We start from the raw sequence: 114,791 nt of genomic DNA on the forward strand, positions 1-114,791 counted from the left end.
CCCCAACCCCCCAACACCCCCCCCCCCCGCCCGCCCAACCGGCCCACCCCCCCCCCCCCCCCCCCCCCCCCCCGGCGCCCCCCCCCCCACCTCTCCCCCGATCAACGGGGGAGAGGAAGGGCTCCCTTCCGCAACCGCTGCGGAGGATGGGCAGGCAGGTGAGGGGCAGCGCAAACGTCCGCAGGAGATTCAAACCCTGAAGCGCTGCCTTAGACCGATATGCGAGATTGATCCGAGCTGGCGCGCCAGCGCCACTTATGTCCAACACGGTACGAATCCGGCCGATGCAAAATCGTTACCTGCCCTATTTATTGACCTTGCCCAGCCTGTTTCTGGCCGCAGTCGTCATCTTCTGGCCGGTCTGGGACCTGATCCAGATATCGACGCATGATGTCAGCCGTTTTGGGCAGCTGCGGGACTTCAACGATTTCGCCAATTATTCCGCCTTCCTCGCCGATCCCGATTTCCTGGCGGCACTCTGGCGCACCGGCCTGTGGACCGTGCTGGTGGTCGGCGGCGCGCTGCTGTTGTCCGTCCCCGTGGCGATGATCCTCAATACCGATTTCTACGGCCGCGGCATTGCCCGCGTCATCATCATGCTGCCCTGGGCGGTGTCGCTGACGATGACGGCGGTGGTCTGGCGCTGGGCGCTCAACGGCGAAAGCGGGATGCTGAACTCGGCGCTGATCGGGCTTGGCCTGATCCATGAGAACATCCAGTGGCTGGCGCGCGCCGAGACGGCATTCCCGATGCAGGTGCTGATCGGCATATTGGTGACGGTACCGTTCACCACGACCATCTTCCTCGGCGGCCTGTCGTCGATCCCCGACGACCTCTACGAGGCGGCGGCCCTGGAGGGGGCGACGCCGCTGCAGCAGTTCCGCGAGATCACCTTTCCGCTGCTGAAGCCGTTCATCAACATCGCCATCGTCCTCAACACCATCTACGTCTTCAATTCCTTCCCGATCATCTGGGTGATGACGCAGGGCGGGCCGGCCAACTCGACCGACATCCTGGTCACCCATCTGTACAAGCTGGCCTTCCGCATCGGCAAGCTTGGCGAAGCATCGGCGGTGTCGCTGCTGATGTTCGCCATCCTTTTGATCTTCACCATGATCTATGTGCGCCTCGCCATGCGGGAGCAACGCGCATGATGCCCAAGCTGAAGCGCACGATCATTGCCTGGCTGCTGCTTTCGCCGCTGCTCGTGGTGACCATCTTCCCCTTCGCGGTGATGTTTTTGACCGCGGTCAAGCCGCGGCAGGAGGTGCTGTCGCCGACCTGGTGGCCAAGCGAATTCCACTGGTCGAATTTTGCCGACATGTGGGTGGCGACCGGCTTTGGCGAGGCGCTGGCCAATTCGCTCTATGTCTCTGTTATCGCCACCGTCGGCGCCATCCTGATCTCGGTGCCGGCTGCTTACGCCATGTCGCGGTTTCGCTTTGCCGGCTACGGCGCCTTCCGCCAGTTCCTGCTGATCTCGCAGATGATCTCGCCGATCGTGCTGGTGCTTGGCCTGTTCCGGCTGATGGCCGCCTGGGGCCTGATCGAATCGACGACGGCGCTCGGCGTCATCTACATGGCTTTCAACGTCGCCTTCACCGTGTGGATGCTGCAGAGTTATTTCGACACCATCCCGCGCGATCTCGAGGAAGCAGCGTGGATGGAGGGCGCCGGCCGCTGGCTGACCTTGCGAAAAGTGTTTCTGCCGCTTTGCCTGCCGGCAATCGCGGTCACCGCCATCTTCACCTTCATCAACGCATGGAATGAGTTCGTCGTTGCGCTCACAATGCTGCGCAGCCAGGAAAGTTACACGCTGCCGATCCAGGTGTTCTCGCTGGTCGCCGGCCGCTACACGATCGAATGGCACCATGTAATGGCGGCGACGCTGCTGGCGACGCTGCCGGTGGCGATTCTGTTCATCTGGCTGCAGCGCTATCTCGTCCGCGGGCTGGCGCTCGGGGCGGTCAAATAACCTCGCCATTCACAACGGAGCTTTCATGCGCATCTTCACCGCCTCGCTGGCGACCGAAACCAACACCTTCTCGCCGGTGCCGACCGACCGGGCGTCGTTCGAGATGGCGTTCTATGCCGGGCCGGGCAAGCATCCAGACACGCCGACCTTGTGCTCATCGACGATGGTCGCGCTGCGCCGGCGTGCGGCTGCCGAAGGGCTGACCGTCATCGAAGGCACCGCCACTTGGGCGGAGCCGGGCGGGCTGGTGCAGCGGCAGACCTATGAGGCGTTGCGCGACGAGATTCTCGGCCAGTTGAAGGCAGCCTTGCCGGTCGACGCCGTCATCCTCGGCCTGCACGGCGCCATGGTGGCGCAAGGCTATGACGATTGCGAAGGCGATCTGCTGGAACGGGTTCGCGCAATCGTCGGGCCCGACGTGGTGATCGCGGTGGAGCTCGACCCGCACAGTCATCTGACCCCAAAGCGCGTCGCGGCATGCAATGTCATGGCCTATTTCCTCGAATTCCCGCACACCGACTTCTATGAGCGCGGCGAACATGTCGTCGAGCTTGGATTGGCGGCGGCGCGCGACGAGATCAAGCCGGTGATCTCGACCTTCGACTGCCGCATGATCCAGGTGCTGCCGACCAGCCGCGAGCCGATGCGCTCCTTCGTCGACCGCATCAAGGCGCTGCACGGCAAGGACGGCGTGCTGTCGGTGTCGGTCATCCATGGCTTCATGGCCGCGGACGTGCCCGAAATGGGCACGCGCATCCTGGTCGTGACCGACAATGACAAGGCCAAGGGTGATGCGCTGGCGGAGAGGCTAGGGCGCGAGCTTTACGCCATGCGCGAAAAGACGGCGATGACGATGCTGAACACCGAGGATGGCATCGCGCGGGCACTGGCGGTGCGCAAGGGAAACCCCGGCAAGCCGGTTGTGATTGCCGACATCTGGGACAATCCCGGCGGTGGCGTCGCCGGCGACGGTACCGTTGTGCTGCGCGCCATGTTGGAACAGGACGTTGACAATTTTGGCGTGGCGACGATCTGGGACCCGATCGCCGTCACATTTTGCCAGGCGGCAGGCGAAGGCGCCGTCATCGACCTGCGCTTCGGCGGCAAGGCCGGGCCGCTGGCCGGCGAACCGATCGATGCGCGCGTCAAGGTGTTGAAGGCTGTCCGCGAGGGCTGGCAGAGCTTCGGGCCAAGCCGGGTGACGCTCGGGCCAACGGCGCTGGTGCGCGTCGAGGGCACGGAAATCGACATCATCCTCAACACCAACCGCACGCAGACCTTCGAGCCGGATATTTTCTCCAACATCGGCGTCGATCCGTTGTCGAAGGACATATTGCTGATCAAGTCGACCAACCATTTCTACGCCGGCTTTGAACGGATCGCGGCGGAGATTATTTATGTCTCGGCGCCGAGTTCGTATCCGAGCAATCCGGCGGTGACGGATTACAAGAAATTGACGCGGCCGGTGTGGCCCAGGGTGGCGGATCCTTGGGCAGTATAGGCTCACCTTCTCCCCTTGTGGGAGAAGGTGTCGCCGCAGGCGACGGATGAGGGGTGTTCCAGCGGAGTGAGGCGTCGGCGTTCCCTGGAACACCCCTCATCCGTCTCGGCGCTTCGCGCCGATCCACCTTCTCCCACAGGGGGAGAAGGGAAAGCCGCGCTACACCAATCCCCGCTTCACCATCATCGCTTCCGGCGAAGGCATCTTGCCGCGGAACGCCGTGTACAGCTCCTCCGGATCCTTCGACCCGCCGGCGGCATAGATATTCTTCCGAAGCCGTTCCGCCAGCGCCGGGTTGAAGGGATCGCCGGTCTCCTCGAAGGCGGCGAAGGCGTCGGCGTCGAGCACTTCCGACCACATGTAGGAATAGTAGCCGGCTGAATAACCGTCGCCGGAGAAGATATGGCCGAAATGCGGGGTGCGATGACGCATGGCGATGGTGTCGGGCATATCAAGCTTTTCCAGCGTTTCGGCTTCGAAACGCAGCGGTTCCGCCGGCGCATCCGGCCGCGCGTGATACGCCATGTCGATCAGCGCCGACGCTGTGAACTCGACCGTGGCGAAACCGGCGCCGAACGTGCGGGCGGCCAGCATCTTGTCGAGCAGCGACTTCGGCATCGGCTTGCCGGTCTTAACATGCAGCGCATGCTTTTCCAGCACTGCGGGCACCGTCAGCCAGTGCTCGTAGAGCTGCGAAGGCAGTTCGACGAAATCGCGGGAAACCGACGTGCCCGCCACTGACGGCCAGGTGACGTCGGTCAGCATGCCGTGCAAAGCATGGCCGAACTCGTGGAACAGGGTCTTGGCCTCATCGACCGACAGCAGCGCCGCTTCCCCCGCCGGCGGCTTGGCGAAGTTCATGATGTTGTAGATCACCGGCTTGGAGCCATCCCCAAGCTTGTAGCCAGACTTCAGCGCGCTCATCCAGGCGCCAGAACGCTTCGAGGATCGGGCGAAATAGTCGGCGAGGAACAGGCCGCGCTCGCTGCCATCGGCGTTCTTCACCACGAAGACGCGCGCGTCGGGATGCCAGGCGGCGATGCCCTTCTTCTCCTCGAAGGTGATGCCGAACAGTTTTGTGGCGACGTCGAAGCAGGCGTCGATGACCCGGTCCAGTTGCAGATACGGTTTCAGTTCCGCCTCGTCGAAGGCGAATTTTTCGGCGCGCAACTTCTCCTGGTAGAAGCGCCAGTCCCAGGCGGCGAATTTTTCGTTGCTGCCTGCCTTGGTCGCCAGCCGCTCCAGCTCCTTCTGGTCGGCGGCGGCCTTCTCCAGCGCTTTCTCCCAGACCGGGTCGAGGAGGTCGTGCACAGCCTTCGGCGTCTTGGCCATGGTGTCGTCGAGTTTCAGCGCGGCGAACGAGGCATAGCCGAGCAGCCTGGCCTTTTCGGCGCGCAATTTCAGCATGTCGCGCACCACTGCGGTGTTGTCGCTGGCGCCACCGTTCTGGCCGCGCATGGTGAAAGCGCGGAAGGCGGTCTCGCGCAGGTCGCGGCGTTCGGAGAAGGTCGTGAACGGCTCATAGATAGAGCGCGACAAGGTGACTGCGTAGCGGCCCTTCTGGCCGCGCGTCTCGGCGGCTTCGGCCATCGAACTCTTCACGAAGTCCGGAAGGCCGGCAAGATCAGCCTCGTCGAGGAACAGCGCCCAGTCGCGCTCGTCGGCCAGCACGTTCTGGCCGAAAGTGGTGCCGAGCGAGGACAGCTCCTCGCTGATGTTGGCCAGCCGCTTCTTGCCGTCGGCGTCGAGTTTTGCGCCCGATCGCACAAAGCCTTTCCAGGTCTTCTCCAGCACCCGCAGCGTCTCGACGTCGAGTTTTAGCGTCTCCCGGCGCTGGTGGAGGTCGTCGATGCGGGCAAACAGTTTTTCGTTCATCGAGATCGCCGAGAAATGCCGCGACATCTTCGGCGAGATCTCACGCTCCAGCGCCTGGATCGCATCGTTGGTGTGGGCGCCGGCCCGGCACCAGAAGATCGACGAGACATGGTCGAGCGGCTCACCGGCGAGCTCGAGGGCTGCCAGCGTATTCTCGATGGTCGGCGCATCCTTGTTGCCGGCGATCGCATCGATTTCGGCCTCATGTGCCTTCAGCGCCGCGTCGAACACCGAGGAGAAATCGTCGTCGCCGATGCTGGCAAAATCCGGCAGGCCGAGCGGCCCTTGCCATTTGGTCAGCGGATGGGCGGCGAGATCGACGGTTTTCGTGGACGGCATGGGGGATCTTTCGATGATTGGCGGAGCTTGCTGACCGATGTAGGGCGATGACTGGCGCGGCGCAACAGCGCGGCCGTTCAAGCCCGCGTCAGAAGCCGTCGCAATTTTCCGCGATCGCCGCTTGCGAACTGGCGGTGATGCGGTTGCCGGTGACGGCGAACGTTTCCTGCATCAGCATGTCATTGTTGGGGAAATCATAGCAGGCGATGACAGTGGTGACGCCGGCCTCGCTCTTTTCGACGCGATGCCGGATTGCGGCGCCGGCGACCGCGCCCTTCCATTCGTCGATCGACGCGATGAACTCCTGCTTCGACTGCACGACGCCGAGATCGTCGAGCTTGATGCGGACATCGTCGGCGAGCAGGTCCGACAATTCGGTGCGATCGGCGACCAGCAGCGCCGAATACCAGCGGTCGATAATGGCGCCGTCATCGGAGCGGGCAGGGACGAGCGAAATCAGCAGCGCCGCTACGGCGAAAGCGATCGCACGCCAAACCCGCATTCTTCCCTCCTCTTATTTGACCATGCCCTTATCCGAAAACCGGTTCCCACTTTTCGGGATCATGGGTCTACGTCAAATCCGGCCGCTCGAAGTCGCCAGTGTCCTTGTTCATCACCCAGAGCTCGCCTGTCGAGATGTCGAACCAGGCGCCATGCAGCGACAGCCGCCCCTTGCCTTCGAGGATGGAGACGCAAGGGAAGGTCCTGAGATTGGCGATCGAATAGCGGATGGAAATACGCTCCAGCGCCGTCTGCCGTTCGGTTGCCGTCATGAACGTGCTGGACGAAACGGTTTCGGCCGCCGGCGCGATCAGGCTCATCCATTTGCCGATGAAGTCGCCGGGCGACAGCGGCGCCGAATTGGTGTCGAGCGCGGCGCGGATGCCGCCGCAGCGGCCATGGCCCATCACCACGATGTTTTTAACCTTCAGGCTCTGCACGGCGAATTCGAGCGCGGCCGAGGTCGAGTGGAACTCGCCGTCCGGCGCATAGGGCGGCACCAGATTGCCGACATTGCGCAGGACGAACAGTTCGCCCGGACCGGCGTCGAAGATCGCCTCGGGGGCAGAGCGGGAATCGCAGCAGGCAACGATCATGGTTTCGGGCGCCTGCCCTTCGCGGGCGAGCTCGCGATAGCGTCCGCTCTCGGTGAGATAGCGGCCATTCATGAAGTTGCGGTAGCCGGTCCAAAGATGTTCGGGGAGATGGGGCATGGGCTAGGGATGAAGCCTTTCGGGGTTAGCGACGGCAGCTCATTTCAAGTTAGAAAGGCTCTAACGGCAAATGCCCGTCGCGGGCAATGCCGAATTGCGGATGGCTTCGTCGCAAATCGCCATGCCGCACGCATGGCTCGCCGCTTGCCTCACGCCCAGATCGCCAGGGGAATGCCCAAACGGTCGGCAAGCGGCGGGTCGGGAAACGGCTTTGCCTCGCCGCCGGCAATGCGTCCGGCAATCAGCATCATCGCTGCGGCGTCGAGGAAATCGTCGGCGGCAGCACCGCGTTGCGGCGGCTGGTCAAGGAAAGCTCTGGTATAGCCGTGCCGGCAGAGCAGTGCCTTGCGCTCTTCCATCCCGGCAGGATTGACTGCGCCCTTGATCTTCTTCGGCAGCGTCATCGGTTTTTCGCCGTTCAGCCGGCAGAAGGCCACTTCGGGGTGCGATTCGAAGACGCGGCGGCGCAGTTGCGGACGTGCAATCAGCAGCGCGTCGATCTCGCGTATCTTGGCAAAGATGCCGAAGGCCTGGATCGAGACGCCGCGTGGCGGATCGGAGGTCGCCCTGGCCACCTCGCTGGCGCGCCGATGCGCCTCATACCAGGCCTCGACCGTGGTGAAGTCGCTGATCTCGGCGTAGAGGGCCGCGCGGGACGGGATAGAGAAGACGCTGGATTGCCGTGCTCCGAGCATTGGCCGTACCAAGGTCTCCGGCCCGCGCCCGCCTCTTTGCGAGACGTCCGGCAGGCCGATCGGCATGTCGACGGCCACTGTCGCATCGGCGGGCAAGGCGTCGAGCAGGGCCGCAAAGCTGGGAAAGACGCGGACTGACGGCGCGGCGTCCAGATCGCGGCGGACGGCGATCCAGCCGGCCTTGCAGCCGTCTACGCCGACGACCACGGTCGAGGTCACGCCCGGCGGTCCCGCCCCGGATGGGTGAGGTGGCGCAGCTGCACCATCGCCATCGGGTGCGACAGGCTCTGGGCATCGGTTTCAAGCTGCAGCTCGTCGCCGCCACGCTTGGCGGTTCGCGCCAGGATTTCGTAGACGGCGGCGGTGGTCGATTGCAGCGCCTTGATCGGCGGCTGCCCCGACAGGATGCGGGCGAGGTAGACGGCCGCAGTCAGGTCGCCGAGGCCATTCGGCGGCTTGTCGATGAGGCGGTGTTCGGACAGCAGCGCCTGGGTGCCGTCAAGCAGCAGATTGCCGGTGCCGCCGGTCATCATCGACTGTGCCGACGTCACCAGCATTGTTGACGGTCCGGCATGGAGGGCGGCCGAGATCACGGATTTCAGATCGGGCAAGGGCGCGCCGGCCATCCACTCCAGCTCATAGCGGTTGGGGGTGGCGATGTCGGCGATCGGCATCAGTCGATCACGCATGGCGGCGGCCGTCAGCTCGGGCACGTAGAGCCCGCCGGAATCGCCCATCACCGGATCGCATATATAGATCGCGTCCGGCGTCTTGGCCTTGATGGCCGCGACCAGCGAAGCGACGGCGTCGGCCTGGCCGGCCTCGCCGAGATAGCCCGACAGCACCGCACCGACCTCACCCAGCCAGGGCGCGCGCTCGAGATCGGCCATCAGCGCCTTGAACTGGTCGAGCGGCGGCACGATGCGCGTGGCGCGGCCATGGCCCGGATGCCAGGGCAAGATGACCGTCGGTACCGCCCACACCGGAAAGCCCAGCGTCTCCAGCGCAAACACGGCGGCGCGGTTACCGACCGAGCCGCGGGCGACATGGCTGGAAATGACGATGACCGCGCGCGGCGCGTCGGCTTTTTCGCTGTTCATGGAAAATCCTAGATACGGATCATTTTTCGTTGAATCGTCATCCTGATCTATCTCTTTGGTTGGAGGATGATCTCCGGACAAAACGGTTCCCGTTTGTCCGAGAAAACCGGTTCCTACTTGTCAGGATCATGGTCTAGCTACCCCGGGAGACGTAGTACACGAGCCAGATCAAAAGGCCGAGGGCGACGATGAGCCCAAGTGCGCGACCGATGCGGGTGCCCCAGACCTCGATCGGATCGGATCGGTCGGCCTCCGCTGCGGTAACATGATCGCGCGCGCCTTTCGCTGCCCGTGACACCAGCGATGCGCCGCCAAGGCCGCCCTCGTTCGCCACGCGCTCGATAATGCGGCGCGATTCGCTGTCATCGTCGCGGCCTTCCGCCATGGTCCTGTCCTGTTTGCCGGCAACCATACCGTGTTCGCGCGATCAATCACAGGGCCTCGCCGGCGCATGAATGCGCGCCAGCGGCAGACATTTTCTTGAGCGCGGATTGTGCTAATGCTTCGCATGCAACTTCTGTCGAGGGACCTCACCATGTTTGCCCAGCGCCTTGCCTTCCCTTTCCGCAGTCTGCCGGCCGTGCTGATGATGGCCGTCGTGCTGCCTCTGCTCGCCGGCTGCGGCTTCAACACCATCCCGACGGCGGAGGAAAACGCCAAGGCGGCATGGAGCGAGGTGCTGAACCAGTATCAGCGTCGGTCCGACCTCATTCCCAATTTGGTCGAGACGGTGAAGGGCTATGCCTCGCATGAAAAGGACACGCTCGATGCGGTGGTCGAGGCGCGCGCCAAGGCAACGCAGATCACGGTGACGCCGGAAACGCTGAAGGACCCCGAAGCGCTCAAGAAGTTCCAGGATGCGCAATCAGGGCTGACCAGCGCGCTGTCGCGGCTGATCGCGGTGTCGGAGGCCTATCCCGACCTCAAGGCCAACCAGAATTTCCTGGCGCTGCAGGCGCAGCTCGAAGGCACCGAGAACCGTATCGCCGTGGCGCGGCGCGACTACATCCTGGCGGTCAAGGATTACAATCTGACGCTGAGGACCTTTCCGTCGGTGCTATGGGCAACCTTCTGGTTCCGCAGCAACGAGCCCTTCGCCAACTTCACCGTCGAAGAAGACAAGATGCAGCCGCCGAAGGTCGATTTCGGCACGAAGCAGGGCGGGTGATGACGTCTGGGTGAGCTTGGCCTTTGCCAGCCTTGCGTTCCTTCACACCCCCCTCTGTCCTGCCGGACATCTCCCCCTCAAGGGGGGAGATCAGCTGTCTTCTGTCCTTGCGCCAATTATCAGCGTTGCCGGCTGAGCGTCGGCAGCGAGATTGCCAATCTCCCCCCTCGAGGGGGAGATGTCCGGCAGGACAGAGGGGGACGCGAAGGAACGCCAACCTTGGTGTTCTTCTCGCCTTTCTGGCCGTCTTCCTGCCCCTCACCGCCTTCGCCGCCGACCTCCCCGCGCTGACCGGCCGCGTCGTCGACAATGCCGGCATCATCGATGTAGGCACCAAAGCCGCGCTCACCCAGAAACTCGCCGACTTCGAGACCAGAGGCTCCGACCAGATCGTCGTCGCAACCATCCCCAGCCTCGACGGCGAGGAGATTGAGCCTTACGCCAACCGGCTGTTCCGCTTCTGGAAGCTCGGCCAGGCCAAGGAAAACAACGGCGTGCTGCTGCTGGTGGCGCCGAACGACCGCAAGATGCGCATCGAGGTCGGCTATGGGCTGGAAGGCACGCTGACCGATTTGCACACCAAGCTGATCATCGAAAACGACTTGGTGCCGGCGTTCCGCGCCGGCGATTTCTCCGGCGGCATTTCCAAGGCCGTCGACGACATGGTGATGGTGCTGGAAGGCAATCCGGAGGAATTGGAGGCGCGCGGCGAGCGCAACCAGAACCCGCCCATCAATACCGACAATCTGTTCTTCGCCGTCTTCATCAGCATCTGGGCGATCATCTTCTTCGGCAGCATGGCTGCCTCCATCCTGCCGCCGATCTTCGGCAGAAAGCTCGGTCCCGGCCGCTATCGCTGGCTCGGCATGACATTCGAGCCGGGCCGGCGGTCGTCCAGCGGCGGCGGGTCTTCGGGCGGGGGCGGCTGGTCGTCGGGTTCAAGCGGTGGTGGCGGCTTTTCCGGCGGCGGCGGTTCGTCCGGCGGCGGCGGCTCCTCGGGAAGCTGGTGACGAGATGACAACACGCATCGCCAATCCCTGGCATGGCCGCTTCGCCACGATGACCGGCGCTGCCTTGCTGGTCTTGCTCGTCAGCTTCGCGGCGCTGGCGGCGGAACTGCCCGCCCTCACCGGTCGTGTCGTCGACAATGCAGGCATCATCGATGCCGCGACCGAGGCGGCGCTGACGCAGAAGCTGGCCGATTTCGAGACCAAAGGCTCCGACCAGATCGTCGTCGCGACGGTTCCCAGCCTCGACGGCGAGGAGATCGAGCCTTACGCCACCCGGCTGTTCAACGCCTGGAAGCTCGGCCAGAAGGCCAAGAACAATGGCGTGCTTCTGCTGGTGGCCGTGAACGACCGCAAGATGCGCATCGAGGTCGGCTACGGGCTGGAGGCCACACTGACCAACCAGCACGCCACACGGATCATTGAAGACGGCATGGTGCCGGCTTTCCGCGCCGGCGATTTCTCCGGCGGTATTTCCAAAGCGGTCGACGACATGATCATGGTGATCGAGGACGGTCATGGTGGTTGAGGGGAGCTGTGATGGCATGACAGTACGCGTCTTCAATCCGCCAAAACCTGGCCGCGCAGCCGCGACGATCGGCATCGCCTTGTTGACGATGCTCGCCATGCTGTTCGTAGCCTTGGCGGCAGACCTGCCGGCACTCACCGGGCGGGTGGTGGACAATGCCGGTATTATCGACGCCGCGACCAAGGCGGCACTGACGCAGAAGCTCGCGGATTTCGAGACCAAAGGCTCCGACCAGATCGTCGTCGCCACGATCAACAGCCTCGACGGCGAGGAGATCGAACCCTACGCCAACCGGCTGTTCCGCTTTTGGAAACTCGGCCAGGCCGGCGAAAACAACGGCGTGCTTCTGCTGGTGGCCAAGAACGACCACAAGATGCGCATCGAGGTCGGCTACGGGCTGGAAGGCACGCTGACCGACCTGCACACCAAACTGATCATCGAAAACGACATGGTGCCGGCGTTCCGCGCCGGTGATTTCTCCGGCGGCATTTCCAAGGCCGTCGACGACATGGTCATGGTGCTGGAAGGCAACCCGGAAGAACTGGAGGCGCGCGGCAAGCGCAACCCGGCCGACCGCAGCACGCCCATCGATCCCGTCGTCGCGGTCTTCCTGATCCTGTGGGCGGCGATGTTCTTCGGCGGTCTGGCGATGGCCTTCCTGCCGCCGATCTTCGGCACCAAGCTGTCGCCGGGCGTGTATAAATGGCTGGGCATGACCTTTCGCTACGGCCAGGGGCCGAGCGGATCGTCCTCGGGCTCCAGCAGCTGGACAACAAGTTCGTCGTCGGGCAGCGGATGGTCATCGGGAAGTTCGGGCAGCAGCTGGTCTTCGGGCTCAAGCAGCGGCGGCGGGTTTTCAGGCGGCGGCGGTTCGTCTGGCGGTGGCGGGTCTTCAGGGAGGTGGTGAGAGAAGATGGCAACACGACCGATCAGCCCACAGGACCATGAGCGCATCGCCACCGCGATCCGCGCCGCCGAGGCCAAAACCGACGGCGAGATCTACTGCGTCGTTGCGCATGCCAGCGACGGCTATTTCTTTCCCGCCGCCTTCATGGCGACATCAGGCATGCTGATTGCCAGCCTCGCCGTCGCCTATGGGCTGGAAGCCTGGTGGCTGTCGATCCGGCTGCCGCATTTCGTCATTGTCCAACTGCTGGCACTGGCCTCGGTGTTGGTGCTTTTGTGGGCGCTGCCGGGCTTGCGCATCCATCTGGTGCCGCGCCGGCAGCGTTATCAGGCGGCACATGACAATGCGCTCAGGCAGTTCCTCGCCCGCAATGTCCACCGCACCACGGCGCGCACCGGCGTGTTGGTCTTCGTGTCGATCGCCGAGCGTTATGCCGAAGTGGTCGCCGATTCGGGCATCGACAGCAAGGTCGGCCAGCATGTCTGGGACGGCGTGGTGCGCGATCTCCTGCAGCATGCCGGTGACGACCGGCTCGCCGACGGCTTCGTCAAGGCGATCGGGCAGGTCGGCGCGGTGCTGGCCGAGCATTTCCCGGTGACGTCGGGCGATGCCAATGAACTGGACGATCATCTCGTCGAGATCTGAAAAGCCAGCACGCGCTACCCGGACGGACGCCTGACCGCGCCGGCTGGGTGCGTTTTCCAGGCAGGCTTTGCCCATTGTCAGCAGTGTCGCGATCGGCTGTGAGAAAGCGGTCGGCGGGCTGACCTCGACTCTTGCAAATGGCCGATGCGGGTTTATGGTTAACAAATCATGAATACGCTGAGCATCGACATCAGGAAAGCCGAACCGCGCGACGCCGGCGCCATTGCGGACGTGCACCAGCTGGCCTGGGAGGGCGCCTATTCCGGCATCATCCCGCATCGCTCGCTGACCTCGATGATCAACCGCCGCGGCGCCGACTGGTGGGCCAACGCCATCCGCCGCGCCGCCACCGTTCTGGTGGTCGAGATCGGCGGCACCATCGCCGGCTATGCCACGATCGGCAAGAACCGCGCCCGCGAGCTGAAGCAACAGGGCGAAATCTACGAACTTTACCTGCGTCCGGAATATCAGGGCATCGGGCTCGGCAGCCGGCTGTTCAAGGCGGCGCGGGCGCGGCTTGCCGACCACGGGCTGAAGGGAATGGTGGTGTGGGCGCTGGAAGACAACCAGAACGCACTTTCCTTCTATGCCGGCGCGGGTGGCCGTGACGTCGCCGAAGGCGTCGAGATTTTCGAGCAGAGGGCGCTCAAGAAGGTCGCCTTCGTCTGGGAATGACCGGCCTCGGTTACAAATCATCATAAACCGTGCGCTTCCGTTAGCGCTTCGCACCAATCGCCGCATTGCACCATGCCGCGCCGCCCGCTATCGATCTTGGACATCGAGAGAGGGATTTAAGCCATGCGAATCGAAGCCATTGCCATCGGAAAGAACCCGCCCGAGGACATCAACGTCATCATCGAGGTGCCGATCGGCGGCGAGCCGATCAAGTACGAGATGGACAAGGAGGCCGGCACGCTGTTCGTCGACCGTTTCCTGCACACCTCGATGCGCTACCCCGGCAATTACGGTTTCGTGCCGCACACGTTGTCGGGCGACGGCGACCCGATCGACGTGCTGGTCTGCAACACGCGCGCCCTGGTGCCGGGATGCGTCATCAATGTGCGGCCGATCGGCGTGCTGGTGATGGAAGACAATGCCGGCCAAGACGAGAAGGTCATTGCCGTGCCGTCGCCGAAGCTGACGCTGCGCTACGAAAACGTCACCGAATACACGCAGCTGCCCGAGATCACCCGCGACCAGGTCCAGCACTTTTTCGAGCACTACAAGGATCTCGAGCCCGGCAAATGGGTCAAGATCGAAGGCTGGCACGATTCCAAATACGCCAAGAAGATGATCGTCGACGCGATCGCACGGGCGAAGGCGGCAAAGTAGCGCCGAGAGAGGCCTGCGTCTCGTTCAAGTAAGCGGCAAACGCCAGCGCGAGGCACCCCCCCTCTGGCCTGCCGGCCATCTCCCCCTCAAGGGGGGAGATCGGATGTCGCAACGGCTTTCGTCAATTTTCAGCGCCGAAAGAAGAAGCGCCGCCAGCGAAGCTGCCAATATCCCCCCTTGAGGGGGAGATGCCCGGCAGGGCAGAGGAGGGTGCCTTGCACCCACGTGGCTAGTTATCCACCCGACCAAACGCCGGCACGTTGCCGATGACGGTGTGCTTGTCCTTGCCACAGGCGAAACTCTTCGCCTTTTCGTCCGCCAGCTTGCGCGCCTGGTCGTTGGCCTGAGGGTTGCCGGTGGCGAGCACGAGGCCGATGGTGCAGCCGTCGCGGGCTTCCATCTGGGCGACCTTGGCGACGAGCAGCACTTCGGTCGGCTTGTTCTCATCCTCGGGATTGCTGATCGAGCGGCGGTGGATCACCGCGAAGGGAACGGCAACGTCGCCCTTGGTCTCGATGCGCCATTCGACCTTGGCGCCGGACGAGTTGAAGCCGGAAAAGCTCTCCCAGACCGAGGTCATCTCGCCGCCGGGCGGAAACCCGTAGAATAGCGATTCACGCGCATCGTCGTAGGCGATCAGCACGGGATAGCCGCGATAGCCGGAGCAGGCGAGTTCGGCCCAGTCGCCGTCACCTTCCTCGGCCTGCGCATAGGTGACGCAATCCTTTTGCGAGTCGAGGTCGGTGTAGACGCTGGATATTCCGTCGGCATGGGCGGTTTGGGATAGGGCGGCGAGGGCGAATGGAACAAGCAGCAGGGTTCGCATGCGGACGTCTCCCGTGAAGTTCGCCCCAGCCTATCGCCAAATCTGCGGCCGGCCTAGCGTGCCAATCTCAACGTTGGCGCCGCCCAAATCGCCCTGCCGGGCAATTCTCCCCCTGAACGGGAGAAAGTGGCCGGCTGCGCCGCTGGCGACAACCTTGCAACGCTGGCAATTGGCGAAATCGTGATGAGAGCGTTCCTCGCCCCATTTCCGGGAAAGGATGCCGGCAGGTGAGGGGCGGCGCCAACGTTCGAAATGTTATTTCTTCAAGCTCGCCTCGATCAGCAGGTCGGCGTTGCGGGCCACCGATTGCGCCGGGCCGCCGAGGCCGAAGAGCTGGCCGCTGATATAGGCGCCTTCGATCAACAGCAGCAGGCCGTCGCCGAGCGTGTCAGGGTCTTTAGCGCCCATCGCTGCGGCCATGGCGCGCAGGCGGTGGCGCAACTCCTGCTTGTTGGCCTCGCTGACGACGCGCGCCGGATGGCCATGTTCGGGATATTCCACCGCCGCGTTGGTCATGCCGCAGCCGCGATAGTCCGGCTTTTGCGTGCGCTTGCCGACGCGAGTCAGGAAAGCCCTGAGCTGTGCCCGCGGGTCGCCGGGATGGGCAGCCACGGCTTCGTCGAAACGCTCCCAATACTCACGGTCATATTGCCTGAGATAGGAAGCGGCGAGCTCGTCCTTGGAGGGAAAGCTGCGGTAGAGGCTGGGCTTGGTGACGCCGGCGCGCTTGACGATCTCGTCGACGCCGATCGCCCGGATGCCGCGGCGGTAGAACAGGTCGTACGCCACGTCGAGGATTTTCTTGGCAGCCTTGGGCGGTGCCACTGCATGACCGTCCTTGATGGTCAGTTCAAAATTTTTGTCCGTTGGCATGGTATGACTCGATTGACGTGTTACCGACCGGTACGTATACAGGTCCTCACCCTGCAACGTACCGGTCAGTAACATGATAGCTCAATCCCGTCCGTTTGGCCAGCGCTACGCTTTCGTCGTGGTTGGCGTCATCTTCCTCTGCTTGTTGATCGCGGCCGGGCTTCGTTCCGCACCCTCGGTGATGATGCTGCCGTTGGATAAAAGCTTCGGCTGGGGGCGCGATACGGTTTCGATTGCCGCCGCGATCGGCATCTTCCTTTACGGCCTGACCGGGCCGTTTGCCGCCGCATTGATGGAGCGTATCGGCTTGCGCCGCACGCTGCTTGCCTCGCTTGTGATCATGTCGGGCTCGACCGCGCTCAGCCTACTGATGACCGAGCCATGGCATCTGTTCCTCACCTGGGGCGTGTTTTCAGGTATCGGCTCCGGCGCGGTCGCCACCGTGCTCGGCGCCACCATCGTCAACCGCTGGTTCAAGACCAATCGCGGCTTGGTGATGGGGCTGATGTCGGCCTCCAGCGCCACCGGCCTCTTGGTGTTCCTGCCGCTGCTGGCATCGCTCGCCCAGTCCGGCGGCTGGCAGCCCGTCGCTACCGCCGTCTCGATCGCCACCGCCTGTCTTCTGCCGCTGGTCTGGCTGTTGGTTCCGGAGCGTCCCGCTTCGATCGGCATGGTGCGCTATGGCGCCGGGGCCGATGACGTGCCGCCGGTATCGCCGGCATCGCAAGGCAATTTCCTGGCGCATACGCTCAACACGCTGCGCCGCGCCGCCGGCACCCGCGTCTTCTGGTATCTGTTCGCCACCTTCTTCATCTGCGGCTTCACCACCAACGGGCTGGTCGGCACGCATCTGATCTCCTTCTGCGGCGACATGGGCATCCCCGAGGTACAGGCCGCGGGCCTGCTGTCGCTTATGGGCATTTTCGACCTGATCGGGACGACGCTCTCGGGCTGGCTCACCGACCGTTTCGACCCGCGCAAGCTGCTCGGCGTCTACTACGGCATTCGCGGCCTGGCGCTGATCTATCTGCCCTATTCCGGCTTCTCGGCGACCAGCCTGATCATCTTCGCCGTGCTCTACGGTCTCGACTGGATCGCCACCGTGCCGCCGACGCTCAGGCTCGCCAACGAGGCCTTCGGTGACCGCAGCGGCCCGATCGTGTTCGGCTGGATCGTAGCCGGCCACCAAGTCGGCGCCGCCACCGCCGCCGCCTTCGGCGGCACCATGCGCGAACTGCAGGGCAATTACGAACTGGCTTTCCTGATCGCCGGCATGACGGCGATCGTGGCTGCGTGTCTGTCGCTGCTGATCAATACGAGCAGGCCGGCTTTCGATCCGGAGCCGCAAGCGGCGTAAGGCGCGGTACTAATCTCCCCCTGGTGACGCTCGATCCGGTGCGGTCGGCGTAAGCCTTTGGGTCGGTGCGAAGGATCGCTACGCCTGGAATGGGCAGCCGTCAGTCCGGGTAGCAAACCGTCGGAATCTTCGGCCACACCGCGCTGTCGCAGCCTGCAACCTGCTGCCTCTGCTTGAAAGAGGCGCTGACCGGGCCGGTGACCACGGGGTCGACGCCATCAGGGGCGTCGGCAAACATCTGCTCGGCCGTCCGGTCGGACGACGAAGCCGGATTGGCTTCCTTCACCGTGGCGGCCGATTGAGCGGCATTGGCCGCCAGCACGGCAGCGAATGCGACCGAAGCGATGAGGGGCCAAAATCGGTTGAGTTTGTCGGTCATGAATTTCGAACTACCCGGGCCCAGAAAGGTTCCCGCCTTGGTTAACAAAACCATCTCACACCGAGATGCTTAAGATTTGATGAGTATTTGGTGGTGCGCCTCCTCTTTCGCAATTGCGAAAAACCCTGTATGAGCCGCGCAACCGAAAGAGGCGGCGCCTTTTGGCCTGCTGCCTGCAACGCTCCCGAGACCACAAAATGAAAATTCGTAATATCGCGATCATCGCGCACGTCGACCATGGAAAAACCACCCTCGTCGACCAGTTGCTGCGGCAATCCGGCTCCTTCCGCGACAATCAGCGCGTCGCCGAGCGCGCCATGGATTCCAACGACCTCGAAAAGGAACGCGGCATCACCATCCTGGCCAAGGCGACCTCGGTCGACTGGAAGGACACCCGCATCAACATCGTCGACACCCCCGGCCACGCCGATTTCGGCGGTGAAGTCGAGCGCATCCTGTCGATGGTGGATTCGGCCATTGTGCTGGTCGATGCCGCCGAAGGCCCGATGCCGCAGACCAAGTTCGTCGTCGGCAAGGCGCTCAAGGTCGGCCTGAAGCCGATCGTCGTCATCAACAAGATCGACCGTCCGGATGCCCGCCACGTCGAAGTGGTCAACGAGGTGTTCGACCTGTTTGCCGCCCTCGACGCCACCGACGAGCAGCTCGACTTCCCGATCCTCTACGGTTCGGGCCGCGATGGCTGGGTTTCGGAAAATCCGGAAGGCCCGAAGGACCAGGGTTTGGCGCCGCTGTTCGACCTCGTCATCAAGCACGTGCCGGAGCCGACCGTTCACCCCGGCCCGTTCCGCATGATCGGCACCATCCTGGAGGCCAATCCGTTCCTCGGCCGCATCATCACCGGCCGTATCGAGAGCGGCACGCTGAAGTCCAACCAGGCGGTCAAGGTGCTGCACCATGACGGCACCCAGATCGAAACCGGCCGCATCTCCAAGATCCTCGCTTTCCGTGGCCTCGAGCGCCAGCCGATCGAAGAGGCCCAGGCGGGTGACATCGTCGCCATTGCCGGCCTGTCCAAAGGCACCGTCGCCGACACGTTCTGCGACCTGGCGGTGACCGAGGCGTTGCATGCGCAACCGATCGATCCGCCGACCGTGACCATGTCTTTCCTGGTCAATGATTCGCCGCTCGCCGGCACCGAAGGCGACAAGGTGACCAGCCGCGTCATCCGCGACCGCCTGCTGCGAGAAGCCGAAGGCAATGTCGCGCTCAAGATCGAGGAATCGCCCGACAAGGATTCGTTCTTCGTTTCCGGCCGCGGCGAATTGCAGCTGGCCGTGCTGATCGAGACGATGCGCCGCGAAGGCTTTGAAATCGCCGTGTCGCGTCCGCGCGTCGTCATGCAGAAGGGCGAGAACGGTGAATTGCTGGAGCCGGTCGAGGAAGTCGTCATCGACGTCGACGAGGAGCACGCCGGCATCGTCGTGCAGAAGATGTCGGAGCGCAAGGCCGAGATGGTCGAGCTGCGGCCTTCGGGCGGCAACCGTCAGCGCATCGTCTTCCACGCGCCGACGCGCGGCCTGATCGGCTACCAGTCGGAACTGTTGACCGACACGCGCGGCACCGCCGTGATGAACCGGCTGTTCCACGCCTACCAGCCCTACAAGGGCGAGCTACCGGGCCGCACCAACGGCGTGCTGATCTCCAACGAACAGGGCGAGGCAGTGGCCTATGCCATGTGGAACCTCGAAGACCGCGGCCCGATGGTCATCGACCCGGGCGTCAAGGTCTATCAGGGCATGATCATCGGCATCCATAGCCGTGACAACGACCTCGAAGTGAACGTGCTGAAGGGCAAGAAGCTGACCAACATCCGCGCCGCCGGCAAGGACGAGGCGGTCAAGCTGACGCCGCCGATCCGCATGACGCTGGAGCGCGCGCTGGCCTGGATCCAGGACGACGAGCTGGTCGAAGTGACGCCCAAGACCATCCGCCTGCGCAAGCTCTATCTCGACCCGAACGAGCGCAAGCGCTTCGAGAAGTCGGCCAAGGTTGTGGGCGCGGCGTAACGGTTTTTGTTTTGGCGAGATGGGGACGACCCAACCCATCGTCTCGACGAATGGGACAGGCTTCCCACTGGGAGCAGCCTGGCGCCCAGCCAGCTCAGCGGTGCCTCTTCAAAGGACCACAGCGGAAGCTCATAGTGTCATGATATTCTCGTTCCTCTCACTCCTCCGCACGGTATGCTAGCTGTGGGTGGAGGCGAGGTGCGAAATGCCGTTCGGGATTTCGTGCGGAGTCTTATGCAAGACGACACGCGGCGAAGGATCGCAGCCCACAAAAAGCTTGTTGGATTTGGCAACGCGGCACTGCCGGCGATCGAGTATGAGCTGGCAAAGATCGATCTGGGTAAGGTTTCCCATCGCGAAGTTTCAACGGTTGTGGCGGGCCTCGCTACTGCCCTGCACGATATTAACGAAGATGCATCTCGACGATATATTTCGGATTCGCTTGCAGGACCGATAACTCCCCTTATGCGCGCTGCGCTCCGCAGCATCGTTCGCTTTGCGATGGACGACTGGCTGCGGTCTTCAGTTGGCGACATCACTGTTCTGGAGCATGGCAAGCTCGACAGTGGTTTGGAGGCGGCGCGGCACATTGGGCACAGGCTTGCAAATGTACCTGCAGCCGATCTGATCGGCATTTCGCGAATCTATATAATCCCGGAAATCCCCGAACCCGAGTTCGCCGGCACTTACCTCCAGACAGTATCGGTCATCGAGATTGTCTGGCGACGCCCATCCAAACATTGGATTGGCAACGCATTTCGCAGATTCATGATCGAGAAAACGCTCTATCACGAAATAGGCCACCATGCGCTGCAGCATGTCGAAATGGGACAAGACCCCGATCAGGAAAAGCAGGCAGACCGCTACGCATGGAAAATGATGCGCAGGGCACATCCCAATCTATCGATGCTTACTTTCCCTCTGCGGTTCCTTGGCGCGTCTGAACGACGGAAAAATGCCAAGGATTTGGAAGCCGTATAGGATGCGTTTCGAAAGGTCGGCCAAGGTGGTCGGTGCAGCTTAAGGGCGCGCAATGAGCGACAAACTGGTCACGGCTGCGGTATTCGACAATCGGCCCGAGGCCGCGGTCTGCATATCGATGCTTCAAGCCTACGGGATTTATGCATTTTCGGCGCATCTCGATACGAGCGGGCAAAGCCTGACCCATGTGCAGGTCGCCGACAGCGATCTCGAAGCGGCCAAGGGTTTGATCGCTTCGACCTCTGAAGAGAGCGATTAACCCCTGGCCGCAGCGGCTCATCCTCCGGCCGCCGAGATGATGACTTCGCGATCCGCTTCGCCGGCTAGGTCGATGCGGATGATCGTCCCCTCGCGAGCCGGCTTGCGCAAAGCCTTGGCTCCCTCCGGAAAGACGGTCAACACCAGCTTCTCCTCCAGTGCCTGAAGCCGCGACCGCGAGATGCCGAGTTCGCCGGCGAGCAAGCGGTCGAGCCGCAGCGATGTCGGCATTTCCAGCCCAAGCCTGATTTCAAGCGTCGTTGCGCCCCTCTCGCCGAGGCTTCGCTTTTGGACCGCGACATCCGAAAATTCCTCGACGCGTCCGACCCGGTTTCGCAACGCCACGACATCGAAGGCATGGCGGCGGGCGAGTGTCGGGTCGTTGCTTTCGAGAGCGGTCAGCAGCGTCGGTTCGATGTCGCGGCGGTTGCAGCGTTCGAAGATGCCGAAATTCCACGAATTGTCGCAGTCGATGCAGCGATAGATCAGCCAGACATCAATGCGTTTGCCATTGGCGTTGACGCGGAATTTGTCGCTGCAGCGATAGGCTTTCACGGCGCTGCAGCGGTTGCAGTGGACCAGGGGTCGAGGCGCGATTTCGGGCGTGATTGCCCAGTGGATAGCGAGATGTTGGGACAAGCCGGAAGACCTTCCAGTGTGGAAGTTCTTCAGGTCGGCAATGGCGAGATGCCCATGCGGGCACGGCGTGGCGAGAGCTAGCTATGTCGGAAATCAGCTGTCACGGGCGGCAAAGCGCGCGACAACGGTTCAGCAGTGCCAAACCGGTCTCGAACCGCCGCCTGAGGAACACGTGAAATGGAGCAGGCACCGCTTAATGCGGCGCCCTGCCAAGTGTGATCAGGGGAGTTGGCGAGACCGGCGGTTACTGAGGCAAAATGAAGCTCGAAATGAATTTGGGGCGGTTCTTCTAGCGGCAAGATGCCGAGCGGGCAAGGTTCATAGGGTGTCTCGCCCTGCTCAGGCGAAGGCGATCTGTACCTTCATCGATTTGTTGCGGTCGCCGGCGATCTCGAAAGCCGCAACCGCCTCGTCCATTGGATAGATGCCGGTCAGCAGCGGCTTAACGTCGACGCGACGGTTGTTGATCAGATCGACGGCCAGCGCGAACTCGTCGTGGAAACGGAAGGAGCCGCGCATTTCGATCTCCTTGGCGACGATGAGATTCTGAGGCAGCGACATGTCGCCGCCTAGGCCGAGCTGCACGAGCACCCCGCGCGGCTTCAGCACATCGAGCCCGGCTCGCACCGCGCGCTCATTGCCGGAGCATTCGAACATGACGTCGAAACTGCCCTTCTCGACATTGTAGCCAGCGAGCTTGTCGGCATCTGTGGCGATATTGATGGTGCGGTCGGCGCCGATCTCGTTGGCCTTGGCCAGAACCGCGTCCATGACATCGGTGACGACGATCTCACGCGCGCCGTGGACACGTGCGGCAAGGATGCTGAGCGCACCGATCGGCCCGCTGCCTGTGACCAAGACCCGCTTGCCGAGCAGCGAGCCGGCGCGGTTGACGGCATGCAGCGTTACCGCGAACGGCTCGGCAAAGGCGGCTTCGTTGATGGAGACATGGTCGGCGATCTTGTGGCACTGCCAGGCCTCGGCGACGAGGCACTGGCGGAAGGCGCCCTGTATATGTGGCATCGGCATGGCGCTGCCGTAGAATCGCATGTTGAGGCATTGGTTCTGCACGCCCTGCAGGCAGTACCGGCACGCATTGCAGGGCCGGCTGGGCGAAATCGCGACGCGGTCGCCGACAGCGAGGCTGGAGACGCCGGCGCCAAGCACCTTCACCGTGCCGGCGACCTCATGTCCGAGGATCATCGGCTCGCGCAGGCGCACCACGCCGAAGCCGCCATGATTGTAGTAGTGCAGGTCCGAGCCGCAGATGCCGCCGGCCTCGACCGATATTTCGACCTGTCCGGCGCCAGGCGCGCCCGAATCGGTCTCTTCGATGCGCAGGTCTTTTGCGGCGTGGATGACGATTGATTTCACGGCCGCGATCCTTTCTCAAACCGCTGGCACGGGCAAGTCCGATCTCCGAAATGTGTCGCGTTCGTTGGCCCATCAGGCAGAGGGGTGCCAAATTGACGCCGATCGGATATTCTTCGCCATCCAACGCTCGAAGGCTCCGTCATGCACCTCACCTCGCTCCTGATCTTCGCCGCCGCTTTGTTCGTCGCCGCCGGTTCGCCCGGACCGTCGATCGCAGCCCTTGTCGCCCGCGTCATCTCGAAGGGCTTTCGCGACGTGTTCCCGTTCCTGCTTGCCATGTGGATCGGCGAGGGCATCTGGTTGTCGCTGGCGGTGTTCGGGCTGGCGGTCGTGGCGCAGACGTTTCATTTCGCCTTCGTCGTCGTGAAATGGGTGGGCGTCGCCTACCTCGCTTACCTCGCCTGGAAGATGTGGACGGCGCCGGTCGAGGCCAGGGAAGGCGAGATGCCGCGTGAGGATTCGTCGCTCAAGCTCTTCTTCGCCGGCATGGCGGTGACGCTCGGCAATCCCAAGATCATGATGTTCTATCTGGCGCTGCTGCCGACGATCATCGACCTCGCTTCGGTGAGTGTCATCGGCTGGGTCGAACTGACGGCGACGATGGCGGTGGTTCTGATCGCCATCGATCTCGCCTGGGTCGTCGCGGCCTCACAGGCGCGCAAGCTGCTCAAAAGCAAGCGCGCCATGAAGATCGCCAACCGCATCAGCGCCACGACGATGGCCGGCGCTGCCGGGGCCATCGCGGCGCGTTGACCTCTCCTACGAGGAGAAGGAAACTTTCACCTCGCCATGGCGTGGTATTCGTCGTTCGGCCGCATGTCGATGGCCGCCGCCACGCGGTTCGACATGTTGAAGAAGGCGGCGGTCGAGGCGATGTCCCAGATGTCGCGGTTGGTGAAGCCGGCGTTGCGCAGTGCTTCCCTGTCCGCCTCGACGATCTTTGCCGGCTCTTCCGTCAGCTTGACGGCGAATTCGAGCATCGCCGTCTGTTTCGGTGAAAGATTGGCAGCGCGGAAGTTCATCACCATCATCTCGCCGAGAGCCGGATCGCCGGAGAGCTGGCGCACAGCCGCGCCATGCGCGGTCAGGCAATAATAGCAGTGATTGATCGAGGAAACGACGACCGCGATCATCTCCCGTTCCAGCTTCGACAGGCCGGATTCACCCAGCATCAGATCATTGTAGGTGTCGGTAAAGGCGCGCAGCTTCTTCTCGTCGAAGGCATAGGCAAGAAGCACGTTGGGAACCAGGCCGAGCTTTTCCTCGCATTTGGCGAAATAGGCTTTTGTCGCCTCGCTCAGTTCCGCGATACCGAGGTCAAGTGCGCTGATTTTGCCGGACATGGGGTCTCCCTCCTGGTTCACCGCCGCCTGACCGTCGAATTCCTGTAATTCTTATCGAGCCGTCAAACCTTTGTCGCCAAACAGCGGTCATCTGCTACCATAGTCGTAAAAGCATGTGACGGGAGGACGACATGGCGAGCGTGAAATCCGCAGCTAAGCCGAAGAAAACAGCCACTGCCGGGGTGAAACCCGACGGGAAGCCGGCCAGGCTCGCCGACTATCTGCTGGCCCGCGCGCCGGCCGAAGACATTGCCGCCTATGACGCCGCCGACCTCAAGCGCGCCGCCGATCTGGCGGGACGCGCGGTCGCCGCCCACAAGAAGGGTCAAAGCGTCGTCGCCGTCGATGCCGAGTCGGGCGTCTCCCGCGAGGGCCGCCCGATGACGATCATCACCGTCGTCAACGACAACATGCCGTTCCTGTTCGATTCGATCCTCGGCGAGATCACAGAAACTGCCGGCGAACCGACTTTGGTCACCCATCCGGTCATCGTCGTGCGCCACGGCAAGGCCGGCGTCGACGAGATCCTCGGCGACGGCAGCGCCCTCAAGGACGATGGCAATCACGACCGGCTGAGCGTCGTCCATGTCCATATTCCGCGCCTGACGGCGGAGCAGGCCGACGCGCTGGCCGACCGCCTGCGCAAGATGCTCAACCAGGTGCGCGCCGCCGTCAGCGACTGGAAGCCGATGCTCGCCCGTCTTGACCAGGCGATTTCCGAATTCCGCTATTCCGCCGTGCCGCTCGAAAAGAAGAGCGTTGCCGAGGCCATCGCCTTCCTTGAATGGCTGCGCGACGACAACTTCACTTTCCTCGGCATGCGCGAGTTCAAATATTCGGGCGGTGCGGAGAGCGGCAATCTGGAGCGCGCCGACAAGCCCGGTCTCGGCATCCTCGCCGACCCGGATGTGCTGGTGCTCCGGCGCGGCACCGAGGCGGTGACGACGACGCCCGAAATCCGCGCCTTCCTGCATGGGCCGGAGCCGCTGATCGTCACCAAGGCCAACGCCAAGTCGCTGGTGCACCGCCGCATTTATCTCGATTATATCGGCGTCAAAACCTACACCGCCAAGGGCACGCTTGCCGGCGAGTTGCGCATGGTCGGCCTGTTCACCTCGACTGCCTACACGCGCTCGGTGATGAAAATCCCGTATCTGAGGTCAAAGGCCGAGACCATCATCGCCAAGTCCGGCTTCGACCGGCACGACCATTCCGGCAAGGCACTGATCAACGTTCTGGAGAGCTATCCGCGCGACGAACTGTTCCAGGTGCCGGTGCCGATCCTGAAGAAGCACGCCGCGGCCATTCTCGGCCTGGTCGAGCGGCCGCGGGTGCGGGCGCTGGTGCGCGCCGACCAGTTCGACCGCTTCGTCTCGATCCTCGTCTTCGTGCCGCGCGACCGCTATGACAGCGTCGTGCGCGAGAAGATCGGCACCTATCTCAAGACCGTCTTCGAAGGCCGTTTGTCGGCTTACTATCCGGCTTTCCCCGAGGGCGGGCTGGCGCGTGTGCATTTCATCATCGGCCGCTCCGGCGGCAAGACGCCGAAGGTCGAGCAGGCGGTGATCGAAGCGGCGATCCGCGACATCGTGCGAACCTGGGACGACGCGCTGGCCGAAGCTGCGGAAGCCGTCGGCGGCGATCCATCGCTGAAGGCGATCGCCGCGCGTCTGCCTGAGAGCTATCGCGATTCCTTCAGCGCGGCCGTCGCGCTGAAGGATGCGGGGCGCATCGCCGGCATCAGCACCGCCAACCCGATCGCCATCGACTATTACCGCCATGCCGAGCAGAAACCGCATCAGGCAGCGCTGAAGATCTACCACCACGGCAGCCCGGTAGCGCTGTCGCGTCGCGTGCCGGTGCTGGAAAACATCGGCTTCCGCGTCATCAGCGAGCGCACCTTCGAAGTTGGCGAGGACGGCGGCGACACCGTCTTCGTCCACGACATGGAGTTGGAGAACAGCTACGGCAAGCCGATCGACCTCAGCGATGGCGGCGCGCTGTTCGAGGACGCGTTCCTGTCGGTCTGGCGCGGCGACATCGACAATGACAGCTATAACGGGCTTGCCCAGACCGCCGGCCTGTGGTCGGGCGAAGTCAGCATTCTGCGCGCCTATGGCCGCTACCTGCAGCAAGCCGGTATCCCGCAGAGCCAGGATTTCATCGCGGCCGCGCTCAACCGCTATCCCGACATTGCGCGCGGCCTGCATGCACTGTTCGTCGCTCGTCTCGGCCCGACCGCCGAGACGGAAGGCGTCGTCGCCGCCAAGCACCTCAAGGCCAAGATCAAGGACGCGCTGGAGGAAGTCCCTAACATCGATGACGACACCATCATCCGCCGCTATCTCAACCTGATCGAAGCCTCGTTGCGCACCAATCATTTCGTTGCGGGAACGAAGGCGCGGGGCCAGTCACTGGCGATCAAGCTGGACTCGCAGGCGGTCGATGGCCTGCCGGCGCCGCGGCCGTGGCGCGAGATCTTCGTCTATGGGTCCGAGGTCGAGGGCGTGCATCTGCGCTTCGGCCCGGTTGCGCGCGGCGGCCTGCGCTGGTCGGACCGCGCCCAGGATTACCGCACCGAGGTGCTCGGCCTGGTCAAGGCGCAGCAGGTCAAGAACGCCGTCATAGTGCCGGTCGGCGCCAAGGGCGGCTTCTATCCGAAGAAGCTGCCGATGAGCGCCGTCCGCGACGCCATCTTCGAGGCCGGCACCTCGGCCTACAAGAATTTCGTTTCCAGCCTGTTGTCGATTACCGACAATATCGGGCTGGACGGTGTCATCCCGCCGGCCGGCGTTGTCAGGCGCGACCCCGACGATCCCTATTTCGTCGTCGCCGCCGACAAGGGCACGGCGACCTTTTCCGACACCGCCAACGCCATCAGCGAAAGCCACGGCTTCTGGCTCGACGACGCCTTCGCCAGCGGCGGCTCGGCCGGTTACGACCACAAGAAGATGGGCATCACCGCCAAAGGCGCCTGGGAAGCGGTCAAGCGGCATTTCCGCGAGATCAACCGCGACATCCAGGCCACCCCCTTCACCGTCGTCGGCGTCGGCGACATGTCGGGCGACGTGTTCGGCAACGGCATGCTGCTGTCGCCGCAGACCAGGCTGATCGCCGCCTTCGACCATCGCGACATCTTCATCGATCCCGATCCAGACAGGGTGGCGTCGATGGCCGAGCGCGAGCGCATGTTCGCGCTGCCGCGTTCGTCCTGGCAGGACTATGACAAGACCAAACTGTCGGAAGGCGGCGTCATCGTCTCGCGCAGCCAGAAGTCGATCACGCTGCCTGCGGCAGCGGCGGCGGCGATTGGCCTCGCCAAGACCACCGCGACACCGGCCGAGATCATGACCGCCATCCTCAAGGCGAACGTCGACCTTCTGTGGTTCGGCGGCATCGGCACGTATTTACGGGCCTCGGGCGAAACCAATGCCGAAGTCGGCGACCGCGCCAATGACGCCATCCGCATCACCGCGCTCGATTTGCGGGCGAAAGTGATCGGCGAGGGCGCCAATCTCGGCGTCACGCAGCGTGCCCGCATCGAATTCGGCATGAATGGCGGTCGCTGCAACTCCGATGCCATCGACAATTCCGGCGGCGTCAACTGCTCCGACGTCGAGGTCAACATCAAGATCGCGCTGGCGTCCGCCATGCGCAAGGGATCGCTGACCCGGCCGGCGCGCAACAAGCTGCTGGCCGAGATGACCGACGAGGTCGCCGTCCTCGTGCTGTCCAACAATTACGAACAGACGCTGGCGCTTTCCATCGCCCGCAAGCGCGGCCTTGCCGACATCGCGCACCAGAGCCGGTTCATGGCGGCGCTGGAGGCTCGGGGCCTGCTCGACCGCGCTGTCGAGACGCTGCCGTCGCCGGCCGCCCTTGCCGAGCGCGAGGCGCGTGGCGAGCCGCTGACCCGGGCGGAGCTTGGCGTGCTGCTCGCCTATGCCAAGATCGTGCTGTTTTCCGACATCGTCGCAAGCGACGTGCCTGACGACGCGCATTTCGACCGCGATCTGATGGGCTATTTCCCTGACCGGATGGCGAAGAAATATGCGGCCGAGATCCATGGCCACCGGCTGCGCCGCGAAATCATCGCCCGCGTCGTCGCCAACGATCTCGTCAATCGCGGCGGACCGTCATTCGTCAACCGGCTGCAGGAAGCCACGGGGCGCAGCGCGGCCGACGTGGTGCGCACCTTCGCCGTGGTGCGCGACGGCTTCGCGTTGCCGGCGCTCTATCGGGAGATCGATGCGCTGGACAGCCACATCGACGGCCAGGCGCAGCTCGATCTCTACCAGTCCGTCAGCCGGCTCATCTTCGTGACCAGCGGCTGGTATCTGAAGAACGATGCCGGCACCGCAGCGCTCGGCCAGCGCATTGCCGAACTGCAAGAGGCGCGCATGGCGCTGGAGCCGAAGCTGCTCTCGCTGCTACCGGCCTTCTCGCGCGAGCGGGTCGAAGAGCGGCGGCACGGCCTCTTCAAGGCCGGCGCCCCGGAAAAGCTCGCCGGGCAGCTGGCAATGGCCGATGTGGCGGGACTGATCCCCGACATCGCACTGACGGCGCGCACGGCCAATGCCGACGTCGTCGCCTCGGCCAAGGCGTTCTTCGCCGTCAGCGATGCCTTCCGCATTCCGCGCGTCGAAGAGGCGGCGCGTTCTATCACGCCGTCGGACTATTACGACCAGCTGGCGCTGTCGCGCGCCACCGACACGATCGGCGCGGCGCGGCGCGGCATCGCGGTGGCGGCTCTCGCCGGCCATGCCGGGACGGCGGATCCTGTGGCGGCCTGGCTGGAAGCCGGCGGCGAGCGCGTGGCGCGCATTCGCGAGCGGCTGCAGGCGCTGACCGAAGGCGGGGATATCACCGTGTCCAGGCTGTCGGTGGCTTCGGGGTTGATGAGCGATCTGACGGGGATGTGAGGCTCGGGACTTTACCCTCCCCCTTGTGGGGAGGGTCGCTGCGAAGCAGCGGGGTGGGGGTGCGGCACCGACCCCCACCCGGACCTTCGGTCCGACGTCCCCACAAGGGGGAGGTAGAGGCGCGGCGCCTTTCTTCGCGTCTCTATGCAGGTAGACAGCGGCGACATCCAGGTGAGGGGCAGCGCGAATCTTTGGCGGTTTGCATGAGCATTCGAAACATGCAGACATGGCGTCCGACAAGCGCGGTGTCCCGGGGGAATCATGATGGCGGCGGTAGAAACAGTGCAGCGGGCATCCGGGCGCGGCATCTGGGGATGGATGTTCTTCGACTGGGCGGCGCAGCCGTTTTTCACCGTTGTCACCACCTTCATCTTCGGGCCTTATTTCGTCTCGCGCATGGCGAGCGATCCGGTCTCAGGCCAGGCGGCCTGGGGCTACGGCATCGCTGTTGCGGGCCTGGTCATTGCCGTGCTGTCTCCCATCCTCGGCTCGATTGCCGACCAGACCGGGCCGCGCAAGCCGTGGATTGCGTTCTTCGCCTCGATCAAGATCATCAGCCTTTGCCTGCTATGGTTCGCCGCTCCCGGCTCGAACCTTTTCCTGGTGGTGCTGTTCTTTTCTCTCGCTTCGGTCGCGGCGGAATTCTCGACCGTGTTCAACGATTCGATGATGCCGCGCCTGGTGCCGAAGAGCGAGATCGGCCACGTCTCCAACATTGCCTGGGGACTTGGTTATCTCGGCGGCATGATCGCGCTGATCTTTGTCGTCGCCTGTCTGGCGGGTTCGCCGGAGACCGGCAAGACGATCATCGGCATCGACCCGCTCTTTGGGCTCGACCCGAAACTCGGCGAGGACGCGCGCGCCACCGGGCCGCTGTCGGCCGGCTGGTATTTCCTGTTCATCCTGCCGATGTTCTTCTTCACGCCAGACGCCATCAAGGGCATTCCGGTCGGGCCGGCGGTGCGCGAGGGGCTGTCGGAACTGAAGTCGACGCTGACTGAAGTGCGCCGGCGCAAAGGCATCTTCCGCTTCCTTGTCGCCCGCATGATTTATCAGGACGGCGTCAATGCGCTGCTCGCTTTGGGCGGCACATTTGCGGCAGCGATGTTCCACTGGTCGATCACCGAGATCGGCATGTTCGGCATTATTCTCAACGTCGTCGCCATCGTCGGCTGCCTGGTTGCCGCATGGCTGGACACCGCGCTTGGCTCCAAGACCATCGTGATGATTTCGCTCGTCCTGCTCAGCATCGCCACCATCGGCATCGTTTCGACCGGGCCAGGCTACACGCTGTTCGGCGCCTGGATGATGCCGGGAGCCGATAGTGGCGGCCTGTTCGGCACGGCGGCGGAAAAGGCCTACATTTTCTATGGCCTGTTGATCGGGCTGGCGTTCGGACCGGTGCAGGCGTCGTCACGCTCCTACATGGCGCGCAGCGTGACCGCAGCCGAATCCGGCCGCTATTTCGGCATCTATGCGCTGGCCGGAAGGGCCACGAGTTTCCTGGCGCCGTTCATGGTGGCGTCGATCACGCTCGCCAGCGGCTCGGCGCGGCTCGGCATGGCGGCCATCGTGCTGTTCCTGGGCGTTGGGATCGCGATATTGATCTGGACGCCGTACCCGGCGGATCAGCCGGTGGAATAGCGCCGCACTTTTCCTTCTCCCCTTGTGGGAAAAGGCAGAGGCGCTCAATGCCTGAAATGCCTCACGCCGGTAAACACCATGGCGATGCCATGCGCGTCGGCAGCGGCGATAACGTCGTCGTCGCGCATCGAGCCGCCGGGCTGGATCACCGCCGTGGCGCCGGCTTCGATCGCGGATATGAGCCCGTCGGCGAAAGGGAAGAAAGCGTCGGAGGCGACCACCGAGCCCTTGGTCAACGGCTCCGCGAGGCCAGCTGCTTCCGCCGCGTCGAGCGCCTTGCGTGCGGCGATGCGCGAGGAATCGACGCGGCTCATCTGGCCGGCGCCGATGCCGACCGTGGCGCCGTCCTTGGCGTAGACGATGGCGTTCGACTTGACGTGCTTGGCGATGCGGAAAGCGAATTTGAGGTCGGCCATCTCGGCCGCCGTCGGCGCGCGCCTGGTCACCACCTTCAGTTCGAAATCGTCGACCACCGCGTTGTCGCGGCCTTGGACGAGCATGCCGCCAGCGACGGATTTCACAGTGATGCCGCCGGCGTGCGGATCGGGCAGACCGCCGGTGACCAGCAGTCGCAAATTCTTTTTGGCGGCGATGATGCGGACAGCGTCCTCCGACGCGTCCGGCGCGATGATCACCTCGGTGAAGGTTTTTACGATCTCCTGAGCCGCTTCGGCATCAAGGATGCGGTTCATGGCGATGATACCGCCGAAGGCCGAGACCGGGTCGCAGGCCAGCGCCCTGGCATAGGCAGCCGACAGCGAAGCGCCCTCGGCGACGCCGCACGGGTTGGCGTGCTTGATGATGGCAACGGCGGCGCAGCGGTTGGGGTCGAACTCGCCAACCAGCTCGAAGGCGGCGTCGGTGTCATTGATGTTGTTGTAGGACAGCTGCTTCCCCTGCAGCTGGCGGGCCGTGGCGACGCCCGGCCGCTTGTCGCCATTGACGTAGAAGCCGGCGCTCTGATGCGGGTTCTCGCCATAGCGCATGACGCTCTCCAGCCGGCCGCCGAAGGCGCGCCAGGTCGGATGCTCGATCTCCAGCGTTTCGGCGAACCAGCCGGAGATCGCCGCGTCGTAGCTGGCGGTGCGGGCAAAGGCCTTTGCCGCCAGCTTCTGGCGGAAATCCAGCGACAGCGAGCCGATGTTCATCTCCAGCGCGTTCAGCACCGAGGCATAATCGCCGGGATCGGTGACGATGGCGACATAGGCATGGTTCTTGGCCGAGGCGCGGATCATCGCCGGGCCGCCAATGTCGATGTTCTCGACAACAGCGGCATAGTCGGCGCCGGAGCGGCGGACCTCCTCGAACGGGTAGAGATTGGAGACGAGCAGATCGATCGGCTCGATACCGTGATCGTGCATCGCCTTGGCGTGTTCGGGATCGTCGCGCACGCCGAGCAGCGCGCCGTGCACCGACGGGTGCAGCGTCTTGACGCGGCCGTCCATGATCTCGGGAAAGCCGGTCAGTTCCGAGACGTCACGCACCGCCAGCCCCGCCTCGGCGATCGCCTTTGCCGTGCCTCCGGTCGAGACCAGCTCGACGCCGGCCGCGACCAGCCCTTTGGCGAAGTCGATCAGGCCGGTCTTGTCGAAGACGGAAAGCAGGGCGCGGCGGACCGGAAGGAGGTCGGGTGCCGGAATGTTCTTGGCGGCGACGGCCATGGGCTGGCGGCCTTTCAGGGCTGATTGGAGAGCGTTGCCGGGCCGTAGCACATGACATCAGGAAATCAAGCCGGAAGCTCGATCAAGCCGGCGCCGGCAACGACGCTCAGCTGTGCTCGGGATAGCCGGCGATGCCGGTGCGCGTGAGCTGCCAATGCACTTCGGCGATCTCCGAGGCCTTGAAGGCGAGCACGATCTGGCGGCTGCGGCGCGGGCCGCCAAGGCCGGCGAAATAGATCGATTCCTCGACCTCCGGCACCACTTCGGTGCAGGTGAACACCCAGGTGTCGGCCTGGTCGGCGGTCAGCACCAGGCGGTCATGCTCGTCCTGCAAAAGGTTGATATCAGGGTGGATGTGGAAGCGCACCACGACGAAGTCGCGGCCATTGTTGCGGATCGCCGCACCGCCCGGGCGGAGGAAGCGATCCCTGCCGGCGAGCACATTGCCCTCGCTCGACAGTTTCAGCTCGCGCTCATGCAGGAAGCCAAAGCGCTGCATATAGCCGTCATGGCGGGCGATGAAGCCTTGCGTGCCCTTCTGGTCGATGCGCTTGCAAGGCACATGCTGCGGGCCGCCGAGCAAGGGTGAGCCGAGCAGGTCGTTGACGCGCAGCGAATGGGAAAACCGCGCCGACGAGGTGTCGTTGATGGTGGCGGTCGAATGCGCCGCGGTGGCACGGGCCAGCGGCCGGAACTCGGCGGCGCCATAGGTGTCGATGCCGGCATTGACGATAAAATGCTGGCGACCGGACGAGAGTTCGAAGGCCAGGCACCCGGCATGCGCGGCGTTGGACACATCGACGGCCGGCGACGGGCCGGTATCGGCAATTACCGTAACGCCGCCCATACACAGCCGCTCATAGCCGGAATGCGGCGCGTGCAGCAGCGGCGCGCCGGCGGTGTCGTCGTGGCGCAAGATGGTGGCAATGCGGTCGTGGATGGTGGCGCCCATGCCATTGAAGCGGGCGAGGCTGCCATCCTGATGGCGGAAGAAGCGCAGCGCCGGCAGCATGCGGTCGATGGCGCCCATCAGGGCGGCCGGTGGCGTTTCTGCCTGATTGGCATAGGTCTGGCGCAGCGGCAGGAGATCGGCGAGCAATTCGAGCACCGCCATCGGGTTGCGCGAAATATGGCCGCCATCGGGAAGGATCTGGCGGTCGAGTTCTTCCGCCAGGTTGCGGGTGGCGCCGCGCAGTGCCGAGGCCGGCGCCGGCAGCGACAGCGCGGCGAAGGCAAGCGCGATGCGAGCGCGCAGCCTGTCCTTGCCGTCCGGCATTTCGCGCGCCATCGAGCGGAGATAGCGGATCTGCACGGCGAGCGATTTCAGGAAGGCGCGATAGAACGGAAATTCGGCCCCTTGTAGGACAACCGAGGAGTGTTGCAACCAGGCAATGACTCGCTTGGCGGTGGTGCCGGGCTCCCAGGCTATGCCGGAAATCTGGTTGCCATGCATGGCGATCCAGTCGGAGACAAGCGCGCGTGCATTGGCGGCGGCCAGCTCGGTGCCGGCGGCGCGCATATGGCGCAGCCAACGGAAACCGTGCAGCGTCTTCACCCAGCCGCGGTTGGCGACGTCGATCTGGAATGGTGACTTGCCGCCGGTCTCGACCAGATGTCCCGACAGCGGATAGCGGCCATAATAAATCTCGAGCGCGATCTGCGGATCGGCGAGCCTGAGGTCGGGCGGTGCAATCAGGACGCGTTCGGGCGTGCGCCCGGAATAGCGCCAGCGATAGACTGGCCCCGCGCGAAGGCGCCGGCGCGTCTTGCGCCAAAACTCCTTAGCGACAAGCGTCCACAGACGTGTCGTGCTGCCGGCAGCCAGTGCCAAAACCCCTCCTCGTCGCCTGGAGATAGAGCATGCTGTCGCCCGAAAACCGCGTCACACTTTTCGGCATCATGTTCCGGTACCCCAGCACAAGCTTATATGATTCAAGAACTTATGCGAAGTCGAATTCCGCCGACATGAAGCGCCTCACGCTGCCGGCCACCGACCCGCCCCGAAAAAAGTCAAGCGCTCCGCGGGGTTAAGCCTGGCAATCCGGTACTCACTTGCGGTTGTGGCGAGACCGAAATTCGCTGGGCGACAGTTTTCGCGGTCGCGAAACAGACGGGAGAAATAGAAGGCGTCGTGGATGCCGACGGCGGCCGCAATGGACTCGATGGGCGAATCGGAGGCGGCCAGCATCTGTTTGGCGCGGTCGAGCCTCGTGCGCAGTTGGAAGGCCTTGGGCGACATGCCGGCTGCCCGCGCAAATCTGCGCCGCAAGGTTGCCGGCGACATCGAGAATTTCGCGGCGAAGGCATCGAGATCCACCGAGTCGCACGCGCAGCGGCGCAATTCGTCGATGATGGGCTGCATGTCGGCGGCATCCTGGAGGCTGGGGTTTCGTTGACGGTTGTTCCAATCCATTGCCTGGCGGGCAGCACGCACGACGATGCGATGCATCGTGGCGGCGGCTTCTGCCTGGCTCAGCATCGTATCGAGCGACAGCTCACCATGCAGCCTGTCGAACAGCCGCTGCATTTTGCCGAGGTCGCGCAAGGGGACGACAGGGGCGTCCTCGGCGATCAGCCGCAGCCGGGTGAAATCGCGTATCAAGGCGCCGTCGAAGAGCGCCCAGCGTTCGAGCCATCCCGATGCATCCGGCCCGTAGGAATGCATCCTCCCGGGAAGCAGCCAGAACAGGGCCGGCGCTCGGATCGTCTGCATGCCGGCTGTCCTGGTTTCAAGCCAGCCTTGACCGTTCTCAATCAGCACCACGGCGAATTCCGGCAATTTGCGCGCTTGGATCGCCTGCGTGACGCGATGCCGACCAATCCCTGTAACCGACAGGCCGCCGGCCGCGGCCGGTGCGGATCTGTAGAGTGCGTAAGAGAGATCGTTCATGAGCGAAAAGTCCATGGCTTCGTTCTGTCCATGGGCGAGCGTGCGAAAAGTATGGCATTTCCAGCTAAGGATGAAAAATCGCAGGTGGCTGAAATGTCAAGCTCAACAGGTGGCATGCAACGACGGAGTCCTGTTGCGTCAATCGATCTGAACGCCAACGGCAAGACATTATCGATGGCGCCGAACCGGTTGGGTCGCCTCGTGCCAACCGACGCCGGGGTCGGCATCGATGCCATTCGCGGCCTCCTTGCCGAGCAAGGCTATGTCTGGCTGAAAGGTATGCTGCCGCGCCGCGACGTCATTGGTTTTCGCGGCTGGGTGTTTTCGTATCTGGCCGACACCGGCTTGCTGCAGCCCGGGTCCGATCCCGCGCTTGGCCTGGCGGCGGCCGCCGGCACGTTCGACCGTCAGTTCGCCGATCGCCGGTTGATGGCGCTGGTTCGCTCCACCGCCTATGAAGGGTTCTGCGCACAGCCCCTGATGGCCCGGCTGATGGATGCGTTCGTCGGCGGGCTGTCCTATTTGCACAAGCGCAAGATCATGCGTTTCACCCAACCGGGCACCACTGTGGCGACGCCGGCGCATTACGACCTCGTCTATCTGCGCGGCGGCACCAGCCGCATCGTCACTGCCTGGATCCCGATCGGCGACGTTCCCGTCGACATGGGCGGCCTGGTCTATCTCGAGGGATCGCACGCCATCGGCCTCGACATGGAGGCCCGGTTCGCCAGGGACAATGCCGGGCTGAGCCCGCAGGAGCGCATCAGCGCCTACAACCGGAACATGAGCGAGGGCGGCTGGGTGTCGAAGGACCTGCCCGACATGGCGGAGCGGTTCGATACACGCTGGCTGATCGCGGATTTCGAGGCCGGCGATGTCGTCCTCCACTCGCCCTACATGATCCACGCCTCGACAACCAACCAGAGTGCGGAGGGGCGTATCCGGCTCTCCACCGATATCCGCTACCAGAATGTCGATGATGAGATCGATGCAAGGTGGGGGAAGCACTGGTCCTTGGACGACATGCTTTAGGCATGTCGTCGCGTCGGAGTCAGGCCAGACGTCGCATGCGGGCGGCAAAGAAGCCGTCCAGGCCGGAAACCCCTGGCGAACCACGGTCAAGATCGGCGGGTGTGGTGCGCAGCGTGCCTTGCGGGGTCAGGAAGGCGTCGATGCCGGCGATTTCGCCGGGCTGCAGTGGATCGTCGGCGACGGTTTTGTTGCCGGCCAGAAAGACGCGATACAGATCCTCGCCTTCGATCGGGTCCAGCGAACAGTTGGAAAAAACAATCCGACCGCCCGGTTTGACCAAAGTGACGGCGCGGGGGAGCAGCTTTGCTTGCAGATCGGCTAGCTTTTCGACGTCGGCTGCCGTCTTGGTCCATGGCACGTCGGGGTGGCGCCGAACCGTGCCTGTGGAAGAGCAGGGCGCGTCGAGCAGGACGGCGTCGAAAAGCTCCGCCGGCTGGTATTTCAGCAGATCGGCCTGCACGATCTCGGCGGACAGCCCGAGCCGTTCGAGGTTCTGCGTCAGCCGCGCCAGCCGGTTCTTCGAGGTGTCCACGGCGGTGACTTTGGCGCCGGCAAGGATCAGCTGAGCGGTCTTGCCGCCGGGGGCGGCGCAGAGGTCGGCGACGCGTAATCCTTTGACATCGCCGAACAGCCGCGCCGGAAAACTGGCGGCGGCGTCCTGGACCCACCATGCGCCTTCGCTGAAGCCCGGCAGTTCGGTGACGGAGGCGTTGAGCTTTTCCACTCGCACCGTGCCGGTCGGCAGCACGATGCCGCCGAGCTTTTCGGCCCACAGTTCGGGATCCGCCTTGACCGTGAAATCGACCGGCGCCTCAACGCGATGCGCCGCCAGGATCTGTCTGGTCATCTCGGCGCCATAGGCGGCCTTCAGCCGGTCGGAGAACCATTTTGGCGCCTCGTCGGTGGCGGCAAAAGCTGCCGGCAGTTCGGTCTCCTTGGCCCGCACCAAAGTGCGCAGCACGCCGTTAACGAGGCCGGAAAAGCGCTGCGTGCGTGGGTCCGACTTGGCGTGGGTCACAGCCAAATCGACGGCGGCGCTGTCGGGGATGTCGAGGAACAGGATCTGCGCCGCCGCAACATGCAGGATGTGCGACAAAGCTGTGGCGTTGGGCGGCAGCGGCTTTTCAAGGCGGCGGGCGAGGAGCCCGGCAATGGTCATGCGGTAGCGCAGCGCGGTTACCAGTATGGCGCGCACCAGGCCGCGGTCGCGCAAGTCGAGCACCTTGTATTGCGGATGGCCGTTCTCGTGGTCCGTCAGCCCGTCGAGCGGCGTCTTGGCGTCGATAACGGCGGCCAGGAGCCGCGCCGCGGCCTTGCGCGCGGCGAGGCCGGCGACGAATTCGTCCGAGCTGTTTTCGCGAACGCCTGAATGTGCGGGCCGGGGTCTGGCGCCGCTCACGACCACGGACCTTTGGGTCCGGTCGGGTTGCGGCCCCACGGATTGGCTTTCGGCTTGGCCGGTTTGGTCGGCGGCGTGGGTTGTGCTGCCTTGCCCCACGGGCCTTGCTCGACATCGGCCGGGAATTCTTCTGTTTGCTCTGGCGTCGGCGCCTGGCGCGGCGCCGGCTGGCGGCCTGCCATGTCGCGCGCCATCGCCTGCAGCGCGGCGATGCGGTTGTCGGTGTTCGGGTGGGTCGAAAACAGGCTGTCCATTCGCTCGCCGTGAAGGGGATTGATGATGAAGAGATGCGCGGTCGCGGGATTGCGTTCGGCATCCGGGTTGCGGATGCGTTCGGCGCCGCGGGCGATCTTGTCAAGCGCTGATGCCAGCCAAAGCGGATTTCCAACGATTTCGGCGCCGCGCCGGTCGGCTTCGTATTCGCGGGTGCGGCTGACCGCCATCTGCACGATCATGGCGGCGAAGGGCGCGACCAGCATCGCCACCAGCACGCCGACAAAGCCGAACGGGTTGTTGTTGTCGCGGCTGCCGCCGAAGAAGAAGGCGAAATTGCCGAGCATCGAGATGGCGCCGGCGAGTGTCGCGACAATGGTCATAGTCAGCGTGTCTCGATGCTGGATGTGGGCCAGCTCATGCGCCATGACTGCCGCCACCTCCTCATGCGACAGGCGCTCCAGCAGCCCGGTCGAGGCCGCGACCGCGGCGTTCTCGGGATTGCGGCCGGTGGCGAAGGCGTTCGGCTGCGGATTGTCGATCAGATAAGTCTTGGGCATCGGCAGGCCGGCCTGCTTGGCCAACGCCTCGACGATGGCGTGGAATTCGGGCGCGTTCTTCGCGTTGACCTCGACGGCGTGGTTCATCGACAGCACCATCTTGTCGGCATTCCAGTAGCTGAACAGATTGGTGCCCGCGGCGACCAGGAAGGCGATCATCATGCCGCCGGTGCCGCCGATCAGAAAACCGACGCCCATGAACAGCGCCGTCATCGCGGCCAGGAGCATGGTGGTGCGTAGCGTGCTCATCATCTGCTCCCTGTGCGGCCGTGGCAAAAAAAGGTCGATCGGGGTGAACTCATGGCTATATGATGGGAAACGCCGCCCTTCGTTTCAATCCGCCCGGACTATCGCATGACCGACCAACCCAGCAAAGCTGATGCCGACCGGGAGAAGGACCTGACGCCGGCGGCCAGCCGGGCGCTGGCTGAAGCCGAGGCGCGCCGTGAAGCGTATCGCCAGAAGGAAGCTGCGTTGCCGAAGGAAATCGGCGGCCGCGGCGGCAAGGAACCCGGCCGCTACGGCGACTGGGAAGTGAAGGGACTGGCTAGCGATTTCTAGGGGTTCAGGAACGGAAGAACTGGGGAACTGGTGAACTGAAGAGTTGAAGAAAAAGGCGCATAGCAGTCCTCCAGTCCTCCAGTCCTCCAGTCCTCCAGTCCTCCAGTTCCTCAGGCCGCGCTGCGCTGTGCCCCCAGCGTCATCCAGCCGCTGTCATCGATCGCGATGGAGACGGTTTCGTAGCCGCCAATCGAGTTGTGCTGAGTCGTCATTGGATGCTGGTGAGTGGCGCTGATCACCATCACCGACGCGCCCGCTGCTTCCGCCGCCGCGATACCGGCCGGTGCGTCCTCGAAGACCAGACAGTCGCCGATATCGACGCCGAGCCGTTTTGCCGCCAGCAGGAAACAGTCGGGCGCCGGCTTGCCGTGCGACACATCCTCGGCCGCGACCACCAAGGCGGGAACCGGGATGCCGGCGGCCCGCATGCGCAGCAGCGCCAACGGGCGCGGCGCCGAGGTGACGATCGCCCAGCGCTCTGGCGGCAAAGCGTTGAGGAACGGCACGGCGCCGGCGATCGGCAGCACGCCTTCGACATCGTCCGACTCGGCCTGCAACAGCACAAACGCCTCATGCACCGGGTCGACGCCGGGAAGCGCCAGCCTGGTGATGGTCTCGACCGCCCGCACGCCATGGATCGTCGGCAGGAAGGCTTCGACGTCGAGACCGTGCTTAAGCGCCCACGCCGCCCAGACGCGCTCGGCCGAAGCGATCGAATTGAGCACCGTGCCATCCATATCGAACAGGAACGCGGCGAATTTTCTGCCTGCAAACATCAGATTTTCCACGGGGTTAGGGATCGTTTCGGGAGGGTCGAAACATGTCATGCGACCGTAACGTCGCCACGCCTGCCTGGGAAGCCGCGGGAGAGCCTTTTCGATAGTTCCAGGGAACCATGGTCCCGCCTCTGGCGTTTTGAGCATACTGTTTTCCACGGGATCGAAGGGGCAATCATTGTGCTGATCCGGCTCGGCTACGAAATCGCCATTGAATGCGTCGGCGCCACGCCGGTCATCTCGCTGCTTGATATCCACAGGGATCGTCAGGCCGACATCAAACGGCAGACACGCGTGCTGACGTCGCCTTCAGTGCCGAGCAAGGTCTATCACGATCTGTTCGGCAATACCTGCCGCCGCTTCACCGCACCCGCCGGCAGTTTCCGCATTCTCTATGACGCAGCCGTCGAGGACAGCGGGGAGCCTGACGCGGTCAACACGCTGGCCAGGGAAGTGCCGGTGGCGGAACTGCCGGACGATGTGCTCGGCTACCTCCTCGGCAGCCGCTATTGCGAGACCGATCATCTGAGCAGTCTGGCCTGGCAGCTTTTCGGCCATGTTCCCTCCGGCTGGGCGCGGGTGCAGGCGATCGTCGACTATGTCCACAACCGGCTGTCCTTCGGCTATGGCTATGCGCGGTCGACGCGCACCGCAGCCCAAGCGCATGAGGAGCAGGTTGGTGTATGCCGCGACTTCGCCCATCTGGCGATCACGCTCTGCCGCTGCATGAACATCCCGGCCCGCTATGTGAACGGCTATCTCGGCGACATCGGCGTGCCGGCCGACCCGGCGCCGATGGATTTTTCGGCCTGGATGGAAGTGTTCCTCGACGGCAAATGGTACACGTTCGACCCCCGTCATAATCGTCCGAGGATAGGCCGCGTCGTCATCGCGCGCGGTCGTGATGCCACGGATGTCCCGCTGCTGCACAGCTTCGGCCCGCATCAGCTCTCGCTGTTCAAGGTCTGGACCTATGAGCAGGAAGGCAATCTGTTCAACCCGCCCTATCACGGCGTCGACAAGACCGTCAGTGCGCGGATGCTGGCGTGACCGGATTCTGATTCGCTTCGACACACAATCCGGAAATGGAAAAGGCCGCCGCTTCTTGACGAAGCCGGCGGCCTTCCGTGTTTCCGTCCGTGGCGCGGCCAATGGCGGCGACCGAGGTCACCCGCCGCGCTTATCGCGCCTTAACGGGAAGACTGCTTCCCGAAAGTGCAATCCGCTGAGGCCACGTTCTGGAAAACGAAATCACTCGACATCGGATCACCTCCTTTCGATTTGTTGAACACGTACAGATGATGGGGTGCGTTGCAGCAAAAAACAAGATGCCGAGTTGAAATAGCTGGCGAGCCGCCTTTTGCGCCGGGTTGCGAAGAGCCGCGAGGGCGGGCAAAATCCATGCAAGGTGGATTGTCAGGACTCGGGAGGATGGCCATGGAGGCAGCCGAGAAGGCCGCGCGCATCGTGCGAACGGTGATCGAAACGCTGAAGCCGGGTTTTGCGGTCAAGCTGTGGACCGGCGAGCGGATCGGTCCCGCCACCGGGCCCGTGCTCACCATCAACGACCAGGACATCGTCTGGCAGGTGGTGAAGCGGCCATCGTTGTCGACGCTGATCGAGATGTGGATTTCCAAGACGATAGACATCGAAGACGGGACGATTTTCGATTTCTACGCACTGCCGTCGCAAGGCAAGCTCAGGACCAAGCTCAAGTCACTGCCGAAGCTGGCGATCCTGCGCGACCTGCCGGCGGTGCTCCTGTCACGCAAGCAGATGAGTGCACGCACCGATCTGTCGGGTCGCAACCCCTATGTCAGCGGGTCGAGCCAGGAGGCGATCCAGCATCACTACGACATTTCGAATGCCTTTTACCGGCTCTTCCTCGACGAGCGCATGGTCTACAGCTGCGGCTACTTTACGGATTTCGCCAATGGCATCGACCAAGCGCAGGCCGACAAGCTCGACCATATCTGCCGCAAGCTCAGGCTGAAATCGGGCGAAAAGCTGCTCGACATCGGCTGCGGCTGGGGCGCCATACTGATCCATGCGGCCAAAAATTACGGCGTCGTCGGCCATGGCGTGTCGCTGTCGCAGGCGCAGACCGATCTCGCCCGCGAGCGCATCCGCGCCGAAGGGCTGCAGGACCGCATCACCATCGAGATCAAATCCTATGCGGAGCTCAAAGGCTCCTTCGACAAGATATCGTCGATCGGCATGTTCGAGCATCTCGGGCTCGCCAACCACGCCACCTATTTCAAGACCATCCATCGCTTGCTGAAGCCCGGCGGCATCTATCTGCACCACGCCATCACCAGGCGCAGCAAGGGCGACTTGAAGAAAACCTTGCGCAAGGGGCCGGAGTTCAAGGCGCTGCTCAAATACATTTTCCCAGGCGGCGAACTCGACACGATCGGCATGACGCTGGGCAATCTGGAGGCGCATGGCTTCCTGGTCTACGACGTCGAGAATCTGCGCGAGCACTATGCGCGCACCTGCCGGCTGTGGGCCGAGCGGCTGCAGGCTCGCTTCGACGAGGCGGTCGCCGAAGTCGGCGAGGCCAAGGCACGGCTGTGGCTGCTTTATCTCACCGGCTGCTCGATCACCTTCGAGCGCGCCTCGGCGCAGATTTTTCAGACCGTCGTCACCAAACGCGCACGCGGCCCGAGCGGGCTGCCGCCGACACGGGCGGATCTGTATCGGTAGGGATAGGATTCGGGGCCGAACCCCACGCTTTCCAAGGTCTGCGATTCGCTGCCTCGCGGTAGAGGCCTACACGAACCGCATCGGCGCGCCGATCTCGACACGGGCAGGCCTGTCCACAGTGCAATAGACGCCAAGATTATGCGCGTTGTGGCGGACCAGATTGCGCAGGATGCCGGGATCGTGGTCAAAGCCGTCCTGGCTGATGATGGTGAAGCCGCAGCGGCGGCACGGCTCCGAGACGGTCACCAGCAGGTCGCCGATGGCAAGCTTGCGGCCAATCCATTCGGTCTCGGGAAACGAGCCTTCGACCGCCGCCATGTCGACGACGATGTTGGGGCGGAAGCGGCGCGGATCGGGAATGCCTTCGGGGTGCAGCGCCTTGAGCCGGGCCAGCGATGCGGTGGTCAAGAGATGGATCGGCGCTTTGCGGTAGCGCGCCGCGGTCAGCGGGCCGGTGTAGCCGGGAGCGTTGTCCTGGCTGAACGGCCGGATCGAGGCGGCGAAGCCGAGATAGGTCGAGACGGCGCTGTCGCATTCAGCGCCCGGCGCTACCAGCCAGTCGCCGTCGGGAACGGCGATCTCCAGCTTGCGGTCCTTGCTCAGCCGGGTGCGGATGCGCGGCACCTTGTGCCACTTGGCGTCGCGGTCGGGCCGCGCGATCTCATTGTCCGAGACATCGACAAGGCCGAACAGCCGGTCGCCGTCGATGGTTTCAAGGCCGACCGAAATGGCGTCCTGGCGTTCGCCGGCAAGCGAACTTGCAGGGTAACGCCAGAGCTCCGTGACTGCGCCCAGTGCAGCCATCAAATCCCCTCAGCCCTTCTTGTTCTGGCGGTTGGCGATCAGATCATCGACCACGGCCGGATCGGCCAGTGTCGAGGTATCGCCGAGCGCGGAAAAATCGTCCTCGGCGATCTTGCGCAGGATACGGCGCATGATCTTGCCGGAGCGGGTTTTCGGCAGTCCGGGCGCGAACTGCAGCTTGTCGGGCGAGGCGATGGCGCCGATCTCCTTGCGGACATGGGCCACGAGCTCCTTGCGCAGTTCCTCGCTCGGCTCCACGCCTTTCATCAAGGTAACGTAGCTGTAGATGCCCTGGCCCTTGATGTCGTGGGGATAGCCGACGACAGCTGCTTCCGACACTTTCTCGTGGCTGACGAGCGCCGATTCGACCTCGGCCGTTCCCATGCGGTGGCCGGAAACGTTGATGACGTCGTCGACGCGGCCGGTGATCCAGTAATAGCCGTCGGCGTCGCGGCGACAGCCGTCTCCGGTGAAGTATTTGCCCTTGTAGGTGGAGAAATAGGTCTGCACGAAGCGGTCGTGATCGCCATAGACCGTGCGCATCTGGCCGGGCCAGGAATCGGCGATGCAGAGATTGCCGTCGGCCGCCCCTTCCAGCACCTTGCCTTCGCCGTCGACCAGTTGCGGTTTGATGCCGAAGAAGGGCCGCGTCGCCGAACCGGCCTTGAGGTCGGTGGCGCCGGGCAGCGGCGTGATCAGGATGCCGCCGGTCTCGGTCTGCCACCAGGTGTCGACGATCGGCACCTTGCCGTTGCCGACGACGTTGAAATACCACTCCCATGCTTCCGGATTGATCGGTTCGCCGACCGAGCCCAGCACGCGCAGCGACTTGCGCGAGGTCTTCTTCACCGGTTCGTCGCCGGCGCCCATCAGCGCGCGCAGTGCCGTCGGCGCAGTGTAGAAGATGTTGACCTTGTGCTTGTCGATGACTTCCCAGAAGCGCGACTGCGAGGGGTAGTTCGGCACGCCCTCGAACATCAGCGTGGTGGCGCCGTTGGCGAGCGGGCCATAGACGATATAGCTGTGGCCGGTGACCCAACCGACATCGGCGGTGCACCAGTAGATATCGCCATCATGGTAGTCGAAGACATATTGGTGGGTCATCGAGACATAGACGAGATAGCCGGCGGTGGTGTGCAGCACGCCCTTCGGCTTGCCGGTCGAGCCTGAGGTATAGAGGATGAACAGCGGATCCTCGGCCTTCATCTTCTCCGGCTTGCAGTCGCCTTTCACCGTGGCGATCTCGTCATGGTACCAGATGTCGCGTCCCTGGACCCAGCCGGTCTTGCCGCCGGTGCGGCGAACGACGACCACTTTTTCGACCTTGGTGCCGGCCTTGGCGGCGATTTCGATCGCTCTGTCGGTGTTTTCCTTCAGCGGGATCGGCTTGCCGCCGCGCAAGCCCTCGTCGGCCGTGATGACGAAGGTCGACTTGCAGTCATCGATGCGGCCGGCCAAGGCGTCCGGTGAAAAGCCGCCGAAGACGATCGAGTGAATGGCGCCGATGCGGGTGCAAGCCAGCATCGCGTAGGCGGCTTCCGGGATCATCGGCATGTAGATGGTGACGCGGTCGCCCTTCCTGACGCCGTGCTTCTTCATCACATTGGCGAGCCGGCAGACATGCTCGTAAAGTTCGTTGTAGGTGACCTTCTTGTCGTCGTAGGGATTGTCGCCCTCCCAGATGATGGCGGTCTGGTTGCCGCGCTTCTTCAAATGGCGGTCGATGCAGTTGTAGGAGACGTTGGTTTCGCCGTCCTCGAACCATTTGATCGAGACCTTGCCCTCGAAGGAGGTGTTCTTGACCTTGCTGAACGGCTTGAACCAGTCGATGCGCTTGCCGTGCTTGCCCCAGAACTTGTCCGGATTCTTCACGCTGTCGGCATACCATTTGAGGTAGGTGTCGTTGTCGATCAGCGCGTTCTTCTTCCACGCCGGCTGGACGCGGTGGATCTTCACCTCGGACATGTCTTCACTTTCCTCCCAAACCACCCCGCCGGCTTGACGACAGCCAGGATCACGGCGACGCAGCCGCGAATTCGGCGGCATTATTAACAGTTCCGCGCTGACGGCAACATTAGACGTTGGATTCGCGTGGCGGGATGCCGCAGCTCCCGTTTCGGTTGTATCAGCACTCGGCGGCGGTCGCTGCTAACTGCATGTTTTCGTGCATAAAACCCGACTGGGATCAGGAAAATCATAGACAGTTAAGGAACGGCGCGCACAATTCGGTGTTGGGAGGAATGGAGAATCACTAGGCCAAGGGGCTGTCATGCGCGATCATTCCGAAATGGACCTGATGCTCAAGGGGTATGGCCTGACCACGGCCAAGATTCTGTACCATTTTCCCGACCACCCGCATCTGCTGCAGAGCTTCATCTGGCAGGATTACGATCTGGCGCCGAAGTTTCCGGTGCTGATCAAGTTCATCGAGTTCTGGAAGGCCAGGCTCGACGGGCCGCTGCATTCGATCAGCTACACGCACCAGAAGCTGATCGCGCCGAACGAATGGCGGAAGGTGGATGGGGAGTTCGTGCTGCACTGAGCGGCAGTATAGCTGATCTCCCCCGCGAGGGGGGAGATTGGCAGCTTCAACGTCGGCGATCACACCGCAGGCGGGTTCAGCCGGGCGAAACCTTCCTGGCGGTGATAGGGGAAGTACGGGTAGGGCGCGGTCACTTCGCTTGCCTTGTCGAGCTTTTTGACCTGCTCCGGCGTCAACGCCCAGCCGACGGCGCCGAGGTTCTGGCGCAGCTGTTCCTCGTTGCGGGCGCCGATGATGACCGAGGACACGGTCGGGCGCTGCAAGAGCCAGTTGATGGCGATCTGCGGCACGGTCTTGCCGGTCTCTTCAGCCATCGCATCAAGCGCATCCATGACCCGGTAGAGATGTTCGTCCGCGACCGGCGGGCCGAAATCGGCGGTGTCGTGCAGCCGGCTCTTTTCCGGCAGGGGCTGGCCGCGGCGGATCTTGCCGGTCAGGCGGCCCCAGCCGAGCGGGCTCCACACCAGCGCGCCGATGCCCTGGTCGATACCGAGCGGCATCAGCTCCCACTCATAGTCGCGGCCGACCAGCGAGTAGTAGACCTGGTGCGCAGCATAGCGCGGGTAGCCATGCTTGTCGGCCTCGGCCAGCGACTTCATCAGTTGCCAGCCGGAGAAGTTGGAGACGCGGACATAGCGCAGCTTGCCGGCGCGCACGAGGTCGTCCAGCGTCGACAACACCTCCTCGATCGGCGTGCCTGCATCGAAGGCGTGCAGCTGCAACAGGTCGATGTAATCGGTGCCCATGCGCTTCAGGGCGGCGTCGACGGCTTTGATCAGCCGCGAGCGCGACGAGCCGTAGTCGGCCGGTCTGTCGCCCATCGGCAGCGAAGTCTTGGTCGAGATCAGCACCGCGTCGCGGCGGCCTTTGATGGCTTCGCCAAGCACTTCCTCGGAGGCGCCGTTCGAATAGACATCGGCGGTGTCGAACAGATTGACGCCGGCCTCGAGGCAGATGTCGATCAGCCGCCGCGCTTCCTTGGCGTCGCTGTTGCCCCAGGCCCCGAACAGCGGCCCGGAGCCGCCGAAAGTGCCGGCGCCGAAAGAGAGTGCGGGCACTTTCAGGCCCGATGCGCCGAGACGTCGATAATCCATTTTATGCTCCTTGATGATGTCGAAGAAGGATTGCGCGTGATGCTCATGACTGGGCGCAGACCGGCGCCCCGATTGTGGGGGCGCGATCGAGGCGCAGCGCCAGGGCAGCGACGCCAAGAGCCGCGACCGGCAGCAAAGCGGCGATCCAGGTTAGTGAGCCGAGGCCGAGGCCATGGGCAATCACCGCGCCGCCAAGCCAAGCGCCGGCGGCATTGCCGAGGTTGAAGGCGGCGATGTTGAAGGACGAGGCGAGGCTCTGGCCCGCGCCTTGCGCCTTTTCCAGCACCCACATCTGCAGCGGCGCCACGGTGGCGAAGGCGGCGGCACCAAGCAGGCCGACATAGATGACGGCCAGGATTTGGCTGTGGACGGCGAAGGTCATTGTGGCCAGCACCAACGCCAGCACCACGAGGCTGCCGAGCACCGCCGGCACCAACCAGCGGTCGGCGACCTTGCCGCCAAGCAGATTGCCGGCGATAAGACCGCCGCCGAAGACGAGCAGGATCGGCGACACGGCGGCTTCCCCAAAACCGGTGATCTCGGTGAGCAGCGGGGCGATGTAGGTGAAGACGGCGAAGACGCCGGCATAGCCGAGCACGGTGGTGGCGAGGCCGAGCAGCACCGGCGTGCGGCGCAGCACTGCGAGGTCTGCGCGCAGATTGGTCTTCTCGGGCGCTTCCTTGCTGCGCGGCACCAGAAGCAGGATGACGGCAAAGGCTGCCAAGCCGACCAGGGTTACGGCCCAGAAGGCGGCGCGCCAGCCGAAGGTCTGGCCGAGCCAAGTGCCGAAGGGCACGCCGAGGATGTTGGCGATAGTCAGGCCGGTGAACATCAGCGCGATCGCCGAGGCTTTCTTGTTGGGCGCGACCAGGCCGGTGGCGACCACCGAGCCGACGCCAAAGAAAGTGCCATGGGCAAAGGCGGTGATGATGCGGGCGCCCATCAGCGTCCAGTAGTCGGGGGCGATCGCACAGGCGAGGTTGCCGAGCGTGAAGATCGCCATAAGGGCCAGAAGGACGGTCTTGCGGGGCCAGTTGCCGGTGGCGATGGTCAAAAGCGGCGCGCCGATGACGACGCCCAACGCGTAGCCCGAAATCAACTGGCCGGCGGCCGAGATCGAGACTCCGAGATCTTTGCTGACATCGATCAGCAGCCCCATGATGACGAATTCGGTGACACCGATGCCGAAGGCGCCGGCAGCGAGGGCGTGGAGAGCAAGAGGCATGGCGGTTTCCAGTTCGAACTCGATGAGCGCGCTGTCCAGACCCGCGCCCCGACCGCAGAGATCGTGTTGCCATGCCTTGTGAACCAGACTTGCCTTGGGCATATTTCCTGTGAAATAGATTCACAAATGGCCAGACCCGATATCAACCGTTCCGGCGAGATCGAAGTGTTCGTCCGCGTCGTCGAGGCGAGCAGCTTCTCGGCTGCGGCTCATTCGCTGCGTATGACACCGTCGGCGGTGAGCAAGCTGATCGCGCGACTGGAGGCAAGGCTCGGCGCGCGGCTGGTCACCCGCTCGACGCGCAAGCTGCAGCTGACGCCGGAAGGGACGGCGTTCTATGACAGCGGGGTGCGCATCCTGGCCGATATGGCAGCGGCCGAGCGCGAGGCGGCCGTGGGTGCCGCGCCGCGCGGACGGCTGCGCGTCAACTCCTATGTGCCCTTCGGGGTGCATCGGCTGATCCCGCTGCTGCCTGATTTCCTCGAACGCTATCCCGAGATTTCGGTCGATCTGGTGCTGACCGACAGCGTCATCGATTTGATGGCTGAGCGTGCCGACGTCGCCATCCGCGCCGGGCCGCTCGGCGAATCGCGGCTGGTGGCGCGCAAGCTCGGGCAAACCCGGATGACGGTCGTTGCCGCACCGTCCTATCTCAAGACACATGGCACACCGCTGATTCCAGCCGATCTCAGCCGGCACAATCGCATGGCTTTCGGCTTTGTCCGGCATGTCGATGGCTGGCAGTTTGTCGACGCAGCTGACAATGCCATCACGGTTCCCATCGTGGGAAACACGCTGGTCGGCGATGGCGAGTCGATGCGGTTGATGGCGGTCGGCGGCGCCGGCATCGCCCGGCTGGCACACTGGCATGTGGCCGATGACATCGCGGCGGGGCGGCTGACGGCGCTGCTGGAGGATTTCAATCCGGGCGACGAGGAGCCTACCCACGCCGTCTATGTCGGCCAGGGCCGGCGTCTGCCGGCACGGGTGCGGGCCTTTCTCGACTTTCTGGTCGAGAGCGTTCGGATGGGAGCATGATCCCGAAAGGGGGAATCCGGTTTTCGGAAAAGATCATGCTCAACAAAAACAGAGCCTGAACGATTTTGGGGAGCCCTTTGGCTCCCCAGCATCCAACCGGCGGCGACTACTTCTTCGGCGTGAACGGCGCCGGGCGGCGACCGGCGGCCTGGCGCTCCAGCATCCAGCCGGGATATTCGGCCGGCAGCGCGCTGACCTCATCAAGTTTGGCGAGATCGTCGGCGTCGAGCTTCACCTCGGCCGCGGCTAGGTTCTGCTCGAGCTGCTCCATGCGGCTGGCGCCGATGATGACGCTCATGACGAAAGGTTTGGCCAGGACATACCCGAGCGCCACCGTGGCGACGCTGACGCCGTGCTTCTGGGCGATCTCGCGCATCACGGCGACAGCCGCCCAGGCGCGGTCCTCATCGACCGGCGGGAAGTTGAAGGCGGCGCGGCGGCCTTCGCCATTGCCGGGCGCGCCGGGGCCGTATTTGCCCGACAGCAGGCCGCCGGCCATTGGCGACCAGACCATCAGGCCGAGCTTTTCCTCGTTGATCAGCGGCACGATCTCGCGCTCGAGGTCGCGGCCGGCGATCGAGTAATAGGACTGGATGGTCTCAAAGCGGGAAAACCCCTTGCGCTCGGCTATGCCGAGGGCCTTAGAGATGCGCCAAGCCGCCCAGTTGGAGACGCCGACATAGCGGACCTTACCGCTGGCAACGAGATCGTCGAGCGCCCGCAGCGTCTCGTCGATGGGGGTCACCGTGTCGGTGCCGTGCAGCTGGTAGAGATCGATATGGTCGAGCTGCAGCCGCTCCAGGCTGCCCTCGACCGAATCCATGATGTGGCCGCGCGAAGAGCCGCGCTCGTTCGGGCCCTGGCCCATGGCGCCATGCACCTTGGTCGCAATGACGACGTCCGAGCGCTTGACGCCAAGATCGTTGAGCGACTGGCCAAGCAGGCGTTCGGACTGGCCGAATGAATAGACGTCGGCCGTGTCGAAGAAATTAACGCCGGCGGCGATGGAACGGGCAACGATGTCGTTGACGCCCTTCTGGTCGAGGCTGGCAATCAGGCCCCATTGGGCATTCTCGCCCGCGGCGCCGAAGGTCATGGTGCCGAGGCAGAGTTCCGAGACGAACATCCCCGTATTTCCAAGTTGATTGTAGCGCATGGTGGCTCCAGCAGATTGGTGATGACGCCAAGCAAATAGGAACGGCGCGTTTCGTTTCCAGTCGTGGCGCAATCGACCTAGTGCAGTTGGCCCATAGAGCCCGTCAACCGTCGCGAGATGATCTTCATGCCGAAAAATCTATCAGAATTCCCCGGGCCGGATGATCGTCTTTGAGCGGCGGTTGACCTCCTCGTCGAAATCGTCGTCCCACGCGGGACCGGAGAGAAGATATTCGGCAAGCGAAGGCTTTGCGCCGATCAGTTGGTCATAGTCATCAGGAGACAATGCGACGGCAGCCGGCTTTCCGCGCAAGGTGATGGTTTGCGCCCCTTCTTCGCGCGCCTGTCGTGCAAGCTTCGAAAGATTGTTTCTCGCGTCCATGAGGTGCCAGTCCAAGAAGAATAGTCCTCGCTAACTCGCCGATGTGCTCGAAACATTAGCTCGAATAGCCGGGGAACGACAGGTGTCTCACGAAGCCGAAGGCTACCGGCTCCCAAAAATCGCTGACCCGACCCGAACGCTGGTGGCGCCGAAGGCTATGGCGGTCTCGAAGTCGCCGGACATGCCCATCGACAGTTTTGCGACCCCGGCCTCTTTGCCGAGCTTTTCCAGCAAGGCGAAATGCGGGCCGGGGTTTTCGTCGGCCGGCGGGATGCACATCAGGCCTTCGATGGCGAGGCCATGGACATCGCGGCAGCGGGCGACGAAGGCGACGGCGTCGCGCGGCTCGATGCCGGCCTTTTGCGGCTCCGAGCCGGTATTGACCTGGACGTAGAGTTTCGGCGTGCGGCCCTGGCGCACGATTTCCTTGGCGAGTTCGGTGGCGATCTTTTCGCGGTCGACGGTCTCGATGACGTCGGCGAGAGCGACGGCTTCCCTCGCCTTGTTCGACTGCAGCGGGCCGATCAGATGCAGTTCGATATTAGGGAATTCCGCTTTCAAGGCCGGCCATTTGCCTTGCGCTTCCTGCACGCGGTTTTCGCCGAAGACGCGCTGGCCAGCCTCGATGACCGGGCGGATGACGTCGGCCTCAAAAGTCTTCGACACCGCAACCAGCGTCACCGAACCGGCGTCGCGGCCGGCCTCGCGCTCGGCGGCAGCGATCCTCGTCTTGACGGCGAAAAACTGTTCGACGGCGCTGGCCATGTCCATATCCTGCCTGTCTTTAATCGTCTTGGCCGGCTCGCCGCAGTTGACGGGTCCGGCAATCCATGGTGAACACCGCGACGACATTTACCTTGGCCACCGGGCCTTGTCCGGCGGTCTGCGCCTGCTTTTAAGTGAAAATCATCCGATGGCAACCGAACGATACAATCCGCGCGCGTCAGAGCCCAAATGGCAGAAGGCCTGGGCCGAAAAGAAGCTGTTCGAAGCGCATAACAACGATCCAAAGCCGAAATACTACGTGCTGGAGATGTTCCCCTATCCCTCGGGGAAGATCCATATCGGCCACACCCGCAACTACACGATGGGCGATGTGGTGGCGCGCTACAAGCGGGCCAAGGGCTTCAACGTGCTGCACCCGATGGGCTGGGACGCTTTCGGCATGCCGGCCGAAAACGCGGCGATGCAGAACAAGGTCCATCCCAAGGAATGGACCTACGCCAACATCGCCGCCATGCGCGAGCAGCTCAAGATGATGGGCCTGTCGCTGGACTGGGCGCGTGAGTTCGCCACCTGCGACGTCGACTATTACCACCGCCAGCAGATGCTGTTCCTCGACTTCGTCGAAAAGGGGCTGGTGACGCGCAAATCCTCCAAGGTCAACTGGGACCCGGAGGACATGACGGTGCTCGCCAACGAGCAGGTCATCGACGGCCGTGGCTGGCGCTCGGGCGCGCTGGTCGAACAGCGCGAGCTGACGCAGTGGTTCTTCAAGATCACCGACTACGCGCAGGACCTGCTGGACTCGCTGAATGGTCTCGGCGAGTGGCCGGAAAAGGTCAAGCTGATGCAGCAGAACTGGATCGGCCGCTCGGAAGGGCTGCTGATCCGCTGGCCGCTGGCCGCTCCGGTTGGCGATGCGAAGGAACTGGAGGTCTACACGACCAGGCCCGACACCATTTTCGGCGCGTCGTTCATGGCGGTTGCCGCCGACCATCCGCTGGCCAGGAAGGCCGCCGAGACCAATCTCGATCTGGCCAAGTTCATCGACGAAATCAGGCATATGGGCACGTCGGTGGCCGCACTGGAGACGGCCGAGAAGAAAGGTTTCGACACCGGCATCCGCGTCGTGCATCCGTTCGACGACTCGTGGACCCTGCCGGTCTACGTCGCGAATTTCGTTTTGATGGAATACGGCACCGGCGCCATATTCGGCTGTCCGTCGGGCGACCAGCGCGACCTCGACTTCGCCAACAGATACGGCCTGCCGGTGATCGCGGTGGTGATGCCGGAAGATGCCGACGCCAAGACCTTCCAGGTCACGGAAGAGGCCTATGTCGATGACGGCGTGATGATCAATTCGCGCTTTCTCGACGGCATGAAGCCGGAGCAGGCGTTCGACGAGGTGGCAAAGCTCCTGGAGCAGAAGACCATAGGCGGGCGGCCAATGGCGGAGCGCAAGGTGAACTTCCGCTTGCGCGACTGGGGCATTTCGCGTCAGCGCTACTGGGGCTGCCCGATCCCGATGATCCATTGCGAGGATTGCGGCGTCGTGCCGGTGCCGAAGGCCGATCTGCCGGTCAAGCTGCCCGACGACATCGAGTTCGACCGTCCCGGCAATCCGCTCGACCGTCACCCGACCTGGCGGCATGTGAAGTGCCCGAAATGCGGCAAGGATGCGCGCCGCGAGACCGACACGATGGACACGTTCGTCGATTCGTCCTGGTATTTCGCGCGCTTCACCGCGCCCTGGGCCAATGAGCCGACGGAGCCCAAGGCTGCCGATGACTGGCTGGCCGTCGACCAGTATATTGGCGGCATCGAGCACGCGATCCTCCATCTGCTCTATTCGCGCTTCTTCACCCGCGCCATGCGCGCGACCGGGCATCTCGACCTGGCCGAGCCATTCAAGGGCCTGTTCACGCAAGGCATGGTGGTGCATGAGACCTACCGCGTCGGCGGTGCGTCGAACAATGGCCGCTGGCTGTCGCCGGCTGAGGTCAGGATCGAGGATGTCGGCGGCAAGCGCCGCGCCATCGAGATCGCCACCGGCGAAGAGGCGGCGATCGGCTCACTCGAAAAGATGTCGAAGTCGAAGAAGAATACTGTAAGCCCGGAAGACATCACCGACGGCTACGGCGCCGACACCGCACGCTGGTTCATGCTGTCGGATTCGCCGCCCGAGCGCGACGTCGAGTGGACGGACGATGGCGCCGCCGGCGCACATCGCTTCATCCAGCGTGTCTGGCGCCTGGTGTCCATTGCCGCCGAGACGCTTGACGGCGCCAAGCCGCAGGCGGCGCCGGAGGGCGAGGCGGGCGCCGTTTCCAAGGCCGCGCACAAGATCCTGAAGGCTATCGGCGAGGATATCGAGAAGCTCGGCTTCAACCGGGCCATCGCCCGCATCTACGAACTTGCCAATGCCTTGAACACGCCGCTCAACGACGTTGCCGAGGGCAAGGCCGATGCGGCGCTGAAAGGCGCCTGCCGCGAGGCGGTGGAGATCCTGGTGCATGTGGTCGCGCCGGTCATGCCGCATCTGGCCGAAGAGTGCTGGCACACGCTGGGCGGCACTGATCTGGTCGCCGAACGGCCTTGGCCGGTCTACGATCCGGCGCTGGTCGTCGACAACGAGGTTGTGCTGCCGGTCCAGGTCAACGGCAAGATGCGCGGCTATTTGACAATTGCCCGCGACGCGGACCAAGGTGCGATCGAAAAAGCGGTTCTGGCTCTCGACTTCGTGCAGAAAGCGCTGGAAGGTAAGGCGCCCCGCAAGGTGATCATCGTGCCGCAGAGGATCGTCAATGTCGTTGTTTGACTTCAGAAGGATGGGGCCTGATCTGGAAAAGACGGCGCGCTTGCTGCGCCGCGCAGCGCTGTACGGCATGGTCGCTTCGATGGCGCTGGTTTCGGCCTGTACGGTCAGGCCGCTCTATTCCAGCGCGCCGCTGAGCGCCGGCTCCACGGTCAGCGCTTCGGCGGAACTGGCGTCGGTCGCGGTCAAGCCGGTCAAGACACGCTACGCCCAGCAGGTCCGCAACAATCTGATCTTTGCCTTTGGCCAAGGCGCCGGCGAGCCGCCGGCGCCGGTCTACATGCTCGATCTCGGCGTCACCGAACTGGTCGAATCGGCCGCGGTGGTGCAGATCCAGACCGACGAAGACGAGCCGACGGCAGGCACGGTGACGCTGACGGCGAACTATGTGCTGACCGATGCCAGGACCGGCGTGGTGATCGCAACCGGCAAACGGTCGATCCCATCATCCTTCGACAAGCCGACGCAGGAGTTCGCCTCCTACCGGGCACAGCTCGACGCCGAGAACCGCGCCGCGCGTGAGCTGGCTGAAATGGTGAGCCTGTCGGTCGCCCAGGACTTGGTCAGGCACGGCAAGAAGGCCTGAGCATTCCCTGGCGCTGCCAACTAGACTTTTAGCAGTCCGCAACATAAAGGCCGGTTTCCCGGCCTTTTTGTTTGTATCGAACCGATCTCAGCCGATCTTCTGGCCGGTCTTGGCCCAGTCGGCAGCGAACTGATCCAGGCCCTTGTCGGTCAACGGGTGCTTGACCAGCGCCTTCAGCGTCGCGGCCGGCGCGGTAACGACATCGGCGCCGATCAGGGCTGCCTGCTTGACGTGGTTCACGGTGCGAACCGAAGCAACGAGGATCTCGGTGTCGAAATCGTAATTGTCGTAGATCTGACGGATCTCCTGGATCAGCTCCATGCCGTCCGCGCCGGTGTCGTCGACGCGGCCGACGAAGGGCGAGATGAACGAGGCGCCGGCCTTTGCCGCCAGCAGCGCCTGGTTGGCCGAGAAGCACAGCGTTACATTGACCATGCGGTTCATCTCGGTGCGGATCGTCTTGCAGGCGCGCAGGCCGTCGAGCGTCAGCGGCACCTTGATGCAGACATTGTCGGCGATCTTGGCCAGGATGTTGGCCTCGGCCATCATGTCCTTGTATTCGATCGCAACGACCTCGGCCGAAACCGGGCCCTTGACGATGTCGCAGATCTGCTTGGTGACCTCGGCGATCTTGCCGCCGGATTTCAGGATCAGCGAGGGATTGGTGGTCACGCCGTCGAGCAGCCCCAGGTCGTTCAGTTCCTTGATGTCCTTGATGTCAGCGGTGTCGACAAAAAATTTCATGGGGGTCTCCTGAAAGATTTCCATGTGCATGCCATGCACATTCCGGGTTGCCCTTTGATCTAGACCAAAGTCGGGGCAAGGTCACGCCCGATGATCGAAGATTCGCCCTTTGTCGCAGCCGCGCCGGTGCTGGTGCCGATGCCGGCCGAACGGCCCTACACCTACGCTGTGCCTGCCGGCGTGCGCGTGGTGCCGGGCTCGATCGTGCGCGTGCCGCTCGGTCCGCGCCAGGTTGCCGGCATTGTCTGGGATGGTGCGGTCGAGAATATCGACGCCAAAAAGCTGCGCCCGATCGAACAGGTCTTCGACTGCCCGCCGATCGACCGCGGCATGCGCCGCTTCGTCGACTGGGTGGCGCAGTACACGCTGTCGCCGCCCGGCATGGTGGCGCGCATGCTGTTGCGCGCGCCGGAGGCGTTCGATCCCGAACCATGGATCGAGGGCCTGCAGCGGACCCTCGTCATGCCCGACCGGATGACGGATGCCAGGACGCGCGTGCTGGAGACGGCGGAAGGGGGGCTTGCCTGGACGCGATCCGGCCTGGCGCACGCGGCGGGCGTGTCGTCGACGGTGGTCGAGGGACTCAAGGCGCAAGGCGTGTTCGAGACGGTGATGATCCCGCCTCGACCGGTGGTCGCCGCGCCCGATCCCTCCTACGCCATGCCGGAGCTGATGCCGGACCAGGCAGACGCGGCCGCCATGCTGCGCGCCAATGTCGCGGCCGCTGCTTTCAACGTCACGCTGCTCGACGGCGTCACCGGCTCGGGCAAGACGGAAGTTTATTTCGAGGCGGTGGCGGCAGCCCTCGACCAGGGCAGGCAGGTGTTGATCCTGCTGCCGGAGATCGCGCTGACGCATGCCTTCCTCGAACGCTTCCAGCAGCGTTTCGGCGCCAAGCCGGCGGAATGGCATTCCGACCTGCCGCCCCGAATGCGCGAAAAGGTCTGGCGACAGGTGGCGGAAGGCGGCGTGCGCGTCGTTGCCGGGGCGCGTTCGGCGCTGTTCCTGCCGTTCCGCGAGCTCGGGCTGATCGTCGTCGACGAGGAGCACGACCCCGCCTACAAGCAGGAGGATCGCGTCTTCTACAATGCGCGCGACATGGCGGTGGTGCGCGGCCATATCAGCGGCTTCCCGGTGGTGCTGGCGTCGGCGACGCCATCGGTCGAAAGCCGGGTCAATGCGCAGCAGGGCCGCTACAGCAGGGCGGTGCTGTCGGCGCGCTTTGCCGAAGCCGCGCTTCCCGATCTCAAGACGATCGACATGCGGCGCGCGCCGCCGGCCCGCGGCGGCTTTCTGTCGCCGCTGCTGATCGACCAGATGCAACGTACGCTGGAGAAGAAGGAGCAGTCGCTGCTGTTCCTCAACCGGCGCGGCTATGCGCCGCTGACGCTGTGCCGTGTCTGCGGCCACCGCTTCGGCTGCCCGGTTTGTTCGGCCTGGCTGGTCGAGCACCGCTTTCGCGGCCAACTCGTCTGCCATCATTGCGGGCACAATGAGAAGCGGCCGGAGGCTTGCCCGGAATGCGGCACGCTCGACCATCTGGTCGCCTGCGGGCCTGGCGTCGAGCGGATAGCTGAAGAAGTCGTGGCGCATTTCCCCGACGCGCGCACGATCGTCCTGTCATCCGATTTGATGGGTGGAGTGCGCCGGCTGCGGCTGGAGCTCGAGGCCATTGCCAATGGCGAGGCCGACATCGTCATCGGCACGCAGCTGGTCGCCAAGGGCCATAACTTTCCCAACATGACGCTGGTCGGTGTCGTCGATGCCGATCTCGGCCTCGCCAATGGCGATCCCCGCGCCGCTGAGCGCACCTTCCAGTTGCTCAGCCAGGTGACCGGCCGCGCCGGCCGCACCGGCAAGAAGAGCCTCGGCCTGCTGCAGACTTTCCAGCCGGACCATCCGGTGATGCGGGCGATCGTCTCGGGCGATGCCGAGGCCTTTTACGAACGCGAGATCACTGAGCGCGAACGGGCAGCCCTGCCGCCCTTCGGCAGGCTTGCCGGCGTCATCGTCAGTGCGGTGACGCGGGCCGAGGCCGAAGGCCACGCGCGCGGCCTGCGCCGTGCAGCACCCCAGGCCAGCGACCTGTTCGTGCTCGGTCCGGCCGAGGCGCCGCTGTCGCTGCTCGGTGGGCGCCATCGTTTCCGTTTGCTGATCCAGGGTGAAAAGCGCGCCGACATCCAAGGCTTCATCCGCACCATGCTGGCCGAAGGGCCGAAGCAGCGCGGCTCGGTCCGCGTGCAGGTCGACATCGATCCGCAGAGCTTCTTGTAAGCACAAAGGCTGACGCCGCCGCCGGCCGCCCGTAAGCCGTTTGTCAAGAAAACTCAGCATCTTAGTGCCGGCTAAAATGCGCGCCGTTCATGTACCCGGCTCTCATCGGTTCGCTGACTAATCCTGATTTGAAAAGCCACAAAATAAATGTTGACTCGTTTTATCATGAATTATAACTGGGCCTTTCCGCTCTGGCGCTGGGGACCAGGGCATGGATGGGGACAGCATGCGCAGATTTTTCAGTACGCTTCTTTGGTCATCGGCTTTGGGTTCGTCGATTATGGCAGGCGCGGCATTTGCCCAGGAAGCCGCTCCGACGGACCAGCAGGGAGCCACCGTGCTCGATCAGATCCTGGTCACCGGCCGCAATGAAAGGTCCATTTCCAGCGTTGCCCAGTCCGTTCAGGTCGTGGAACGGCAACAGGTCGAGGAAGCCGCGCAGGAAAACATCGACGCCGCGACCCTGATCAGCCGCATCGTCCCCGGCTACGCGCCACGCAACCAGACCATTTCGGGCGCCTCGGAAACCTTCCGCGGCCGCAGCGTGCTGATCATGGTCGACGGTGTGCCACGCAACACGCCGCTGCGGGACGTGTCACGCATCCTGTCGATGATCGACCTGAATTCGGTCGAGCGCATCGAAGTCATCAACGGCGCTTCCAGCCTTTATGGCGCCGGCGCCACCGGCGGCACGATCAACTTCATCACCAAACGCGGCGACAGCGACAAGCCGAAGGTGACGGTGCGCACCGGCGTCACCGCCTTCACCGAAAACCCCGGCAAGTCGGCCGGGCCAAGCACCAGTGTCTCGGTCGAGGGCAAGAAAGGCGATTTCGACTATTTCTTCTCGGCGTCCGGTGATCTGTCGCGCCGCACCTATGACGGCCACGGCAACGAGGTTGCTTCGGACGCCATGCTTGGGCAAGGCGGCGGCGACCGCACCGGCACGGGCAATCTCTTCGGCGTGGCCGGCTACCAGTTCGATTCCAGGCGCTTCGAGGCCAGCGTCGACTGGACCTATGCCAACCAGAAGCCGGACTGGTTCACCGATTACACGACCAATCCCGTCTCCCCGGATTTCGGCGATCCCTATGAAGGCAAGCCGCTGAAGGAAGATTCGAAATATCTGACCGCCAAATACACCGACAGCGACTTCGCGCTCGGAAACCTCGAGGTCAAGGCGTTCTACAACGACATCTTCAAGCAGTCGCCCTTTACCAAATTCTCGGCCGTCAACAGCCAGGTGTATTTACCGACGAACCCGACGCGGCCGGTGATCCTGCCGCCGGGTACGGACCCGACCGCCGACTTCAACCAGACGGCGCTGCAATCGCGGCGCAGCGGCGTCAACCTGACCGTCAACACGCCGATGGACTTTATCACTCAGGGCAGCACGCTGACCTGGGGCGCCGACTACGTCTTCGATGCCACCGATCAGCAGCTGACCAACGGTCAGGACGCCATCTCGCCCACGACCCAGAACTCGGTCGCCTTGTTTGCGCAGGGCGAAATTCCGGTGACGGATCGCTTTCGCATCAGCGGCGGCGCGCGCTACGACCAGTTTTATCTCAACGTTGAAGACTTCACCCGGCCTGCCGCTGCCGTTCTGCTAGGCCGGAACATTATCGGCCTGCCGGCGATCCAGGTGACCGGCGGCTCGTTCGACTACGACGCCGTCACCTTCAACGCCGGCGCCGTCTACGATCTGACCGAAAGGATGCAGCTTTTCGGCAATTTCTCGCAAGGCTACAGCCTGACCGACATTGGCGGCTTCACCCGCCGGGCCGGGTTGAACTCCAACGCCGAAACCTGCGACGCCTATGGCACCGCCATCCGGCCGCTGCTGCCGTGCACCAACGCGCCGGATTACGCGATCAGCTATGCCGATATCGCGCCTGAACCCCAGCTGGTGAACACCTGGGAAGCCGGTCTGCGCGGCGATTGGGGCGACTATCGCGGCGGCGTCAGCACCTATCTGTCGACCTCGGACAACGGCGTCAGCTACGACATCGTCAACAACCGGGTATCGCAGCAGAAGGAACGTATCTGGGGCGTCGAAGCCAATCTCGAGGCAGACCTCAGCGGCATGTTCACGCTGGGCGGATCGGTCGGCTATGTCGAAGGCAAATACGACGCGGATCGCGACGGCCACATCGAAGCGAACGAGTATCTGCCGAACAACCGTGTCCCCTCGACCTACAAGGGCCTGGTCTATCTCACCACCCGTTTCGAGAACGAGCTGACCCTGCGCAGCGAGTTGGAGCTGTTTTCCGGACGCGACCGCATCGCCACCCAGGAACTGGACGGTGCAGCACTGGTCAATCTCGCCGTCTCGAAGACGTTCGGCAATGAAAGCGTGCTGAACCTTGCCGTGCGCAATGTGTTCGACACCTACTACATCAACCCTTCCGCATCGGCGACCCGCGGCGCCGACGTTCCGGGTCTGGGACGTTCGGTTGCGTTGTCCTACCAGATCACATTCTGAGGGGCGGCGGTGGCGGTGTCTCTCCAACGAAACGGTGCATTGGTCTCGCTGCTGGCAGAAGCGCCAGCCGATCCGGCGGATGGCGCGCGCTATATCGAGGCGCTCGGCCGCCTTTCGCAGGAACGGGAGCCGTTCGTGCTCCTGGTCGATATCCGCATCGAGATCGCGCTGAGCGACGCCCAGCGCAAGGCGCAAAACCTCTGGTACAAGGCGGAACGCGAGCAGCTCGAAAAAGCCTGCCGCGCCTGTGCGCTGGTGCGCCCCGCCGCCGACGAGAACATGCAGCGCGTCTGGCAAAGCCTGTTCGGCTTTCCAGTGCTCGTCACCCGCAGCCGGGCGGAGGCCGGCGCCTTCCTGAACGGTTACGCACCGAAGGACTATGTCAAATGAGCGCCGACGCAGACCGGCCGGCGCCCGCCGGGCTTTCGCGCCTGCGGCTTTTCGTCGTTCTCGCCTGCCTTTATCTGGCGCAGGCCATCCCGAGCTATCTGTTTGCCGCGGCGATCCCGCCGATCCTGCGCGAGCAAGGCGTGTCGCGCACCGCCATCGGCATGATGGCGCTGCTGATGCTGCCGCTGGTGCTGAAATTCCTATGGGCGCCGCTGGTCGACCGCTTTCGGCCAATGGCCCGCGCCCATCGCGCCGGCTGGGTCATCATCACCCAGATCGGCGTCATCGCCGGCATCGCCGCCATGCTTTGGATCGAGCCGACCGATGTCGCCGGTATCTTTGCCGTCGGCCTTGTCGTGAGCCTGTTGATGTCGACCCAGGACATCGCCACCGACGGCTACGCGGCCAAATATCTCGACCCGAAGGACAGGCCGATCGGCAATGCGATCCAGGGCGGCGCCGTCGCGCTCGGCGTCGTTCTCGGCGGCACGCTCGGCCTGTTGGCTTATCATCATGCCGGCTGGCAAACCATGGTGGCCATGGTGGCCGCGCTGTCCATCATCCCGCTGGTCGCCGCCTTCGCCATGCGCGAGACCGATCCCGTCGCCAGCGCGCTGCAGGCGGCCATCGACCGCCCCTCGATCATGCGTTTCCTGCGCCGGCCCGAGGCACGCCAGATCCTGTGGATCGCGCTCATCTACCGCGCCAGCGAGGGGCTGGTGAAGTCGATGGAAGGCTCCTATCTCGTCGATGCCGGCGTGCCGCTCGACATCATCGGTTATCTCTCGGGGGGTGCTGCGCTCACCGTCGGGCTTGGCGGCTCGGCGTTGGCGGCGTGGCTGCTGCACAAGCGCGGCGCCGCCTCGGTGCTGGGCCTGCTCGGCGCGCTGCGCACCATCTGCTTCCTGATCTTCGCGCTGCATGCTTTCGGCACTATTGCCGGCTTTTGGCCGATCTTCGGCGCCTCGTTCCTGCAGACGCTGGTGCGCTACATGGAGATCGTGGCGCTCTACAGCCTGTTCATGTCCGTCACGTCGTCGGACCAACCCGGCACCGATTTCACCATCCTGTCCTGCGCCCAGCTTATCGTCTATCTCGTCGGCTCCATGCTGGCCGGCCGCCTCGCCGACATGCTCGGCTACTCCGCGCTGTTCACCCTGGCGACAGTGCTGTCGGGCATCGCCGTGGTGGCGACCTATCGCATGCTGAATGCCCATTTCGCCGATGCCGCAAAAGCCCAGCCGGGTACTCCGATGCGGCCGCTGCCGGAGGTCGCCGAATGAGCGCGGTTTGGCTAGTGCTTGCGAACCATGGCAGCGAGACAGGCAGCGGCCAGCGCCAGCGCCGCGCAGCCGGCCAGCGGCGCAAAGGGCCAGAGCGTGAAGGCGAAGCCGCCGGCCAATGCGCCGATGCTCTGGCCGAGCACATGGGTGCTGGTGAGCCAGCCGGCCGCCGCGCCCTGCTCGCCGGGCTCCAGGCGCTTCATCAGCCAGGCGGTGTAGCCGGGTGTCGCCAGGGCAATGCCGGCCGCCGCCACCACCAGAGACGCTGCCGAGGCAACATGGCTGGCCGTGACGGCCAGCGCCGTCATGCCGACGCAAACCATGAGACAGCCGACGACGACGCTGTTGCGCTCCGCCAGCCGCAGGCGCGCCATGAGCAGTCCCTGGACCAGAACCATGACGATGGCGACCAGCATCAGGGCCAGGCCGGTCACCGTCGTGGCCTGCGTCGCACCAAGGCCAAAACGCTGCTGGGCCATCGGGCCGAGCATCATCTGCACCTGTCCGAAGCCGAGCGTCAGGCACAAGCCCATCGCCAGGCAAGGCAGAGCGCGGCGATCGAAGGGCGATATTCCACGGCCGACGTCGGCTGCCTTGCCGTCGCTCCGTCCGCCGGCTTCCCCTTTGCCCGGCGCGAGCCACAGCAACAGCGGGCTGAACAGGAACAGGATGGGCGGCAGCAGCGGCGACAACACGGCGGCCGTCGCCGGCAGCGCACCGGCCAGCCGCCCCATGCTGACGCCGGCGCCAAGCAGTCCCAGCGCGGCCTGTCGCCTGTCATCGGCAACCGAGCGGCTGGCCCAGACCTGCGCCGTCGGCATGACGCCCGATGCGGCGAAACCGTAAACGGTTCGCGAAAGCACCAACAAAGCGATGCCGAGCGCGGCTCCCATGCCGGCTATCAGCAGAATGGCGAACACCGCCTGGCCGGCCAGCATGGCGAGGCCGAGCAAGCGCAGCAGCCTGGCATGGCCAAGCCGCTCGCCCATGCGGCCCCACAGCGGCGAGCCGACCAGAAAGGCCGCCGCGCCGACAGCAGTTGCCGCGCCGATGGCAAACGTGTCGAGCCTCAGCCGCTCCATCACCAGGGGAACGAGCGATACGAAGGCCGACTGGCCGAAGCCGATTGCCGAGACCGCGATTGCCAGGCGGCGAAGAAGCGAAGATCGATTTTTCATACTGGTCGTCATAACGCGAAGCTTATTTCCTGGTTAGAATAAATAATCAACAAAAATGTTATAATAACCACAGCGTATAAGATATAATACTACAGTATTGTTTGGATTTATGAGGATGCACATGGAACAAGTAAAACCAGAATCTTCCTCTGCATTAAGCCCGTTCCTCAACGCGTTGCTGCGGGAATGGGATGGCTGGGAATTCGTCGACGCCAGCCAAACCGGGCTGTTTCGGCCGCAGGCGGCCGTGCTGCGTCTGAATTTCCCTGCCTCGCGCGCGGCGGTGCTCGTCGAGGCGCGGCATCGCTCGAAGGTTGGTTACCACGATTTAGCGATGCCGCTCTGGCGCCTCGATATTAGTAACGAGGGGGCTGATGGCGAAGCGACCGAGATCGACCTTTTCAGCCTTCTGGCGCTGATCCTGGCGGATCCCGACATTGCCGGCCGGGCGACAGCGAAAAGCCGACTGACCTTCCTGCGCCGCAGCCTGGCCAGCATCGCCGCAATCGCTGACGCGACTGCGGCGCGTGGATCGTCGCGGCCCTTCTCCGAAGGCGATCCTGATTTCATCGATGCCGAAAGCGCCCTGCGCTTCGGCCATGCCGTGCATCCGGCGCCGATGAGTCGCGAAGAGTTCACGCACACGGATTCCGCGCGCTTCGGGCATGAATACTGCAATGCGTTCAAACTGCGCTGGTGGGCCGTCGACCCGACCATCCTCACTGGAGGCAGCGTCGAGCCGCTAGATGTCACCGAGATGGTCCGCGGGCTTGCCGCCAGCGATCCGCAGCTGCTTGCTCGGGCTGGCAAGCAACAGGGCAAGGTTCTCGTTCCGATGCATCCGTGGCAGGCAGTACGGCTCATGCTGGAAGACCGCGTCGAGCGCCTGTTTCGCGCCGGTCGTATCGTCGATGTTGGGCTCGGCGGACCAGCGTGGCGGGCCACGACCTCGCTGCGCACGGTTCATTCGTCTGAAGCCGAGTGGATGCTGAAATTCTCGCTCAGCCTGCGCCTGACCAATTCCAGGCGCATCGTCGAGGAGCATGAGTGCCGGCGCGGCCTTTCGGTGCACCGGCTGGTCAAGGGCAAGCTCGGCTATGCCTTGCAGCGGCGCTGCCCGACCATGACGGTGCTGGGTGAGCCCGCCTGGTTCGGCCTGCGTGACGAAGACGGCCGGCTGATGACGGATACCATCGTCTCGTTTCGCGAAAATCCGTTTCGCGGCACGGGCAATCCGCCGGCTGCCGTTCTCGGCGCGCTTTGCGAGCGCCATCCCGGCCGTACCGAAAGCCATCTGTCCGACCTGGTCCACCGTATCGCCCGCGACGAGAAGCGACCTGTCAAGGAAACGGCGCGTTTGTGGTTCGAGCGTTTCCTTCATGCCGCCATCGAACCGTTTATCGTTGCCTTCTCGGAATTCGGCCTGCTGTTCGGCGCCCATCAGCAGAACCTCGTCGTCGGCCTCGCCGGCGGCTGGCCGAATGCGCTCTATTTTCGCGACTGCCAGGGCACCGGTTATGTCGAGGAATTCCTGCCCAGGCTGCGCGAATTCGTGCCCGAGGCTGGTCAGGCGGGCGATCATGTCTTCCCAGCGGAAGCGGCCGCGAAGCTGTTCGGCTACTATCTGGTCGTCAATGGCGCTTTCGCCGCCGTCGCAGCCCTTGCGGCCGCTGGCCTCACCAACGAAGACGATCTGCTGGCGATATTCCGCCGCTCGCTCGAGCGGCTGGCCGCCACGCCGATGGCTGACCGGTCCTGCGTCGACTATTTGCTCAACGCGCCGACGCTCGCCGCCAAGGGCAATTTCCTGATCGCGCTGCGCGACATCAATGAGAACACCGAAGTGACCGACCCGCTGGCAGGTTACGTCGAGCTTCCGAACCCCCTGCATGTGAGAGAATACGCATGAACATCGAGGCTGCGAAAAACTGGTCACCCGCCACCGTCGCCGGCAACGAAGGATGGCAGCATCTGGCCTCGGCCGCGGAGCCGCTCGCCATTTGTGCCGGCGATGGCCATGTCAGCCTGGTCAACGCTGAGGGAACAGCGGTGGGACAGGCCCGCATCTCCATCGCGGATGGCCGCCTGCTCATCGACGATGTCGCGTTCATTGGCGGCCGCCTCGACCAACCGCAAATCCTGGCAGGTCTCGTCGACGCCGCGCTGCGCCTGCATCCTTCCTTCGACTGCGCCTTCCTGCCGGCGGCCAAGACGCTGTGGCCGGTTTCGGCGCTGGCCACCGAGACGGCCGCAGGCGAACCGGAGCGCGCCGTCATTCATCGCTCGGTCCTGCGCCAGCTGCCGCTGCTGTGGCGCAGCCAGGCCTCGCATGTCACCTATCCGGCATTGACGACCGCTATCGGCCCGGAAGACCGGCTGCCGCCATTGCGCCAACCGCGCCCCTGCGGCCCGATGTACGAACGCTGGATTCCGGAAATCGGCCTCACCGTGTCGCTGCGGCCGATCGACCGCCGGACCGATCTCGACCTCTTCCATCGCTGGATGAACGATGGCCGCGTCGCCTTCTTCTGGGAACTTGCCCAGAGCCATGAGGATCTCGACAAATATCTCGCCGAGCAGGAAAGCGATCCGCATATTTTCGGCGTCATCGCCAGCTTCGACGGCGAGCCGACCGGCTATTTCGAGTTCTACTGGGCCAAGGAGGACCGGCTCGGGCCCTATTATGAGCCGCACGACTGGGACCGCGGCTGGCATGGGCTGATCGGCAATATGCGCCATCTCGGCCGGCCGAAGACGCTGTCACTGTTCCGCTCCGTCACCCACTATCTGTTCCTCGACGAGCCGCGCACGCAGCGCGTCGTCGGCGAGCCACGCGCCGCGCACCAGAAGATGCTGAGCTATTGCGCCGGCGCCGCCTACGACAAAGTCAAGGAGTTCGACTTCCCGCACAAGCGCGCGGCGCTGGTCTGCTGCGAACGCGAGCGCTTCTTCCGCGAGGTGCCGCTGTGACGGTGCAGCAACCGATTGCCAAAGCGGGGGAGGCGACACGCTGGGCCGCGATCAACCGCGACGCCGTCGCCAAGGCCATTTCCGAACTGACCTTCGAGGAGTGCCTGTCGCCGCGCGAGCTTTCGCCCGGCCGATGGGAGCTGACGCCCGGCCCCGGCGTGACCTATCGCTTTGCCGCGACGCGGCGCCTGTGGGGCCAGATCGCCGTCCGTCCGGAGACGCTGACTCGCGACGCCGGCATCGAGCTGCCGGTCGACGATGCGGTCGCCTTCTTCGCCGACGCGCGCGAGACGCTCGGCATGTCGCCGGCAACATTCTGCACCTATGCGAAGGAGCTTTACAACACGCTGATGGCCGACATGCGGATCGCCAAGGCACGCGGCAATCGACCGGCCGCCGATCTAGCCGCGCTGCCGGATACCGAGTTGCAGGCATTGCTCGACGGCCATCCGAAGGCCCCTGCCAACAAGGGACGGCTTGGCTGGGGACGGGACGACTTCGAGCGCTACGCGCCAGAATCGGCCACCGCATTCCAGCTCTTCTGGCTTGCCGCCGCCAGCGATCGCTGCCTGCTGGCGCTTGACTGCGGGCTCGACGAAGAGGCGCTGCTGCAGGCCGCACTCGGCGACTACGAGCGCGCAAGGCTCGAAGCGGCTTTCAGCGCCGCCGGGATCTCGCGATCGACGCATAGGCTGCTGCCGGTCCACCCCTGGCAGTGGCAGGCGATGATCGCCTCGCAATATGGTAGCGAGATCGCCGCCGGCCGGCTGGTGCCGCTTGGCCAGTTCGGCGATCCGTTCCTGCCCTTGCAGTCGCTGCGCACGCTTGCCAATGTGGCACGGCCCGAGGCGCTGCACGTCAAGCTGCCGCTGACCGTCCTCAACACCTCAGCGTGGCGCGGCGTGCCGGGCAAATACATGGCGATCGGCGCCGATCTGTCGCGCTGGCTGGCCACGGTGGCGGCCGCGGACCCGGTGCTCAAGGACGTCAAGGTGCTGAGGGAAGTCGCCGGCGCCTTCTATCCGCACCCGCACTACACCGGCGTTGAAGGCGCGCCCTACCAGTTTTGCGAGATGCTGGGCGCCATCTGGCGCGAAAGCCCCGAAAAGGATCTGACAGCGGGCCAGCGCCCGATGATGATGGGCGCCCTGCCGCAGCGCGACGCCCATGGCAGGCCGATCGCCAGCGCCCTGATGGAGCAATCCGGCCTTGGTCCGGAGGCATGGCTCGATCGCCTGTTCTCCACGGCCTTCGTGCCGCTCTACCACTTCATGTGCCGTTACGGCGTCGGGTTCGTCGCCCATGGCCAGAACGTCACCATCATCCTCGACGGAGCGACGCCTCTCGGCGTGGCGGTCAAGGATTTTCAGGGCGACCTCGACCTCGTCGACCAGCCGTTTCCCGAACTGGCCGGCCTCGACCCCAAAATCCTGTCGACGCTGAAGCGCCGGCCGCCGGCACATCTTCTCCAGCATCTGCAAACGGGACACATCGTCAGCGTTCTGCGCTTCCTATCCGAGGCGCTGGCCGCCTATGACCGCTTCGACGAGAGGACTTTCTACGCCATCCTGGCCGGCGCCATCCGGCGCTACCAGGCGCGGAACCCGGATCTGTCGGAACGGTTCGCGCTCTTCGATCTGTTTGCTCCGAAGATCCCACGCATCGCCATCAACAAGGTGCGCTTCGCCATCGGCTACGGCGACAGCGGCGAACGCCCTCTGCCCGACCTTGGCACACCGCTCGACAATCCGCTTAACCCCGAGTCAGCCCGGCGATCTCCCATCAGCCCAGCCAGCTCCATAAGGAGTTCGCCATGACCCATACGCTTGACCTCGCAGGCATCGGCATCGGGCCGTTCAATCTCAGCCTCGCCGCCCATCTCGATGCGGTGGACGGCGTCGAAGCGCGCTTCTTCGATCGGGCGACGCGGCTCGAATGGCACCCGGGCATGATGCTGCCGGGCGTCGAACTGCAGACATCCTTCCTCAAGGATCTCGTCACCGCGACGCATCCGACCAGCCCATGGTCGTTCATGTCCTATCTGGGCGCGCAGAAGCGGTTCTATGAATTCCTCAACGCGGATTTCTCAGCCATCCCGCGGCCGGAATTCGCCCGCTATCTCGGATGGGTCGGCGAGAACTTGTCTTCGCTGCGCTTCGCCAGCGCCGTCGACCGGATCGACTTCGACGGAACGAATTTCAGGCTGCGTATCGGCCGCGAGCAGGTGAACGCGCGCAATCTCGCCATTGCCGTCGGGCTGGTGCCCAACATCCCCGCCTGGGCGCGGGCGGCGGCCTCCGATCAATGCTTCCACAACGCCCAGGCCGCCAACCGCCTCGATCGCCTGAGCGGACAGCGTGTCGCCGTGATCGGCGGTGGCCAGAGCGGCGCCGAAGTGCTTCTGCATCTGGTCTCCTCCGACCGCTTCGCCGGCCGCGAAATCGAGTGGATCTCGATGCGGCCGAATTTCCTGCCACTGGACGACTCGCCTTTCACCGACGAACTCTTCACGCCGGGCTATGTCGAAAACTTCCATCGGTTGCCGCAAGGGCGGCGCGAGACGATCCTGGAACAGCAACTGCTTGCCGGTGACGGCGCATCGACGAGCACGCTGAAGGCGATCTATCGCCAGCTTTACACGCTGCGGCACCTCTCGGAGGAAACGACGGCGGTCAACATGACGCCGCACCGCGAAGTGCTGAACGTGACCCGGGAAGGCAGCGAATACCGGCTGATCATGCGCAACGGCTTCGACGGCGCCATCGAGACGCGCACCGTCGAAGCGGTGGTTCTGGCCACCGGCTATGCCTTTGCCATTCCTGATTGCATGGCGCCGCTCATGAACAGGATCGCGCTGGACGAGCGCGGTCATTACAGGCTCAACGCCAGCTTCGAGGTCGAATGGGACGGGCCCGACGACCGCCGGATCTACGCACTCAATGCCGGCCGGCTCAGCCATGGCATAGCCGAGCCGCAGCTCAGCCTGATGGCTTGGCGCAGCGCCAAGATCGTCAATTCGCTGCTCGGGCGGGCACAGTTCGATCTCGATCTGCCCGATCCGCCGGTTGCCTGGAGTTCAAGGCACACGACACAAAGCCTGCATCATCTCGGCGCCAATGCGAGGATGACCGAATCGGGCGCGCGGTGATGTTTGTGGAGGCGGGCCGAAGAGCGTGGTACGGCGCGCGTTAAGATTGACATCGACCCGTAAAGCTTTTCTGTGAGAGAGATCGTTCGGTCCTGCTGGAGGCTCAGCGCATGAAAACCCTTGGCCTTATCGGCGGCATGAGCTGGGAATCGACGGCGATCTATTACCGCCTGCTCAACGAGATCGTGCGCGAGCGGCTGAGCGGGCTGCATTCGGCAAAGCTGTTGCTCTATTCCTTCGACTTCGCCGAAATCGCCGACCGGCAGCATCATGGCGACTGGGACAGTGCGGGCGTGCTGCTGGCGGATGCGGCGCGCAAGCTGGAGGCGGGCGGCGCAGAGGGGCTTTTGATCTGCACCAACACCATGCACAAGCTCGCCGACCGGGTGAAGGCGGCGGTGTCGATCCCGCTTATCCACATTGCCGACGCCACGGCAGTCGCGGTCAAGGGCGCCGGCGTCAAGCGGCCGGCGCTGCTGGCGACCCGCTTCACTATGGAGCAGGATTTCTACAAGGGCCGGCTGACGGAGAAATACGGGCTGCAGCCCGTGGTGCCGAACCAGGCCGGGCGCGACATGGTGCACCAGGTAATCTACGACGAGCTCTGCCGGGGCATCGTCAGCGCGGCATCGAAGGCGGCCTATATCGACGAGGTCGCCCGTCTGCGGCGCGATGAGAAGATCGATGGCGTCATCATGGGCTGCACCGAGATCACCATGTTGATTGGCGAGCGCGATTTCGACATTCCGGTGTTCGACACCACGCGCATCCATGCCGAGGCGGCGGTCGCATTCATGCTGCCCTGAAGGGCCAAAACAGGGATCAGGGCTGGGCGGCCACGGCGACATTGCCGCTGCCGACAACTTTCAGCTTCCATCGATCTGCTTCCGTGCCGGCCAGATTGAGGTGCCTGGTCAGGAAATAAGGGCGATCGGTGTCGGGGCCTTTGGCTGTGCAAAACCGGTCCTGCAGATAGGAGGGAGGCGTCGCCTGATAATACAGGTTGGCCACGATGCTGGCCGGACGCGCGCGCGGGCTAAACAGCCTTCCGCTCCTTCACGAATTGCGTGCCAAAACTGCCGCGCGCTTGACTTCTTTTTGCAGCGACATTCAATACATCCGGCATTGCTGTGAGGGGATGAAAGCAAGATGGAATTTGCGTTTCCGTGGCCGACCAGCCAGGGCGAATGGCTGGCTTGGTCCAGCGCCGTCGTCACCTTGGCGCTCGGTCTGCTGTTTTTCCTCGCGCCAGGGCTGGCATTTCGGATTCTGCGGCTGCAGGTCCGGCCCGAAAGGGGAGCGGCAATCGCGGAAGGGCGCGGCCGCATGTCGGGCTTCTATCTCGGCGTCAGCCTGTGCTGCATTCTGCTGGCGCAGCCGTGGCTCTATATGGCACTCGGCTTTTCCTGGCTGTTCACCGCTTTTGGCCGTTTGCTGTCGATGATGTCGGACGGCGCCAACACGCCTTTCAACTGGGCGTCGATGGTCGTCGAACTCGTCCTGGCCGCGTTGCCGCTCGCCTTCGTCTTCGGCTTTCTGCCCTGAATCGGCAGCCAATCCAAAGGCTTCGGTTGAACTCTGCGGCCGGATGCGACAATAGTGCCCGAAAAGCATGCGGAACGACGCATTGCGGTCTTAAAATGCCTGTGCTAGACGGCAATCGACTTTCGGCCGGGGATAGCGGAAGCCGCGCCTCCGTGCTTGGAAAAACTTAGTAAGGTCAAAGATTTAGCCAGAGTTTTTGCTCGCGCCAACAATCTGCGGCCCCTCAGACAAGAGAAAAGACGGTCCGTGGCTCAATCGTCATCGCCAATCTCAGGTGTCGCAGAACGCTACGCGGGTTCGCTGTTCGAACTTGCGCTGCAGTCGAATTCGGTGGCCAAGGTCGAGGCCGACCTCAACAGTTTCGCCAAGATGCTGGATGACAGCGCCGACCTGACGCGCCTCATCAACAGCCCGGTGTTCTCCAGCGAGGACCAGGCCAAGGCAATCGCGTCGATCGCCGACAAGGCCGGCATCACCGGCCTGACCGGCAATTTCCTGCGCGTCGTCGCCCGCAACCGCCGGCTCTTCGCGGTGCCCGGCATGATCAAGGCATTTCGCCGGATCTCTGCCGAACAGCGCGGTGAGACATCAGCCGAGGTCACTTCGGCGCATGAACTGACGGCTGCCCAGCAGACGGAACTCAAGGCCGCGCTGAAAAGCGTCGCCGGCAAGGACGTGGCCATCACTGTTACCGTCGATCCGTCGCTGCTCGGCGGGCTGGTGGTCAAGATGGGCTCGCGCCAGATCGATACGTCGCTCAAAACCAAACTCAATTCGCTCAAGCTTGCACTGAAAGAGGTCGGCTGATGGACATCCGCGCCGCGGAAATTTCCGCAATTCTCAAAGACCAGATCAAGAATTTCGGCAAGGAGGCCGAGGTCTCCGAAGTCGGCCAGGTGCTGTCCGTCGGTGACGGTATCGCTCGCGTCTACGGCCTCGACAATGTCCAGGCCGGCGAAATGGTCGAGTTCCCCGGCGGCATCCGCGGCATGGCGCTCAACCTCGAAGCCGACAATGTCGGCGTCGTCATCTTCGGCGCCGACCGCGACATCAAGGAAGGCGACATCGTCAAGCGCACCGGCGCCATCGTCGATACGCCTGTCGGCATGGGCCTGCTCGGCCGCGTCGTCGACGCGCTCGGCAATCCGATCGACGGCAAGGGCCCGATCAAGGCGACCGAACGCAAGCGCGTCGACGTCAAGGCGCCAGGCATCATCCCGCGCAAGTCGGTCAACGAGCCGATGTCGACCGGCCTCAAGGCCATCGATGCGCTGATCCCCGTTGGCCGCGGCCAGCGCGAGCTGGTCATCGGCGATCGCCAGACCGGCAAGACCGCGATCATCCTCGACACGATGCTCAACCAGAAGGCCGTGCACGACAACGGGCCGGAAAAGGAAAAGCTCTACTGCGTCTACGTCGCCATCGGGCAGAAGCGCTCGACGGTCGCGCAGTTCGTGAAGGTTCTCGAAGAGCGCGGCGCCCTTGAATATTCGATCATCGTCGCCGCCACAGCTTCCGATCCGGCGCCGATGCAGTTCCTGGCGCCGTTCACCGGCGCCACCATGGGCGAATATTTCCGCGACAACGGCATGCATGCGCTGATCAGCTATGACGATCTGTCGAAGCAGGCCGTCGCCTATCGCCAGATGTCGCTCTTGCTGCGCCGCCCGCCGGGTCGCGAAGCCTATCCGGGCGACGTGTTCTACCTGCATTCGCGCCTGCTCGAGCGCGCCGCCAAGCTCAACGACGATCTGGGTGGCGGTTCGCTGACCGCGCTGCCGATCATCGAGACGCAGGCCAACGACGTGTCGGCCTACATCCCGACCAACGTGATCTCGATCACCGACGGCCAGATCTTCCTCGAAACCAACCTGTTCTTCCAAGGCATCCGTCCGGCGGTCAACGTCGGCCTGTCGGTGTCGCGCGTCGGTTCGTCGGCGCAGATCAAGGCGATGAAGCAGGTCGCCGGCTCGATCAAGGGAGAGCTGGCGCAGTACCGCGAAATGGCTGCGTTCGCGCAGTTCGGCTCCGATCTCGACGCCGCCACGCAGCGCCTGCTCAACCGCGGCTCGCGCCTGACCGAACTGTTGAAGCAGCCGCAGTTCTCGCCGCTCAAGGTCGAGGAGCAGGTCACGGTGATCTTCGCCGGCGTCAACGGCTATCTCGACAAGCTGGCGCTGAACCAGGTCGGCAAGTTCGAGCATGGTCTGCTCAGCCATATGCGCTCGGCCGGCAAGGACGTGCTGGACGGCATCCGCAAGGAAAAGGCGCTGTCGGACGATCTGCGCGCCAAGCTGAAGGCCGAGATCGACGCCTTCGCCAAGACCTTCGCTTGAGAAGAAGCCGGACGCTCGGGATCAGGTTTGAAGCATGCCTTCATTAAAAGACCTTCGTAACCGTATCGCCTCGGTCAAGGCGACGCAGAAGATCACCAAGGCGATGCAGATGGTCGCCGCGGCGAAGCTGCGCCGCGCGCAGGAAGCGGCGGAAGCGGCGCGTCCCTATTCCGAGCGGATGGGTGCGGTGCTGGCCAATATCACGCAGGCGATCGGCGGCGGCGGCGATGCCCCGGCACTGATGACCGGCACCGGCAAGGACGATGTGCATCTGCTCGTCGTCTGCACCGCCGAGCGCGGCCTTTGCGGCGGCTTCAACTCGCAGATTGCACGTCTGGCCCGCGACCATATCCGCCGGCTGCTGGCCGACGGCAAGCAGGTCAAGATCATCTGCGTCGGCAAGAAGGGTTTCGACATTCTGCGCCGAGACTATGCCTCGCTCATTATCGACCGCGTCGACCTGCGCGATGTCAAGAAGCTCGGCTTCGTCAATGCCGATGCCATCGCCCGTAAGATCATCCATCTGTTCGGCGAAGGCGGCTTCGATATCTGCACGCTGTTTTATTCGCAGTTCAAGTCGGTGATCAGCCAGATTCCGACCGCGCAGCAGATCATTCCTGCCGGCGTGGCCTCCGCTCCCGCCGAAGCGACCGCGGGTGGCAATGCCGTCTACGAATACGAGCCGGAGCCGGGCGAGATCCTCACCGACCTCATTCCGCGCAACATCTCGGTCCAGGTCTTCCGCGCGCTGCTCGAAAACGCAGCCGGCGAGATGGGCGCCAAGATGAGCGCCATGGACAATGCAACGCGCAATGCCGGCGACATGATCAACAAACTGTCGATCACCTATAACCGCCAGCGGCAGGCGCAGATCACCAAGGAACTGATCGAAATCATTTCGGGCGCCGAAGCGCTCTAGGCGCGACCGCCAGGAGGTCATCGACCTTCTGATGGAGCGTGAGAAACAAAGGACGAGAAGGGTAAAGACGATGGCGAAAGCAGCGACCCCCGCGAAGACGGCCCCCAAGGCGGCCGCAAAGGCTCCGGCAGCAGCGGCGAAGGCCGCTCCGGCCAAGAAGGCGGCCGCGCCCGCCAAGGCCGCGGCCCCGGCAGTGAAGACGACGAGCGTTGCCGTCAAGAAGACCGGCGCCATCGGCAAGGTTCGCCAGGTCATCGGCGCCGTCGTCGACGTGCAGTTCGGCGATCATCTGCCGGCCATTTTGAACGCCATCGAAACCTCCAATGTCGGCAACCGCCTGGTGCTCGAAGTTGCCCAGCATCTGGGCGAAAACACCGTGCGCTGCATCGCCATGGATTCCACCGAAGGCCTGGTTCGCGGCCAGGACGTCTATGACACCGGCGCGCCGATCACCGTTCCGGTCGGCCCGGGCATGCTCGGCCGCATCATCAACGTCATCGGCGAGCCGGTCGACGAAGAAGGCCCGGTCGACGGCATCGAGATGCGCGCCATCCACCAGCCGGCGCCTACCTATGTCGAACAGTCGACGGAAGCGCAGATCCTGATCACCGGCATCAAGGTGCTCGACCTTCTGGCGCCCTACGCCCGCGGAGGCAAGATCGGCCTGTTCGGCGGCGCCGGCGTCGGCAAGACGGTTCTGATCCAGGAGCTGATCAACAACGTCGCCAAGGCGCATGGCGGCTTCTCGGTCTTCGCCGGCGTCGGCGAGCGCACCCGCGAGGGCAACGATCTTTATCACGAGTTCATCGAGTCCGGCGTCAACAAGAAGGGCGGCGGCGAAGGCTCCAAGGCGGCACTGGTCTATGGCCAGATGAACGAGCCGCCGGGCGCGCGTGCCCGCGTCGGCCTGACCGGCCTGACGGTCGCCGAATATTTCCGCGACCAGGGCCAGGACGTGCTGTTCTTCGTCGACAACATCTTCCGCTTCACGCAGGCCGGTTCTGAAGTGTCGGCGCTGCTCGGCCGTATTCCTTCGGCCGTGGGTTACCAGCCAACGCTGGCCACCGACATGGGTGCGCTGCAGGAACGCATCACCACAACGACCAAGGGTTCGATCACTTCGGTGCAGGCGATCTACGTGCCGGCCGACGATTTGACAGACCCGGCGCCTGCGACCTCGTTCGCCCACCTGGACGCGACGACCGTGCTCAACCGCGCGATCTCGGAAAAGGGCATCTACCCCGCCGTCGATCCGCTCGACTCGACCTCGCGCATGCTCGATCCGCTGGTCGTCGGCGAGGAGCACTATGCCGTCGCCCGCCAGGTGCAGTCGATCCTCCAGCGCTATAAGTCGCTGCAGGACATTATCGCCATCCTTGGCATGGATGAGCTGTCGGAAGAGGACAAGCAGACGGTGGCCCGCGCCCGCAAGATCGAGCGCTTCCTGTCGCAGCCGTTCTTCGTCGCCGAAGTGTTTACGGGTGCGCCGGGCAAGCTGGTCGACCTCGCCGACACAATCAAGGGCTTCAAGGGCCTCTGCAACGGCGACTACGATCACCTGCCGGAAGCCGCCTTCTACATGGTCGGCGGCATCGACGAAGCGGTCGAGAAGGCTCAGCGCCTGGCGGCTGAAGCAGCGTAATCAAGGCAATAGGGAGTAGTCAGTAGTCAGTAGTGAATAGCGGCCGGGTGATCAGGACAGCTGTCCTCTCCCTACTCCCTACTCACTATTCCCTACTCACTAAATTGACATGGCTGAAGCTTTCAAGTTCGAACTGGTCTCGCCGGAGCGCCTCCTGGTTTCCGAGCAGGTCGAGTCCGTCGTCATTCCAGGCGCCGAAGGTGAAATGACAGTCATGGCGCACCATGCGCCAGTCATGACCACGATCAAGCCGGGCGTCGTCACGCTGAAGACCGCCGGCGGCAAGGAAGAACGCTATGTGGTGTTCGGCGGCTTTGCCGACATCGTCCCTGCCGGCTGCACGCTGCTCGCCGAATCGGCGGTCGCCGTCGGCGATATCGACCGCGCCGATCTCGCCCGCCGCATCCAGGAAGCCAAGGAAGACGCCGCCGACGCCAAGGACGACCAGAGCCGCAGCAAGGCGGAGCAGTTCCTTAGCCAGCTTACCACGCTCGAAGGCGCGCTGCTGCCGGCGTAAGCCGCAGAATGATTGGACGTGATCCGAGGGGTCATGGTCGGGCAAAGGTATGAAACAGGCCGGGCTTAAGCCCGGCTTTTTGTATCCGGGCGACTTCAGGTCACCTGGTCTTTCCCGGTATGCCGAGCGCTGAGAGCGCAAGCACGATCCCGCCTTGCAGGATATGCTCGCGATGAGCGGCGACCAGTTCGATCAGCGTCTGCCGCTCGGGCTTGCCGCTGGCGAAGCCGGCCCAGTCGAACACCGCCGCTACTCGTTCCAGCATCCGTCGTTCGTCGAGCGCCGCCAGCGCCGCGTCGAGCGGATCGGTAAAGTGGGCTTCCGGCAGGTCCTTGCCGCGCGCCTCGCAGGCGGCGATCCAGGCGGCGATCACCAGCGTCAGATGCTCCGGGACCAGGCCGGCCTGGATGCACTCGATGGCGGCAGCGACAATGCGCTGCGGCAATTTCTGGCTGCCGTCATTGGCGATCTGCGCGGTGCGGTGGGCCAGCGCGGTGTTGGAGAAACGTTCGGCAAGTTCGGCCGTATAGGCTGACGTGTCGAGCCCGGCATCCCCAGGCAATGTCGGGATGGCCTCGGCCCAGAGCCGGTCGACGAACGCGCGGATCGCGGGATCCGCGAAGGCGCGGTCGACGGTGACGTGGCCGCTGAGCAGGCCGATATAGGCGATGCCCGAATGGGCGCCGTTGAGCAGCCGAAGCTTCATGTCCTCGAACGGCCGGACATCCTCGACCATGGTGACGCCGAATTTCTCCCAGGCCGGGCGGCCGGCTGGAAACCTGTTTTCGATCACCCATTGCCGGAACGGTTCGGTCATCACCGGCCAGGCGTCCTCGAGGCCGAGTTCGACCGCGATGCGCGCCCGGTCGGCATCGGTGGTTGCCGGCACGATGCGGTCGACCATGCTCGATGGGAATGCAACGTCATCGGCTATATGACCGGCGAGGGCAGCGTCGCCTGAAGCAGCAGCGCCGGCATCGCGCAGTTTTGCAAACCCGACCAGCAGCCGGTGCAGCGTGGCGCCATTGGCCGGCAGGTTGTCGCAGCAAAGCACGGTGAAGGGCGGCGTGCCGGCGGCCCGGCGTCGCACCAGCGCTTCCGCCAGGAATCCATGCGCTGTCCTGGGAGATCCGGGATTGCCCAGATCGTGGACGATATCGGGATGGTTTTCGTCGAGGCTGCCGTCGGCGGCCCTGAGATAGGCCTTTTCGGTGATGGTCAGGGTGACGATGCGGGTGCGCGGGTCGGTCAGCGCGGCCAGCACTGCGCCGGGGTCTTCCGGCGCGACCAGCATCGACTGGATCGAGCCGATAATGTGCAGCGCTTCGCCATCGCTGCCGCGCACCGCCAGCGTGTAGAGCCCGTCCTGTGGCGTCAGCGCATCGCGCGTGTCGGGGCTGCGCAGCGAGACGCCGACAATGCCCCAGCCGGTCTCGCCGGCCGCTAGGCAGTCATCGACATAGGCGGCCTGATGGGCACGGTGGAAGGCTCCAACGCCGAGATGGACGATGCCTGGGGCGACACTGGCGCGATCATAGGGGGGGACCGCGACCGAGGCCGGCAAGGATTGCACTGTTGCGTTGGAGAGGCGTCTGCTGGTCATGGCGCGGCTTGTCGCTGGATGGTGTGCGGGGCGGGATCTGCTAGCGGCGTAACATCCGCTCTTCCGCTGCACAATGACCTGACGCCGGTTAAAAGTCATCATACAACAATCCAGTTTTTGTATGTTGACATTATTTCTTTCCAATCCTACCGATATCGCCCCTGGGAGGAACGACGTGGCGGGACTGACCGATCCGGATCTGCTTTTTGCCGCCGAAGGGCGCGCGCTGTCGATCGCGCGCGATCTCCATGCCGGCATCAAGGACCTGCCGATCATCAGCCCGCACGGCCACACCGATCCGCGTTGGTATGCGCTCAACGAGCCATTCCCCGATCCCGCGCAATTGCTGGTGGTGCCCGACCACTACATTTTCCGTATGCTGTTCAGCCAGGGCGTGCGGCTGGAAGATCTCGGCGTCCCGACCCACGACGGCTCGCCGGTCGAGACCGATCCCAGGGCGATCTGGCGGCGCTTCGCCGAGCACTATTACCTCTTCCGCGGCACGCCGACGCGGTTGTGGCTCGACCATGTGCTCGAGCATCTGTTCGGCATCGAAGAGCCGCTCAACGCCAGCACCGCTGGCCGCCATTACGACACCATCGCGGCGCTTTTGCAGCGCGACGATTATCGCCCACGCGCGCTGTTCGAGCGCTTCAACATCGAGGTCATCGCGACGACCGAGGGCGCACTCGACGATCTCCAATGGCACAAAACGATCCGCGACAGCGGCTGGCAGGGCCGCGTCGTCACTGCCTACAGGCCGGATGCCGTCGTCGATCCCGACTTCGAAGGATTTTCGGCCAATCTCGATCGTCTGGGCGAGATCGCCGGCTGCGACACCGGCACATGGGTCGGCTATCTCGACGCCCATCGCCAGCGCCGCGCCTTCTTCAAAAGTTTCGGCGCAACCTCGTCGGATCACGGCCATCCGACGGCCGAGACCGCCAATCTTTCCGATGCGGCGGCGGAAGAGCTGTTCAACCGCATCCGCCGCGGCTCGGACGACGAGCGCGAGCGCAAACTGTTTCGCGCCCAGATGCTGACCGAAATGGCCAAGATGAGCCGCGACGACGGGCTGGTCATGCAGATCCATCCCGGCTCCTGGCGCAACCACTCGCCTGGTGTTTTCCAAAAATTCGGCCGCGACAAAGGCTTCGATATTCCGACCCGCACCGACTATGCCGCGGCGCTCAAACCCTTGCTCGACTGCGTCGGGCTGGAGCGCGACCTCTCCATCATTCTGTTCACGCTCGACGAGACCAGCTACGCGCGCGAACTGGCGCCGCTGGCCGGCGTCTATCCGGCGTTGAAGCTCGGGCCGGCCTGGTGGTTCCACGACAGTCCGGAAGGCATGCGCCGGTTCCGCGAGATGACCACCGAGACCGCCGGCTTCTACAACACCGTCGGCTTCAACGATGACACCCGTGCCTTTCCGTCGATTCCCGCCCGTCACGATGTGGCGCGCCGGGTTGACTGCGCCTTTCTCGCCCGTCTCATCGCCGAGCACCGGCTGCGTGAGGACGAGGCGCATGAGCTGGCGCGGGAGCTTGCCTACACGCTTGCCAAGAAGGCGTACCGGCTGTGAGCCGGGCGCGTGGAATTTTAAAAGGGAGGAAGACAGTCATGTTGCATTTTTCAAAACTGATGGCAGCCACATTCGCCTTCGGCTCGCTGATGATCGGCGTTGCCGGCGCCCAGACCGTACTGCGCTCGGCCGACACCCATCCGGACGGGTATCCGACTGTCGAGGCGGTCAAATATCTCGGCGAGCTCATCAAGGAGCGCACCGCCGGCCGCTATTCGGTCGAGGTCTATCATTCGGCGCAGCTCGGCGAGGAAAAGGACACGATCGAGCAGACGCAGACCGGTGTCATCGATCTGAACCGCGTCTCGATGGGTCCGTTCAACGGCATCGTGCCGGAAACCGCGGTGCCGTCGCTGCCCTACATGTTCCGTTCGGTCGAGCACATGCGCCATGTCATGGACGGGCCGATCGGCGACGAGATCCTCAAGGCCTTCGAGACGCATGATCTGGTCGGCCTTGCCTTCTACGATTCCGGCGCCCGTTCCTTCTACAACACCAAGAAGGACATCACCTCGATCGCCGATCTGAAAGGCATGAAGTTCCGCGTCATCCAGTCCGACGTGTTCGTCGACATGGTCAACGCGCTTGGCGCAAATGCCACGCCGATGGCCTATGGCGAGGTCTATTCGGCGCTCGAAACCGGAGTCATCGACGGCGCCGAGAACAACTGGCCCAGCTTCGAATCCGCCAAGCACTACGAAGTCGCCAAGCACTATACCGTCGACCAGCACCAGATCGTGCCGGAAGTGCTGGTGATGTCGAAATCGAGCTGGGACAGACTGACGCCGGAAGACCAGGCGATCGTCAAGCAGGCGGCCAAGGACAGCGTCGTCAAGATGCGCGAATTGTGGGACGCTCAGGAGAAGAAGTCGCGAGAGATCGTCGAGAAGGCCGGCGTCAAGGTCAGCGAGATCGACAAGCAGCCGCTGATCGATGCGATGAAGCCGGTCTACGACAAGTATCTGAAGACGCCGGAGCTCAAGGACCTCGCGACGCGCATCCAGGCGACCAAGTGATTTTCTGGCGGGGCGGCATGGCGCCGCCCCGCCAATCGCTTTTAGGGGACGGAAAGACCGGGAGGATCGGATGACTGCGGGAACGGCCAGGAGCGGAGCGCCACCGCGCTTCAGCGCGGTGCTTTCGAAGATTTGCGACGGTGCGCTCTATCTCGCGGGCATCGGGATGGTCGCCATGACCGCGCTTGTTGCCTACCAGGTGTTTTCCCGCTTCGTGCTCAACGCGTCACCGAGCTGGACCGAAGTCACCGCCATCATGCTGATGAACTGGTTCATTTTCCTGGGCGCTGCCGTCGGCGTGCGCGAGAATTACCATATGGGCTTCGACGTGCTGCTCTATATCCTGCCCAAGGGCAGCAAATGGGCGCTGCGCACCCTGTCCGACCTGATTGCGTTCGGCTTCGGCTTCGGCATGGTCTGGTACGGCTGCAAGCTGGTCGGGCTGACCTGGCGGACCATCATCCCGGCGCTCGAGCTTCCCGGCGGTTTCGACTATCTGCCGCTGGTCGCTGGCGGCTTTCTGATCTGCCTGTTCTCGGCCGAACGCATCGTGCTGCGCTGGTCCGGCGCCGACATCGACAAGGATATCAATCTCGAGGAAGTGCCGGAAATGCCGGCCGTGCAGGAGGCCTAGATGGAACTCTGGATCCTGTTTGGCGTCTTCACGTTTTTGATGTTTGCCGGCACGCCGATCGCCTTTTGCCTGGGTGCGGCGTCCTTCGCCACCGTGCTTTATCTCGGCCTGCCGCCCCTGGTGGTGTTCCAGCAATTGAAGTCGGGCATGTCGGCGTTCTCACTGATGGCGATCCCGTTCTTCATCTTTGCGGGCGATCTGATGGTGCGCGGCGGCATCGCGCAACGCATCGTTTCCTTTGCCGGCTCGCTGGTCGGTCATGTCCGCGGTGGGCTCGGTCAGGTCAACATCATCGCCGCGACGTTGTTCGGCGGCATTTCCGGCTCGGCGGTGGCGGAAGCCGCTGCCGTCGGCGGGCTGATGATCCCGCAGATGAAAGCGCGCGGCTACGGCGCCGACTACGCCGTCAACGTGACGTCGATGGCGGCGCTGATCGCGCTGCTTCTGCCGCCGTCGCAGAACATGATCATCTATTCGATCGCCGGCGGCGGCAAGATTTCGATCGCCGACCTGTTCACCGCCGGTATCCTGCCTGGCCTGCTGTTCGCCGCTTCGCTGATGGTCACTGCCTATTTCGTCGCCCGCAGCCGAGGCTACCCGGTCGAGGCCTTTCCCGGCTTCTCGCGTGTCGGCGAGCTGGCGGTCATCGCCATCCCGGGACTTCTGCTTATCGGGATCATCTTCGGCGGCGTTCGCTCGGGCGTTTTCACGGCGACGGAAAGCTCCTGCATCGCCATCATCTACGCCTTGCTGGTCACCGTCTTCGTCTACCGGTCGATGGCCTGGGGCGATTTCGTCCATGCCACAAAGGGCGCGGTGCGCACGACCTCAATGGTGCTGCTGATCATCGGCACGGCGGCCTCGTTCAGCTGGCTGATGGCCTATCTCAAAGTGCCGGTGCTGCTGATCGCAGGCATGAACGCCATCTCCACCGATCCGCTGGTGGTGCTGCTTCTGCTCAACGTCTTGATGCTGCTGCTCGGCACCTTCATGGACATGGGGCCGATGATCATCATCTGCACGCCGATCTTCCTGCCGCTGGTCACCCATTACGGCGTCGACCCCGTGCATTTCGGCGTCATCACCATCCTCAATCTCGGCATTGGGCTCAACACGCCACCGGTCGGCACGGTGCAGTTCGTCGCCTGTGCCGTCGGCAAGATTACGGTCTGGGAAGCGATGCGCTCGATCTGGCCGTTCTATGGCGCGGGCATCGTGGTCCTGGGGCTGGTCACCTATATTCCGGCGATTTCGCTCTGGTTGCCGAGCGTGTTCAAATAGGCGTCTTCAAACAGGGGTGCGATATGGCATCGGATAGCGCTGTTGATCTCAGGGTCGAGAGAAAACCCAAACTGTCGGAGACCGTCGTTGCGGCGATCCGCAAGCAGTTGCAGGCGGGCGAGATCCTGCCCGGCTACAAATTGCCGACCGAGGGCCAGCTGACCGAGACCTTCGGCGTCAGCCGCACCGTCATCCGCGAAGCGCTGGCCAAGCTCGCCGCCGACGGGCTGGTCGAGGCGCGCCAGGGCGCCGGCGTGTTCGTCACCGAGCACATCTCAACGATGTTCGGCGCTCTCGCCGCCGACATGGGCAGCAAGGATTCCATCGCGCTCAATGTGCTCGAAGTGCGCCTGGCCGTCGAAATCGAATCGGCCGGGCTCGCCGCCATTCGCCGCAACGCCGCGCAGGAAGCAGCGATCCAGGAAGCCTTCTTCGAGTTCGAACGGCTGCTTCTCAACAGCGAGCCGACCGGCCCGGCCGATCTCGCCTTCCACCGTGCGATCGCCAGCGCCACCAACAACCCGTTCTATGTCGAGATGCTCGATGTGCTGGGCCGCCGCGCCATTCCCTGCGACGTGACCTCGCCCTGGTCGACCGAACTGGTGCAATCCGACAGCTATCAGCGAGGGCTGCAACGCGAGCATCTGGTGATCCTGAATGCGATCACCTCAGGCGACGCCGAAGCCGCGCGCGAGGCGATGCGCGCTCATCTCACCGCCAGCCAAGAGCGCTACCGCGAGCGGCTGCACGCCCGCCAGGTCTACTACGCCGACTCGGTCAAGGCGTCGGCAACCAAATAGCCATTCATTCAGCTGGAGCAGCAATGACTCAAAGTCACCCGCATACCGAATTCACCTCGCGTTTCGCCATCGGCCCGGTCGCCGCGGCGTCCATGGGAACCGACGAACTGCGGCACAACTTCCATATTGACGACCTGTTCCAACCGGGACGCGTCAGCCTGACCTACACCCATTATGACCGCATGATCGTCGGCGGCGCCGTGCCGGCGGCAGCGCCGCTGCCGCTGGAAGCGATCAAGCCGACGGGCACCAAGAATTTTCTCGATCGCCGTGAGTTGATCATCGTCAATATCGGCGGCGCCGGCTCAGTGACGGCGAATGGCGAGGCCCACCCGTTGCAGGCGCGCGACATGCTCTATCTCGGCATGGGCATCACCGACGTTTCGTTCGCGTCGGCCGATGCGGGCCAGCCTGCCAAATTCTACCTGCTCAGCGCGCCGGCGCATCACACCTATCCCAACCGGCTGATCCGCATCGGCGATGCCAAGCGTCTCGATCTCGGCAGCAAGGAAAGCTGCAACGAGCGCTCGATCTTCCAGTTCATCCATGCCGATGGGGTCAAGACCTGCCAGCTGGTCGTCGGCATGACGCAGCTGGCGCCGGGCTCGGTGTGGAACACCATCCCTTGCCATGTGCATGACCGGCGCATGGAGGCCTATCTCTATTTCGACCTGCCGGAGACGGCGCGCGTCTTCCATTTCATGGGCGAGCCGGACGAAACCCGCCACATCGTCATGGCCAATGAGGAGGCAGTGCTGTCGCCGGGTTGGTCGATCCATTCCGGGGTCGGCACCTCGAACTACGCCTTCGTCTGGGCGATGGCCGGCGACAATGTCGACTACACCGATGTCGACCCGGTGCCGCTGGGCGAACTGCGTTGAGCGGCCATTCCTCCTTCAGCCTGGCCGGCAAGCGTATCCTGGTCACCGGCGCAAACACCGGCATCGGCCAGGGCATCGCGGTCTCGATCGCGCGCGCCGGCGGCATCGTCATCGGTGTCGGCCGCTCTGTGATGGACGACACGGAAAGACAAGTCGCGGAAGCCGGTGGCCAGTTCGAGGCGGTGCGGTGCGATCTCGCCGATCATGTTGCCGCCAAGGCCATGCTCGACCAGGTGTGGGAGAAGACCGGCCCGATCGACGGGCTGGTCAACAATGCCGGCATCATCCGCCGCGCCGATGCGGTCTATTTCTCCGAGGCCGACTGGGACGACGTCATCGACGTCAATCTGAAGACGCTGTTCTTTCTCAGCCAAGGTTTTGCTAGGCGCGTGCTAACCGACCCGAGGCGGCGCGGCAAGATCGTCAACATCGCCTCGGTGCTGAGTTTCCAGGGCGGCATCCGCGTCGCGTCCTATACCGCGTCGAAACATGGCGCGCTCGGCGTGACCCGGCTGCTTGCCTGCGAATGGGCGGCCAAAGGCATCAATGTCAATGCCATTGCGCCCGGCTATATTGAAACCAACAACACCGAGGCGTTGCGCGCCGATCCCGACCGCAGCGCCGCTATATTGGCGCGCGTCCCGGCCGGGCGCTGGGGCGGACCGGAAGACATAGGCGACGCCGCTGTCTTCCTGCTGGCCCCCGCATCCGACTATATGCACGGCACCGTGATCCCGGTGGATGGCGGCTGGCTGGCGCGATGAGGAAACAGTCATGATCGAGCATAAGATTTTCGCCCAACCCGGCGAGAGCGCGTGGACGCCGACGCCGGACGGCAACAGGCGGCGCGTTCTCGTCTCCACCGATGAGCTGATGATGGTCGAGTTCGGCTTCGACAAGGGCGGCGTCGGCGCGCTGCATTCGCACCCGCATGTCCAGGCCAGCTATGTCGCCGAAGGCCGCTTCGAGGTGACCATCGACGGCCGCACCGCGACCATCGAGACCGGCGGCAGCTTCATCGTGCCGTCCAATCTGGTGCACGGCGTCAAGGCGCTGGAGGCCGGGCGCCTGGTCGACAGCTTTACCCCGCACCGCGCCGATTTCCTGGCCTGAACCTTTTTCGGCAATTCCAGAAACAGGAAACCCGCGCCTCCTGGGGAGGCGCGGGCTGTTGCCTGTGCGCTCGTGGCGCAGCGGTACTCGAAACATCGCCGCAGGGTTGGACGGTGCCGCAACATGGTGAAGATAGGTTTAACGATGCCAATCAGGTCGATCGCCGGTGGGGTGTTGCTGCTGCTTGTTGTGGTCATGCAGGGGCTGCGCTAATCGTTCTGTCCACGCCGCTGCTTCGGGCGGCCGATCGAAACATCAGTGATGCAGATATCGACGACAAGCGTGCCGACGCACGATCCCAAACGGCGCGTCCTCAAGGACGTGTTCGGCTTCGACGATTTCCGTCCCGGACAGGCCGCGGTGATGGAGGCGCTGCTTGGCGGCCGCCATGTGCTGGCCGTCATGCCGACGGGTGCCGGCAAATCGCTGTGCTACCAGGTTCCGGCGCTGGTCAAGGGTGGGCTGACCATTGTCGTTTCGCCGCTAGTGGCGCTGATGCAGGATCAGGTCGCGGCACTGCGCCTCGCCGGCGTCGCCGCCGATACGATCAATTCCTCGATCGACCGTGATGCCAATGTCGCGGCATGGCGCCGCGTCGCGTCGGGCCAGACGCGGCTGCTCTACCTCGCGCCGGAACGGCTGATGACCGAGCGGATGCTGGATGCGCTTGCCAGGCTCGATGTCAGCCTGATCGCCATCGACGAGGCGCATTGCATTTCGCAGTGGGGGCCGGCGTTCCGGCGCGAATATGAAGACCTGTCGCAGCTGCGTGGCATCTTTCCCGACGTACCGATCATTGCGGTGACGGCGACGGCGGACGAGACGACGCGGGCAGACATCGAGAGACGGCTGTTTGGCGGGCGTGTCGAAACGCAGGTGCTTGGCTTCGACCGGCCCAACATCAAGCTTGCCATCGAGCCCAAGCAGGACAGCAAGCGGCAGTTGCTCAACTTCATCGAGCGCCATCAGGGGCGCAGCGGCATCGTCTACTGCCTGTCGCGCAAGAAGACCGAAGAGATGGCGGCATTCCTCGAAAAGAACGGCGTCGCCGCGCTCGCCTATCACGCCGGCATGAGCAAGGAGGCGCGTGATGCCAACCAGAACGCCTTCATGACGCTGTCGGGCGTCGTCATGGTGGCGACCATCGCCTTCGGCATGGGGATCGACAAGCCTGATGTCGCGTATGTCTTCCACACCGACCTGCCGGGCAGCCTCGAGGCCTATTACCAGGAAATCGGCCGCGCCGGTCGCGACGGCCGGGCGGCGGAGGCGCATATGCTTTACGGCCTTGGCGACATCCGCATGCGCCGCATGTTCATCGACGACGAGGACGCCGCTGTCGAACACAAGCGCCGCTCGCATGGCCGGCTCGATACGCTGATCGGCTATTGCGAGACGGCCGAGTGCCGCCGCCAGGTGCTGCTCGGCTATTTCGGTGAAGAGGCGGTCCCTTGCGGCAATTGCGACAATTGCCTGGAACAGGCGCCGCGCGCCGACGGCACCGCCGAGGCGCGCCTCATCCTGGCGGCGGTGGCGCAGAGCGGCGAGCGCTTCGGCGCCGGCCATGTCATCGACATCCTGATCGGCCACGAGACTGAAAAGATCGCGGCAAGGGGGCATCACAGGCTGGCAGCCTTCGGCAATGGCGCCGCGCACAAGAAGGATTTTTGGCAATCTATGATTCGCCAGCTGGTCGCGAACGGTTTCCTGATGCCGGACCCGGCCGGCCATGGCGGGTTGGCCATCGCGGACAAGGGCCACGCACTCGGCCGGGGCGAGGTGCCGTTCCAGTATCGGGTCGAGATGCGCACGCGCGCCGCGCGCCGCGCGGCTCGCGCCGGGCAGAGCCCCCAGAGCGAAAATGTAGATGCGTCGCTGCTCGCGGCGCTCAAGACGCTGCGGCTGCGGCTGGCCAAGGAACGCCAGGTGCCGGCCTATGTGGTGTTTTCGGATCGTACACTGATCGACATGGCCGAGCGTCGTCCGCAAGACCTCGACGATTTCGCCGGGGTCAACGGCGTCGGCGCGGCCAAGCTCAAGGAGTTCGGCAAGGTTTTTCTGAGCGCCATTGCCGCGCACTTTTCCGAGGCGTCAGGCTGAGAGGCTTTTGCTGGACCAAAGCCCGATCCGGCATCAGTACGCCTTCAACTTGCCCGCCCGCTTATCCTTTCATTTTGGCGCTACCCTGCCGTAGGGGAATGGCCTTCCAAATTGTATGGAACCGTGACGACAACACACATTCCTGAATCTATGCGGTCGATTCTTCGGATGTAGCCGTGACTATGGATCCCGCTGTTGCGCGCGGGTGGCGGTTTTCTTGGCCTTGGAGACGCTACGTCGGCAGCCGCTATCCGCTGAGCCGAATGGTATGATTCAGACCATCTTTGTTGTTGAAAACCCGCTTTCGACGGCAGTATAAAACTCGAGGTTACCATTGCTTTTCGTATAGAGGCTGTGGTGGAAACGTGGGTCCAATCCGCAAAGCATTGCCTTGCGTGGAAGTGGTCGAAGCCGGCGGCGGATGGTCCGTTCCTGTGGCCAAGGAAGACCAGGAAATTACCCGATCATTCGTGATTGAACCGTTTGCGCTGTCCTATGCTGAGGGCCAGCGGATACGCCTGCATCTCGACAAGTTCGTTCGTCTGTAGAGAGGCTAAGCCCGATGAAAGACCGGTGGGAACCTGACCACCAGTTCATTGAAAGCGCCCGCCGTAGCCAGCTCCGAGCGGAGAGCCAACTGGACTCCCTGCAATCGACCATCGCCGAAACGCGACGCGTCCTAGAGGCTTCACGGAAGCTCTTGGAAAAGTTGCCGAGCGGGAACACCATACCCAGCCATAGGGAATGGCCGGTGCAGGTTGGGCATGCTTGTGGGGCTTCACCGCACCGGCCACTGCGGGAAGATATGAGGCCCCCCGCGCCGCCTAAGATATAGGCATATTAGCAATCGCGCAATTAACCCTATTGCGCTACCCAGCCGTAGAGGCAAGGAAATCGGAGAAGTTGGTGCCGGTTAACCGCCAGCACGCGAGCAAGTCATTCTGAAAGCATGAAAAACGCGATTTTGCTCGTGCCAATTGAGCGTCTGAAATCTAGTTCCTGCTGCCGATTATCCCTAAGTTAACTGGAATACTTATATTCCCGAAGGGTTGCGAATCAGTCGATTGTCAAGCGCATGCCATGGAGCAAGCAAGGGATCGATTTGAGCAGAAGGGCCGCAGCGGTCGAAGCGCGCTGGGAAATCCGAGCGGCTTCGGCAATTGTCCGCTCTGGCTCGCCCGCTACAACTCGACTCGCGCAGTGTGGACGGAATCACCGGCCATGTGGACGAGAACCATCTGGCGATGTCGTTCACCGAGTTTCGTTCGCGCTACAGCCTTTAAGGGCAAGGTGATCAAGGGCGATCGGATCGCCGCCTCAGGCGGCTTCGCGTTCGGCCTGCGCAGTCAGGTCCGGCTCCCGGCGGCTGTACTGCCGCGGCGAACAGCCCATGACGCGCTTGAATGCCGTGCTGAAGGCGCTTTCGGATTCGTAGCCGAGCGCCAGCGCGATGACGGAAACCGGATCGCCGGAATGCATCAGCCTGTCGCCGGCCAGCATCATGCGCCAGCGCGTCAGATAATCCAGGGGTGAGGCCCCGACCGTCTGCTTGAATCTGAGCGCAAAAGTCGATCGCGACATGCCGGCGCGCTCCGCCAGTTGCTGCAATGTCCAGCCATGCGCCGGGTCCTCGTGCATGGCGCCGATCGCCGCGCCGATCTGCCTGTCGGTGAGTGCGAACAGCCAGCCGACATTGCCTTGCGCGGTCATATGCAGGCGCAAGGCCTCGATCAGGATCATGTGGGCGAGGTGCTCGACGATGAGAAAGCCGCCGGGACGCCGCTGGCGCAATTCCTGCATCATCCGCTCCACCGGCCAGCGAAGCGCCGAATGGTCGCTCTCGCCGCGGATGTGGACGATGGGCGGCAGCATCCGCAACAGGATGCCGGCATGGTCGCCGGACAGCGTGAAGCGACTGCTGACCAGGAGGAAATCGCCGCCGCCATTATGGACGGTGATGCCGCCGGTCCGCGCCGGTGAAAAGATCGTTCGCGCATCGACCGTCGGCAGGCCGAGATCGCTGGCAAGGCGGAAAGGCCGGCCGCGCGGCAACAGGAAGCAGTCGCCCACGTCCAGCCGCACCGCGTCAGGGACGCCCTCGACCGACAGCCAGCATCGGCCGGACACCACGGCGCCGCATTTGATGGCGGCCTGCTGGTCAGGAAACTGGATCGCCCAGTCGCCACCGGTTTCCAGCCCAGCCGACAGGTAATTGCGCGGCTTCAGTAGCGACAGCACGTCTGACAGCGGATCCATGAGCGTTCTCGGACGATTGCGAAGATATCTCGGATTTTACAGTATAGATCGTATGATCTCAAACTTCTATCTCCTTCGCAACGGGCTGCCTGTACGGCGTTCGACAAAAACCAAGGAGAAATCATCATGCGTGTGTTCGTTACCGGGGCTACCGGTTTTGTCGGTTCGGCTGTTGTGCGGGAATTGCTCGGGGCGGGCCATCAGGTGCTTGGCCTCGCGCGGTCGGAAGCAGGTGCGGAGTCGATCGTGGCCGCGGGTGCCGAGGCGCATCGCGGCGATATCGAGGATTTCGACAGCCTGCGCAGCGGCGCTACCCAATCGGATGGCGTCATCCACACGGCCTTCAACCACGACTTTTCGAGATTCGCCGCCAGTTGCGCAGTTGACCAGCGCGCCATCGAAACGCTCGGCGCGGCGCTCGAGGGTTCCGAGCGGCCGCTGCTTGTCACCTCCGGCCTCGCCGGTTTTGCGCAGGGAAGGCCGGCAACCGAAGACGACAAACCCGCGCCTCCATCGGCCGCCATGCCGCGCGCTTCGGAAGCAACGGCCGTGGCGCTCGCAGCGCGCGGGGTGCGCGCATCGACGGTGCGGCTGGCGCCGACCGTCCATGGCGAGGGCGATCACGGTTTCGTGCCGATGCTGATTGCCATTGCGCGTGAAAAGGGCGTCTCGGCCTATGTCGGCGACGGCGCAAATTGCTGGGCGGCGGTGCACCGGTTCGACGCCGCCACCCTGTACAGGCTGGCGCTGGAGAAGGGGGCGGGCGGCGTCAGCTATCATGCGGTTGCCGAACAGGGCGTGGCGAGCAAAGAGATCGCCGAGATCATCGGCCGCCGGCTCGGCCTGCCGGTGGTTTCCATAGGCCCCGAGGACGCGGCTGCGCATTTCGGCTTTCTCGGGCATTTCATCGGCAGGGACTTGTCGGCGTCAAGTGAGCAGACCCGCACTGCGCTGGGATGGCAGCCGACCGGGCCGGGGCTCATCGCCGATCTCGATCGTGCCCGCTATTTCGAGGCCTGATCAGGCCGGCCAGTCGCGTTGCATTGCACGACCGACAGCCTGGCGATCAGCGGCAGTGCCAGCAAAACGGCCAGACGCAGCCCGCCGAGCGGGCAGCACCGTCGTGCTGCTGGAACCGCCGCCACATCTGTATGGCGGCAAGCAGAACGAACACGGCGTAGGCCGCCCGCAGCCCGGACGACCTGCTCGCCCGTCGCCGGAAAGCCGGCGAAGGCATGGCCTCGTCATGGCAGACCTACCTTGTTACGGGGATGCGCGCGCGATTCCCGCGCCTAGTTAGAGATCGCCCTTCCTCACCTTGCCGTAAACGATATTCCGGTTCGAGCCATAGTAGACTTTCGCGTCGAAAGGACTCCCGCCGAGGGCGGCATTGATGATGTCCCACATATCGTCGGCCGAACGTAGGATGAGCGGCCAATCCATGAAAGTCTCCATGTAACCATCCGTCGTTATCTCGTCGCTGAAATTGGCAAACAGGAATTCGCCACCGGGCTTGACGAGTTCCATGGCTCTTTGAAGCAGGCGGATGCCGATGGCACGCGGCAGGTAATCGTAAAGCCCCGATGCGTAGACGAGATCGAATGTGCCAAGGGCGTAGGCGCGGCGCAGGATGCCGCGTACGGAACCCTGGACTGCCTCGACTGCCGTGCCGGCAAAGTCGTGGTTCACCGTGGCTACGCTGACGGGGTCCTGATCCAGGCCGATCCAACGTTGCAGTTTATGCCTGGCCAACGCATCGGAGCGTTCGGCTTCCCTGAGGTGGCCGCAGGCAATCGCCAACACCTCAGCCTTTTCCACACTGCTGGCCGTCTCGTCCACGGTCCTGGCCAGAATATCCCGCCGCTCGCGCCCCGCCACCGAACTGGCAGCTTCACTGGTGTACGCATAAATTTGCCGACCAAGTAAGGTCGACGAGGCCACGATCTCGTCGGCGATCGGATGCTTGTAGTAAATATCCAGCAGGCCTGCATCGCCTGAATACCCGCGCGGTTTTTCGACCGACCACCGCGTGAACGGGTCTTGGAGCAAATATTCCGCGACCCGATGCTGCTGAGCCAAAGGAACGAGTTTCTGCCAGACCGCGGGAGCAACCTGCCGGCGGAGCTTGTGGAGTCGCCCCGCCAAACGATGGACGACGGGGGCGGCCGGTTTGTTTCGCGCAAAGGCTTGATGAGCAAGGTCCAGTATCAGGGCGAGCTGGGCCGTGCTGTCCCTCAACTCGTCGGAGTCAGCCGCCTCTTCGGAGGTCGCAACATGTTTCGTCATCAGCCTGGTGGTGACCAGGCTGTATTGGTCGAGCTGCAGTTTTGGCTTGATAGGCATGCCGTTTACTCTCCGGTTTACCGCCCCGGTCCCCGGCCAGCAGCATAGGTGCGCCGCTAACCAACGCTAACAATTTTAATAAAATTTTAGTAAAATTTTAATCAACGGAACGGCCATCAATCCTGCAAACTGGCTAAATCCGAACCGCCCGTTTACCCTCGGTTAGCGACATCTGACTTTTCTTGCGGACAGGGACGTCTTCATTCCCCGACCGCAGGCGACGTCGGCTGTTGCATTCGCTACTGCAGATCGCGGAGGAGCGTTGCGATGCAACTGAGCGAGGACGTTGCCCAGAAGGTGGCGGCAGCGATTGGACGTCCGCGGTGGCATTCCGCCGATCCGGAACTGCTGGCACTGTTCCTGCAGAAGGATGCCGATGAGAATCGCAGTCTTGTGCGATGGGGTATTGCGGCTGCTGTATTCAGCTATGTGGCCTATGGCCTTTTCGATTGGTTTCTCTTTCCGGATGTCGCCGGCCGGCTTGTTTTGACGCGCGTTACGCTAGGGATCACTTCCCTGGCGCTTGTCGAATTTGTCGCCCGACGGGGCTTTGCCCTTGCCACCTTGCACCTTGTAGCAGCGCTGGCGATTGTCTCCGGTGCCCTTGGGTGGCTCGTCTCCGCTGTTGGAACAGAGCATCAGGATGCCCTCTCCCATTTCATGGTTTTTGGCACAGTGTTCATCCTGGGTGCGAATCTGTTCTTCAACTTCCGTTTTTGGCTTTCAGCCCTTGCCTCCGCGACGGTCGCCGCAAGCTTTGTGTACGCCGCGATGTTCTCCCTTCAGGCCGACATCGCCGGCCGCATCGTGATGTCGGCCTATTTCGTGAACTGCCTCGTCTTGTCGCTTTATCTTTCCTGGCGGCTGAGCCTGGAGCGGTACCAGACCTTCCTGCACGCGCTTCGGGCGCAGTTCCAGGAGCAGGCTGCTATCAAGAAGGGGCAAAAGCTAACCGAAATCGCCGACACCGATCCGCTCACGGGAATGAAGAACCGCAGGGCGATCATTCGAGAATTCTCGGAGCTGCGCGAAGACTGGGCCGCGGACGACGACGAGATAGGGCTCATTCTGATCGACGTCGACTACTTCAAAAGGTTCAATGACGGACTTGGTCATCAGGCCGGCGACGATTGCCTGATCAAACTCGCCCATGTCCTCTCCGAGATGGCGGCTGCCAACAACGCCATCGCGGCCCGCTATGGCGGAGAAGAATTCGTCATTCTCTGCAAGGTCACCGGGCGGGCTCACCTTCATGAGATAACGAAGAAATTCTGTCGCGCTGTAGAGGATTTGGATATCTATCACCCTGACCGGGGCGACAAGCTCAACATCGTCACGATCAGTGCCGGAGCGTCGTTGACGCGCGCCGATCAGAGCATAGAGCTTAGAATCCTGCTGCAGGAAGCTGACCGCGCACTCTACGCGTCCAAGTTTGCCGGTCGGGCTACGTTCACGATTTACGACCCACACGCCACCAGCCAGGATCGCTCGGGCGAAAATCTTTCAGAACTGCTGAAGGTGGCAGTTTCCAACCAGCTCGTTTCTGTCGCCTACCAGCCAATTCGCGAGCTGGCGTCGGGACGCGTGCTGGGCCACGAGAGTCTGATGCGGGTATGCGACTTCGACGGCACCATGATCAGTCCGTCCGTATTCATACCCGTTGCCGAGCAGACCGGAGCGATCGTGGAACTGGGTACGTGGCTGATCGATCGAGCCTGCGGTGACATGACGGAATACGGATTGGGCTCGGTCGTGACGGTGAACGTCTCCGTTCTTCAGCTCAAGGCTCCCAACTTTTCGCTCCGGATCACCGAAATCCTTGGCAGGCACGGCCTTGCGCCCCAGAAACTGGCCATCGAAATCACCGAAGGCAGTGACATCTTTCTGGAGGCGCAAGCGGTCAGAAACGTGGAGCGGTTGCGAAAACTCGGCGTTCAGATCTGGCTGGACGACTTCGGAACGGGATTTGCCGGCCTGACATGGCTCCGCCGCTTCAAATTCGACGTGGTCAAGATCGATCGCAGCTTCCTCCACGACTGCCAGACGTCTCGTGGCTTGAGCCTGTTGCGGGACATGGTCGGGCTGCTTCGCAATCTCGGCCATGTCGTGCTCGCCGAGGGCGTCGAAACGGAGGAGCAGTACATATTGCTGCAGCGCCTGGGGGTAAATTTGATGCAGGGCTTCCTCACCGGGCATCCCGTGCCGATCGAAGAGGTAAACCAGATCAGGCAAGGCCTCGTTGCCTAGCGGGAGCCTCTACGCTGAAGCTTCGGAGGGCATCCTGCTTCATTCCGGTCCCCCTACGCTACTTCGTAGCTTCGGGCGACACTCCTACGCCCAGATGCGGTTCCGGGTGGCCTGCCACCCGAAGCCCGCAGGGCGTAGGGTGGCGGAGAGGGAGGGATTCGAACCCCCGATGGGCTTGCACCCATGCCGCATTTCGAGTGCGGTGCATTCGACCACTCTGCCACCTCTCCGCGGTCATGGTCGGCCGTTGCCGGCGCGGCGCACTAGATAACGGCTGGGCGGGCAGGTTACAAGGCCAAATCCGCGGGGGAATTCAGCTTCCTGTGCGGGCTCTGTCTGGAGGGCTGCGTTGCGGCCACGTCGGCAGATGGGGCCAACCGGTCCTCGACCGGAGAGATCGGGGGCGGCAAGGAGGCGGCGTGGCCAAGGATTCCGCCCGTTTGCCTTGACTCGTACCGAACCTTCGGTTAGGGGAAGCGCGCAATCGGCGTGGAGGGTTCTTCCACGCCGCTTGTTTTTCGAACCCGCAGACTGACAAAAGACGGCCGAACCGCGTGACGCGGCTCATCGAGGCCGACCGAACAGCGAAAGGCAAAAAATGTTCGCAGTCATTAAAACGGGCGGTAAGCAGTATCGCGTTGCCGCCAACGATCTCCTGAAGATCGAGAAGCTCGAAGCCAATGTCGGCGATATCGTCGAAATCGGCAGCGTCCTCGCCCATGGCGAAGGCGAAAATGTCACCTTCGGCGCCCCGTTCGTCGATGGCGCTCTGGTCACGGCGGAAGTCGTCGAGCAGGGCAAGAACCGCACCGTCATCGCTTTCAAGAAGCGCCGCCGGCAGAATTCGCGCCGCAAGATCGGCCACCGCCAGCTTCTGACCACCGTGCGGATCGCCGAGATCCTGCTGGGTGGCGCCAAGCCTTCCAAGAAGGCCGCAGCCAAGGTGGAAGCCAAGGAAGTCAAGGCTGACGTAGCGCCCGAGGCGAAGGCCGAGGCCGCGCCGAAGGAAGCCAAGGCGAAGAAGGAAGCCAAAGCCGAGGCTGCTCCGAAGGATGAAGCCAAGACGGAGACCGCCGTCGCCGCGCCGCTGTTCAAGGCGCCGAAGGGCGAGCCGGACGATTTGGCCGTGATCAAGGGCATCGGCCCGGTTGCCGCCGGCCAGCTGCACGAGCAGGGCATCACCACCTTCGCCCAGCTTGCCAAGCTGTCGGACAAGGACGTGGCCAAGATCGACGCGCACATGCCCTTCAGCACCGACCAGATCAACGACTGGCGCGAGCAGGCCAAGGAACTGGCGAAGAAGTAAAACGAACCGGCGACAAGGTCGCCGGATCGGACTTGAAACGGAACGCGAACGCGTTCATAAGACCATTCAAGCGCCCCAGGGCGCATCGGAGTTAGTTAGATGGCACACAAGAAAGCTGGCGGCTCGTCGCGCAACGGTCGCGACTCGCATTCCAAGCGTCTGGGCGTGAAGAAGTTCGGCGGCGAAGCCGTCATCCCGGGCAACATCATCATCCGTCAACGCGGCACCACCTGGCATCCCGGCGTCAATGTCGGCATGGGCACGGACCACACCCTTTTTGCGCTCGAGACCGGCGCAGTCACCTTCAACAAAAAAGCCAACGGCCGAACCTACGTATCGGTCAACCCGATTACCAAAGCCGCGGAGTAGCCGGTTCCGCACTATAAAACCGGCGCCCATCTCGGGAACCGGTGTCTGGCCAAACCAGTGAATGGAGCCAGGAAAAGGATCAGGGGAGATGGGTTTTCCATCTCCCTTTTTTTCTTGCCTGGAGGACGTCGAATGGTTGCCGAAGCGGAAGACACCGAGGACGAAAGTTACGCGATAGACTGCCCGGTGCTGGCCACGGAGCGGCTGGTGATGCGCGCTCCCTGCGAAGCCGATATCGCCCAACTGGTCGAGCTTGCCGACAACCGTCATGTCGCCGAGATGCTGGCCCGCATGCCGCACCCCTATGGCGAGGCCGAGGCACGCGCCTTCCTGGCTATGACGAGATCGCGCCGGGCCGGCATCGCCTATGCGCTGACGCTGGCCAGTACCGACATTTTCGTCGGCTGCGCCGGCCTCAACATGACCGACCGCGGGCTGGAGCTCGGCTACTGGATCGGCGAGCCCTATTGGAAGCGCGGCTATGCGACGGAGGCCGCGCATGCGTTGGTCGACCTCGCCTTCCAACGGACGTCGATCCAGGTGCTGCAGGCTTCGACGCGGGTGATCAATCCGGCCTCGCGCCGGGTCATCCACAAATGCGGCTTCCAGTATGCCGGCCAGGGCATGCTGAACTCGATCGTCGCCGGCCAGGTGCCGGTCGAGCGGTACCGGCTGGACAGAAAGACCTGGATCAGCCTGCGCAACTGGGTGCATTTCTAGGTGTTTTGATATTCAGGTGAGGCCGGCCTCCAAATGCGGGTTTATGCGCTTCCGGTGCACGTACTTAAGTACGCTCCGCTCCGGTTCTCGAAAACCAGTGTTTTCGGCTCGGCCTGACCTGAATCTCAACACACCTAGGCGCGTGCCTCCAAACGACAGGTTTGGCAACGTTGGTTGTGGATCGGACTCAACTCAGCCCATCTCGACCCAGATCGGGAGATGGTCCGAGCCGACCGCTTCACGGTCGACCCACAGGCGCTTCAGCGATCCGGCGAGCGAGGCCGAGGTGAAGATGTAGTCTATGCGCTTGTGGCGGCTTGTGTCTTCGGGTCGCGTGGGATCGACCCAGGTGACGACCTCTGGTGTGTTCAGGCGCTGGGCGACGTCGACGGCGAGATCGGCGGTCAGCGGCATACCGAATTCATGGTCCGGGCGGCCGACGAGTTCGACATATTCGGGCGAGCCGGGCAGCATGTTGAAGTCGCCCATGACGATGAAGGCTTCGGGATAGGGCAGGTCCGGCAGGCCGATCTCGGGAATGCCGGAGAGACCGCCGCCCTCGAAGGCATAGTTCAACAGGCGCTGGCGCAGGAACCTGATCTGGCTGGCGCGCTCAACCGGACTGCGATGGTCGAGATGCGTGGAATAGAAGCGGATGAAGCCGAGCGGGGTCTCGACCAGCGCCTCGAGTGCGCCGCGCTGGAAGTTCATCGCCTCAAGGCTGCGGCTGCGCGGCAAAAGCAGATTGCGCGACAGATGGATCGGCGTCTTCGACAGCACCATGTTGCCGAGCTGGAAAGTGGTGGTGATGGCGCGGCCGGCCTCCAGGCGCGAGCCGACATTGACCTCGAAATTGCTGCCGTAGGCGGCAAAATATTCGGGCAGCGCCTCGCCGATCTCGGCGACCATGTCGCGGTTGCCGTTCCTCGGATTGTTGCGGGTCACTTCCTGCAGCGCGATCACGTCGGCGCCGCGAACCGCCGCGGTGATGCGGCCGAGATCGTAGCGGCCATCCAGACCGATACCGTACTGGATGTTGTAGCTTACAACCTTCATTCCCGCGCCCCTCAAGCTCCGTCCGCGAACACTGCTACCGCGTCCCCGACAAAAGGGCATCCGGCGCTTTAGTCGCAAAACGGCCTCGCCCTTGGCCGCGCCTTGGTTTAGAGCAAGGCGCAAGATCTAAAGCAAAGCCGCAAGGCCAACAGAAACTGCGTAGTCCAATGAAATTTCTCGATCAAGCCAAGGTTTATATCCGCTCCGGCGACGGTGGCGCCGGCTCTGTGTCGTTCCGGCGCGAAAAATTCATCGAATTCGGCGGCCCGGATGGCGGCGACGGCGGCCGCGGCGGCGATGTCTGGCTGGAAGCGGTCAATGGGCTGAACACGCTGATCGACTATCGCTATCAGCAGCATTTCAAGGCCAAGACCGGCGTCCACGGCATGGGCCGCAACATGACCGGCGCCAAGGGCGCCGATGTGACGCTCAAGGTGCCGGCCGGAACCCAGGTGTTTGCCGAGGACAACGAGACGCTGATCTGCGACCTGACCGTGGTCGGCCAGCGGTTCCTGCTGGCCAAGGGCGGCAATGGCGGTTTCGGCAACCAGCATTTCAAGACCTCGACCAACCAGGCGCCTCGCCGCGCCAATCCGGGCCAGCCCGGCGAAGAGATGAATGTCTGGCTGCGGCTGAAGCTGATTGCCGACGCCGGCCTGGTCGGGCTGCCAAATGCCGGCAAGTCGACTTTTCTGGCAACCGTCACCGCAGCCAAGCCAAAGATCGCCGACTACCCCTTCACCACGCTGCATCCAGGTCTCGGCGTTGCCCGCATCGATGCGCGCGAATTCGTCATCGCCGACATTCCGGGCCTCATCGAGGGCGCGCATGAGGGTGTCGGCATCGGCGACCGGTTCCTCGGCCATGTCGAGCGCACGCGTGTGCTTTTGCATCTGGTTTCGGCGCAGGAGGAAAATCCGGGCAAAGCCTACAAGACCGTGCGCGCCGAGCTGGATGCCTATGGCAATGGGCTGATCGAGAAGGTCGAGATCGTGGCGCTGAGCCAGGTCGATATCCTCGACGCCGATGAGCGCAAGAAGAAGGTTGCGTCGCTCAAACGCGCTGCCGGCCGCGCGCCGATGCTGCTGTCGGCGGCCACCGGCGAGGGCGTCGAAGCGGTGCTGCGGGCGCTGATGGCGGTTGTCGGCGAAGCGCGCGACAGGGCTGCCGCTCCCGTCGAGACCCGCTGGGACCGATAGCGATGACGGCGCAGTCGCTGACAAAATACCGGCGCATCACGGTCAAGATCGGTTCGGCCTTGCTGGTCGACCGCACCAGCGGCCTGAAGCGCGACTGGCTGGCTTCGCTTGCCGAGGATATTGCAGTGCTGGCCAATGGCGGCGCCGAGATCCTGGTCGTGTCCTCCGGCGCCATTGCGCTCGGCCGCACCATTCTCGGTCTCGGCAAACGGGCGCTGAAGCTCGAGGAGAGCCAGGCGGCGGCCGCCGTCGGGCAAATTGCGCTCGCCGGCGCATGGTCGGATGCGCTGGGCAAGGGTGCGCTGAAATCGGGCCAGATCCTGCTGACGCTCGGCGACACCGAGGAGCGCCGTCGCTATCTCAATGCGCGGGCGACGATCTCGACACTGCTCAAGATGAAGGCGGTGCCGGTCATCAACGAGAACGACACGGTGGCGACGTCCGAGATCCGCTATGGCGACAATGACCGGCTGGCGGCACGCGTGGCGACCATGATGGGCGCCGACCTGCTGGTGCTGCTCTCCGACATTGACGGGCTCTATACGGCGCCGCCGGCGCGCGATCCCGATGCAAAATTCATTCCGGTGGTCGACCGCATCACGCCCGATATCGAGGCTATGGCCGGGGCGGCCGCATCCGAACTGTCGCGCGGCGGCATGCGCACCAAGCTCGATGCCGGCAAGATCGCCACCGCCGCCGGCACCGCCATGATCATCACCTCGGGCACCAGGCTGTCGCCACTGATGGCGATCGAGCGTGGCGAGCGCGCCACCTTCTTCAGGCCGAGCGCCAATCCGGTGAAAGGCTACAAGACCTGGATCGCCGGCCAGCTCGAACCGGCCGGGCGGCTCACCGTCGACGCCGGCGCCATCGGTGCGCTGCTGTCCGGCAAATCTTTGCTGCCGGCCGGCGTCAGGCTGGTCAGCGGCAATTTCTCGCGCGGTGACACGGTGGCCATCCTGTCGCCGGAAGGGCGCGAGATCGCGCGCGGGCTTGTTGCCTACGATGCCGCCGATGCCGTAAGGATCGCAGGCCTGAAGACAGCGGAGATCGAAACCGTGCTCGGCTACGAGGCGCGCTCGGCGATGGTCCACCGCGACGATCTGGTGGTGAGCGATGCGGGTGACCAGATACGGGCTGCCGGCCAGGTATGGGCCGGGGGCGAGGTAAGCGGAGGATGAGACATGCTGAAGTTGCATGAACAATCCGGGGATGACACCGTCGCGCTGATGGCTGATATCGGCCGCCGCGCCCGCGCGGCCGCCCGACCGTTGGCGATTGCGACCGCCGCCGCCAAGGATGCCGCACTTCTCGCCATGGCCGACGCGATCATCGCGCGCCAGCAGCAGATTCTCGATGCCAACGCCATCGATGTCTCTAACGGACACGAATCGGGCTTGTCCGGCTCCTTCATGGACCGGTTGAAGCTCGATCCGGCGCGCACCCGTGCCATGGCGGATGGCATCCGTGAAATCGCCGGGCTCAGGGACCCGGTCGGCGATGTGATTGCCGCCTGGGATCGCCCCAACGGCCTGCAGATCGAGCGCGTGCGCACGCCGCTCGGCGTTGTCGGCGTCATTTATGAAAGCCGGCCGAATGTGACGGCGGATGCCGGCGCGCTCTGCCTCAAGGCCGGCAATCCGGTGATCCTGCGCGGCGGCTCGGACTCGCTCAATTCGTCCGCCGCCATTCATGCCTGCCTGGTCGAGGGGCTGAAGGCCGCCGGCCTGCCGGAAGACGCCATTCAGCTGGTGCCGACCACCGACCGCGCCGCCGTCGGCGAGATGCTGAAAGGGGTTGGCGGCAATCTCGACGTCATCATTCCGCGGGGCGGCAAGAGCCTGGTCGGGCGCGTGCAGAGCGAGGCGCGGGTGCCGGTCTTTGCCCATCTTGAAGGCATCTGCCATCTCTACATCGACCGCTCGGCCGATCTCGACATGGCGGTCAGGATCGCCGTCAACGCCAAGATGCGGCGCACCGGTGTCTGTGGCGCTGCAGAGACTTTGCTGGTCGACCGCGCGGTGGCCTCCACCCATCTGGTGCCGATCCTCGACGCGCTACGCGCCGCCGGCTGCGAGATCCATGCCGATCAGGAAGTGATGAAGCTGTTCTTCGACGCCAAGCCGGCGACCGATGCCGACTGGGTGACCGAATATCTCGACGCCGTCATCGCGGTAAAACTGGTCGACGGGATTGCCGGCGCCATCGACCATATCGAGACGTTCTCCTCACACCACACAGAGGCGATCATCGCCGAGGATACCAAAGCGGTCGAGCGGTTCTTCAACGAGATCGACTCGGCGATCCTTTTGCACAATGCCTCGACGCAGTTCGCCGATGGCGGCGAATTCGGCATGGGCGCCGAGATCGGCATCGCCACCGGCAAGATGCACGCGCGCGGACCGGTTGGTGTCGAGCAGCTGACCTCGTTCAAATACCGCGTGCGCGGGTCGGGACAGGTGAGGCCTTGAGCGCTGGCCTTACCCTCCCCCTTGTGGGGAGGGTGGCGAGCGCAGCGAGCCGGGTGGGGGTACGACGCTGAATTCTGCAATCCCCCCACCCCGCTCCGCTTCGCGGATCGACCCTCCCCACAAGGGGGAGGGTGGGGCGCCTCTTTCCTCGCACTACCTCCGCATGCCGCATGCCGAAAAGGGCCTCGCCGTCGGCCTGTTCGGCGGATCGTTCAACCCGCCGCATGCCGGCCATGCGCTGGTGGCGGAAATTGCCTTGCGGCGCCTCGCGCTCGACCAATTGTGGTGGATAGTGACGCCTGGCAATCCGCTGAAGAGCACCAGGGAACTGGCGCCGCTGAGCGACCGGCTGCTCCAGTCGGAGCAGATCGCCAAGAACCCGAAGATCAAGGTCACCGCCTTCGAGGCGGCGTATCATATTCGCTTCACCGCCGACACGCTGGCGCTGGTCAAGGCACGCAATCCCGGCGTCGACTTCGTCTGGATCATGGGCGCCGACTCACTCCGCGATTTCCACCGTTGGCAGCGCTGGCGCCAGATCGTCATGACCTTCCCCATCGCGGTCATCGACCGCCCGGGCGCGACGCTGTCCTTCCTGTCCTCGGTCGTGGCCAAGACCTTCGACTATGCCCGCGTCGACGAGGGTGACGCGCCCCGGCTCGCCCGCATGAAGGCGCCGGCCTGGACTTTTATTCACGGCCCGCGTTCGTCGCTGTCATCGAGTGCTATTCGCAAGCAAGCCAAGGGGTAACTCGTAAGGCCAGATCGCCGATGTCGCTTTTACGGCGGCCTTTCGCGATCCGCTGGGCGATGCTGCGCTGGATATGGCCAATTCAGTGAACCAGACCGACATCGACCACAATCATGGCGCCCCGCCGGCGCCCGTGATCGCCATTGCCAGCGTAATCGTGTCGATGGCGCTGATTGCGGTCGGGAATGGGTTGATGTTCGCCTATATCCCGGTCCGGCTTGGCGTCGAGCGCTTCGATCCGACCTGGGCCGGGCTGATCATCACCGGCCTTTCCGCCGGCGGCCTTGCCGGCTGCATCCTGACCGGGCCGCTGGTGCGCCGCGTCGGGCATGCCCGGGCCTTCATGGTGCTGTCGGCGTTGATTGCGCTGTCCAATGCTGCCATTGGCGCCGGCACCTACCCACTGCTGTGGATCGCCGCGCGCGCGCTTTACGGTTTTGCCATATGCGGCCTGTTCATCGTCGCCCAGAGCTGGCTCAACGATGCCGTCGCAAACGCCATTCGCGGCCGGGTGATGGCGGTGTTTTACGTCGCCTATGTCGCCGGACTTGGCGTCGGCTATGCCCTGCTGGCAGCGGTCGACATCGCGACGGCGCAGGCGCCGCTGATCGGCATTGCCTTCACCGCAGTGTCGATCCTGCCGGTCGGCATGACGCGGTTGGCTCAACCGCCGCCACCTCGCGCAGCCTCCGTGGCGCTCGGTCGCGCCTGGAGGATTTCGCCGGTCGGAGTGGCCGGCATGCTGGCCGTCGGCGGCCTGTCGATGGCGATCGCCGGGTTCGCACCGATCCATGCCACGGCCAAGGGCTACAGCCAGGCCGATGTGGCGCTGCTTTTGTCGGCGATGCCCGTCGGCACGCTGATCCTGCAGATACCGCTCGGCTGGATTTCCGACCGTACCGATCGCCGTTACGTGCTGGCCGGCGCTGCGGCACTGGCCATCGTCGCCGGTATTCTGGCTGTCGGCTTTGACGGTGGCGCTCTGGCGGTGCTGGTGGTGATCTATGTGATCTGGGACGGCGCTTCGGAATCGATCTATTCGCTGGCCAGCGCACACGCCGCCGATCGCGCCGGCAAGGACGACATGGTGGCGCTGTCGAGTTCGCTGCTGTTTGCCTGGTCGCTGTCGGGTTTCATCGTGCCAGGTATCGTGACGGCCCTGTCGGCCGTCTATGGAACGCAGGCCTTCATCTATGTGGCGATCATCATCGCCACCGTGTTCTGCCTGTTCGTGCTGTGGCGAGTGGCGACGACGCAGGCCGTTCCCGCCACGGCGACCGGCAGTTTCGCGCCGATGTCGGCGCAGGCGCCATTGCCGGTGGAGCTCGCCTACGCCCCGGAAGATCAGCGCTGAACGGTTTCACAGCTCCTACTGCCTGGTGGCGGCAGTTTCCTGTCGGGCCTCCGGCGGAGGTGCGGGAACCGAAATGGCTTCGGCGTCGAAGGCCTGCTTGACGCGTTTGGTGAGATCGATCTGGGTGGCGAAGAAATCCGCCGCCGTGGTCCAATAGCGCAAGGTGATGGCGACGCTGGCATCGCCCACGGTGGCAACGAAGGCGATCGGCGCCGGCTCTCGCTTGACGCGGCGCTCGCTGCCGGCAACGCCCAGCATGGTTTTCTGCGCCAAGTCGATGTCGTTCCAGGAGCCGATGCTCAGCGTGATATCGCCGCGGCGCACACCATTACGGGTAAAATTGCGCACCGGCTGGTTCCATAGCGTCGAATTGGGCGCCAGCACATAGACGCCGTCTGTCGTGCGGAGCTTGGTGGCGAACAGGCCGATTTCCTCGACGGTGCCGGAAATGGCGCCGACCTCGACATATTCGCCGATACGGAATGGCCTGAGCGCCAGAAGCATGATGCCTGCGGCGATGTTCTGCAGCGTGCCTTGCAGCGCCAGGCCGATTGCCAGCCCGATGGCGCCGATGGCGGCGATGATCGAGGCCGTCTGAACGCCGAACTGGCCGAGCACCATGATGACCACCAGGATCAGGATGGCGTAGCGCACGATCTTCGAGAAGAAATGGCGCAGCGTCGCGTCGAAACCATGGATATGGCCGAGGCCGGCTGAGATCGATCGTTCTGCGAGCCCGGCGACGAGATAGCCGACGACCAGCAGGATGATGGCGCCGATGGCGGAGAAGGAATAGGAAACGATCAGTGTGCTGAGTTGCGCAAGGCCAGCCTGCACGGTGAGCAGCGTGTTCTGGGGGTCGATTGGCATCAGGAAAATCCGTTTGGGGGGTGTGTCGATAACCCCTGCCGCGGCCATGGGTTCCGATTTTTCTCAAGGCTCCGGAACCGGAAGTCGTGCACTGCGTTCGCGGTGGCAGGGCCTCCCGTCTTGAAACTGCAAGGGAACTCTGCCTATCTATAGGGTGTCACCTGATTTCGTGGGTGATTTGGTTGTTCTTGCTGCGAAAGGAAATACACTGAGAACAGCATTGCGGAAGAAGGCTGACATCATGCCTTCGCCGGCCAGGATCAGCGTAGATGACGCCGTGTCCCGTGCCATCAAGACAGTCCTTGCCAGTCTGGAAGACTCCAAGGCCGAAAATATTGTCTCAATCGACATTCAGCGGAAATCGAGCCTCGGCGACTATATGGTCATCGCGTCGGGCCGGTCGCACCGTCATGTCTCGGCTGTCGCCGACCACCTGCTCAAGGCGCTCAAGGATGCCGGTCTCGGCACGGCGCGCGTCGAGGGGCTGTCCGGCGCCGACTGGGTCCTGATCGATTCAGGCGACATCATCGTCCATGTCTTCCGCCCAGAAGTCCGCGAATTCTACAATCTTGAAAAGATGTGGCAGGCGCCGGACCTCGAGGAAGAGACCTTGCACTGAGCTCCGTCTCATGTCGTAACCATCCTGGGTGCGACATGGATTGAAAGCTCGCCGAGGCAGGGATGAAGATAGCAGTTCATGCCGTGGGCCGGATGAAGGCCGGCCCCGAGAGAGAACTCGCCGACCGCTATTTCGAGCGTTTCGCCAAGAGCGGCCCGGCGATCGGGTTCGAATTCTCTGGTGTCGCCGAGATCGCCGAGGGACGAGCCCAGAACGCCAATGAGCGCCGCCGCGAGGAAGGCCAGAAGCTGCAGGCACAGCTGCAGCCGGGCACGGCGCTGTTCCTGCTCGACGAACGCGGCAAAAACCTGTCCTCAGACGATTTCGCCAGCCGTATCGGCCAGCTGCGCGATGGCGGACGCAAGGCGTTGGTCATCGCCATTGGCGGCGCCGACGGGCACGACCAGTCGATTCGCGATCAGGCTGAGCTGATGGTCTCGTTCGGCGCGGCGACCTGGCCGCACCAACTGGTGCGTGTCATGCTGGGCGAGCAGCTCTATCGGGCGGCAACGATTCTTTCGGGACATCCCTACCACCGTTCGTAAATCAGTGGGTCGAGGGTCAATCGTCCGGATTTCCGCCCCAATGCGCGGCTGTTTTGTGCTAGGCTTCGGTTCGATCATGGTTGATGGTTCGTTAACGAAGCCACGCATAGAGTCGGGCTTCAATGGCTGACAACGGGAAATCACGAACGGGCTTCCGGCACGCGCGCTGCGGCATCGCTGCGGCGGTGGTTTTGCTGTCGCTCGGGCTTGCACGGGCCGAAAATACGCTGGACGTGGCGCCCGACCCCGATCTGAGCCGTGCCGAATATGAGAAGGTGTCGGCCGAGATCACGCTGTCGTCCGAACGGCTGGCCAAGCTCGCCGCCGACATTGCTTCGGTCAAGAAGGACCATGCCTCGATCACCGCGGCGCTTATCCAGTCGGCTATGACCGAGCAGAAGCTCGGCCAGGACATCGAGGATATCGGCGCCAGGCTCGAAGGACTGAAGGGCGAGGAACAGAAGATCCGTGTCTCGCTGGCGGCGCGGCGCGACGTGCTGGCCGAGGTGCTGGGCGCGCTGCAGCGCATGGGGCTCAATCCGCCGCCAGCGATCCTGGTCAAGCCGGAAGACGCGCTGTCGTCGGTGCGCAGCGCCATCCTGCTCGGCGCAGTGGTGCCCGAACTGCGCCAGCAGACCGACAAATTGCTGGCCGACCTCAGGGAACAGACCCGGGTGACGGCCTCGAGCGAGGCCTAGCGGACGCGGCTGACGGCGGCGGTCGGCGAGCAGACGGCGGAAAAGAAACGCCTCTCCATGCTGCTCGAAGCCAAGCAGAAGCTCGAGGCGGACACCTGGACGGCGATGGCCGCTGAAAAGCAGCGGTCCCAGGCGCTTGCGGCCAAGGCCGGCAGCCTGAAAGAGCTGATCGCTTCGCTTGAAGCCGACAAGAGCCGCAAGGCGGCGGATGCCGTCAAGGCAGGCGAACAGAAAGCGGCCGACAGCGATAAGCCGGACGCCGATAACGCCGATGCAGGCACAACCGCGTCGACGGAGCTGGCTTCGCTGCCCGTGCCGGAAGGCAACCGCCTCACCGCCGCCGCGCCGTTTTCGGCACTTCAGGGACAAGTCTCGCTGCCGGTCACCGGCAAGATCAAGCTGCGTTTCGGGGCCGATGACGGTAACGGCGCGGTGATGCTTGGCGACATGGTTGCGACACAATCGGGAGCCATCGTCACGGCACCGGCGGACGGAAATGTGCTTTATGCGGGGCCTTTTCGCTCCTATGGTCAACTCTTGATCCTCAATGCGGGAGACGGCTATCATGTCGTCCTGGCGGGGATGAGCAGAATCAGCGTCGCGTCTGGCCAGTCGGTGCTCGCAGGAGAGCCGGTCGGCGCGATGGGAGAGGCCCGGGTGGCAAGCACCTCGGCCTCGAAGAATGGAAATGCCACGCCGGAACTCTACGTCGAGTTCCGCAAGGATGGAAAACCCGTCGATCCGACCCCATGGTGGGCGGACCGCTTCTCTGGAAGGACGTGAAATGATGCGGAAACTGTCGCTTCTTATTGCCGGTGCGCTGATGGGCGCGTCAGCGATGAGCCTGGTCTATGGCGCGCCCGGCTCGACGGCGAACGCTGCAGGCTCCGAGACCTACAAGCAACTGGCGATCTTCGGCGACATCTTCGAGCGCGTGCGGGCGCAGTATGTGACGCCGCCGGACGACAAGTCGCTGGTCGAAAACGCCATCAACGGCATGCTCACCTCGCTCGACCCGCACTCTTCCTACATGAATGCCGAGCAGGCGCAGGACATGCGCGTGCAGACCAAGGGTGAGTTCGGCGGCCTCGGCATCGAGGTCACCATGGAGAACGACCTGGTCAAGGTGATCACGCCGATCGACGACACCCCGGCTGCCAAGGCAGGCGTGCTGGCCGGCGACTATATCGCCAAGATCGACGGCCAAGAGGTTCGCGGCCTGACGCTCAACGATGCAGTCGAAAAGATGCGCGGCCTGGTCAACACGCCGATCAAGCTGACCATCCTGCGCCAGGGCGCCGACAAGCCGATCGAGCTGACGGTGGTGCGCGATATCATCAAGGTCAAGGCGGTCAAGTTCCGGGTCGAGAACGACATCGGCTACATGAAGATCACCTCCTTCACCGAAAAGACCTATGACGACCTCGAGAATGCCATCGACACCATCAAGAAGCAGGTGCCGAACGACAAGCTCAAGGGCTATGTGCTCGATCTGCGCCTCAACCCGGGCGGCCTGCTCGACCAGGCGGTGAGCGTGTCCGACGCCTTCCTCGACCGTGGCGAGATCGTCTCGACCCGCGGCCGCGACCCGAAGGACGTCACACGCTTCGACGCCAAGGCAGGCGACGACATCGGCGCCAAGCCGCTGATCGTGCTCGTCAATGGCGGTTCGGCCAGCGCCTCCGAGATCGTCGCCGGCGCGCTGCAGGACCTGCGCCGCGCCACAGTGGTCGGCACGCAGTCCTTCGGCAAGGGCTCGGTGCAGACCATCATCCCGCTTGGCGAGAACGGCGCGCTGCGCCTGACGACGGCGCTCTATTACACGCCGTCCGGCAAGTCGATCCAGGGCAAGGGCATCACGCCCGACATCAAGGTCGACCAGCCGCTGCCGCCCGAACTGCAGGGCAGGGACCTGACCCGCGGTGAATCTGACCTCAAGGGCCACATCAAGGGCGCCGACGAGAGCGATACCGGTTCGGGCTCGGCTGCCTATGTGCCGCCGGATCCAAAGGACGATCTGCAGCTGATCTATGCCGAACAGCTGCTGCGCGGCCAGAAGTCCGACCCGGCATTCCCGCCGAATCCGGAGAAGGCAGTGCTTAACCAATAAAATCGACTGGTAGCTCTGGCTGCCCAATCGAAGCGATGCAATGCTGCCGGGACCGTGAGGTTCCGGCAGTTTGATTCGGGGGCAGCTGGGCGCTGCGCCTCAAAAGGCGCAGGGGACGCGCCGTCAGTTTTGGATCTGCGCATGGCGAAAAGATTTCGCTGATCACGCGCCCGGGGATGCGGCTTGGCTGACGTCGGCAAGGACATCGAACGCCCGCTCGGACAGACCGTCCGACCGCGTGCTGCGTCGCGCGGGATCAGCGCTGGCGCCGTCGCGGCGACGCTGGTCGTGCTGGCCGCGGTCGGCATCTCCGGCGCGATCGCGCTGCGCGAGAAGCCGTTCCGCAAACCGGAAGCAATCGCGGTCTCGACGCCAAAGGTGACGGCGGCGGCCGAGCCCGCGGCCGCAGCACCCACTGCTCAAGCGACGGCGGCAGCGCCGAAGGCGGAAACGCCCAAGGCCAGCGGTCCGCAGATCATCCATGTGCAAACCCAGGAGGGTGACGGCCCGCCCAATGCAGCCATTGTCATCCACGACCCGTCGACGATCGGCCAGAACCTGAAGATCGCGCATATCCCCGACAGGGCGCTGATCGAGGCCAGCGACACCGGCCCGTTGCCGGTTCGCGCCGCTGACGGCCGGCGGCCGTTCGATGTCTATGCGCGGCCGTGGTCGGGTTCGCGCGGCGCTCGCGTGGCAATCGTCATCGGCGGGCTTGCCGTGTCGCAGACCGGCACGCAGGCGGCAATCGCCAAGCTGCCGGCTGAAGTGACTTTGGCCTTTGCGCCGCAAGGCAACAGCATCGGCCGGTGGATGCAGGCGGCACGGCAGAGCGGGCATGAGGTGGTCATGCAGGTGCCGCTCGAACCGTTCGACTATCCCAATGTCAATCCCGGCCGCAACACGCTGACAGTGGCGGCAAGCCAGGACGACAATCTGAAGAATCTGCGCTGGGCGCTGTCGCGGACCACCAACTATACCGGCGTCATGAACTATATGGGGGCGCGCTTTTCGGCCGACGCGACAGCGATGGGGCCGTTCATGGCCGAGCTTGGCAAGCGCGGCCTTGCCTATATCGATGACGGCTCGTCCGCACGGAGCCTGGCGTCCGATCTCGCCTTGAAGGACGGTGTGCCGTTCGTCGCCGGCGATACGGCAATCGACGCCGTGCAGGACCGCGGCGCCATCCTGAAAAAGCTCGACGCGCTGGAAGCGACCGCGCGTGCGAAAGGCTCCGCCGTCGGCATCGGCTCGGCTTTCGACCTCACCGTCGACACCGTGGCGTTCTGGGCGGTCGAAGCGAAAAAGCGCGGCATCGAGATCGTGCCGATCTCGGCGGTGGCCATCGACCCGGAAAAGGGCTGACCGGCGCTTGTGGCGATTTTCAACGATGCCGAGAAAAGAGCTCTCTCTGGGCCTGATTGATTGAACCATCATCCCAGTCGACCTCGCGCTTTGATTGCGGGATGTGTCTCCGCCGATATTCGTTGTTGTAGAACAGGGTGCCGTGGATTCCGAGCACATCGCGTTTCAGGATGGGACGACCCCAAAGCGGCGCCAGCACGCGACCTGCCTCGTCTTCACCAAGCCGCTCAAATAAATCTTCGGCCAGTTCCATGTCTCTTCCATCCGGGAAGATGGCGGCGTACTCCTCCTCTGTTGCCTCGAACACGCTGAAGGTTGCGTTCAAGGCGCCGTCGATGATTTGAATATTTTTCATGGAATTACTCTGCCATTCGACCGCAACGGCGGCAACGGGGCCGGGTGGCAGTGACTGGAACGAACCCACGTTTTCCGCTTCCGGGGCAAGCCTACTTTGAGTACGCTCCGCTCCGGTTCTCGAAATCATTCGCCACTGCCTCGCCGGAGCGAATCTCAGAACGGCTTTAAACTCCGATGGCTAAAAAGATCGATCCCGAGACGCTGCCATACCGCCCCTGTGTCGGGCTGATGATCCTCAATGGCGACGGGCTGGTCTGGGTTGGGCACCGCATCGCCGAACCGGACAGCGAATTTGCCGGGACCACGCAGCTCTGGCAGATGCCGCAAGGCGGCATCGACGAGGGCGAGGAGCCGCTGCAGGCGGCCGGGCGCGAGCTCTATGAAGAGACCGGCATGCGCTCGGTCACGCTGCTGGCCGAGGCGCCGCATTGGATCAACTACGACCTGCCGCCCGGTCTGGTCGGCATCGCCCTCAAGGGCCGCTATCGCGGCCAGACGCAGAAATGGTTCGCCTACCGCTTTCACGGCGAGACCAGAGAGATCCAGATCAATCCGCCGCCGGGCGGCCACACCGCCGAATTCGATGAATGGGCATGGCGGCCGATGCAGGACCTGCCCGATCTGATAGTGCCGTTCAAACGCAAGGTCTATGAGGATGTGGTGGCGGCGTTCCGTCATCTTGCCTAGCTGGATGTGACGGTTCGCACGGCACCTGATTCGTGCTTTATTGATCGGGACACCCGCAGCCACGAGACCCATATGAACGACGCCGGGCAATGGCCTCTTAGCGCAGCGTATGGGCTGCCCCTCACCCGCCTGCCGGCTTTCGTCACTCGAAAAGCCAAGCAGTTGGCTTTTCGTCCGTTTTACGCCGACCGCTCCTCAACTCCCCGTATAGGGATAGGGAGAGATATCCGGCAGGACAATGAGGGGCAGCGCCGACTTCAGCGGGTCTGCGATGCATAAAGCCAAAGATACGATCAGCGAAGCGGCGGCCGGCGCCATTCTCACCATCGATCTCGGCGCTATCCGAGAGAATTACCGGCGGCTCAAGGCAAAGCTCGGCGGCGTGCGCTGCGCCGGCGTCGTCAAGGCCGACGGTTACGGGCTCGGCGCGCGGCAAGTGGCGGCGGCACTGGTTGCCGAAGGCTGCGACAGCTTCTTTGTCGCGCATCTCACCGAGGGTGTCGCGCTGCGCGACGCACTCGGACCGAAGCTGGAAATCCATGTGCTGAACGGGCTGCCGCCGGGCTCGGAACCCGAAGCGGTGGCTGCCGACCTTGTTCCCGTCATCAACAGTGGCGGACAATTGAAGGCGTGGAGCAAAGCCGGCCAGAAGGCCGGCCGCAAGCTCAAGGCCGCCATCCAGGTCGACAGCGGCATGTCGCGGCTGGGCATGGCGCCGGCAGAGGTCGAGGCGCTTACGGCCGATGCTTTCGCCGGCGTCGATGTCGTTCTCGTCATGAGCCATCTGGCCCGTGCGGACGAACCGACCAATGCGGCCAATGACGCGCAACTCAGGGAGTTCGAACGGCTGCGCAAAATGCTGCCCAAGGCGCCGGCGTCGCTGGACAATTCCTCCGGCATCTTTCTTGGGCCGCGCTATCAGTACGACCTCGCGCGTCCGGGCGCTGCGCTCTACGGCATCAATCCGACGCCTGATGAGGCGAACCCGATGCTGCCGGTGGTGCGGCTCGAGGCAAAGATCATCCAGACACGCGGCATCGATAAGGGCGCGGGCGTCGGCTACGGACATGCGTTTCTGGCCAGCGGTCCCTTGCGCGCGGCCACGATCTCGCTCGGCTATGCCGATGGCTGGCACCGGCGCGCGGCTTCGGCTGCCTGGCTCGACGGCGTGCGACTGCCCTTTGTCGGGCGGGTGTCGATGGATTCGATCATACTCGACATCTCGGCCCTGCCGGCCGGCCGGCTGCGCGAGGGCGACCTTGTCGAACTCCTGGGCCCCTCGCAGAGCGTCGATGACGCCGCCGGTCATGCCGGCACGATCGGTTATGAAATCCTGACCAGTCTCGGCCCCCGCTTCCACCGCCGCTATATCAACGAATAGAGCCGCGACACGCCGCCCCTTGGCGGACGCCGCAGAATCCGGCAGACAGGAGGCGGCGGCCCTCTGACGGAAGTCGTCGTGGAGAGTGATGCGATGAAGATCTTCGTGTTGGGCGGCGGCGTTATCGGGGTCACCACTGCCTATTATCTCGCTGAGGCCGGCCACGAGGTGACGGTGTTCGACCGCCAGAAAGGGCCGGCGCTGGAAACCAGCTTCGCCAATGCCGGCGAGATCTCGCCGGGCTATGCTTCGCCCTGGGCCGGCCCCGGCATTCCGCTGAAGGCAATCAAGTGGCTGTTGATGAAGCACGGCCCGCTGGTGGTGCGGCCGGCCTTCGATCCGTATATGTGGACATGGCTCATCAAGATGCTGCGCAATTGCACCGCGGATCGCTACGCCATCAACAAGGCGCGCATGGTGCCGCTCGCCGAATACAGCCGCGACACGCTGAAGGCGCTGCGCGAGGCGACCGGCATCGCTTATGATGAGCGGACCAAGGGCACGCTGCAGCTGTTTCGCACGCAAAAGCAGATCGACGGCACCGGCGGCGATGTCGAGGTGCTGAAGAAATATGGCGTTCCCTACGAGTTGCTCGATCCCGAAGGCTGCATTGGGGCCGAGCCGGCGCTGGCCGGCGTGCGGGAAAAGTTTGTCGGCGGGCTGAGATTGCCCGGCGACGAAACTGGCGACTGCAAGATGTTCACCGATCGGCTGGCCGAGCTCTGCGTGGCGCGCGGCGTCACGTTCGAGTACGGCACGCAGATCCGGCGCTTCTCCAAGAACCGCAATCGCATCGTCAGCGTCGGCACCGACCAGCGCTCGCGCGCGGCCGACGCTTATGTGCTGGCGCTGGGCAGCTATTCGGCGCGCTTCATGCGCCTGCTCAGGCGCCCGATCCCGGTCTATCCGGTCAAGGGCTATTCGATCACCGTTCCGATCAAGGACGCGGTCGCCGCCCCGGTGTCGACGGTAATGGACGAAACCTACAAGGTGGCGATCACCAGGCTCGGCGACCGCATCCGCGTCGGCGGCACGGCGGAGATTTCCGGCTTCGATCTCAGGCTGCATGAATCGCGCCGGCGCACCCTCGAACATTCGGTCGGCGATCTGTTCCCGGATGGCGGCGACCTCAATGCGGCGTCCTTCTGGTGCGGGCTGCGGCCGATGACGCCGGACGGGCCGCCGCTGGTCGGCCGCACCGAGTTCTCCAACCTCTATCTCAACACCGGGCACGGCACGCTTGGCTGGACCATGGCCTGCGGCTCGGCCAAGGTGCTGTCCGACATCATCTCCAGCAAGGTGCCTGATATCGATGTGCGGGAGCTGGGGCCGGAGCGGTATTTGAGGTAGGGGTGCTTTTTAAAGCTCGCGGGCCAGCACCCCCTCTGTCCTACCGGACAGAGGGGGTGTAAAGGATCGCTACAGAACGGCATTCCTTCAGCCTCGCCAGCCTCTCAAAACGCCTCCTTCACCCAGCCCTTCGAGAACAGCCACCGGTAGGCCCAGGGGATCATTACCTTGGTCGATACCGGATTCGAATGGGCGACATAGTCGTCGTAGACCGGCTGCATCCTGGCGTAGAAGGCAGGGTCGAGCACCGTCATGCCGTTCTCCAGATCGTGGAAGAAACTGCGGTTGTTGAGATTGACCGACGAGATCGTCACCAGCCTTTCGTCGATCATCATGATCTTGGAGTGCAGCACGACATCGGGCGCCTTGAATTCGCGGATGTTGATGCGGTCGCCATATTTCTCGACGAACAGCTTGTTGAGCGCGGTCAGCAGCTTGCCGCCAATATCGCCCTTGAGGTCGATGCGGCCGACAATGTCGATCCTGACGCCGCGCGCCAGCGCCCGCTCGATGGCCAGGCTGAGCTTCGGCGTCAGATTAAGGTAGGGATTGACGATCTCGATATGGTGCCGGGCAGTGTCGATCAGCTCGACGAAATAGGTCTCGAGCGCATGGTTGTCCTCGTAGGGCACGGAAATGAAATGGCGCACCGTGCCCGGCAGGCGCCGGCTGTCGGAGCGCACCGGAATGGAGAAGGGTCTTGCGATGTTGGTGTCGGCGTCGCGCAGCCACAATGTCGAGAGATGCGCGGCCAGCGTCTCGACCGTGGCCCGGTCGGCAAACTCGATGTCGAAATCGCTCCAGTTCGAATAGTAGTTGAGCGAGAGGCCGTCGGTCTTGCCGTATTGCTCGAGGTTCGGATAGCGCGACAGGTCGATCGGCTTGTGGAACAGGAAGCCGTCATGAATGTTGCGGCCGCCGATGATGACGCGCGAGCGGGCTGGATCCTCGGCAAGTGTCGCCAGCATCTTGACGTGATGGGTCTTGTGCAGCTGTGACAGTTGCTCGTCGACCGGCGCGCCGTGGTCGGCCCGCCAACGATATTCCTGCAACTCGACATTGGGATAATCGGCCGCCAGCCGGTGCAGCAGGGCATCGTCCTTGTCGCGCTCCAGCACGTCTGTGACCATGATGCGCACTTTGGTGCCGAGGGCTGCGTGATGGCGGATCAGCCGCTCGATGACGCGGCCGGAAAAATCGGCCTTGAACTCCAGCGACGAC

General features: G+C 63.8%; 101 protein-coding genes, 1 tRNA gene and 2 pseudogenes (1 of these 104 running past the window's edge). 68 read left to right on the forward strand and 36 right to left on the reverse strand.

The window, feature by feature from the left end:
* Positions 1–284 precede the first annotated feature (284 nt).
* The 3 genes from NKI06_RS07365 to NKI06_RS07375 are packed head-to-tail and all read left to right on the forward strand — an operon-like array spanning position 285 to position 3,476.
* Complete coding sequence (locus NKI06_RS07365; protein ID WP_023726098.1) at positions 285–1,154, forward strand: carbohydrate ABC transporter permease; 870 nt, start codon at positions 285–287, stop codon at positions 1,152–1,154.
* A complete protein-coding gene (locus tag NKI06_RS07370) occupies positions 1,151–1,975 on the forward strand; it encodes a carbohydrate ABC transporter permease (RefSeq protein WP_023737938.1) in 825 nt (274 codons plus the stop codon). The genes NKI06_RS07365 and NKI06_RS07370 overlap by 4 nt, the downstream gene beginning before the upstream one ends.
* A 25-nt stretch (positions 1,976–2,000) precedes the next feature.
* Entirely contained in the window at positions 2,001–3,476 is a 1,476-nt protein-coding gene (locus NKI06_RS07375; protein ID WP_352984665.1) for a M81 family metallopeptidase, read from the forward strand.
* 159 nt (positions 3,477–3,635) lie between these two features.
* Here the strand turns inward: NKI06_RS07375 and NKI06_RS07380 are convergent, their stop codons facing one another.
* From NKI06_RS07380 to NKI06_RS07405, 6 genes are all read right to left on the reverse strand, one after another.
* The gene (locus NKI06_RS07380) at positions 3,636–5,690 is read right to left on the reverse strand and encodes a M3 family metallopeptidase (protein ID WP_352984667.1); all 2,055 of its coding nucleotides are present in this window, start codon (positions 5,688–5,690) and stop codon (positions 3,636–3,638) included.
* An 88-nt stretch (positions 5,691–5,778) separates the two neighbouring features.
* Positions 5,779–6,192 carry a hypothetical protein gene (locus NKI06_RS07385; protein ID WP_023668612.1) on the reverse strand — a complete coding sequence of 138 codons (414 nt, stop codon included), beginning with the start codon at positions 6,190–6,192 and terminating at the stop codon, positions 5,779–5,781.
* Between the two features lie 67 nt (positions 6,193–6,259).
* The gene (locus NKI06_RS07390; protein ID WP_023681438.1) at positions 6,260–6,904 is read right to left on the reverse strand and encodes a carbonic anhydrase; all 645 of its coding nucleotides are present in this window, start codon (positions 6,902–6,904) and stop codon (positions 6,260–6,262) included.
* Positions 6,905–7,053: 149 nt separating this feature from the next.
* Entirely contained in the window at positions 7,054–7,818 is a 765-nt protein-coding gene (locus tag NKI06_RS07395; protein WP_352984669.1) for a DUF429 domain-containing protein, read from the reverse strand.
* On the reverse strand, positions 7,815–8,699 hold the full coding sequence (pdxY, locus tag NKI06_RS07400; RefSeq protein ID WP_352984671.1) for a pyridoxal kinase PdxY: 885 nt from the start codon (positions 8,697–8,699) through the stop codon (positions 7,815–7,817). The genes NKI06_RS07395 and pdxY overlap by 4 nt, the downstream gene beginning before the upstream one ends.
* 133 nt (positions 8,700–8,832) lie before the next feature.
* Positions 8,833–9,084, reverse strand: coding sequence for a hypothetical protein (locus NKI06_RS07405; RefSeq protein ID WP_023698736.1), 252 nt, complete (start codon positions 9,082–9,084; stop codon positions 8,833–8,835).
* Positions 9,085–9,234: 150 nt separating this feature from the next.
* Between NKI06_RS07405 and NKI06_RS07410 the strand changes: the two genes are divergently transcribed.
* From NKI06_RS07410 to ppa, 7 genes and pseudogenes are all read left to right on the forward strand, one after another.
* The gene (locus tag NKI06_RS07410; RefSeq protein ID WP_023681434.1) at positions 9,235–9,867 is read left to right on the forward strand and encodes a LemA family protein; all 633 of its coding nucleotides are present in this window, start codon (positions 9,235–9,237) and stop codon (positions 9,865–9,867) included.
* Between the two features lie 239 nt (positions 9,868–10,106).
* Positions 10,107–10,877 (forward strand): TPM domain-containing protein, encoded by a 771-nt coding sequence (locus NKI06_RS07415; RefSeq protein WP_352984809.1) that lies wholly within the window; start codon positions 10,107–10,109, stop codon positions 10,875–10,877.
* Positions 10,878–10,926: 49 nt separating this feature from the next.
* Positions 10,927–11,385: pseudogene (locus NKI06_RS07420) on the forward strand (TPM domain-containing protein); the annotation flags it as partial.
* A 34-nt stretch (positions 11,386–11,419) separates the two neighbouring features.
* The gene (locus tag NKI06_RS07425; protein ID WP_352984672.1) at positions 11,420–12,310 is read left to right on the forward strand and encodes a TPM domain-containing protein; all 891 of its coding nucleotides are present in this window, start codon (positions 11,420–11,422) and stop codon (positions 12,308–12,310) included.
* 6 nt (positions 12,311–12,316) lie between these two features.
* Entirely contained in the window at positions 12,317–12,955 is a 639-nt protein-coding gene (locus NKI06_RS07430; RefSeq protein WP_023700186.1) for a TPM domain-containing protein, read from the forward strand.
* A gap of 168 nt (positions 12,956–13,123) precedes the next feature.
* Entirely contained in the window at positions 13,124–13,630 is a 507-nt protein-coding gene (locus NKI06_RS07435) for a GNAT family N-acetyltransferase (RefSeq protein WP_023688843.1), read from the forward strand.
* 123 nt (positions 13,631–13,753) lie between these two features.
* Positions 13,754–14,287, forward strand: coding sequence for an inorganic diphosphatase (gene ppa / locus NKI06_RS07440; RefSeq protein WP_023668623.1), 534 nt, complete (start codon positions 13,754–13,756; stop codon positions 14,285–14,287).
* Positions 14,288–14,516: 229 nt separating this feature from the next.
* On the opposite strand, the gene NKI06_RS07445 is transcribed toward ppa, so the two are convergent.
* Positions 14,517–15,113: a hypothetical protein gene (locus NKI06_RS07445; RefSeq protein WP_023693212.1), complete on the reverse strand. Its 597-nt coding sequence runs from the start codon at positions 15,111–15,113 to the stop codon at positions 14,517–14,519.
* A gap of 255 nt (positions 15,114–15,368) precedes the next feature.
* On the reverse strand, positions 15,369–15,986 hold the full coding sequence (locus NKI06_RS07450) for a TetR/AcrR family transcriptional regulator (RefSeq protein ID WP_352984675.1): 618 nt from the start codon (positions 15,984–15,986) through the stop codon (positions 15,369–15,371).
* Between the two features lie 73 nt (positions 15,987–16,059).
* Between NKI06_RS07450 and NKI06_RS07455 the strand changes: the two genes are divergently transcribed.
* Positions 16,060–17,343 (forward strand): MFS transporter, encoded by a 1,284-nt coding sequence (locus tag NKI06_RS07455; RefSeq protein ID WP_023835196.1) that lies wholly within the window; start codon positions 16,060–16,062, stop codon positions 17,341–17,343.
* A gap of 100 nt (positions 17,344–17,443) precedes the next feature.
* Here NKI06_RS07455 and NKI06_RS07460 read toward each other — a convergent pair whose 3' ends face one another.
* Positions 17,444–17,722: a hypothetical protein gene (locus tag NKI06_RS07460; RefSeq protein WP_023753187.1), complete on the reverse strand. Its 279-nt coding sequence runs from the start codon at positions 17,720–17,722 to the stop codon at positions 17,444–17,446.
* Positions 17,723–17,919: 197 nt separating this feature from the next.
* Between NKI06_RS07460 and typA the strand changes: the two genes are divergently transcribed.
* From typA to NKI06_RS07475, 3 genes are all read left to right on the forward strand, one after another.
* On the forward strand, positions 17,920–19,749 hold the full coding sequence (gene typA / locus NKI06_RS07465; RefSeq protein ID WP_023681424.1) for a translational GTPase TypA: 1,830 nt from the start codon (positions 17,920–17,922) through the stop codon (positions 19,747–19,749).
* A gap of 234 nt (positions 19,750–19,983) precedes the next feature.
* The gene (locus tag NKI06_RS07470) at positions 19,984–20,730 is read left to right on the forward strand and encodes a M48 family metalloprotease (RefSeq protein WP_352984678.1); all 747 of its coding nucleotides are present in this window, start codon (positions 19,984–19,986) and stop codon (positions 20,728–20,730) included.
* Between the two features lie 52 nt (positions 20,731–20,782).
* Positions 20,783–20,989: a hypothetical protein gene (locus tag NKI06_RS07475; protein WP_023688850.1), complete on the forward strand. Its 207-nt coding sequence runs from the start codon at positions 20,783–20,785 to the stop codon at positions 20,987–20,989.
* Positions 20,990–21,006: 17 nt separating this feature from the next.
* On the opposite strand, the gene NKI06_RS07480 is transcribed toward NKI06_RS07475, so the two are convergent.
* Both NKI06_RS07480 and NKI06_RS07485 read right to left on the reverse strand, forming a co-directional pair.
* Complete coding sequence (locus tag NKI06_RS07480; RefSeq protein ID WP_352984680.1) at positions 21,007–21,627, reverse strand: DUF1062 domain-containing protein; 621 nt, start codon at positions 21,625–21,627, stop codon at positions 21,007–21,009.
* 339 nt (positions 21,628–21,966) lie between these two features.
* The gene (locus tag NKI06_RS07485) at positions 21,967–23,001 is read right to left on the reverse strand and encodes an L-idonate 5-dehydrogenase (RefSeq protein ID WP_352984681.1); all 1,035 of its coding nucleotides are present in this window, start codon (positions 22,999–23,001) and stop codon (positions 21,967–21,969) included.
* A gap of 141 nt (positions 23,002–23,142) precedes the next feature.
* Here NKI06_RS07485 and NKI06_RS07490 point away from each other — a divergent pair, with 141 nt between their 5' ends.
* Positions 23,143–23,754: a LysE family translocator gene (locus NKI06_RS07490; RefSeq protein WP_352984683.1), complete on the forward strand. Its 612-nt coding sequence runs from the start codon at positions 23,143–23,145 to the stop codon at positions 23,752–23,754.
* A gap of 26 nt (positions 23,755–23,780) precedes the next feature.
* On the opposite strand, the gene NKI06_RS07495 is transcribed toward NKI06_RS07490, so the two are convergent.
* Positions 23,781–24,344, reverse strand: coding sequence for a peroxidase-related enzyme (locus NKI06_RS07495; RefSeq protein WP_023681420.1), 564 nt, complete (start codon positions 24,342–24,344; stop codon positions 23,781–23,783).
* Between the two features lie 131 nt (positions 24,345–24,475).
* Between NKI06_RS07495 and NKI06_RS07500 the strand changes: the two genes are divergently transcribed.
* The gene (locus tag NKI06_RS07500) at positions 24,476–29,266 is read left to right on the forward strand and encodes an NAD-glutamate dehydrogenase (RefSeq protein ID WP_352984685.1); all 4,791 of its coding nucleotides are present in this window, start codon (positions 24,476–24,478) and stop codon (positions 29,264–29,266) included.
* A 264-nt stretch (positions 29,267–29,530) separates the two neighbouring features.
* A complete protein-coding gene (locus NKI06_RS07505) occupies positions 29,531–30,910 on the forward strand; it encodes an MFS transporter (protein ID WP_352984687.1) in 1,380 nt (459 codons plus the stop codon).
* 44 nt (positions 30,911–30,954) lie between these two features.
* Here the strand turns inward: NKI06_RS07505 and purH are convergent, their stop codons facing one another.
* The 3 genes from purH to NKI06_RS07520 all read right to left on the reverse strand — a co-directional run bounded on the left by purH (position 30,955) and on the right by NKI06_RS07520 (position 35,476).
* Positions 30,955–32,571 carry a bifunctional phosphoribosylaminoimidazolecarboxamide formyltransferase/IMP cyclohydrolase gene (gene purH / locus NKI06_RS07510; RefSeq protein ID WP_352984689.1) on the reverse strand — a complete coding sequence of 539 codons (1,617 nt, stop codon included), beginning with the start codon at positions 32,569–32,571 and terminating at the stop codon, positions 30,955–30,957.
* Between the two features lie 106 nt (positions 32,572–32,677).
* Positions 32,678–34,402, reverse strand: coding sequence for a heparinase II/III family protein (locus NKI06_RS07515; protein ID WP_352984691.1), 1,725 nt, complete (start codon positions 34,400–34,402; stop codon positions 32,678–32,680).
* 144 nt (positions 34,403–34,546) lie between these two features.
* The gene (locus NKI06_RS07520; RefSeq protein WP_502900579.1) at positions 34,547–35,476 is read right to left on the reverse strand and encodes a helix-turn-helix transcriptional regulator; all 930 of its coding nucleotides are present in this window, start codon (positions 35,474–35,476) and stop codon (positions 34,547–34,549) included.
* Between the two features lie 159 nt (positions 35,477–35,635).
* Here NKI06_RS07520 and NKI06_RS07525 point away from each other — a divergent pair, with 159 nt between their 5' ends.
* Complete coding sequence (locus NKI06_RS07525; RefSeq protein WP_502900580.1) at positions 35,636–36,493, forward strand: phytanoyl-CoA dioxygenase family protein; 858 nt, start codon at positions 35,636–35,638, stop codon at positions 36,491–36,493.
* 19 nt (positions 36,494–36,512) lie between these two features.
* Here the strand turns inward: NKI06_RS07525 and NKI06_RS07530 are convergent, their stop codons facing one another.
* Positions 36,513–37,898: an RsmB/NOP family class I SAM-dependent RNA methyltransferase gene (locus tag NKI06_RS07530; RefSeq protein ID WP_502900581.1), complete on the reverse strand. Its 1,386-nt coding sequence runs from the start codon at positions 37,896–37,898 to the stop codon at positions 36,513–36,515.
* Positions 37,889–38,914, reverse strand: coding sequence for a zinc metalloprotease HtpX (gene htpX / locus NKI06_RS07535; protein WP_023755504.1), 1,026 nt, complete (start codon positions 38,912–38,914; stop codon positions 37,889–37,891). Before htpX ends, NKI06_RS07530 begins: the two co-directional genes overlap by 10 nt.
* 105 nt (positions 38,915–39,019) lie before the next feature.
* Between htpX and NKI06_RS07540 the strand changes: the two genes are divergently transcribed.
* Complete coding sequence (locus NKI06_RS07540) at positions 39,020–39,226, forward strand: DUF1674 domain-containing protein (protein WP_023688862.1); 207 nt, start codon at positions 39,020–39,022, stop codon at positions 39,224–39,226.
* 110 nt (positions 39,227–39,336) lie between these two features.
* On the opposite strand, the gene NKI06_RS07545 is transcribed toward NKI06_RS07540, so the two are convergent.
* Positions 39,337–40,002, reverse strand: coding sequence for an HAD-IA family hydrolase (locus tag NKI06_RS07545; RefSeq protein WP_023684076.1), 666 nt, complete (start codon positions 40,000–40,002; stop codon positions 39,337–39,339).
* A gap of 180 nt (positions 40,003–40,182) precedes the next feature.
* Between NKI06_RS07545 and NKI06_RS07550 the strand changes: the two genes are divergently transcribed.
* Together NKI06_RS07550 and NKI06_RS07555 are read left to right on the forward strand one after the other, a co-directional pair.
* Positions 40,183–41,052 carry a transglutaminase-like domain-containing protein gene (locus NKI06_RS07550; RefSeq protein WP_023693194.1) on the forward strand — a complete coding sequence of 290 codons (870 nt, stop codon included), beginning with the start codon at positions 40,183–40,185 and terminating at the stop codon, positions 41,050–41,052.
* Between the two features lie 387 nt (positions 41,053–41,439).
* Positions 41,440–42,708 (forward strand): class I SAM-dependent methyltransferase, encoded by a 1,269-nt coding sequence (locus NKI06_RS07555; RefSeq protein WP_023700202.1) that lies wholly within the window; start codon positions 41,440–41,442, stop codon positions 42,706–42,708.
* A 66-nt stretch (positions 42,709–42,774) separates the two neighbouring features.
* Here the strand turns inward: NKI06_RS07555 and NKI06_RS07560 are convergent, their stop codons facing one another.
* Positions 42,775–43,512: an MOSC domain-containing protein gene (locus tag NKI06_RS07560; protein WP_023726118.1), complete on the reverse strand. Its 738-nt coding sequence runs from the start codon at positions 43,510–43,512 to the stop codon at positions 42,775–42,777.
* A 9-nt stretch (positions 43,513–43,521) separates the two neighbouring features.
* Complete coding sequence (acs, locus tag NKI06_RS07565) at positions 43,522–45,477, reverse strand: acetate--CoA ligase (RefSeq protein ID WP_352984699.1); 1,956 nt, start codon at positions 45,475–45,477, stop codon at positions 43,522–43,524.
* Between the two features lie 304 nt (positions 45,478–45,781).
* Here acs and NKI06_RS07570 point away from each other — a divergent pair, with 304 nt between their 5' ends.
* On the forward strand, positions 45,782–46,054 hold the full coding sequence (locus tag NKI06_RS07570) for an usg protein (RefSeq protein ID WP_023668649.1): 273 nt from the start codon (positions 45,782–45,784) through the stop codon (positions 46,052–46,054).
* 59 nt (positions 46,055–46,113) lie between these two features.
* Here NKI06_RS07570 and NKI06_RS07575 read toward each other — a convergent pair whose 3' ends face one another.
* Together NKI06_RS07575 and NKI06_RS07580 are read right to left on the reverse strand one after the other, a co-directional pair.
* A complete protein-coding gene (locus tag NKI06_RS07575) occupies positions 46,114–47,148 on the reverse strand; it encodes an aldo/keto reductase (RefSeq protein ID WP_352984701.1) in 1,035 nt (344 codons plus the stop codon).
* Between the two features lie 43 nt (positions 47,149–47,191).
* The gene (locus tag NKI06_RS07580; RefSeq protein ID WP_352984702.1) at positions 47,192–48,373 is read right to left on the reverse strand and encodes an MFS transporter; all 1,182 of its coding nucleotides are present in this window, start codon (positions 48,371–48,373) and stop codon (positions 47,192–47,194) included.
* Positions 48,374–48,499: 126 nt separating this feature from the next.
* On the opposite strand from NKI06_RS07580, the gene NKI06_RS07585 reads away from it, so the two are divergent.
* Positions 48,500–49,411 (forward strand): LysR family transcriptional regulator, encoded by a 912-nt coding sequence (locus NKI06_RS07585; protein ID WP_352984704.1) that lies wholly within the window; start codon positions 48,500–48,502, stop codon positions 49,409–49,411.
* Between the two features lie 106 nt (positions 49,412–49,517).
* Here the strand turns inward: NKI06_RS07585 and NKI06_RS07590 are convergent, their stop codons facing one another.
* From NKI06_RS07590 to NKI06_RS07600, 3 genes are all read right to left on the reverse strand, one after another.
* Positions 49,518–50,567, reverse strand: coding sequence for an aldo/keto reductase (locus NKI06_RS07590; protein WP_352984706.1), 1,050 nt, complete (start codon positions 50,565–50,567; stop codon positions 49,518–49,520).
* Positions 50,568–50,708: 141 nt separating this feature from the next.
* Positions 50,709–50,948 carry a type II toxin-antitoxin system Phd/YefM family antitoxin gene (locus NKI06_RS07595; protein WP_352984708.1) on the reverse strand — a complete coding sequence of 80 codons (240 nt, stop codon included), beginning with the start codon at positions 50,946–50,948 and terminating at the stop codon, positions 50,709–50,711.
* Positions 50,949–51,050: 102 nt separating this feature from the next.
* Complete coding sequence (locus NKI06_RS07600; RefSeq protein ID WP_352984710.1) at positions 51,051–51,713, reverse strand: YggS family pyridoxal phosphate-dependent enzyme; 663 nt, start codon at positions 51,711–51,713, stop codon at positions 51,051–51,053.
* A gap of 148 nt (positions 51,714–51,861) precedes the next feature.
* Here NKI06_RS07600 and leuS point away from each other — a divergent pair, with 148 nt between their 5' ends.
* Together leuS and NKI06_RS07610 are read left to right on the forward strand one after the other, a co-directional pair.
* Complete coding sequence (gene leuS / locus NKI06_RS07605) at positions 51,862–54,489, forward strand: leucine--tRNA ligase (protein WP_352984712.1); 2,628 nt, start codon at positions 51,862–51,864, stop codon at positions 54,487–54,489.
* Positions 54,476–55,072: an LPS assembly lipoprotein LptE gene (locus NKI06_RS07610; protein WP_023684087.1), complete on the forward strand. Its 597-nt coding sequence runs from the start codon at positions 54,476–54,478 to the stop codon at positions 55,070–55,072. Before leuS ends, NKI06_RS07610 begins: the two co-directional genes overlap by 14 nt.
* 87 nt (positions 55,073–55,159) lie before the next feature.
* Here the strand turns inward: NKI06_RS07610 and fsa are convergent, their stop codons facing one another.
* Complete coding sequence (gene fsa, locus NKI06_RS07615) at positions 55,160–55,816, reverse strand: fructose-6-phosphate aldolase (RefSeq protein WP_023684088.1); 657 nt, start codon at positions 55,814–55,816, stop codon at positions 55,160–55,162.
* Between the two features lie 90 nt (positions 55,817–55,906).
* On the opposite strand from fsa, the gene NKI06_RS07620 reads away from it, so the two are divergent.
* From NKI06_RS07620 to NKI06_RS07635, 4 genes are all read left to right on the forward strand, one after another.
* Complete coding sequence (locus NKI06_RS07620) at positions 55,907–58,090, forward strand: primosomal protein N' (protein WP_023684089.1); 2,184 nt, start codon at positions 55,907–55,909, stop codon at positions 58,088–58,090.
* A 280-nt stretch (positions 58,091–58,370) separates the two neighbouring features.
* Complete coding sequence (locus tag NKI06_RS07625; protein WP_352984715.1) at positions 58,371–60,575, forward strand: TonB-dependent receptor; 2,205 nt, start codon at positions 58,371–58,373, stop codon at positions 60,573–60,575.
* A gap of 15 nt (positions 60,576–60,590) precedes the next feature.
* Positions 60,591–60,965, forward strand: a complete 375-nt coding sequence (locus NKI06_RS07630; protein WP_155923829.1) for a hypothetical protein — start codon at positions 60,591–60,593, stop codon at positions 60,963–60,965.
* Complete coding sequence (locus NKI06_RS07635; protein WP_352666460.1) at positions 60,962–62,248, forward strand: MFS transporter; 1,287 nt, start codon at positions 60,962–60,964, stop codon at positions 62,246–62,248. The genes NKI06_RS07630 and NKI06_RS07635 overlap by 4 nt, the downstream gene beginning before the upstream one ends.
* 11 nt (positions 62,249–62,259) lie before the next feature.
* Here NKI06_RS07635 and NKI06_RS07640 read toward each other — a convergent pair whose 3' ends face one another.
* Positions 62,260–63,426, reverse strand: a complete 1,167-nt coding sequence (locus NKI06_RS07640) for an MFS transporter (RefSeq protein WP_352984717.1) — start codon at positions 63,424–63,426, stop codon at positions 62,260–62,262.
* Between the two features lie 121 nt (positions 63,427–63,547).
* Between NKI06_RS07640 and NKI06_RS07645 the strand changes: the two genes are divergently transcribed.
* The 5 genes from NKI06_RS07645 to NKI06_RS07665 all read left to right on the forward strand — a co-directional run bounded on the left by NKI06_RS07645 (position 63,548) and on the right by NKI06_RS07665 (position 70,350).
* A complete protein-coding gene (locus tag NKI06_RS07645; RefSeq protein ID WP_352984719.1) occupies positions 63,548–65,335 on the forward strand; it encodes an IucA/IucC family protein in 1,788 nt (595 codons plus the stop codon).
* Entirely contained in the window at positions 65,332–66,396 is a 1,065-nt protein-coding gene (locus NKI06_RS07650; protein WP_023755520.1) for a GNAT family N-acetyltransferase, read from the forward strand. The genes NKI06_RS07645 and NKI06_RS07650 overlap by 4 nt, the downstream gene beginning before the upstream one ends.
* On the forward strand, positions 66,393–68,213 hold the full coding sequence (locus tag NKI06_RS07655; protein WP_352984721.1) for an IucA/IucC family protein: 1,821 nt from the start codon (positions 66,393–66,395) through the stop codon (positions 68,211–68,213). Before NKI06_RS07650 ends, NKI06_RS07655 begins: the two co-directional genes overlap by 4 nt.
* Positions 68,210–69,544 carry a lysine N(6)-hydroxylase/L-ornithine N(5)-oxygenase family protein gene (locus NKI06_RS07660; protein ID WP_352984722.1) on the forward strand — a complete coding sequence of 445 codons (1,335 nt, stop codon included), beginning with the start codon at positions 68,210–68,212 and terminating at the stop codon, positions 69,542–69,544. The genes NKI06_RS07655 and NKI06_RS07660 overlap by 4 nt, the downstream gene beginning before the upstream one ends.
* A 110-nt stretch (positions 69,545–69,654) precedes the next feature.
* A complete protein-coding gene (locus NKI06_RS07665) occupies positions 69,655–70,350 on the forward strand; it encodes an aspartate/glutamate racemase family protein (protein WP_352459922.1) in 696 nt (231 codons plus the stop codon).
* Between the two features lie 16 nt (positions 70,351–70,366).
* On the opposite strand, the gene NKI06_RS07670 is transcribed toward NKI06_RS07665, so the two are convergent.
* Positions 70,367–70,555 (reverse strand): hypothetical protein, encoded by a 189-nt coding sequence (locus NKI06_RS07670; RefSeq protein ID WP_352984724.1) that lies wholly within the window; start codon positions 70,553–70,555, stop codon positions 70,367–70,369.
* Between the two features lie 138 nt (positions 70,556–70,693).
* Between NKI06_RS07670 and NKI06_RS07675 the strand changes: the two genes are divergently transcribed.
* From NKI06_RS07675 to NKI06_RS07700, 6 genes are all read left to right on the forward strand, one after another.
* Complete coding sequence (locus NKI06_RS07675) at positions 70,694–71,089, forward strand: AGROH133_08824 family phage infection protein (RefSeq protein WP_352984725.1); 396 nt, start codon at positions 70,694–70,696, stop codon at positions 71,087–71,089.
* Between the two features lie 246 nt (positions 71,090–71,335).
* Positions 71,336–71,896 (forward strand): F0F1 ATP synthase subunit delta, encoded by a 561-nt coding sequence (locus NKI06_RS07680; RefSeq protein ID WP_023700226.1) that lies wholly within the window; start codon positions 71,336–71,338, stop codon positions 71,894–71,896.
* Positions 71,896–73,425, forward strand: a complete 1,530-nt coding sequence (atpA, locus tag NKI06_RS07685) for a F0F1 ATP synthase subunit alpha (RefSeq protein WP_023684101.1) — start codon at positions 71,896–71,898, stop codon at positions 73,423–73,425. The genes NKI06_RS07680 and atpA overlap by 1 nt, the downstream gene beginning before the upstream one ends.
* A gap of 34 nt (positions 73,426–73,459) precedes the next feature.
* Complete coding sequence (locus NKI06_RS07690) at positions 73,460–74,344, forward strand: F0F1 ATP synthase subunit gamma (protein WP_023668672.1); 885 nt, start codon at positions 73,460–73,462, stop codon at positions 74,342–74,344.
* A 70-nt stretch (positions 74,345–74,414) separates the two neighbouring features.
* Positions 74,415–75,986, forward strand: a complete 1,572-nt coding sequence (atpD, locus tag NKI06_RS07695; RefSeq protein ID WP_023698224.1) for a F0F1 ATP synthase subunit beta — start codon at positions 74,415–74,417, stop codon at positions 75,984–75,986.
* Between the two features lie 109 nt (positions 75,987–76,095).
* Positions 76,096–76,503 carry a F0F1 ATP synthase subunit epsilon gene (locus tag NKI06_RS07700; RefSeq protein ID WP_023668674.1) on the forward strand — a complete coding sequence of 136 codons (408 nt, stop codon included), beginning with the start codon at positions 76,096–76,098 and terminating at the stop codon, positions 76,501–76,503.
* A gap of 100 nt (positions 76,504–76,603) precedes the next feature.
* Here the strand turns inward: NKI06_RS07700 and NKI06_RS07705 are convergent, their stop codons facing one another.
* Positions 76,604–78,106 carry a mannitol dehydrogenase family protein gene (locus NKI06_RS07705; RefSeq protein ID WP_352984740.1) on the reverse strand — a complete coding sequence of 501 codons (1,503 nt, stop codon included), beginning with the start codon at positions 78,104–78,106 and terminating at the stop codon, positions 76,604–76,606.
* Between the two features lie 175 nt (positions 78,107–78,281).
* Here NKI06_RS07705 and uxaC point away from each other — a divergent pair, with 175 nt between their 5' ends.
* From uxaC to NKI06_RS07755, 10 genes are all read left to right on the forward strand, one after another.
* Positions 78,282–79,691 (forward strand): glucuronate isomerase, encoded by a 1,410-nt coding sequence (gene uxaC / locus NKI06_RS07710; protein ID WP_352984742.1) that lies wholly within the window; start codon positions 78,282–78,284, stop codon positions 79,689–79,691.
* Between the two features lie 38 nt (positions 79,692–79,729).
* Entirely contained in the window at positions 79,730–80,707 is a 978-nt protein-coding gene (locus tag NKI06_RS07715) for a TRAP transporter substrate-binding protein (protein ID WP_023684104.1), read from the forward strand.
* A gap of 70 nt (positions 80,708–80,777) precedes the next feature.
* A complete protein-coding gene (locus tag NKI06_RS07720) occupies positions 80,778–81,341 on the forward strand; it encodes a TRAP transporter small permease (RefSeq protein ID WP_023688890.1) in 564 nt (187 codons plus the stop codon).
* Positions 81,342–82,622: a TRAP transporter large permease gene (locus NKI06_RS07725; protein WP_352984744.1), complete on the forward strand. Its 1,281-nt coding sequence runs from the start codon at positions 81,342–81,344 to the stop codon at positions 82,620–82,622. It begins immediately after the preceding gene.
* 23 nt (positions 82,623–82,645) lie between these two features.
* Positions 82,646–83,422 (forward strand): FadR/GntR family transcriptional regulator, encoded by a 777-nt coding sequence (locus NKI06_RS07730; RefSeq protein ID WP_023668680.1) that lies wholly within the window; start codon positions 82,646–82,648, stop codon positions 83,420–83,422.
* Positions 83,423–83,445: 23 nt separating this feature from the next.
* Positions 83,446–84,303 (forward strand): 5-dehydro-4-deoxy-D-glucuronate isomerase, encoded by an 858-nt coding sequence (kduI, locus tag NKI06_RS07735; protein WP_352984746.1) that lies wholly within the window; start codon positions 83,446–83,448, stop codon positions 84,301–84,303.
* Entirely contained in the window at positions 84,300–85,067 is a 768-nt protein-coding gene (gene kduD, locus NKI06_RS07740) for a 2-dehydro-3-deoxy-D-gluconate 5-dehydrogenase KduD (protein ID WP_352984748.1), read from the forward strand. Before kduI ends, kduD begins: the two co-directional genes overlap by 4 nt.
* Positions 85,068–85,077: 10 nt before the next feature.
* Positions 85,078–85,416 (forward strand): cupin domain-containing protein, encoded by a 339-nt coding sequence (locus NKI06_RS07745; protein ID WP_023728679.1) that lies wholly within the window; start codon positions 85,078–85,080, stop codon positions 85,414–85,416.
* 261 nt (positions 85,417–85,677) lie between these two features.
* Positions 85,678–87,516 carry a DNA helicase RecQ gene (gene recQ, locus NKI06_RS07750; protein ID WP_352984813.1) on the forward strand — a complete coding sequence of 613 codons (1,839 nt, stop codon included), beginning with the start codon at positions 85,678–85,680 and terminating at the stop codon, positions 87,514–87,516.
* Positions 87,517–87,911: 395 nt separating this feature from the next.
* The gene (locus tag NKI06_RS07755) at positions 87,912–88,064 is read left to right on the forward strand and encodes a hypothetical protein (protein WP_023668683.1); all 153 of its coding nucleotides are present in this window, start codon (positions 87,912–87,914) and stop codon (positions 88,062–88,064) included.
* A gap of 769 nt (positions 88,065–88,833) precedes the next feature.
* On the opposite strand, the gene NKI06_RS07760 is transcribed toward NKI06_RS07755, so the two are convergent.
* On the reverse strand, positions 88,834–89,772 hold the full coding sequence (locus NKI06_RS07760; protein ID WP_023693170.1) for an AraC family transcriptional regulator: 939 nt from the start codon (positions 89,770–89,772) through the stop codon (positions 88,834–88,836).
* Positions 89,773–89,898: 126 nt separating this feature from the next.
* Between NKI06_RS07760 and NKI06_RS07765 the strand changes: the two genes are divergently transcribed.
* A complete protein-coding gene (locus NKI06_RS07765) occupies positions 89,899–90,792 on the forward strand; it encodes an SDR family oxidoreductase (protein ID WP_023693169.1) in 894 nt (297 codons plus the stop codon).
* A 276-nt stretch (positions 90,793–91,068) separates the two neighbouring features.
* On the opposite strand, the gene NKI06_RS07770 is transcribed toward NKI06_RS07765, so the two are convergent.
* The gene (locus NKI06_RS07770; protein ID WP_023693167.1) at positions 91,069–92,115 is read right to left on the reverse strand and encodes a class I SAM-dependent methyltransferase; all 1,047 of its coding nucleotides are present in this window, start codon (positions 92,113–92,115) and stop codon (positions 91,069–91,071) included.
* Between the two features lie 267 nt (positions 92,116–92,382).
* Between NKI06_RS07770 and NKI06_RS07775 the strand changes: the two genes are divergently transcribed.
* Positions 92,383–94,362 carry a putative bifunctional diguanylate cyclase/phosphodiesterase gene (locus NKI06_RS07775; protein WP_352984750.1) on the forward strand — a complete coding sequence of 660 codons (1,980 nt, stop codon included), beginning with the start codon at positions 92,383–92,385 and terminating at the stop codon, positions 94,360–94,362.
* 140 nt (positions 94,363–94,502) lie between these two features.
* Here the strand turns inward: NKI06_RS07775 and NKI06_RS07780 are convergent.
* Positions 94,503–94,592 (reverse strand) — tRNA-Ser (locus tag NKI06_RS07780).
* A gap of 368 nt (positions 94,593–94,960) precedes the next feature.
* Between NKI06_RS07780 and NKI06_RS07785 the strand changes: the two genes are divergently transcribed.
* The 3 genes from NKI06_RS07785 (at position 94,961) to NKI06_RS07795 (ending at position 96,757) form a co-directional block, all read left to right on the forward strand.
* On the forward strand, positions 94,961–95,668 hold the full coding sequence (locus NKI06_RS07785) for a 50S ribosomal protein L21 (RefSeq protein ID WP_023700236.1): 708 nt from the start codon (positions 94,961–94,963) through the stop codon (positions 95,666–95,668).
* 99 nt (positions 95,669–95,767) lie between these two features.
* The gene (gene rpmA / locus NKI06_RS07790; protein ID WP_015315190.1) at positions 95,768–96,037 is read left to right on the forward strand and encodes a 50S ribosomal protein L27; all 270 of its coding nucleotides are present in this window, start codon (positions 95,768–95,770) and stop codon (positions 96,035–96,037) included.
* Between the two features lie 132 nt (positions 96,038–96,169).
* Entirely contained in the window at positions 96,170–96,757 is a 588-nt protein-coding gene (locus NKI06_RS07795; RefSeq protein WP_023700237.1) for a GNAT family N-acetyltransferase, read from the forward strand.
* Positions 96,758–96,949: 192 nt separating this feature from the next.
* Here the strand turns inward: NKI06_RS07795 and NKI06_RS07800 are convergent, their stop codons facing one another.
* The gene (locus NKI06_RS07800) at positions 96,950–97,813 is read right to left on the reverse strand and encodes an endonuclease/exonuclease/phosphatase family protein (RefSeq protein WP_352984753.1); all 864 of its coding nucleotides are present in this window, start codon (positions 97,811–97,813) and stop codon (positions 96,950–96,952) included.
* Positions 97,814–97,980: 167 nt separating this feature from the next.
* Here NKI06_RS07800 and obgE point away from each other — a divergent pair, with 167 nt between their 5' ends.
* The 5 genes from obgE (at position 97,981) to NKI06_RS07825 (ending at position 103,588) form a co-directional block, all read left to right on the forward strand.
* Positions 97,981–99,012, forward strand: a complete 1,032-nt coding sequence (gene obgE, locus NKI06_RS07805; protein WP_023668691.1) for a GTPase ObgE — start codon at positions 97,981–97,983, stop codon at positions 99,010–99,012.
* Positions 99,013–99,014: 2 nt separating this feature from the next.
* Complete coding sequence (proB, locus tag NKI06_RS07810; RefSeq protein ID WP_352984755.1) at positions 99,015–100,193, forward strand: glutamate 5-kinase; 1,179 nt, start codon at positions 99,015–99,017, stop codon at positions 100,191–100,193.
* Positions 100,194–100,196: 3 nt separating this feature from the next.
* A complete protein-coding gene (locus tag NKI06_RS07815) occupies positions 100,197–101,483 on the forward strand; it encodes a glutamate-5-semialdehyde dehydrogenase (RefSeq protein WP_352984757.1) in 1,287 nt (428 codons plus the stop codon).
* Positions 101,484–101,646: 163 nt separating this feature from the next.
* A complete protein-coding gene (locus NKI06_RS07820; RefSeq protein ID WP_031198711.1) occupies positions 101,647–102,234 on the forward strand; it encodes a nicotinate-nucleotide adenylyltransferase in 588 nt (195 codons plus the stop codon).
* A gap of 85 nt (positions 102,235–102,319) precedes the next feature.
* The gene (locus NKI06_RS07825) at positions 102,320–103,588 is read left to right on the forward strand and encodes an MFS transporter (protein WP_488505147.1); all 1,269 of its coding nucleotides are present in this window, start codon (positions 102,320–102,322) and stop codon (positions 103,586–103,588) included.
* Between the two features lie 15 nt (positions 103,589–103,603).
* On the opposite strand, the gene NKI06_RS07830 is transcribed toward NKI06_RS07825, so the two are convergent.
* On the reverse strand, positions 103,604–104,458 hold the full coding sequence (locus tag NKI06_RS07830) for a mechanosensitive ion channel family protein (RefSeq protein WP_352537831.1): 855 nt from the start codon (positions 104,456–104,458) through the stop codon (positions 103,604–103,606).
* Positions 104,459–104,699: 241 nt separating this feature from the next.
* Between NKI06_RS07830 and rsfS the strand changes: the two genes are divergently transcribed.
* The 5 genes and pseudogenes from rsfS (at position 104,700) to NKI06_RS07855 (ending at position 109,795) form a co-directional block, all read left to right on the forward strand.
* Positions 104,700–105,077: a ribosome silencing factor gene (rsfS, locus tag NKI06_RS07835; RefSeq protein WP_023668698.1), complete on the forward strand. Its 378-nt coding sequence runs from the start codon at positions 104,700–104,702 to the stop codon at positions 105,075–105,077.
* A 62-nt stretch (positions 105,078–105,139) separates the two neighbouring features.
* The gene (rlmH, locus tag NKI06_RS07840; protein WP_023668699.1) at positions 105,140–105,622 is read left to right on the forward strand and encodes a 23S rRNA (pseudouridine(1915)-N(3))-methyltransferase RlmH; all 483 of its coding nucleotides are present in this window, start codon (positions 105,140–105,142) and stop codon (positions 105,620–105,622) included.
* Between the two features lie 122 nt (positions 105,623–105,744).
* Positions 105,745–107,103 (forward strand): annotated as a pseudogene (locus NKI06_RS07845) (murein hydrolase activator EnvC family protein).
* Position 107,104: 1 nt separating this feature from the next.
* Positions 107,105–108,430 (forward strand): S41 family peptidase, encoded by a 1,326-nt coding sequence (locus NKI06_RS07850; RefSeq protein WP_352984761.1) that lies wholly within the window; start codon positions 107,105–107,107, stop codon positions 108,428–108,430.
* A 183-nt stretch (positions 108,431–108,613) separates the two neighbouring features.
* Positions 108,614–109,795 (forward strand): divergent polysaccharide deacetylase family protein, encoded by a 1,182-nt coding sequence (locus tag NKI06_RS07855; protein WP_023726151.1) that lies wholly within the window; start codon positions 108,614–108,616, stop codon positions 109,793–109,795.
* Between the two features lie 19 nt (positions 109,796–109,814).
* On the opposite strand, the gene NKI06_RS07860 is transcribed toward NKI06_RS07855, so the two are convergent.
* Entirely contained in the window at positions 109,815–110,279 is a 465-nt protein-coding gene (locus NKI06_RS07860) for a DUF8220 family protein (RefSeq protein WP_245261401.1), read from the reverse strand.
* Between the two features lie 47 nt (positions 110,280–110,326).
* Between NKI06_RS07860 and NKI06_RS07865 the strand changes: the two genes are divergently transcribed.
* The 3 genes from NKI06_RS07865 to NKI06_RS07875 all read left to right on the forward strand — a co-directional run bounded on the left by NKI06_RS07865 (position 110,327) and on the right by NKI06_RS07875 (position 113,570).
* Positions 110,327–110,839, forward strand: coding sequence for an RNA pyrophosphohydrolase (locus NKI06_RS07865; RefSeq protein ID WP_023688910.1), 513 nt, complete (start codon positions 110,327–110,329; stop codon positions 110,837–110,839).
* Between the two features lie 271 nt (positions 110,840–111,110).
* Positions 111,111–112,220: an alanine racemase gene (alr, locus tag NKI06_RS07870; RefSeq protein ID WP_031197166.1), complete on the forward strand. Its 1,110-nt coding sequence runs from the start codon at positions 111,111–111,113 to the stop codon at positions 112,218–112,220.
* A 93-nt stretch (positions 112,221–112,313) separates the two neighbouring features.
* On the forward strand, positions 112,314–113,570 hold the full coding sequence (locus NKI06_RS07875) for a D-amino acid dehydrogenase (RefSeq protein WP_352984763.1): 1,257 nt from the start codon (positions 112,314–112,316) through the stop codon (positions 113,568–113,570).
* A 104-nt stretch (positions 113,571–113,674) separates the two neighbouring features.
* On the opposite strand, the gene NKI06_RS07880 is transcribed toward NKI06_RS07875, so the two are convergent.
* Positions 113,675–114,791: the 3' portion of a phospholipase D-like domain-containing protein gene (locus NKI06_RS07880; RefSeq protein WP_352984765.1), read on the reverse strand. It continues 1,037 nt past the right edge of the window; the window shows 1,117 of its 2,154 coding nt (coding positions 1,038–2,154); its start codon lies beyond the right edge, outside the window — the gene reads right to left on this strand; its stop codon occupies positions 113,675–113,677.

Source organism: Mesorhizobium sp. M0772, from assembly GCF_040320135.1.
Taxonomy (GTDB): Bacteria; Pseudomonadota; Alphaproteobacteria; order Rhizobiales; family Rhizobiaceae; genus Mesorhizobium.

Excerpts from the sequence above, each read along its gene's own strand:
- NKI06_RS07365 (WP_023726098.1), top strand. The coding sequence starts at position 285 with ATGCAAAATCGTTACCTGCCCTATTTATTGACCTTGCCCAGCCTGTTT.
- NKI06_RS07370 (WP_023737938.1), top strand. The coding sequence starts at position 1,151 with ATGATGCCCAAGCTGAAGCGCACGATCATTGCCTGGCTGCTGCTTTCG.
- NKI06_RS07375 (WP_352984665.1), top strand. The coding sequence starts at position 2,001 with ATGCGCATCTTCACCGCCTCGCTGGCGACCGAAACCAACACCTTCTCG.
- NKI06_RS07380 (WP_352984667.1), bottom strand. The coding sequence starts at position 5,690 with ATGCCGTCCACGAAAACCGTCGATCTCGCCGCCCATCCGCTGACCAAA.
- NKI06_RS07385 (WP_023668612.1), bottom strand. The coding sequence starts at position 6,192 with ATGCGGGTTTGGCGTGCGATCGCTTTCGCCGTAGCGGCGCTGCTGATT.
- NKI06_RS07390 (WP_023681438.1), bottom strand. The coding sequence starts at position 6,904 with ATGCCCCATCTCCCCGAACATCTTTGGACCGGCTACCGCAACTTCATG.
- pdxY (WP_352984671.1), bottom strand. The coding sequence starts at position 8,699 with ATGAACAGCGAAAAAGCCGACGCGCCGCGCGCGGTCATCGTCATTTCC.
- NKI06_RS07405 (WP_023698736.1), bottom strand. The coding sequence starts at position 9,084 with ATGGCGGAAGGCCGCGACGATGACAGCGAATCGCGCCGCATTATCGAG.
- NKI06_RS07410 (WP_023681434.1), top strand. The coding sequence starts at position 9,235 with ATGTTTGCCCAGCGCCTTGCCTTCCCTTTCCGCAGTCTGCCGGCCGTG.
- NKI06_RS07425 (WP_352984672.1), top strand. The coding sequence starts at position 11,420 with ATGACAGTACGCGTCTTCAATCCGCCAAAACCTGGCCGCGCAGCCGCG.
- NKI06_RS07430 (WP_023700186.1), top strand. The coding sequence starts at position 12,317 with ATGGCAACACGACCGATCAGCCCACAGGACCATGAGCGCATCGCCACC.
- NKI06_RS07435 (WP_023688843.1), top strand. The coding sequence starts at position 13,124 with ATGAATACGCTGAGCATCGACATCAGGAAAGCCGAACCGCGCGACGCC.
- ppa (WP_023668623.1), top strand. The coding sequence starts at position 13,754 with ATGCGAATCGAAGCCATTGCCATCGGAAAGAACCCGCCCGAGGACATC.
- NKI06_RS07445 (WP_023693212.1), bottom strand. The coding sequence starts at position 15,113 with ATGCGAACCCTGCTGCTTGTTCCATTCGCCCTCGCCGCCCTATCCCAA.
- NKI06_RS07450 (WP_352984675.1), bottom strand. The coding sequence starts at position 15,986 with ATGCCAACGGACAAAAATTTTGAACTGACCATCAAGGACGGTCATGCA.
- NKI06_RS07455 (WP_023835196.1), top strand. The coding sequence starts at position 16,060 with ATGATAGCTCAATCCCGTCCGTTTGGCCAGCGCTACGCTTTCGTCGTG.
- NKI06_RS07460 (WP_023753187.1), bottom strand. The coding sequence starts at position 17,722 with ATGACCGACAAACTCAACCGATTTTGGCCCCTCATCGCTTCGGTCGCA.
- typA (WP_023681424.1), top strand. The coding sequence starts at position 17,920 with ATGAAAATTCGTAATATCGCGATCATCGCGCACGTCGACCATGGAAAA.
- NKI06_RS07470 (WP_352984678.1), top strand. The coding sequence starts at position 19,984 with ATGCAAGACGACACGCGGCGAAGGATCGCAGCCCACAAAAAGCTTGTT.
- NKI06_RS07475 (WP_023688850.1), top strand. The coding sequence starts at position 20,783 with ATGAGCGACAAACTGGTCACGGCTGCGGTATTCGACAATCGGCCCGAG.
- NKI06_RS07490 (WP_352984683.1), top strand. The coding sequence starts at position 23,143 with ATGCACCTCACCTCGCTCCTGATCTTCGCCGCCGCTTTGTTCGTCGCC.
- NKI06_RS07495 (WP_023681420.1), bottom strand. The coding sequence starts at position 24,344 with ATGTCCGGCAAAATCAGCGCACTTGACCTCGGTATCGCGGAACTGAGC.
- NKI06_RS07500 (WP_352984685.1), top strand. The coding sequence starts at position 24,476 with ATGGCGAGCGTGAAATCCGCAGCTAAGCCGAAGAAAACAGCCACTGCC.
- NKI06_RS07505 (WP_352984687.1), top strand. The coding sequence starts at position 29,531 with ATGGCGGCGGTAGAAACAGTGCAGCGGGCATCCGGGCGCGGCATCTGG.
- purH (WP_352984689.1), bottom strand. The coding sequence starts at position 32,571 with ATGGCCGTCGCCGCCAAGAACATTCCGGCACCCGACCTCCTTCCGGTC.
- NKI06_RS07520 (WP_502900579.1), bottom strand. The coding sequence starts at position 35,476 with ATGGACTTTTCGCTCATGAACGATCTCTCTTACGCACTCTACAGATCC.
- NKI06_RS07525 (WP_502900580.1), top strand. The coding sequence starts at position 35,636 with ATGGCGCCGAACCGGTTGGGTCGCCTCGTGCCAACCGACGCCGGGGTC.
- htpX (WP_023755504.1), bottom strand. The coding sequence starts at position 38,914 with ATGAGCACGCTACGCACCACCATGCTCCTGGCCGCGATGACGGCGCTG.
- NKI06_RS07540 (WP_023688862.1), top strand. The coding sequence starts at position 39,020 with ATGACCGACCAACCCAGCAAAGCTGATGCCGACCGGGAGAAGGACCTG.
- NKI06_RS07545 (WP_023684076.1), bottom strand. The coding sequence starts at position 40,002 with ATGTTTGCAGGCAGAAAATTCGCCGCGTTCCTGTTCGATATGGATGGC.
- NKI06_RS07555 (WP_023700202.1), top strand. The coding sequence starts at position 41,440 with ATGGAGGCAGCCGAGAAGGCCGCGCGCATCGTGCGAACGGTGATCGAA.
- NKI06_RS07560 (WP_023726118.1), bottom strand. The coding sequence starts at position 43,512 with ATGGCTGCACTGGGCGCAGTCACGGAGCTCTGGCGTTACCCTGCAAGT.
- acs (WP_352984699.1), bottom strand. The coding sequence starts at position 45,477 with ATGTCCGAGGTGAAGATCCACCGCGTCCAGCCGGCGTGGAAGAAGAAC.
- NKI06_RS07570 (WP_023668649.1), top strand. The coding sequence starts at position 45,782 with ATGCGCGATCATTCCGAAATGGACCTGATGCTCAAGGGGTATGGCCTG.
- NKI06_RS07575 (WP_352984701.1), bottom strand. The coding sequence starts at position 47,148 with ATGGATTATCGACGTCTCGGCGCATCGGGCCTGAAAGTGCCCGCACTC.
- NKI06_RS07580 (WP_352984702.1), bottom strand. The coding sequence starts at position 48,373 with ATGCCTCTTGCTCTCCACGCCCTCGCTGCCGGCGCCTTCGGCATCGGT.
- NKI06_RS07585 (WP_352984704.1), top strand. The coding sequence starts at position 48,500 with ATGGCCAGACCCGATATCAACCGTTCCGGCGAGATCGAAGTGTTCGTC.
- NKI06_RS07590 (WP_352984706.1), bottom strand. The coding sequence starts at position 50,567 with ATGCGCTACAATCAACTTGGAAATACGGGGATGTTCGTCTCGGAACTC.
- NKI06_RS07595 (WP_352984708.1), bottom strand. The coding sequence starts at position 50,948 with ATGGACGCGAGAAACAATCTTTCGAAGCTTGCACGACAGGCGCGCGAA.
- NKI06_RS07600 (WP_352984710.1), bottom strand. The coding sequence starts at position 51,713 with ATGGCCAGCGCCGTCGAACAGTTTTTCGCCGTCAAGACGAGGATCGCT.
- leuS (WP_352984712.1), top strand. The coding sequence starts at position 51,862 with ATGGCAACCGAACGATACAATCCGCGCGCGTCAGAGCCCAAATGGCAG.
- NKI06_RS07610 (WP_023684087.1), top strand. The coding sequence starts at position 54,476 with ATGTCGTTGTTTGACTTCAGAAGGATGGGGCCTGATCTGGAAAAGACG.
- fsa (WP_023684088.1), bottom strand. The coding sequence starts at position 55,816 with ATGAAATTTTTTGTCGACACCGCTGACATCAAGGACATCAAGGAACTG.
- NKI06_RS07620 (WP_023684089.1), top strand. The coding sequence starts at position 55,907 with ATGATCGAAGATTCGCCCTTTGTCGCAGCCGCGCCGGTGCTGGTGCCG.
- NKI06_RS07625 (WP_352984715.1), top strand. The coding sequence starts at position 58,371 with ATGGCAGGCGCGGCATTTGCCCAGGAAGCCGCTCCGACGGACCAGCAG.
- NKI06_RS07635 (WP_352666460.1), top strand. The coding sequence starts at position 60,962 with ATGAGCGCCGACGCAGACCGGCCGGCGCCCGCCGGGCTTTCGCGCCTG.
- NKI06_RS07640 (WP_352984717.1), bottom strand. The coding sequence starts at position 63,426 with ATGAAAAATCGATCTTCGCTTCTTCGCCGCCTGGCAATCGCGGTCTCG.
- NKI06_RS07645 (WP_352984719.1), top strand. The coding sequence starts at position 63,548 with ATGGAACAAGTAAAACCAGAATCTTCCTCTGCATTAAGCCCGTTCCTC.
- NKI06_RS07650 (WP_023755520.1), top strand. The coding sequence starts at position 65,332 with ATGAACATCGAGGCTGCGAAAAACTGGTCACCCGCCACCGTCGCCGGC.
- NKI06_RS07660 (WP_352984722.1), top strand. The coding sequence starts at position 68,210 with ATGACCCATACGCTTGACCTCGCAGGCATCGGCATCGGGCCGTTCAAT.
- NKI06_RS07665 (WP_352459922.1), top strand. The coding sequence starts at position 69,655 with ATGAAAACCCTTGGCCTTATCGGCGGCATGAGCTGGGAATCGACGGCG.
- NKI06_RS07675 (WP_352984725.1), top strand. The coding sequence starts at position 70,694 with ATGGAATTTGCGTTTCCGTGGCCGACCAGCCAGGGCGAATGGCTGGCT.
- atpA (WP_023684101.1), top strand. The coding sequence starts at position 71,896 with ATGGACATCCGCGCCGCGGAAATTTCCGCAATTCTCAAAGACCAGATC.
- NKI06_RS07690 (WP_023668672.1), top strand. The coding sequence starts at position 73,460 with ATGCCTTCATTAAAAGACCTTCGTAACCGTATCGCCTCGGTCAAGGCG.
- atpD (WP_023698224.1), top strand. The coding sequence starts at position 74,415 with ATGGCGAAAGCAGCGACCCCCGCGAAGACGGCCCCCAAGGCGGCCGCA.
- NKI06_RS07700 (WP_023668674.1), top strand. The coding sequence starts at position 76,096 with ATGGCTGAAGCTTTCAAGTTCGAACTGGTCTCGCCGGAGCGCCTCCTG.
- NKI06_RS07705 (WP_352984740.1), bottom strand. The coding sequence starts at position 78,106 with ATGACCAGCAGACGCCTCTCCAACGCAACAGTGCAATCCTTGCCGGCC.
- NKI06_RS07715 (WP_023684104.1), top strand. The coding sequence starts at position 79,730 with ATGTTGCATTTTTCAAAACTGATGGCAGCCACATTCGCCTTCGGCTCG.
- NKI06_RS07720 (WP_023688890.1), top strand. The coding sequence starts at position 80,778 with ATGACTGCGGGAACGGCCAGGAGCGGAGCGCCACCGCGCTTCAGCGCG.
- NKI06_RS07725 (WP_352984744.1), top strand. The coding sequence starts at position 81,342 with ATGGAACTCTGGATCCTGTTTGGCGTCTTCACGTTTTTGATGTTTGCC.
- NKI06_RS07730 (WP_023668680.1), top strand. The coding sequence starts at position 82,646 with ATGGCATCGGATAGCGCTGTTGATCTCAGGGTCGAGAGAAAACCCAAA.
- kduI (WP_352984746.1), top strand. The coding sequence starts at position 83,446 with ATGACTCAAAGTCACCCGCATACCGAATTCACCTCGCGTTTCGCCATC.
- NKI06_RS07745 (WP_023728679.1), top strand. The coding sequence starts at position 85,078 with ATGATCGAGCATAAGATTTTCGCCCAACCCGGCGAGAGCGCGTGGACG.
- recQ (WP_352984813.1), top strand. The coding sequence starts at position 85,678 with ATGCAGATATCGACGACAAGCGTGCCGACGCACGATCCCAAACGGCGC.
- NKI06_RS07760 (WP_023693170.1), bottom strand. The coding sequence starts at position 89,772 with ATGGATCCGCTGTCAGACGTGCTGTCGCTACTGAAGCCGCGCAATTAC.
- NKI06_RS07765 (WP_023693169.1), top strand. The coding sequence starts at position 89,899 with ATGCGTGTGTTCGTTACCGGGGCTACCGGTTTTGTCGGTTCGGCTGTT.
- NKI06_RS07770 (WP_023693167.1), bottom strand. The coding sequence starts at position 92,115 with ATGCCTATCAAGCCAAAACTGCAGCTCGACCAATACAGCCTGGTCACC.
- NKI06_RS07775 (WP_352984750.1), top strand. The coding sequence starts at position 92,383 with ATGCAACTGAGCGAGGACGTTGCCCAGAAGGTGGCGGCAGCGATTGGA.
- NKI06_RS07785 (WP_023700236.1), top strand. The coding sequence starts at position 94,961 with ATGTTCGCAGTCATTAAAACGGGCGGTAAGCAGTATCGCGTTGCCGCC.
- rpmA (WP_015315190.1), top strand. The coding sequence starts at position 95,768 with ATGGCACACAAGAAAGCTGGCGGCTCGTCGCGCAACGGTCGCGACTCG.
- NKI06_RS07795 (WP_023700237.1), top strand. The coding sequence starts at position 96,170 with ATGGTTGCCGAAGCGGAAGACACCGAGGACGAAAGTTACGCGATAGAC.
- NKI06_RS07800 (WP_352984753.1), bottom strand. The coding sequence starts at position 97,813 with ATGAAGGTTGTAAGCTACAACATCCAGTACGGTATCGGTCTGGATGGC.
- obgE (WP_023668691.1), top strand. The coding sequence starts at position 97,981 with ATGAAATTTCTCGATCAAGCCAAGGTTTATATCCGCTCCGGCGACGGT.
- proB (WP_352984755.1), top strand. The coding sequence starts at position 99,015 with ATGACGGCGCAGTCGCTGACAAAATACCGGCGCATCACGGTCAAGATC.
- NKI06_RS07815 (WP_352984757.1), top strand. The coding sequence starts at position 100,197 with ATGCTGAAGTTGCATGAACAATCCGGGGATGACACCGTCGCGCTGATG.
- NKI06_RS07820 (WP_031198711.1), top strand. The coding sequence starts at position 101,647 with ATGCCGCATGCCGAAAAGGGCCTCGCCGTCGGCCTGTTCGGCGGATCG.
- NKI06_RS07830 (WP_352537831.1), bottom strand. The coding sequence starts at position 104,458 with ATGCCAATCGACCCCCAGAACACGCTGCTCACCGTGCAGGCTGGCCTT.
- rsfS (WP_023668698.1), top strand. The coding sequence starts at position 104,700 with ATGCCTTCGCCGGCCAGGATCAGCGTAGATGACGCCGTGTCCCGTGCC.
- rlmH (WP_023668699.1), top strand. The coding sequence starts at position 105,140 with ATGAAGATAGCAGTTCATGCCGTGGGCCGGATGAAGGCCGGCCCCGAG.
- NKI06_RS07850 (WP_352984761.1), top strand. The coding sequence starts at position 107,105 with ATGATGCGGAAACTGTCGCTTCTTATTGCCGGTGCGCTGATGGGCGCG.
- NKI06_RS07860 (WP_245261401.1), bottom strand. The coding sequence starts at position 110,279 with ATGATTTCGAGAACCGGAGCGGAGCGTACTCAAAGTAGGCTTGCCCCG.
- NKI06_RS07865 (WP_023688910.1), top strand. The coding sequence starts at position 110,327 with ATGGCTAAAAAGATCGATCCCGAGACGCTGCCATACCGCCCCTGTGTC.
- alr (WP_031197166.1), top strand. The coding sequence starts at position 111,111 with ATGCATAAAGCCAAAGATACGATCAGCGAAGCGGCGGCCGGCGCCATT.
- NKI06_RS07875 (WP_352984763.1), top strand. The coding sequence starts at position 112,314 with ATGAAGATCTTCGTGTTGGGCGGCGGCGTTATCGGGGTCACCACTGCC.